Genomic DNA, 115,343 nt, shown 5'->3' with positions numbered 1-115,343 from the left:
CCGCCGCGCGGTGCCGGCACTGCTCCGGGCCCCTGGAGGCACGGGACGGCGGGGCGCTGTGGTGTGGGTGGTGCGGACGGGAGGAGAGCGCGTGGCACTGCCCGGAGTGCGGGTCGTACCGGCTGCGGGCCCAGGTCGTGGGGGCGCGGCGGACCGCGGAGGAGCTGGGGCGGGCCTTCCCGGCCGTCCCGGTGCGCACCTCCGGGCGGGAGCACGTCCTCGACACGGTGCCCGGGGCGCCCGCGCTGGTGGTGAGCACCCCGGGGGCCGAGCCGGTGGCCGAGGGCGGGTACGCGGCGGCGCTGCTGCTCGACGGCTGGGCCATGCTGGGCCGGCCCGACCTGCGCGCCGGGGAGGACGCGCTGCGGCGCTGGATCGCGGCCGCGGCGCTGGTCCGGCCGCAGGGCGAGGGTGGGACCGTGGTGGTTGTCGCCGAACCGACGCTGCGACCCGTGCAGGCGCTGGTGCGGTGGGATCCCGTGGGCCATGCGCTGCGGGAGCTCGCCGAACGGGCCGAGCTGGGATTCCCGCCGGTGTCGCGGATGGCGTCGGTGGCGGGGACCGGGGAGGCGGTGGCCGCTTTCCTGGGGGCGGTCGAGCTGCCCGCCGAGGCTCAGGTGCTGGGGCCGGTGCCATTGCCGGTCACCCCGCCGGGACGGCCGCGGAGGCCGGGGGCGCCGCCTGTGGGGGAGCACTGGGAGCGGGTACTGGTGCGGGTGCCGCCGGGGCGGGGCGCGGCGCTGGCGGGCGCGTTGAAGGCGGCTCAGGCCGCTCGGACGGCTCGGGGGGCGGAGGAGTCGGGCCGGGTGTGGGTACGGGTCGATCCCGCGGACATCGGGTGACCAGCAGGCCGGGGGCGACGGGCCCGGCGCACTGCGGCCCTCTCCCGCGCGGCTGCCCTTCCCCGCACGGCTGCCCTCTCGGGAGGGGGCCGAGAGGGCAGGAGCGGTGAGGGCCTCAGCCGTTGCGCGGGCCGGGGAAGGCGGTCGGTCTCACCTCGTCGCGCAGGGCCGGGCTGCCCGCCGTCGGCTGGGTCGGCATGGAGCGGGCGGCGGGGACGGTGGGGACCGCCGGCAGGCCGGTGTTCACGCTGACCGCGCGCGGGCCGGCCGGCTCCGCCGGGGTGCGCTCGGCCTCGGCGGGTGCCTGGGCCGCCGCGGCCCTGCGGGCGCCGTAACGGCGGTGGACCGCCTGCTTGGTGACTCCCAGCGCGGAGCCCACCGCGTCCCACGAGAAGCCGAGCGAGCGGTCGAAGTCCACCGCCGCGGTGACGAGGGTCTCCACGCTGTCCCGCAGTTCCTGGGCGAGGCGGACCGTCGGGGCGGGGGCGCGTCCGTAGACGACGAAGCCCGTGGAGGGGCCCGAGCGGCGGGGGCGGTAGACGTTGCCCAGTTGGGCGGTGAGGGTGCGCAGCGCGTCCACCTGCCGGCGGACCCGCTCGATGTCCCGCACCAGCAAGTGCAGGCTGGCCCGGGCCTGGGCGTCGTGGGTTGCATGGTCGGCCATGAACAAGCCTCTCGAACCGGCGTTGGGGAGAAGGTCAACTCTTTCTTGACCAACGCGGGTGCGCTCCGCTGGTCACGGTGTGGGGGCGTATGGGCATATGCGGGCGCTCCCGGTGCCGGTCCGCGCCCCCTTCCTTCTCCTAGACTTGTGCGTTGCCCGTGGTTCGTTTTGTCGAGAGGCCCGCTCCTTCATGAAGCTCGTCTTCGCCGGTACCCCCGAGGTCGCCGTTCCCGCCCTGGACGCTCTGATCGCCTCCGGGCGGCACGAGGTGGCCGCCGTGGTGACGCGGCCCGACGCGCAGGCCGGACGGGGGCGCAGGCTGGTGGCCTCTCCCGTCGCCCAGCGGGCCGAGGAGGCGGGCATCGAGGTGCTGAAGCCCGCGCGGCCCCGCGATCCCGACTTCCTGGAGCGGCTGCGGGAGATCGCGCCGGACTGCTGCCCCGTCGTCGCCTACGGGGCCCTGCTGCCCAGGGCGGCGCTCGACATCCCGGCCCACGGCTGGGTCAACCTGCACTTCTCGCTGCTCCCCGCCTGGCGCGGCGCCGCACCGGTGCAGCACGCGGTGATGGCGGGGGACGAGATCACCGGCGCGTCCACCTTCCTGATCGAGGAGGGGCTGGACTCCGGGCCCGTCTACGGGACCGTCACCGAGGCGGTGCGGGCCACCGACACCAGCGGGGACCTGCTGACGCGCCTCGCCTTCGCGGGCGCGGGACTGCTCGCGGCCACCATGGACGGGATCGAGGACGGCAGCCTGAAGGCCGTCCCGCAGCCGGCGGACGGGATCACCCTCGCCCCCAAGATCACCGTCGAGGACGCGCAGATCGACTGGGCCGCACCCGCGCTGCGGGTGGACCGTGTCGTGCGCGGGTGCACGCCGGCCCCCGGCGCCTGGACGACCTTCCGGGGCGAGCGGCTCAAGCTCATCCACGTGCAGCCGGTGCCCGGGCGGGACGACCTCGCTCCCGGTGCGCTGGCCGTCGGCAAGAACAGCGTCCACGTGGGGACGGGGTCGTACGCCGTGGAGCTGCTGTGGGTCCAGGCCCAGGGCAAGAAGCCGATGCGGGCCGCCGACTGGGCGCGCGGGGTGCGCATCGGCGAGGGCGAGCGGGTCGGGGCGTAACGCTCCTGCGCCGGTCCGGTGTGCACGTCGTACGCTGGACGCCCCTTCCTTCCCGCAATCCGGAGCACCTTTTTCGTGAGCGACCAGTCCCCCCGTCCCCGCACGCCCGCCCGGCCCTATCGCCGACCCCAGAAGGACCCGGTCCGCATGCTCGCCTTCGAGGCGCTGCGGGCCGTGGACGAGCGGGACGCCTACGCCAACCTGGTGCTGCCGCCGCTGCTGCGCAAGGCGCGGGAGAAGGAGGGACCCGACTCGTTCGACACGCGCGACGCGGCGCTCGCCACCGAGCTGGTGTACGGCACGCTGCGGCGGCAGGGGACGTACGACGCCGTCATCTCCGCCTGTGTGGACCGGCCGCTCCGGGACGTCGACCCCCCGGTGCTCGACGTCCTCAGCCTCGGCGCGCACCAGCTGCTCGGGACCCGGATCCCGACGCACGCCGCGGTGTCCTCCGCGGTCGAGCTGGCGCGGGTGGTGCTCGGGGACGGGCGGGCCAAGTTCGTCAACGCCGTGCTGCGGAAGATCGCCCAGCACGACCTCGACGGCTGGCTGGAACGGGTCGCCCCGCCGTACGACGACGATCCCGAGGAGCATCTCGCGGTCGTGCACGCGCATCCGCGCTGGGTCGTCTCCGCGCTGTGGGACTCGCTCGGCGGCGGGCGGGCCGGGATCGAGGAGCTGCTCGAAGCCGACAACGAGCGGCCCGAGGTCACCCTGGTCGCCCGGCCCGGGCGGGCCACGCCCGAGGAGCTGCTCCGGGAACAGGCCGCCGTACCGGGGCGCTGGTCGCCGTACGCCGTGCGGCTCACCGAGGGCGGGGAGCCCGGGGCCGTCGACGCCGTACGGGAGGGGCGTGCGGGCGTGCAGGACGAGGGGAGCCAGCTCGTCGCGCTCGCCCTCGCCGCCGCGCCCGTGGAGGGCCGGGACGAGAGGTGGCTCGACGGGTGCGCGGGGCCCGGTGGCAAGGCCGCGCTGCTCGCCGCCCTGGCCGCCGAGCGCGGGGCCGTGCTGCTCGCCTCCGAGAAGCAGCCGCACCGGGCGGGGCTCGTGGCCAGGGCGCTGCACGGCAATCCGGGGCCCTATCAGGTCATCGCCGCGGACGGGCTCCGGCCGCCGTGGCGGCCCGGCTCCTTCGACCGGGTGCTGATGGACGTGCCGTGCACCGGCCTGGGCGCCCTGCGGCGGCGGCCCGAGGCGCGCTGGCGGCGCCGGCCCGAGGACCTCGAAGCGCTCGCGCCGTTGCAACGCGGGCTGCTGCGGACCGCGCTGGAGGCCGTGCGGGTCGGCGGTGTCGTCGGCTACGCCACCTGCTCACCGCATCTCGCGGAGACCCGGGCGGTCGTCGCCGACGTGCTCAAGCAGTTCCCGCAGGCCGACCTCGTCGACGCGCGGCCGCTGCTCCCGGGCGTACCGGCACTGGGCGACGGCCCCGACATCCAGCTGTGGCCGCATGTGCACGGCACCGACGCCATGTATCTGGCGCTCATCCGCCGGACGGGCTGATCACAGCGGTGCCTTGCGGCGGTACGGCCTGAGGGAGAGGACAGGGCCGTTCCCCGCCCCGTGCTCACCGCCCCGCCACGGCGGTGAGCAGCCGCCGCGCCGCACCGGTGTGGTCCACCTCGCCCCCTGTCCGGCCGCCCGGCGCCTTAGGGTGGCCCCATGCCACGCACATCCCCCGCCGTCGCCCTCGACGCCCTCCTCTCCGGGAACGAGCGATTCGTCGCGGGCGCACCCAGCCATCCCAACCAGGACGCCGCCCGCCGGGCCGAGCTCGCGCCCGGCCAGGAACCCTTCGCCGTCATCCTGGGGTGTTCGGACTCCCGGCTCGCCGCGGAGATCATCTTCGACCAGGGGCTGGGCGACCTCTTCGTCGTCCGGACCGCCGGGCATGTGCTCGGGGCGGAGGTGCTGGGCAGCGTGGAGTACGCCACGGCCGTGCTCGGCTGCCGCCTGGTCGTCGTCCTCGGCCACGACTCCTGCGGAGCCGTCGCGGCGGCCCGTGAGGCCGTGGCGAACGGTCTGCCCTCGACCGGCTTCGTCCGGGACGTGGTCGAGCGGGTCACCCCCAGTGTGCTGGCCGCCCGGGCCGCCGGACTGACCTCCGACAGCGACATCGTCGACGAGCACATAAGGCACACCGTGCAGCTGCTCCTCGACCGCTCCCGCACCCTCTCCGACCAGGTGGACACCGGGGACGTGGCGGTCGTGGGCATGGCCTACCGGCTCGCCGAGGGCAGCGCCCGCATCCTGGTCGCCCACGGGAACACCGGCGTCCCGGTGGCGGTCGCGGCGGCCGATCAGGCCTCCTGAGGAGCGCGGCCGGGCGGGGCGGCCGTTCAGCCGCCGGACCGGGTGGCGGCCTCCGGGGCGCCCTCGGTCACCGCCCGGCCGTCGTCCCGGGCCAGCCGGTGCGGCCACCACACCCTGGGGCCCGCGTCCAGGAACAGCGCCGTGACCAGCACGGACCGTACGACGAAGGTGTCCAGGAGGACACCCAGGGCGACCGCGAATCCGATCTCGGCGAAGCCCACCATGGGCAGGGTGCCGAGGGCGGCGAAGGTGCCCGCGAGCACCAGGCCCGCGGAGGTGATGACCGAGCCGGTGGCGGCGAGGCCCGTCACCACGCCGGTGCGGGTGCCCTGCCGCAGCGCCTCCTCCCGGATACGGGTGGTCAGGAAGATGTTGTAGTCGATGCCCAGGGCCACCAGGAACACGAAGACGAACAGCGGGAAGTCCGTCGACTCACCCGCGTAGTCGAACACGTGCCTGAAGGCCAGCGCGCTGATGCCGAGGGCCGCCGCGAAGGACAGGATCACCGTCCCGACCAGCAGCAGCGGGGCCATCAGGGCACGCAGCAGACCGCACAGGATCAGCAGGACCACGCCCAGCACCAGCGGGATGATCAGGATGTTGTCGTGGGTGGTGGCCCGGTCCGCGTCCAGCAGGGCCGCCGTTCCACCGCCCACCTTCGCGTCGGCGTCGGGCACCGCGTGCACCGCGTCCCTGACCCGCTCCACCGTCTGCTTCGCGGCCCCGCTGTCGGACGGGGCGGTCATCGTCGCCTCGAACAGCACCTTGCCGTCGTGCACGGGTTTCGTGCCCGGCGGCAGCCCGAGCGAGGTCGGCACCACACCGTCGGTGGCGGCCACCGCCTCGCCCACCTGACGGGCCTGGGCCTGGTGGGAGACGATCACCAGGGGGTCTCCGCTGCCCGCCGGGAAGTACTTCTCGGACACCTCCTGGCCGGTGATCGAGTCCGGTTTCCCGGTGAAGGCGTCCGCGTTGCTGATGCCCGCCGCGCGCAGCTGGATCAGACCGAGCGAGCACACCGCCAGCACCAGCGCGGTCACGATCCAGATCATGCGCGGACGGCGGGCGATGCCGGCACCGGTACGGGCCCAGAAACCGCGCACCGTCGGATCGGCGGAGCCGAAGTGGGGGATCGCCGGCCAGAAGATCCAGCGGCCGCAGATCACCAGCAGGGCCGGGAACAGGGTCATCATCGCCAGCAGCGCGATCGCCACGCCGATCGCCGCCACCGGTCCGAGGCCGGCGGTGGAGTTCATCTCGGCGGCCGTCAGCACCAGCATGCTCAGCACCACCGTGGCGCCCGACGCGAGCACCGCCGGGCCCGCCCGGTGCAGGGCCAGCGCCATCGCCTCGTGGCGGTCCTCGTGTCTGCGCAACTCCTCCCGGTAGCGGGCCACGAGCAGCAGGGCGTAGTCCGTCCCGGCACCGAAGACGAGGACCGTGAGAATGCCGGCGCTCTGACCGTTCACGGTCAGGCCCGCGTAGTGGGCCAGGAAGTAGATGAGCGCCTGCGCCGTGAACAGCGCGACCACCACCCCGATCAGCGGGACCAGCAGCAGGGTCGGACTGCGGTAGGTGATCAGGAGCATCACGATGACGACGCCCATGGCCGCCACCAGCAGCGTGGAGTCGATGCCCTCGAAGGCCTTGGCGAAGTCCGCGGAGGTGCCGCCCGGACCGGTGATGTGCACGGCCGGCCCGGCGCCGCCCTTGCCGACGACGTCACGGATCGAGTCCACGGCCGGAGAGATGCGCGACCAGCCCTTCTCGTCCATGGTGATCGGCACGTAGATCTGCGCGGCGCGCGGATCCACCGGCCGGTCGAACACCGGCCCCCGCGTCTCGGCGCCCCGGATCCCGTGGTCCGTGAGCTGCCTGAGCCGCGCCGAGTCCGCCACGATCTGCGCCCGGTCCCGTGCCGTCAGCCCGTCGCCCCGGGCGTACACCACGACCGCGGGGATCTGCTCCGGCCGGAACCCCTTGGAGAGCTCCAGCACCTGGGTGGACTCGGCCGACCCCGGCAGCCAGGACGCGGCGTCGTTGTCCTGGGCCCCGGTGAGTTTGGAGGCGAACGGCGCCATGAAGAACAGCACGACCAGCCACACCGCGAGCACCAGCCACTTGGCGCGCCGCCCGCAGACGAGATGCGCGGTGGCCTTCATACCGACCCCAGCCGGTACGGGGCGCGGGGAACCGCACGACCGGCCGCACACGACCGTCGGACGAAGGACGGCCAGCGCCACGAGGGACCGGCGTTCCGGCACAGCGCAGCACATGGCAGGCTTGGGGCATGGCCGCGCAGATCAACCCCAGCATCCTGTCCGCCGACTTCGCCCGCCTCGCGGACGAGGCCAAGGCGGTCGAAGGAGCCGACTGGCTTCACGTCGACGTCATGGACAACCATTTCGTCCCGAACCTCACGCTCGGTGTGCCGGTCGTGGAGTCCCTGGCCCGCGCGACGGACACTCCGCTGGACTGCCACCTGATGATCGAGGCCCCCGACCGCTGGGCCCCGCAGTATGTCGAGGCGGGTGCCTCGTCCGTCACGTTCCACGTCGAGGCGGCCGCCGCTCCTGTGCGGCTCGCCCGCGAGATCCGTGCGAAGGGCGCCCGTGCCTCCATGGCGCTCAAGCCCGCGACGCCCATCGAGCCGTACGAGGACCTGCTGCCCGAACTCGACATGCTGCTGATCATGACGGTCGAACCGGGCTTCGGGGGCCAGGCGTTCCTCGACATCATGCTTCCGAAGATCCGCCGCACCCGCGAGTTGATCAGCAAGCACGGCCTGGAGCTGTGGCTCCAGGTGGACGGCGGCGTCTCGGCCTCGACCATCGAGCGGTGCGCCGAGGCCGGCGCGGACGTCTTCGTCGCCGGATCGGCGGTGTACGGCGCCGCGGACCCCGCCGAGGCGGTCCGCGCCCTGCGCGCCCAGGCGGACGCGGCCACCGCGACGGCGAGCTGGGCCTGCGCCCACTGAACCACGGCCCTCTGAACAGCGGGCTGACACCATGCGTAGCCCACTGAATACGCATCCCGTGCGGCCATGGGGCCACAGCTACGTGAACGGCTCCCATCAGGGCTGATCCAGTGCGCCGGATCTGCGAGGATGAACGGCGTATCCAGAGTGTGAACAGCAGTGAGGAGATCGCCGTGTCGGGTATGTCGGCGGGCCGGTCAGCCATGCGGATGGGACCCGCAGAGCTGGTGCAGGCGGCGGCCATGGCCCGCCGCTTCTACCTCGAGGGCAAGTCCAAGATCCAGATCGCGGAGGAGTTCGGCGTCAGCCGCTTCAAGGTGGCACGGGTCCTGGAGACCGCCCTCGAACGGGATCTCGTTCGGATCGAGATCCGTGTCCCGGCCGAGCTGGACGCCGAGCGCTCCGACGCGCTCCGCGCCCGCTACGGCCTGCGGCACGCCGTGGTCGTCGAGTCGCCGGCGGAGGCCGAGGACTCGCCCGACCCCGAGAACCTGGGAGAGGTGGCCGCCGACCTGCTCGGCGAGCTGGTGAACGAGGGGGACGTCCTGGGCCTGGCCTGGGGCCGCTCCACCATCCACATGGCGGCGGCCCTGGACCGGCTGCCGCCCTGCACGGTGGTGCAGTTGACGGGCGTATACGACGCGGGGACCGCCGAGCGCGGCTCCGTCGAGGCCGTCCGCCGCGCCGCCCAGGTGTCCGGCGGCGACGCGCACCCCATCTACGCGCCGATGCTGCTGCAGGACGCGGCCACCGCGGCCGCGCTGCGCAACCAGACCGGGATCGCCCGGGCCTTCGAGTACTTCGACAAGGTCACGGTCGCCTGCGTCTCCATCGGCTCCTGGGAGCCCGGCATCTCCACGGTGCACGACATGCTCAGCGACGACGAGCGGGCCCACTACGCCTCGCTCGGTGTCGCCGCCGAGATGTCCGCGCACCTCTTCGACGCCGAGGGCCGCCGGGTCGGACGGGACCTGGGCGAGCGGTGCATCACGGTCAAGGCCGACCAGCTCCGCCGTATCCCCGAGGTGGTGGCGATCGCGGGCGGGCAGCGCAAGGCGGCGGCGATCGACGCGGTGCTGCGGTCCGGACTCGTCACCAGCCTGGTCACGGACACCTCCGCGGCCGACTATCTGATGACGGCGGGACCGGCCCCGAAGCCGGCACTCAACCGGGCGGACCCGGACGGGGTCTGAGGGTCGTCACCGTAGTCTGGCGGGGGCGGCCGTGGGCGGCACCGGCAACGGGCTGTTGAGGTCCGCCCCCGCACAGTCCGACCCCGCACCTCGCAGGGGAGGCACGGTCAGGGGGAGGCGCGGTGTGCGATCGCCAGAAAGAGGCGCATGCCGGTCGGGGCCGTGCGCAACGGGGAGGCCTCGCGGCGCGACGCGCTCGTTGGGTCGCGCGAGCGCTCGCCGAACACGCTCGCTACACCACGACCGGTGACGTGCGCGGTCTGCACAGGGCGGTGCGCGGACTGCGCATGGCCCGCCTCCTGACGCCTCGGGGACACACCGACCGGACGGCGCTGCTCACGAACCTGTCCGTCATGCTGCTGAGCCGCTTCGAGTACAGCGGACAGCGGCGCGATCTGCGGCGTGCCGTACGTCACGCTGAGACATCTCTGCGGACCATGCCCACGGGTCATCAAGACCGCGCGGCCGTGTTCGCCGGTCTCGCGGCCGCGCTGGAAGCACGCGCCGAGTGGGGTGGGTCGCCGGACGACCAGCATCGCGCGGTCGAACTGGGGCGACTCGCCGTGGCCGCCAGTTCCTCCGACCAGGCCGAGAGAGCCGGATATCTCTCCGACCTCGGCACGTCCCTGCAACGTCGTTTCCTGCGTACGGGCCGGCTCGCCGACCTGGACGAGGCCCTCCTTCTGGGCCGGGACGCCGTGGCCGCCGAGCGGGACGACGTCCGGCGGGCCCTCCTGTGGGCGAACCTGTCCAACGCGTTGAGACTGCGCTACGAACACGCAGGCCGCGTCGCCGACATCGACGATGCGATCGAGGCAGCGGAGCAGGCCGCCGAGGTGGACGCCCCGGATGTGTCGACCCGGGTCGCGCTGCTGACCAACAGCGCGGCGGCGCATCGGCTGCGCTTCGATCGCGTGGGCGACCCGGACGACCTTGCACGCGCCGTGAACCGCTATCGGTCGGCGCTGCGGGCGGCGGGCACCAACCCGGCGCTGCGCGCCGCCGTACTCACGGGACTGGGCGGAGCGCTCGCCGACCGCTTCGCCACGACTGGCGCCCGCGATGACCTGGACGAGGCGATCGGTCTGTGCCGTCAGACGTTGGCCGGTCTCGGCGCGGACGATCCGCTCCGTGCCCCGGCGGCCTCGGTGCTCGCCTCCGCCCTGCGCACGCGCTACCTCGCGACGGGAGCGGAGACCGATCTCGCCGCAGCCTTGGACGCCGGTCGTACGGCCGTCCGTGAGAGCCAACCCGACCAGCCCGAGCATGCCGCTCACCTGGCCAACCTCAGCCACGCCCTGCACGACCAGTTCGAGCGCTCCGGTGACGTCTCGGCCCTGGACGAGGCGATCACACTGTTGGCGTCGGTCGTCGACACCCTGCCCGAAGACCATGCGGTGCTGCCCCGCCATCGGGGCAACCTGGCAGCACTGCTGCAGACCCGGTTCGAGAACACGGGGCGGATCACCGACCTCCATGAGGCGCTCTCCGCGCTCACCCCCCCGGCCGCCGACGGCGAAAACCCGCAGATCGCGCTCCGGGACCAGCCGCGTCACGCCGCCGCGCGGGCTGATGCACTGGCCATGCGCCACCGCCTGACCGGAGATCTCACCGACCTCGACCAGGCCATCGCCAGTGCCCGTGAAGCGGTGGCCGCCGAGGTTCCCCCGGCCGAGGCCGCCCACTACCGCAGCGGTTTGGCCGCAGTCCTTCAGGCACGCCATGAACGCCGTGGCGAGCGGCGTGATCTCGACGAGGCCGTCCTGCACGCCCGTGCTGCCCTCGCGTCCACCGCGCGGCACGACACCGCCCGGGCCGAGCGGCTCTCCCGGCTCAGCCAGGCGCTTCTGGCGAGGGCGGAGCGCGACTCATCGGGTGAGAGGGATACCGCCGGACGATCCGACCTGGACGAGGCGGTCGAGCTGGCCGGAAAGGCCGTACGGAGTACCGGCCCCCGGCAGCCCGGACGCGCAGGGCTGTTGTCCAACCTGAGCGTCGCCCTGCTGACCCGGGCCGGCCTGGGCGGTGGCTCCACCGACCTCGACGACGCGGTCACCGCGGCCGAGGCGGCACTCGTGGCTACCCCCGCGCCGCACCCCGATCGGCCGAAGTACCTGTCCAACCTGGCCAATGCGCTGTGCGCCCGGCAGCAGGGGACGTCCGGATCCGCCGCCGACCTGGACGTCGCGGTCGGCCTTCTCCGTGAGGCCGTGGCCGGCAGCGAGCCGGACCACCCCGAACGGGCCGCGCTGCTGTCCAACCTTGCCGTCGCCCTGGAGAGCCGGCAGCACGAACTCGGAGACGAGGAGGACCAGGCCGAGGGCGTGGCCGCCTTGCGGGAGGCCGCCGGGACACGGAACGCCGCCGCCTGGGTGCGGCTGCGGGCCGCCGATGAATGGGCCGGCTGGGCCTGGAGGGCCGGGGAGTCCGCCCAGGCCGCGCTGGGCGGACTCGCCGCGGTTCGGCTTCTGCCGGAACTCGCCTGGCACGGAGTGGACCGGACCACCCGGGAGCGGCATCTGGACGACTGGAGCGGGCTGGCGTCCCGGGCTGCCGCAGCCGCGCTCGCCATCGACCGCCCCGAGGCGGCCCTCGAAGCTCTTGAGGCGGGGCGCGCTGTGCTGTGGACGCAGTTCCTCCAACAGACCGAGCCGTTGGACGAACTGGCTGCGTCCCACCGCGAACTCGCCGACGCGTTGCGCCGAGTCCGCCATCAACTGGACCAGTCCCGTGTCCGGTTCCCGCTGCTGCGGGGGCCGTACGCCGGGTAGCCCTGACCCGTACCCCGGAACGCCCGGCTTTCGGCCCCGTCGTCAGCTCCGGCTCAGCATCGACGCGGTGGCGGAGTTGACGTCGTCGAGTGCCCTTCGTATCTGCTCCAGACGCTCGGCGAGCCGGGGCGCGACGGCCCGCAGTGAGGCCGCGTCGTCACGCAGGTCGAGATGCTGCTTCCACAGCACGGCCCGCCCCTGCTCCAGGTGTCGCAGGGCGCGCTCCGGGTCGTGCACGGCCAGTCCGGCCGCGGCGGCCTCACCCGGCACGGGGGCCTGACGCATCAACGCGTGCTCCTGGTCCGACCGCCCCAGACCGTGCCAGGCGACGAGCGGCAGCAGCGCGCAGGCCTGGTCGTAGCCCTGGGCAGCGGAGTCCCAGACCTCCCGCCGCGCGGCGAACTCGGCCCACTGCCGCGCACAGGCCAGCCGGAGCGGCACGGGCGAACCCGTGGCTGCCGCGCCCGACGTCCACGCCTTGACGGCCGCGGCGGCCGCACCGGCGTCATCCTGCGCGTCGGATCTCGTCCGGTGGGCCGAGCCCAGGTTCAACGCGGCACCGGCCAGGGCCGGATGACTCTGCACCAGGGAGACGACGGCTTCGGTGCAGACCCGGATCGCCTCGTCCAGGTCGCCGGTCCGGCCGTCGTGTTCGAAGCGCCGCAACAGCACCAGTCCCAGCGTGCTGAGACCGCCCGGGCGGTTGTCGTGTCGGCCGACGTCCTGCGTGACCTCCCGGAGCACGGTGACGGCCAGGGAGAGGTCCTCGGTACTCGACGGTGCGTCCGTACGGAGCCGGTCGTCGAACCGGCTGAGGAGCGCAAGGGCGTAGTTGTTGGCGCGGTTCGCCCGCGCGGGGTGACCCTTCGGGGACAGCTCGACCGCGCGCCGCGCCGTGTCCACGGCGAGTTCGAGGTCGTCGCCGTCGTGCTCGATGTCCCCGCGCACGCGCAGGACGCTGCTCGCGTTGGACAGCAGCATGGCCAGGGAGACGGGATCGTCGGCGAGGGCTGCCTGGCTGCGCAGGGCCTGTCGGGCGGCCGCGGCCGAGCCGTCCAGATCGTCGTGGGCGCCCAGCAGTTCGAAGCGGTCGTGCAGCGTGGCGGCCAGGTTCTGCCAGCGGACGACGGCACTCGGGTCACCGGGAACGGTGGCTGCCACGGCTTCACGGCACGCGGCCACCGCCCCGTCGATGTCCCCGCGCGCATTGGCCAAAGTGGCGCGCACCGCACGGGCCATGCCCAGGTTCGTGTGGTGCTGCGCGTAGAATGGATCTCCGGGTGTGGCCGCGGCAGCGGCCTGCTCGCACAGGGCGACCGCGGTCTCGATGTCGTCTGCGTCCTCTGCGACGAGGAAGCGCATGGTCAGTGCCGCGCCCAGCTTGCCGAGCACGGTGGAGCGCAGTGGGTGTCCGTCCGGTGTGGCCTCGACGGCGGCTTCGTGGGCGCAGACCCCCGCCTCCAGGTCGTCGGCGCGGCCGAGACGCTCGAAGCGGGCGAGCAGGGAATCCGCGAAGTTGGCCAGACAACCGGCCAGGTCCGCTGCCCCCGGTGGGCATTGGGAGACAGCCTGCGCTCCGGTGGAGACGGCACGGTCCAGTTCGCCCGTGCCGAGGCGTTCCGCCCGCATCCGGTACGCCAGGCCCAGGTTGGACAGCCGAGCGGCGAGCACGTCGCTCTCGTCCGGGGTGGCACGGACCGCGTCCTCCAGGAGGCTCACCGCCCGGTTCAGCGTCTCCGGGGCGGGATCCGTGCGGGCCCGGCCGAGGGCGTCGGCGCCGAGCAGGGCCAGCCCGTCGTCGACACCCGCTTCGAGCGCGGCGAAGACGTCGTCCGCCACCAGGTAGGGCGAGGCGAGGCGTACTTCGGTCAGGAGCCGCAGCGCCACGAGCCGTTCCTCCTCGTCGACCCCTGCCAGAAAGCGCAGGGCCCGCAGGACGCCGATGGCGTGGACGACCTCGACCGGTGCTGTGCCGTCGGGCCCGGTCGATACGCGCAGGAGGAGGTCGGCTTCACTGAGTGCGCCCGGATCGAGCAGGACGTCACGGTCACCCGCACCGCCCGCCTGGACGCGTTGCCACAAGGCGCCCAGCAGGGCTTCCGCGTCTCCCCGGTCCGTCACGAGGCGGTGTCCTCGTGCAGCAGAACCTCCAGTAGGTCGGCGGCGCCGTCCTGGGTAATGCTGTCCACCACGTAGTGATCGGCCGTCCAGGGCGTGAAACTCAGCGGAATCTCCTCCGGCGACCGACCCGGCAGCACGACGGGCAGGATCTTCTCCATCCACCTGTCCGGGTCGGCGTGCTGCAGATCGACCAGGCGCCGGTACTCGGAGCGCAGGCCGAGGCGTGTTCCCTCCGGCAGAGTGCCGTCGCCGGCCCGGCGGTAGGAGGGGGAGGCGATGACCAGGACGAAATCCGCGCGCAGAATCCGCCGGTTGACCCAGGTCTCCCAGTTCCGGCGTCTGTGCAGTCGCTCCTGGTCGAAGTCGACGTCGAGGCCGTTGGCCACGAGCAACTCGTACAACTGGCGTACGGCTGCCTTGTGGGCCTCGGACTCGTGGGCGTACGAGAGGAAGACGCGTCTCCCGGAGCCTCGTGGCCGGCTGCGGGTGCCTGTGGGGGCGGCGGTGGCGGTCCGGCCGGTGGATGCCGGGGGGAGGCGTACGCGGAAGGCGTCGTCGCGGGATGAGGGACGCAGTCGCAGGTCGGGATCGAGCTCGATGTCGTATCTGCCGTCGGCGGTCACCTGAACCTCCTCGCACTCGGCCGGCAGGACGAGAGCGAAGCAACCGGAGTGCGATCCGGCGAGGACCTTGCCGGAATGCCGCCACTTGACGAGATCGCCACCGAGCCCGAAGCAGTCGATCCGAGGGGTGATCGCGGGCATCGCGATGTTCGTCGCGGGGGACTCGGGCGGCCAGCCCTGGCTGTCCCCGTTCCGTTGTACGAAGTGGAGCTGAGAAGTCAGGGCGTACACTTCCGGCCCCGACGGCGAGGTCACGTTCCGGGGCACGGCGTCGATGACGACGGCTTCCTGCACGAAGCCGAACCCGACCTCGGCCCAGTCGAGGTCGGGGGCGTCGGCGTCCAGGGTGAACTCGTAGTTCGCCCGCACCAGATACGCGGCCTGCCCGTCCCACTCGGGCGGTGTGGGGGTCAGACGGTGGATTTGCCAGGCACGTAACTGGATCACCCCGATGGCGATCTTGTTGGGGGCGGTCTCCACCGACTTGGTCGACGGGGTCAGGTAGAGCGGAATGTCACCGAGGCTGTCCCGATCACTGAGTGCGTCCATGGTTTTTTCTCCATATGCCGACTTCTCTGGCGCAGCCGCACAGTACGGTAATTGCCAGTCAAACGGTGCAGGAATCGAGTCGGACGGGCCGGTGCACGTGACCGCTGACGCATGGGAACGCCATTCGCGACAGGTCGATCGCCGGATGGCTCTGGCCAAGGAGTGGGACGACCTGGTCGAACAGGTCCGCGCGCTCGATGGCTTCCAGGACTTCCTGCGGCCGCCACCCCTCGAATCCCTGCTCCGGGCGGCCCGGAACGGGCCTGTCGTGGTCGTGAACGTCAGCCGGTGGCGCTGTGACGCGCTGATCGTCCGCAGTCAGGGCCTGACGACGCTGCCTCTGCCCGACCTCACCGCGGACGAGGTCTCCCGCAGAGTGACCGACTATCTGCGGGTGCTCCAGGACGGGCTGCCCACCGTGCCGGGGATGTCGTTCCGAGAGGCCATCGAGGCTCGGCGACAGGCGCGCCGGGAGCGCGAGGACGTGCTGCGCTCGACCATGGAGTGGCTGTGGGACGCGGTCACCGGCCCTGTGCTGACAGCCTTGGGCATCACCGGCAGTCCCGCACCCGGCGAGGCCCCGGCCCGCGTGTGGTGGTGTCCGACGGGACTGCTCAGCCTGCTGCCCCTGCACGGGGGCGGATACCACTCGGCTGCGGACGGGCGTGCGGTCGTCGACCGTGTGGTGTCGTCCTACACACCGACCCTCAGGGCTCTGAGCGAAGCTTCCAAGCCCCTGCGTGAGCAGGCCGACCGCTCCCGGCAACTGTTGTTCGTGGGCGTGCCCGACGCGGTGGACCAGCTCCAGCTCGTCGAGGACGTCGCACGGGAGCACGACTTCCTGGACGCGCGGTTCCCCGGCGGCCTCAAGGTCGTCGAGGGTTCGGACGCCACGGTGGAGCGTGTGCAGGCGGCGCTGTCCGGGCATCGCTGGGTCCACCTCAGCTGCCATGGACGGCAGAACCTCCACGATCCCTCCGCCGCCGGACTCGTTCTCTCGGACGGGGTCCTCACCGTCACGCGTCTCAGCTCCGCCCGCTACGCCGGGGACTTCGCCTTCCTTTCGGCGTGCCGGACCGCCACCGGTGGTGTCAACCTGCCGGACGAGGCGATCACCTTGGCCGCCGCCCTCAACTACACGGGGTACCGCCATGTCGTGGCGACGCTCTGGTCGGTGGACCCGACCGTCGCCGCGGACGTGACGACCGCCGTCTACCCCGCGTTGATCGACGAGAAGGGCCGGTTCCGCCCGGAGCGCGCCGCATTCGCCGTACACACGGCCGTGCGGTCCCTGCGGGCCGACGGACGCGCCTTGGACGACTGGCTGCCGTTCACCCACACCGGCCCGTGAGCCCGCACCGCAGGAACGGAGAGGACCCTGGACGACCGGAACGGACCGAAACCGGGCGGAGCCCGCGCTCCGCGGGAACCGCTCGACGAGGCGCGCGCACGGATCAGCGCGTATGTGACCGAGGGGCACGGAGACGGACTGACGGGACCGGACGTCCCAAAACTGGCCGAGCGGCTGTGGACGCGGGCGAGGGACGAGGACGGCGGAGTGCCGCTGGAAGTGGCCGTGACCGTCGCCGAGTTGTACTGGCGGCGCCACCAGGCGAGCGGTGCCCCGGACACCGACGGCGAGGATTTGGGGCATGCCGTCGCTCTCTACACCATGATTGCGGAGGTGGCCGCCGACGCCGTCCCCGAGCCGCTGCGGCCGCTCGTTGCCCAAGCCACGGCGCAGGTCGCGGACGGCAGGTCGCTCGACTCGACGGATGATCTGCTGAACCGGGCGGTCGACCGGCTGGAGGCCGCGGTGAGCGGCGATCCCGCCGCGCACCTCGACGAGGCGATCGGCCTCTTCCGGTCCGCGGTGGAGGACGAACGCAGGCTCCCCGAGGGCGACGCCCGTCGTGCTGCGGCCCTGTCCAACCTGGGGATGGCCCTGCGGAAGCGGGCGGAAAGGACGGAGCACGGCGGGCGCGCCGACGTCGACGAGTCCGTACGCGTCTCCCGCGAGGCCTTGGCGCACGGCGACGGTGACGACCGCGCCGCGTACCTCGGCAATCTGATGACCAGCCTCGGGACCCGGTACGCCTGGACCGGGGCCGAAGCGGATCTCGACGAAGCCGTCCTCATCGGTGAGGAGGCCCTGGCCTGCACCCCCCCTGACGAACCGCGGTGGGCCACGCACGCCTCCAACCTCAGCGGACTGCTGCGCATCCGCTTCGACGTCCGCGGCACCGGGCCCGATCTGGACGAGGCGGTGCGGCTGAGCGAGCGGGCGGCCCGGGCCACCCCGGACCACGACCCCGCCCGGTCCCTTCGCTGGTCGAATCTGAGCAACGCGCTCGCCGCACGTTTCGATCTGCGCAGGAGCCCGGACGACCTGGACGACGCCGTGGACGCCGGGCGCCGGGCGGTCCAGGCGGTCACCGCACAGCCAGGGCTCCAGGCGCCGGTCGTGGCCAACCTGGGCAACCTGTTGCTGACGCGCTTCGAGCACTGGGGCGAGACGGCGGACCTCGACGAGGCGATCGGGCGGGGGCGCGACGCCCTGGCCGCGGGCCATGTCGGGGCGCCCGCAGAGGCTGCCCTGCGCTCGAATCTCGGCAACGCCCACCGCAGCCGTTTCGACAGCGTCCGGGACCCACAGGACCTCGTCCTGGCCCTGTCGATGACCCGAGAGGCTGCGGCGGCCACGGGGGAGGACGAACCGCAGCGGGCGAGCAGGTGGTCCAACCTCGCCATGGCCCTCATGTCCGCGTACGAGTACTCCCGCGACCCGGCCTACCTCGAAGAGGCGATCGAGGCGGGCCGTACCGCTGTCGAGGCCACCGGAGCCGATGAGCTCCGGACCTCCAAGTACCTCTCCAACGTGGCGATCCTGCTGGCCACCCGCAAGGCGCCGGGCGATCTGGAGGAAGCCGTGGGAGCAGCGACCTCCGCCGTCACCATGCTGTCGCCCGACGACCCCGCTCGCGCGATCCGTCTCGTCAACCTCGCAGGCGTCCTGCTCGACGGCGTACCGGAGGCCCACGACGAGCGGGCTTCCCGCAGAGCCGCGTACGAGCGCTATCGGGAGGCGTCGGCACTGGTGACCGCGGCGACGTCGGTGCGGCTGATGGCCGCTCAACGGGCAGGCGACCGGGCCGCTGCGGATGGGGACTGGACCTCGGCCCTCGCGTCCTACGAGGACGCCGTTGCGCTGTTGGAGCGGCTGGTCAGCCGCCGTATTTCCCGCCGCAGCAGGGAGAGGCAACTGTCCGGTCATGTCCACCTCGCGGGGGACGCGGCGGCCGGCGCTCTGCGGGGCGGGGCGCCGGAGCGGGCGGTCGCTCTTCTGGAGCGGGGCAGAGGAGTGCTCTGGTCCCAGATACTCGACCTGGTACCCGATCCGGAGTTCGCGGCCCGTCATCCGGAACTGGCCGGGCGTCTGGCCGACGTGGCCTCGGCCCTGGACTGATCGGCCGGTGCGCGGGAACCGACGGCCGTGTTTTGATCGTTTTCTATCGGTGAGTAAAACGTTGCAGATCGTATCGAGGGCATAGGTGGTGGCTGATGGATCCGGTGTCACTGGGGTTGCTGGCGGCACTCGCCGGCGGGGCCGGCGGGGAACTCGGACGCGAGGCGTGGGCGGGGCTGACCGCACTCGTGAGGCGTCCCTTCCGGCGTGGCGAGGACACCGACGCAGTGCCGGCGGTCAGTTCGGGTGAGGCGGAGCTGACCCGGCTCGCGCAGGACCCCGCCGACCAGAGCAGCGCCCAGGCGCTGAGCACGGCTCTGGCGGTCCGGGCCGCGGTGGACTCCGACTTCCACACGGCCCTGGTGGACTGGCTCCGGCAGGCGCAGGCGGTGCGCGGGGACGAGGGAGCGGTGACCAACACGATCAGTGGCGGCACTCAGTACGGACCGGTACTGCAGGGTCGGGACTTCACCGGCCTGACATTCACCTCCGCCCCCACGCCGCCCGGGCCGACCGGCAACGGAGGTGAGCGGGGCGGGACCTCTCAGTGAGCGTCGTCGACCTGCTGTACCTGGTCGACGATCCGGTTCCACAGATGCTCGAACAACTCCGCCTTCGTGTATGACCGCACGCTGGGGGCCGTACCGAAGACCGACAGATCCTGCACCTCGAGTGTGACCGCTCCGGTCGCACGGTCGAAGACGACCCGGGCCGTGCCGTTGCTGCCGTTGCGGCCGCTCGACCAACCGCGCTGGACCAGCACGAAGTTGAGCACGTCGTCACGGCCCATGCCGCCGAGCTGGATGTCGATGCCGTACAGGGTTCTCCCCTGCCGCTCTACGCGAACCCGAAGTTCGGACTCGGAGTTGCGGACGGTGCACACGAACCCGGACTTCTCCATCAGCGGCGCGGCGACCTTGAACTGCTCGGTGAGATAGCGGAACGACCGTTCGAGCTCACGGTACTTGCTGAAGTCCGCGGGTGTGGTGACGGGCACGCGCAATGACCGGGGCGCTGTGGCGACGGAGCGCTTGATCCGCTGTGCGAAGGCCTGCGCAAGCTGATCCGGGGTGTAGTCCTCGCACCGCAGCAGTCCGACGGCCGGGCTCAGCAGTTCAGCCGGGATGACCACGTCCCCGAACGTGACCGGGAGGATGAAGTCGTCCGGGTTTTCGATCGCGGGTACGAGCATCGCCCTGTACTCGTCCATCGGGTAGGGCTTTGACAGGTAATCCGTTGAAAAGAAGGGGGCGACATACCGTGCCTGACTGCCGTTGTACGCTTTACGAAATCCAGTGATCAGATTGCGCCCCCACAGATTGATCGATCGGTCACTGTCGTAAAGTACGGTCAATTGGCGTTTCCTGCATGCCTCAACCACTTGTTCGACATAGGGGCGCTGCTCTCCGGCGAAGGAAACGGCAAGATCGTAGACGTGGTTCTCGTGATTCATGAAATGAGCCTACGATGCCTCCCGCTCGAGCTGCTCGCTTCGACGCCGCAGGTGTCATGAGACAGCGCCCAGGGGAGGAGAACTGCGTGATCGGTGACTGGACTTGGCCTGGGGAAAGGAGGGAACGGTGACGTCCGAGCCCGTACCCGGTGCGGACAACAGGATCAGTGGCGGGACGTTCCACGGCCCGGTCATCCAGGCGGGCAGCATCGGCAGCGTCACGCTCACCGCTCCGTCGGCACCGGCTCTTCCGCTGGGCGTGCCGGCTGCGCCCTCGTCCGTCTTCATAGGCCGGGACGCCGAGTTGGCCGCTCTTCTGGACGTGGTACGGCCGGACAGAGCGGCAGGCCGCGTGGGACTGGTGAGTGGTCCCGCGGGCGTGGGAAAGAGTGAACTGCTGCTGCACGCCGCTCACACCGCGCTGGAGCGCGGCTGGTTTCCCGGCGGAGTCCTCTCCATCGACCTCCAGGGATACACGGACGGCCTGCCGCAGCTCAGCGCCGGCGAGGCCCTCGGGCGTCTGCTGCACCGGCTGGGGCTGTCGGCGCATGCCATCCCCGGCCACGTGGAGGACCGTGCCGCCACCTACCGGGAGTGCATCAAGGAACGCTCGGTGCTGGTGCTGCTCGACAACGCCGGCGACAGCGCACAGGTCGGCCCACTGCTGCCGTCCGGCGACTGCGCCGCCCTGGTGACAAGCCGTCACCGACTCCCTGCGCTGGATGACGTACAGCGGATCACACTCGACGCCCTGTCCTCCGAGTCGGCCTGTGAACTCCTCCTCGCTGCGGCCTCGCCCGACGCGGAGACGGAGGCCCGTATACGGGCGGTCCGGTCGCACGCGCGTAAAATCGCTGCGCAGTGCGGGGGGCTGCCGCTGGCCCTGCGCGTCGCGGCCGCGCGGGTCAGGGGGGAGCCGCCGGAGGAGTTCGCGGAGCTCGCCGAGTGGCTGGACGACGAACGGAAGAGACTGGTGGAACTGGACGACGGCGAGCGCACGGTCACCGCTGCGTTCCGAGCCTCGTACAACCGCCTCGGTGACGACCAGCGGCTGCTGTTCTGCCTCGTCGGTCTGCATCCCGGGCCCCGGATCGACGTCCATGCCGCCGCCGCTCTCGCCGACCTGCCGGTACGCGACGTACGGCGTCTGATGCAGGACCTGCGCAACTCCCATCTCATTGCACGGGACGGCGTCGGCCACTACCGGCTGCACGACCTGCTCCACGACTACGCCCGGACCCGCGCCCACGAGGACGTCGCCGAGGATGTCGTACGGGCGGCCCTGGACCGGCTCATCGACTACTACCTGTACACCGCCGACCGCGCCGATCTGGCGGTGGCGCCGGGACGCTACCGCCTGCCGCACTCGGTGGCCAGACCCCCGCACCTGACGCCGGACGTCGACGAACGAACAGCCGCGCTGGCCTGGTTCGCCGACGAACTGCCCCATCTCACCGCGGCGCTCAGAATCGCCGCGACCACTGCGGAGCCCTCCCGTTGCTGGCTGCTGGCCGACGCGCTGCGTGGCTACTTCTTCCACGTCAAGGCTTGGGACAGCTGGCTGGACACCCTCCAGATGGCGCTCGACGTGGCGACGGCCGCGGGAGAGTCGCGCGTGCAGGGGATTCTGCACAACAGCATGGGCATCGCCCTCATCGAACTGGACCGGTCGCCCGACGCGGCCCGGCACTACAGAGCGGCGGAGCAGCTCTTCGAGGCAGCGGGCGATGCGCACGGGGTCGCCACATCGGTGGAGAACCATGCCTGGGTGCATCAGTACGCGGGCGATCACGAGGCGGCCCTCGCCGACCATCAGAAGGCGCTCGATGTCTACCTGGGCCTGGGAGCCCGGCGCAACGTGGCGATCGTGCTGCGGGGCATGGCTCTGGCGGAGGTCGAACTCGGCCGGACCGAGTCTGCGATCGCGCGGCTGACGCAGGCGCTCGAGGTCTTCCTGGAGCTGGGACTGGACCTCGACGCCACCATGGCTTTGAACGGGCTGGGCGAGGCACACACAAGGTCCGGTGACGCTGCGGCGGCACGTCGGCACCATCTGCTGGCGCTGCGTCAGAGCAGAGCCTGCGGAAGCGCCTTCGAGGAGGCCCGCGCCCGCGACGGACTCGGCACGCTCAGCGCGGCGGTCAATCCGGCCCGCGCCGCACACCACTGGCGGCGAGCGCTGATCCACTACGAGGCCCTGCGTTCCCCCGCGGCGACGAAGGTCCGGGCCCGCCTGGACGCGCTGCCCGGGTTCATTTCGTGACCTGAACAAAAGAGGTGGCCCCGTGCGATCGGATGCCAGGCATGTCGAGGACTTCGATGTCTTCTTCTGCTATTCCTGGAAGGACAAGTCCCGAGCCGACGCACTGGTCCGGCTTCTGACGGAACAGAGTCTGGATGGCAGGCCGTTGCGCGTTTTCCAGGACCATCGCGCCCTCGAGGACTACGACACGATCTCCGAATCCGTGCAGGAGGGGCTGCGGCGCTCGCGGTGCCTGGTGGTTCTCTATTCCGAAAAGACGCTGAAGAGTTACTACTGCCGAGGAGAACTGCGCTATGCGCTCTCGGCCGCCCAGCACTTGGACGGCTCGACCGAGCGGGTGATGCCGATCCTCCACCACACACGGTACGAGGATGTGCGGCCGCAGGCCCTGGCCTCCGGCAGACTGCCCGACACGCGAACGTCCTCCGACTTGGATCTCGTCGGGTCGGTCGTCGCTCGCGTCCGGCAGACCGACGCCCGTAGGTTCGGTGACGCGCCCGCGCCGAGGGAACCCGACTGGTACCCGTCGCCCCTGGTCGGCAACCGGGCGTTCCGTGGCAGGGACGTCGAACTCTTCGAGGTCCATGACGCTCTGCGTACACACCGGGAACCGGGTGTCGGAGGGGTGCCGGTGGCACGCGTCGTCGGTCTCGGAGGCCAGGGCAAGACAACGCTCGCCGAGCAGTACGCGCGGGAGTTCGCGACGGATTACCCCGGTGGTGTCTTCGTGCTGCGCGGCTTCGGAAGTCACCTCGCCGGTCGGGCCGACGGCCATTACGTGCGGGCACGCCACGCCGACCAGGTTGTGCAATTCGCCGGGGCGATGAGTGTGCCCGGCCTGGACGGACTGGACAGGCCCGCCATATTGAGCGCCTTCCGCGAACATCTCCGGCGCCGTGCGCAGCCCTACCTCTGGATCATCGACGATCTTCCCGCGGCCCTGGACGAGAACACCTTCCGCGCCCTGCTCGCTCCGACCGCGGACGGGCACACACTCGTGACGACCCGGTACCGGTCCGCTGCCGCGGAGTACCCCTGGGGAGGCGAGGTCCACCTCGGCGCACTGGACGCCGGCGCGGCTCTGAGTCTGCTCACCAGCCATGTCCTGCCACCCGACCGCAGAGAGGTGACGTCGGCCCTGGCGGTGGCCGAGCGTCTCGGTCACCATGCTCAGGCCGTCGCCGTGGCCGCCTGCCTTGTGACCGACCCGGAGCAAGGAGGCTTCAGCGGACTGCTGGAGGCGATCGGCACACCGGGACCGGATGCCATGGAACTCGCCTCCCATCTCGGGCAGGACCTCCCCACCGGCTACGGCGCGAGCATCGCCTCCACCATGCTGCGCAGCATCGACCGCCTCAACGACCACGGGCGCGAGGTGCTCCGGGTCGCGAGTCTGCTCGCTCCGACTCCGCTGCCGCAGCGGCTGCTGGAGGGCACCGTCGAACGCACCGATGGCAGTGCACCGTCCGAGGCCCGCGCAGTCGTCGGCGCAGGCTTCGCGAGCGCCGTCAGCCGCTCCCTCGCCGAGTCTCTGCTCCCGGGGGCCGTGGACGGTGAGGGGCTGTGGACCGTGCACACACTCGTGAGCCGCACTCTGCGCTTCGCCGACACCGACCTCCGCCGCCGGGACAGCCTGCGGCAAGGTGCTCTCCGGGAACTGACGGAGGTGCTCGAAGAGAGCAAGAGTCATTTCGTCCACCGGACACTGACCCACCACCTGCCCCATGTGCAGGAACTCCTGCACAGCATGGAGGGCGAGGACATCTGGCACCTGGCCAACGAAGCGAGCCGGGTGTACGCGGAGCTGGGGGACGGCAGGGGAGCCCTGGCCCTCTACCAGCGGCTCCACGAGGCGTCTTCCGGAGTGCTGGGATCGCACCACCCGATCACCTTGAAAACACTCGCGGGGCTGGGTATCGCGCAGGGACTGGTCGGCGACCACGATGCCGCACTGGCGTGCAAACGCCAGGCGTACCGAGGACTGGCCGCAGTGCTCGGCGAACACGATCCGGACGTGCTCACCGCGCGGAACAACGTGGCCGTGACCCTGAGTGACCTGGGTGACTCGGCAGCGGCTCGTGACGAGTACGCCGAGATCTACCGCATCCGGCGCAGAGTGCTGAACGTGCAGCACGCGGACACCCTCATGGCCCTGAGCAACTACGCGATCGAGGTCGGCAGAGGCGGAAACCACCGACTCGCCCACCGTCTTAAGCACATCGTCCACGTGCGCAGCCGCGCGATCCACGGGGAGCGGGATCCGAGGACGCTCGACGCGCTGCACAACCTGGCCGCCGGCACGGCGGCCCTGGGGCACCGGTCCACGGCACACGATCTGCTCCTCGAGGTCACCGCCTCACGCCGGGACGTCCTCGGAGCGAACCATGTGGACACGCTCACCTCTCAGGAGGGCGCGGCCGTGACGTCAGGGTCGAGGGACGAGGCCCTCGGTCTGCTGCGAGACGCCTACCGGGTTCGCCTGGACGTGCAGGGACCCGCGCATCCTGACGCGGCGCGCACTCTGATCATGCTGTTGGAGTGGAGCCTGCCCAGGGACAGCGTCGCGTCGGCGCGAGCACGGACCGGCTCCGGCGGGCCGGAGGACGATGCCGTCCTCGCCGGCCTCCTCGCGCTCGACCTGCAGGAAAGACGGGTCGCCGAACTGGGCGAAGACCATGTCGAGACCGCCGTGGCCACCTGCCACCTCGCACACGCCCTCGCCCTGCAGGGTCCGGGGATGAACGCGGGTCTGCTGATCGACGACGCTGTCACTGGCCTGGCCTGGCCGGGACACAGGGCACAGCCTCCCCGTGGACGCGCAGCGCGAGAATCCTCCAGACGTGGATTCACGACGTGGAAGAAGGAGACTGACCGGGCTCGGCGCGTTGTCAGCGGGTGCGGGGGAGAGGTCTACTACAGCGACGATCACGACGACTTGCTCAGGACGGTGCCTGGATGACGGAGCACGTGCTCACGCTGGACCTCGACGGGGTTGTCGACAAGGCGGCCCTGATGGACCGCTGCGTCCGGGACCTCGAACTGCCCGACCGGTTCGGCCGCAACTGGGACGCCCTCGCCGACAGCCTCACCGACCTGCCGTACGGGCCCGAGTCCGGGCCGGTGCTGGTCGTCGTACGGAACTGGCAGCCGTACGCGAAGGCGCGGCCGGAGGAGTGGGAGATCGCGCAGGAGGTGTTCTCCTCGGCGGTGAACCGGGTGCCGGAGCTCTCCGTGGTGCTGGCTCTCGGGGGAGTTCCCCGGTGATCCCCCGGAGGATCTCTCGGAGGATCCTCCCAAGCGTCTCCGAGCAGCTTGGACGTTCCGTCCGGGGATCGCGTTACGGTCGTCATGGGACAATGAAGTACGTGCTCTTCCCCCTGGCTGACCTGTCAGGGGGTCACCTCTGAACGACTGGGATGTGCAGCACGTGCGTTTCCTCAACGACATCCGGCCCGCATACGACCTCACCTACGACGACGTCTTCATGGTGCCGAGCCGCAGCGCGGTCGGGTCGCGGCAGGGAGTGGACCTCTCCTCCCCGGACGGCACGGGCACCACGATCCCGCTGGTCGTCGCCAACATGACGGCCGTCGCCGGACGCCGGATGGCCGAGACGATGGCCCGGCGCGGCGGACTCGTCGTGATCCCGCAGGACATCCCGAACGACGTCGTGACCGATGTGATCACCTGGGTGAAGAGCCGCCACCTGGTGCTGGACACGCCGATCGTGCTCGCTCCGCACCAGACCGTCGCGGACGCCCTGGCGCTGCTGCCCAAGCGCGCGCACAACGCGGGCGTCGTCGTCGACGGGGAGCACCGGCCGGTCGGTGTCGTCACCGACCAGGACCTCAGCGGCGTCGACCGCTTCACCCAGCTCGAGGTCGTCATGTCCCGCGACCTGCTCCTCCTCGACGCCGGCATCGACCCCCGCGAGGCCTTCAACATCCTCGACGCGGCCAACCGGCGCTACGCGCCCGCCGTGGACGAGGACGGCCGCCTCGCCGGCATCCTCACCCGCAAGGGAGCCCTGCGCGCCACGCTGTACACGCCGGCCGTCGACGCGCGGGGCAGGCTGCGCATCGCCGCCGCCGTCGGGATCAACGGCGATGTCGCGGGCAAGGCCAAGGAGCTGCTCGACGCGGGTGTCGACACGCTCGTCATCGACACCGCGCACGGCCACCAGGAGTCGATGATCAGCGCGATCCGCACGGTCCGCGCGCTCGACCCGCAGGTGCCGATCGCGGCGGGCAACATCGTCTCCGCCGAGGGCGTCAGGGACCTGATCGAGGCGGGCGCGGACATCGTCAAGGTCGGTGTCGGCCCCGGTGCCATGTGCACCACCCGGATGATGACCGGAGTGGGCCGGCCGCAGTTCTCGGCCGTGCTGGAGTGCGCCGCCGAGGCGAGGAGGCACGGCAAGCACGTCTGGGCCGACGGCGGTGTCCGCCACCCGCGTGACGTCGCCATGGCGCTGGCCGCCGGGGCGTCCAACGTGATGATCGGGTCGTGGTTCGCGGGGACGTACGAGTCGCCGGGCGACCTTCAGCACGACGCCGACGGGCGGCCGTACAAGGAGTCCTTCGGCATGGCCTCGGCACGGGCCGTCCGCAACCGCACGGCGGAGGAGTCGGCGTACGACCGGGCCCGCAAGGCGCTGTTCGAGGAGGGCATCTCGACGTCGCGGATGTTCCTCGACGCGGGCCGGCCGGGGGTGGAGGACCTGGTGGACTCGATCATCGCGGGTGTGCGGTCCTCCTGCACCTACGCGGGTGCGGGGTCTCTCGCGGAGTTCGCCGAGAAGGCCGTGGTGGGCGTGCAGAGCGCCGCCGGCTATGCGGAGGGCAAGCCGCTGCACGCCAGTTGGTGAGGCCCCCCGGATCCCGCTCGGCCAGCTGGCCGACGCCACCGCATCGGCACGCTGTTCGCGTTCGCGCTGGTGACCTGGGTGGTCTTCGGTGTCTGGATGGCCGTCGGGCTCGTGGTCTACTTCGTGTACGGCCAACGCCGCTCCCGCCTCGCCACACCCGCTCCGCTTGAGAAGTGAACCACCCACCGTGCTGAACGATCTCGACGAACGCATCGTGCACGCCCTCGCCGAGGACGCCCGCCGCTCCTACGCGGACATCGGGCACCTGGTCGGTCTGTCCGCGCCCGCCGTGAAGCGGCGCGTGGACCGGCTGCGGGCGACCGGCGCCATCACCGGTTTCACCGTACGGGTGGATCCGGCGGCGCTCGGCTGGGAGACCGAGGGGTTCGTCGAGATCTATTGCCGGCGCAACACCTCGCCGGAGACCATCCAGCGGGGCCTGGAGCGCTACCAGGAGGTCGTGGCCGCCTCCACCGTCACCGGCGAGGCCGACGCGGTCGCGCAAGTCTTCGCCGCCGACATGCGGCACTTCGAGCGGGTCCTGGAGCGGATCGCGGGGGAGCCCTTCGTGGAGCGGACGAAGTCCGTGCTGGTCCTGTCACCCCTGCTGCGCCGCTTCTCGTCCGGCTCGCCCACCTGAGGTGTTCCCCCGGCGGCGGAACGTCGCCGCCGGGCGCCCCGTCCGAGCACGGCGCGCGCCCGAGCCCATGACGTCCGGTGCCACGCGACCCGGCCCCGGTCCGGGCGGGGTTCGGCCGGGGCAGCCCACGGGGCGTGCGGGGAACCGGTCCGAGGCCGTCGTCCACGGCGTCGCCGACACCGCGCCGCCGACACCGCGCCGCACGGCGGCGGGCGCGGCCGCGAAGAGCGCCGGGTGCTCGTCGACCTGAGGCAGGGCGGCGAAATCCCTGCGCGTCTCCTGCCCCGGCGCGCGGGGCCGTCAGTCGGCGGTCTTGCGTGCCAGCGCGTTGTTGCCGATCGAGTTGTGGACGCTGAAGCTCACCGCGTCCGAGCGGTAGCGGTCGTCGGACCACTCCACGGGGCGGCCCTCATGGGTCGTGGTGACCCGGCGGACCCGCAGCAGCGGGCTGGTGCGGCGCACCCCGAGGAGTTCCGCGTCCTGGGCGCCCGCCGCCACCGCGTCGATGACGTGCTCGCCGTACGCGAAGACCAGACCGGTGTCGTCCAGGAGCCGCTGGGTCACCGAGGGGCAGTCGGGCTCGATCGGCTCGACGGCGGGGGAGATCCAGTCGGCGTACACGGTCCGCTCCAGCAGCACCGGCTCGCCGTCCAGTCCGCGCACCCGCAGGACGTGCAGCACCGGGGTGCCGAGGGGGAGTTGGAGGCGGACGGCGTCCTCGTGGCCGGCCGGTTCGTACCGCTGGGCCACCACCTGCCCGGTCGCCTCGCGGCCCATCGCCCGCGCCCACTCGGCGAAGCTGCGCAGTTCCGCGAAGCTCTGGCTGCGGCGGCTGGCCAGCACCACCCGCCGGGCGCCCTGACGTGAGCCGATGAGTCCCTCGGCGGTCAGCGCCGCCACGGCCTGGCGGACCGTCCCGCGCGAGACTCCGTAGCGGGCCGCGAGGTCGGTCTCGGCGGGCAGCCGGGCGCCCACCGCGTACTCCTCGCGGTCGATCGCCCGGCGCAGTGCGTCGGCGATCTCCTCGTGTCGGGCCGCCATGCTTTCCCTTCGCTCCAGCTGCTGTGCACAGCCTGACCAGCCTAGTCGACATCGAAACGTGAGGGACGACAGCCCGGAGTGTCCGCGAAATAAGGGATCAGGGTTTCGCCGGAGTTTACCGGGGGGACATCAGCGGCGTGGTTACTGGGGCCAACTTGTTCAGACAAGTTAGCCCCGCCTCCTGATCTCCCGCACCCTCGCGCGTCGTCCCCTGGAGAAGCCGTGACCGTGTCCCTGCCGAGAACCGCAGCCCTCGGTGTCCTCGCCGCCCTCGCCCTGAGCGCCTGTGGCGCCGCCCCCGACAACTCCACGACCACCGCCGACGGCAAGAACGCCGCCACGGCCACCTCCGCCGCCGACTTCGGGGGCCTCGACGCCCTGGTGAAGGCGGCGAAGAAGGAGGGCAAGCTCAACGCCATCGCGCTGCCCCGCGACTGGGCCAACTACGGTGCCCTCATCGACGGCTTCGAGAAGAAGTACGGCATCAAGATCGCCGTCGAGAACCCGGACGGCTCCAGCCAGGACGAGATCAACGCCGTGACCTCCCGCAAGGGCCAGGACCGCGCGCCGGACGTCCTCGACCTCGGCAGCTCCTTCGCCCTGAGCGCCGCCCAGCAGGGGCTGCTCGCCCCGTACAAGGTCGCCTCGTTCGCCGACATCCCCGAGGGCCAGAAGGACGCCCAGGCCCGCTGGTACAACGACTACGGCGGCTACATCTCCATCGGCTGCGACGCCAAGCGCGTCAAGACCTGCCCGACCACGTTCGCCGACCTGCTCAAGCCGCAGTACAAGGGCCAGGTCGCCCTCAACGGCAACCCCACCAAGTCCGGCTCCGCCTTCGGCGGCGTCTACGCCGCGGCGCTCGCGAACGGCGGCTCCTTCGACGACATCCAGCCCGGCCTCGACTTCTTCGCCAAGCTGAAGAAGAACGGCAACTACACGCCCGTCGAGTCCACCCCGGCCACCGTCGAGAAGGGCGAGACCCCGATCAGCATCGACTGGGACTACCTCAACGCCGGGTACGCCGACGAGTTCAAGACCAAGGGCGTCGACTGGAAGGTCGCCGTCCCGACCGACGGCCAGTTCTCCCAGTTCTACTCCCAGGCCGTCAACAAGGACGCCCCGCACCCGGCGGCCGCCCGCCTGTGGCAGGAGTACCTCTACAGCGCCGAGGGCCAGAACCTCTGGCTCAAGGGCTACGCCCGCCCCGTCCTGATGACCGCCCTGGAGAAGGCCGGCACCCTCGACAAGACGGCCGCCGCCAAGCTGCCCGAGGTCTCCGGCACGCCGGCCTTCCCGACCGAGGACCAGCAGAGCAAGGCCAAGACGGTGCTCGGCCAGGGCTGGGCGAAGGCCGTCTCCGGATGACCGCCACCGCCGTACGGGTCGACACGGCGCCCGCCGCTGCGGTGAAGCGGCGGCGCCGGTCGCTCGGCTGGCTCGCGGTCGTCCCGCTGCTCGCCTTCACCGCGCTCGCCTTCGGGCTGCCCGCCCTGGCCATGCTCGACGGCGCGTTCAGCGCCAAGGACCCGGCCACCGGCGCCACCTCCTACACCACCGGCAATCTGACGGCCTCGCTCCAGGGGGCGTACCTGACCGCCCTGCTCGGCAGCGTCAAGCTGTCGGCCGTCTCCGCCGCCCTCGGCGCCCTGTGCGGGCTGCCGCTCGCCCAGGCCGTCGTCACCTCCCGGTTCCGCGCCCTGCGCGAGGCCGTGCTCACCGCCTCCGGAGTGCTCGCCAACTTCGGCGGCGTCCCGCTGGCCTTCGCCTTCGTCGCCACCCTCGGCAACGCGGGCGTGCTCACCCGGCACCTGGGCCTCACGGACAAGGGCTGGGACCTCTACAGCTTCTGGGGCCTGGTCATCGTCTACCTGTACTTCCTGATCCCGCTGATGGTCCTCACCATCACGCCGGCTTTGGAGGGACTGCGCATCCAGTGGCGCGAGGCCGCCCAGAACAACGGCGCGACGCCCGTGCAGTACTGGCGGCACGTGGCCCTGCCCGTGCTGCTGCCCTCGCTGCTCGGCGGGCTCGTGCTGCTGTTTGGCAGCGCTTTCGCCGCGTACGCCACCGCCGCCGCGATGGTCGGCAGCTCCATCCCGCTGGTCACCCTGCAGATCGCCGACGCCATCTCCGGCAACGTCCTGGTCGGCCAGGAGAACGTGGCGCTCGCCCTCAGCCTCGACATGGTCCTGGTCGCCGGTCTGGTCATGGCCGTGTACCTGCCCCTGCAACGGAGGAGCGCGCGATGGCTCGCCTGATCCTGTGGCGGTGGGGCGTCCTCGGCCTCGCCGGACTGTACTTCCTGGTCCCGCTCGCCGCGTCCGTCGTCTTCACCGTCGACGTGCCCGGCCAGGGGATCACCTTCGACGCCTACACCCAGATCTTCACCACCGACGGCTTCACCTCCAGCCTGCTGCTCTCGCTGGAACTGGCCGCCGCCACCATCGCCGTCGTCCTGCTGCTGATGGTGCCCGCCATGGTCGCGCTGCGGCTCACCGCGCCCCGGCTGCGGCCGGTCGTCGAGGTGGTGTGCTCGCTGCCGCTCGTCGTCCCGCCGATCGCGTTCGTCGCCGGCATCGGGACCGTGCTCAAGTGGGGGCCGGAACACCTCTCCCGCACCCCGCTGTTCCAGACCTTCGTGGCGATCCAGAACCCGGACTTCCCCGTGGTGCTCGTCCTCGCGTACGTCGTGATGGCGCTGCCGTTCGTGTACCGGGCCCTGGACGCCGGACTGCGCGCCGTCGACGTCCGCACCCTCGTCGAGGCCGCCCGCAGCTGCGGCGCCGGCTGGCCGCAGGCGCTGGTCCAGGCCGTCCTGCCCAATCTGCGCGGGGCCCTGCTCAACGCCTCCTTCCTCACCCTGGCCCTGGTGCTCGGCGAGTTCACCGTGGCCCAGCTGCTGGGCTTCCAGCCCTTCGCCGTGTGGATCGTGAACGTCAGCGGCTCCCAGGCCCAGCTCTCCGTCGCCGTGTCCGTGCTGAGCCTGCTCGTGACATGGGTCCTGCTCCTCGCGCTCGCCGGTGCCGGCGGGCGTACCCGAACCGCATCCCGGGGATGAACCATGACCGTGACCGCGCCCGACAAGACGGCGACGACCGCAGCCACCGTGGAATTCCGGGGTCTGCGCAGGGAGTTCGGGCCCACCGTCGCCCTGGACGGACTCGACCTGACCGTCCGCCCCGGTGAACTCCTCGCCCTGCTCGGCCCTTCCGGCTGCGGCAAGACCACCGCGCTGCGCATGCTCGCCGGTTTCGAGCATCCCGACTCCGGTGCGGTGCTGATCGACGGCGAGGACGTCACCCGGGTCCCGGCCCACCGCCGCGACGCCGGGATGGTCTTCCAGTCGTACAGTCTCTTCCCGCACCTCGACGCGCGCGACAACGTGGCCTTCGGACTGCGCATGCGGGGGGTCCGCACCGCCGAACGGCGCTCCCGCGCCGCCGAGTTGCTGGAGCTGGTCGGTCTCGCCGACAAGGGGGGCCGGTTCCCGCACCAGCTCTCCGGCGGCCAGCAGCAGCGCGTCGCCCTGGCCCGCGCCCTCGCCCTGCGCCCCCGCGTCCTGCTCCTCGACGAGCCGCTGTCCGCACTGGACGCCAAGGTGCGGCTGAGCCTGCGCGAGGAGATCCGCCGGCTCCAGCAGGACCTCGGCATCACCACCCTGTTCGTCACCCACGACCAGGAGGAGGCCCTGTCCATGGCGGACCGGGTCGCCGTGATGCACGCCGGCCGGCTCGAACAGTGCGCCCCGCCCGCCGAGCTGTACGGCCGGCCCGCGACCGCCTTCGTCGCCGAGTTCGTCGGCACCATGAGCCGCATACCCGGTCGGCTCGCCGACGGCGGCGTCGAGGTGCTCGGGCAGCGGCTGCCCGTCGACGGCCCGGTGCCGGCCGGCCCGGACGTCGACGTGCTGGTGCGGCCCGAGGCGGTCGGCGTGCGCGCCGACGATGACGGGTCGGCCCGGGTGGTCGCCACCTCCTTCCTGGGCGCCGCCGTCCGCGTCACCGTCCGGCTCGCCGACGGCACCGAGGCGAAGGCCGACCTGCCCGCACACGAGGCCGGCGGCCTCGGCGCGGGGGCAGCCGTCACCGTGTCGCTCCCCGAGCGGCCGGTCCTGGTCGCCGAACGCACCCCCTGACCCCCTCCTCGCATCCCCCACCACGCAGAACCTGCATCCCCCACCGCGCAGAACCCGCATCCCCCCACCGCACAGAAAGAGAGTGACCGTGACGCGACTCCCGCTCCAGGCCGTCCTGTTCGACATGGACGGCACGCTCGTCGACACCGAGCGGCTGTGGTGGGAGGCGGTGGAAAGAGTGGCCGGCCGGCCCCTGACCGAAGCAGACCAGCCGGAGGTGCTCGGCCGGCCCGTGGAGCACACCGCCGACTGGCTGGCCGCCACCACGGGCCGGCCGGCCGCGGAGCTCGCCGACACCCTCCACCGGGAGTTCGCCGACCGGGTGCGCACCGGCATCGTGCCCCGCCCCGGCGCCCTCGCCCTGCTCGACGCCCTGGCCCGGGACGGCGTGCCCACCGCCCTGGTCACCGCCTCCCCCCGGGCCGTCGCCGACACCGTCCTCGACGCGCTCGGCGCCCACCGCTTCGCGATCTCCGTGACCGCCGACGACACCGAGCGCACCAAGCCCGCTCCCGACCCCTACCTCGCCGCCTGCCGCGCCCTCGGCGTCCACCCCTCGGCCTGCGTGGCCGTCGAGGACACCGAGACCGGGGTCGCCTCCGCCGAGGCGGCGGGGTGCGCCGTCCTCGCGGTGCCCTCGCTGGCCCCCATCGGTGCCGCCCCCGGCCGGACCGTGCTGACCAGCCTGGAGGACGTGACCCCCGAGCGGCTGCGCACGCTGACCCCGCCCCGCCTGCGGGTCATGACCTGGAACCTCTGGTACGGCGGCACCAAGGTCCACGACCACCGGGCCAAACAGCTCAAGGCGATCACCGAGACCGAGGCGGACGTGGTCGGCCTCCAGGAGACGTACGGCACCGCCGCCGGGGAACTCGCCGAGGCGCTCGGCTGGCATCACCACCGGGCCGGGGAGAACCTCGGCGTGATCAGCCGCTATCCGATCACCGCCGTCCTCGGCGACCCCGGCGTGGGCTTCTACGGCGCGGCCGGGGTCCGGCTCGACGTGGGGGGCACCGAGGTCGACGTGTGGACGGTCCACCTGGACTACACGCCGTACGGCCCCTACGAGGCGGCCTTCGACGGGTTGCCGGCGGCCGAGCTGATCGCCCACGAGGAGGTGCGGCTCGCCCAGATGAAGGACGCTCTCGGCCGGCTCGACCCCGCGCTGCCGGTCGTCCTCGTCGGCGACTTCAACAGCCCCTCCCACCTGGACCGGCCGGACGTCGCGTGGCCGGTGACCGCCGCCGCCGAACGCGCGGGCCTCGCCGACTCCTACCGCGAGGCCCACCCCGACCCCGTCAGGGACCCGGGACACACCTGGTCCCCGGTGCACGCCGAGCACGAGGACGGCAGCGGCCGCCCCGAGCCCCAGGACCGGATCGACTTCGTGCTCCACCGGGGCCTGCGGGTGCTGGACTCCCGGACGTACGTCAGCGGCGACCCCCGCCCCTGGCCGGACGTCGAGGACAACGACTGGCCCTCCGACCACGCGGCGGTGATCACCACCTTCGCGGTCCCCGGAAAACCGCTGGGCACTGAGCCGGCCGGTGTCTAACATCGGTGGCATGACCTGGCGACATTGATCCACTACCGGCCCCGGCACCCGTCGACTGACCGCCACGCTCTACGCGTACGCGTTCCTCGACGAGTTCGTGCTGCTCTACCCGGTGTACGCGCTGCTGTTCGCGGACACCGGGCTGTCCGTCGGACAGATCTCCTCGCTGTTCGTCCTGTGGTCGCTCACGGGCGTCCTGCTGGAGATCCCCTCCGGCGCCTGGGCGGACGCCTTCTCGCGCCGTCTGCTGCTCTGGCTGGGTCCGCTGCTGGGCGGCGCCGGCTTCGCCCTGTGGGTGCTCTTCCCGTCGTTGTGGGCCTTCGCCGCCGGATTCGTCCTGTGGGGCATCCGCGGAGCACTCGGTTCCGGTGCCCTGGAGGCGCTGGTCTACGAGGAACTGGAGCGGCTCGGCGCGGCGGACCGGTACGCGACTGTCATGGGCCGGTCCCACGCGGCGGGCCAGGTGGCCGTGATGGCGGCGATGGGCCTGGCGGGCCCTGTCTTCGCGGTGGGCGGCTATCCGGCGGTCGGCGCGGCGAGCGTCCTGGCCTGTCTGCTGTGCGCCGCGACGGCGACCCGCTTCCCGGAGCACCGGACCGCCACCGGCCACGAGGAGAGCTGGGCGGCGACCCTGCGGACCGGGCTCGCCGACGCCCGCCGCGACCGTTCGGTGCGCGGCGCCCTGCTGCTCGTCCCGGCCGTGGCCGCGGTGTGGGGCGCCCTCGACGAGTACACCTCGCTGCTGGTGCGGGCCACCGGTGTGCCCGAGGCGGCCGTCCCCTACTGGCTGATGCTGATCTGGACCGCGGTCACGGCCGGCAGCCTGCTGTCCGGCCCCGCCGAACGGCTCGGCCGGACCGGATTCGCCACCCTGCTCACCGGCTCCGCGCTCGCCCTGGGCCTCGGCGCGTCCACCGGCAGCCCGGCCGGCATCGCCCTCGTCGCCCTGGCCTTCGGCGGCTTCCAGCTCGCGACCGTCGTCGCCGACGCCCGGCTCCAGCGGCGCATCGAGGGCACCGGCCGGGCCACCCTCACCTCGGTCGCGAGCCTCGGCACCGAGGTGCTGACCATCGGCGTCTACGGCGCGTACGGCGCGCTGGGCTCGACGCTCCCGCACGGCACGGTGTTCGCGCTGGGCGCGGTGCCGTACCTGGTGACGGCCCTGGCGGTGGCGGTGGGCCGGCGGAGACGCCGGTGAGGTGAGATGCGGGGAGGGGTGGCGCGGTGAGGTGAGGTGCCGGTGAGGTGAGGTGAGGGGTGGTGCGGTGCGGGGCGGTGAGGTGCCGTCGGCGGCGCCGGTGCGGGCGCGCAACGAAGCGGGCGCGCAACGAATCGCCGCATCGCCGCCGGCGTACGCAACGAATCGCTCCCGGGCGCGCAACGGCTCCTGCTTGTCCGGCCGGAGCGCCCGCCCGTACCGTCTAGGAGGCCCCCGAAACGCTCCGGGCGCCCCCTCGAACCCCCCTTCCGCCCGGTGAGGACCCCGCATGCGCACAGCCCTGCTCCAGAGCTCCGGCCGCCCCGGCTCGGTCGTCGAGAACCTCAAGGTCCTCGACGAGGCCGCGGGCCGGGCCGCCGCCGCGGGCGCCGGGCTGCTGGTCGCGCCGGAGCTGTTCCTCACCGGCTACGCGATCGGCGACGACCTCGCGCGCCTCGCCGAGCCCGCCGCCGGCGACTCCGCGGACGCGATCGCCGAACTGGCCGCCCGGCACGGGGTCGCCGTCGCCTACGGCTACCCCGAGCGGTCCGGGGACACCGTGTACAACGCCGCGCAGCTGATCTCCGCCGACGGCACCCGGCTCGCGAACTACCGCAAGACCCATCTCTTCGGCCGCTTCGAGCAGGACCACTTCGTCCCGGGGGAGCAGCCCGTCGTCCAGGCCGAGCTCGGCGGGCTCACCGTCGGCCTCCTGATCTGCTACGACGTCGAGTTCCCGGAGAACGTCCGGGCCCACGCCCTGGCCGGCACCGACCTGCTGCTCGTCCCGACCGCGCAGATGCACCCGTTCCAGTTCGTCGCCGAGTCGATGATCCCGGTGCGCGCCTTCGAGAACCAGCTGTACGTCGCCTACGTCAACCGGGTCGGCCACGAGGGCGAGTTCGAGTTCGTCGGGCTCTCCACCCTCGCCGGTCCCGACGGGGTGGCCCGGGCCCGCGCCGGACGCGGTGAGGAGCTGGTCCTCGCCGACGCCGACCCCGTCGCCCTCGCCGCCTCCCGCGAGGCCAACCCGTATCTGCGGGAACGGCGTCCCGAGCTCTACGTCTGAGCCCCCCGAACTCTCCCGTCGTACGCCGCAAGGAGCCCTCACCCCATGACGTCCATGGTGCCCAACGCCGTCGAGCACACCGACGAGCCGCAGCAGCCCCCGATCACCATGTTCGGCCCGGACTTCCCGTACGCCTACGACGACTTCCTGGCCCACCCGGCGGGCCTCGGCCAGATACCGGCGACCGAGCACGGCACCGAGGTCGCGGTCATCGGCGGCGGACTGTCGGGCATCGTCGCCGCGTACGAGCTGATGAAGATGGGCCTGAAGCCCGTCGTGTACGAGGCCGACCGCATCGGCGGCCGGCTGCGGACCGTCGGGTTCGACGGCGCCGGTGCCGAAGGGCTCACCGCCGAGATGGGCGCGATGCGCTTCCCGCCCTCCTCCACGGCCCTCCAGCACTACATCGACCTGGTCGGGCTCAGGACCAGACCCTTCCCCAACCCCCTTGCCGAGGCGACCCCTTCGACCGTCGTCGACCTCAAGGGCGAGTCCCACTACGCCGAGACGATCGACGACCTCCCGCAGGTCTACCGCGATGTCGCCGAGGCCTGGAGCAAGTGCCTCGAAGAGGGCGCCGACTTCTCCGACATGAACCGCGCGATGCGCGAGCGGGACGTGCCGCGCATCCGCGAGATCTGGGCGAAGCTCGTCGAGAAGCTCGACAACCAGACCTTCTACGGCTTCCTCTGCGACTCCGAGGCCTTCAGGTCGTTCCGGCACCGGGAGATCTTCGGCCAGGTCGGGTTCGGCACCGGCGGCTGGGACACCGACTTCCCCAACTCCATCCTGGAGATCCTCCGCGTCGTCTACACCGAGGCCGACGACCACCACCGCGGGATCGTCGGCGGCTCCCAGCAGCTGCCGGTGCGCCTGTGGGAGCGCGAGCCGGAGAAGATCGTCCACTGGGCGTACGGCACCTCGCTGGCGAGCCTGCACGAGGGCGGCGCGCCCCGGCCGGCCGTGACCCGGCTGCGCCGCACGGCCGGTGACCGGATCACGGTGACCGACGCGAACGGCGACATCCGCACCTACCGGGCGGCGATCTTCACCGCCCAGTCCTGGATGCTGCTGTCGAAGATCGACTGCGACGACTCGCTGTTCCCGATCGACCACTGGACGGCCATCGAGCGCACCCACTACATGGAGTCCTCGAAGCTCTTCGTGCCCGTCGACCGGCCGTTCTGGCTCGACAAGGACGAGGAGACGGGCCGGGACGTCATGTCGATGACGCTCACCGACCGGATGACGCGCGGCACCTACCTGCTCGACGACGGCCCGGGCCGGCCCGCCGTCATCTGTCTCTCCTACACCTGGTGCGACGACAGCCTGAAGTGGCTGCCGCTGTCCGCGAACGAGCGGATGGAGGTCATGCTGAAGTCGCTCGGCGAGATCTACCCGAAGGTCGACATCAGGAAGCACGTCATCGGCAACCCGGTGACCGTCTCCTGGGAGAACGAGCCCTACTTCATGGGCGCGTTCAAGGCCAACCTGCCCGGTCACTACCGCTACCAGCGGCGCCTGTTCACCCACTTCATGCAGGACCGGCTGCCCGCCGACAAGCGGGGCGTCTTCCTCGCGGGCGACGACGTCTCCTGGACGGCGGGCTGGGCCGAGGGTGCCGTCCAGACCGCGCTCAACGCGGTCTGGGGCGTGATGCACCACTTCGGCGGCGCGACCGACGCGACCAACCCGGGACCGGGTGACGTGTACGACGAGATCGCCCCGGTGGAGCTGCCGGAGGACTGAGAACTCCTGACCGAGTCAATTCACCGAGCACAGGGTCCTCCCGTCGCCCCGCCGTCACTCCGTGTCGAAGACCGTTCCCCGGGAGACCTTCTCCCACTCGGTCAGCTCGGCCCGCACGGAGTCCAGGTGCGCGGTCAGGCTGTCGACCGCGTCGCCGCCGAGGGCAAGGCGGAGCGGGGTCTTCTCGGCGTCCAGGGCCAGCCGGATCGCCGCCGCGGCCTTCGCCGGGTCGCCCGGCTGGCTGCCGTCGCTGCCCTGCACCATCTGCCGGGTCGCGCCGACCTTCTCCGCGTACGCCGGATTCTCCTCGGAGAAGTACGCCGCGCCCTTGCCGAACAGGTTGGTACGGAACGCGCCGGGCTCCACGATCAGCACCTTGATGCCGAAGGGCGCCACCTCGTCGGCCAGGCCTTCCGACAGTTGCTCCAGCGCCGCCTTGGTTGCGCTGTATGCGGAGAACCCGGCGAAGGACAGCTGCCCGCCGATGCTGCTGATGTTCACGACCGATCCGCTTCCCCGCTCCCTCATCTGCGGCAGCAGCGCCCGGGTCAGACGTGCGGGGCCGAACACGTGCAGCTCGAACAGGTCACGCAGTTCCCGGTCGGTGGTCTCCTCGAACGCCCCTACCTGGGTGCGGCCGGCGCTGTTCACCAGCACGTTCACCCTGCCGTAGCGGGCGAGGACGTCGGCGGCCACCGCATCGATCCGATCGCCGTCGGTGACGTCCAGGCTGATCGCCTCGACACGGTCCGGGTATGCGGCGACCAGGTCGTCCAGGGCCTCGGTTCGCCGGGCGGTGCCGATCACCGTGTCACCGGCGGCGACCGCGGACTCCGCGATGGCCCGCCCGAAACCGCTGCTCGCACCGGTGACCAGCCAGACCTTGGAGTTCTCGCTCATCGTCATCTCCCTCGTCAATTGCCATGCGCAATATTGCCGTTGGCGGGAATGATTCTTCGTCAGGCACCAGGACGGCGTCCAAGATCCGTTGTGATAGCCATGGGTTATGGATGTACATGCGCGTGATCTGCGCTACTTCACCTCGGTCGCCGAGGAATTGAGCTTCACCCGCGCCGCCGAGCGGTTGTTCATCTCCCAGCCCGCGCTGAGCAAGCAGATACGGATGCTGGAGAAGCAACTCGGCGGGGTTCTGTTCGAACGGGACCGACGGACCGTGCGGTTGACCGCAGTGGGGGAAGCCCTGTTACCGCACGCCCGCGCGGTGCTCGCCGCCTGGCAGGCAGCGGAGGCGGCGGTGGAGGAGGCGAAGACCGCCGAGCGGTGCACTCTGGTGATCGGCATGTCCACCAGCCCGGGCCGCGGGCTGCTGCCCGCTCTGCGGACCCGCCTTGTCTCCCGGCATCCGGACGCGCAGCCCGTCCTGCGCCAGGTCAACTGGGCGGACCCCAGTGCCGGGTTGGCGGATGGATCCAGCGACGTAGCCTTCGTCTGGCTACCGCTGCCGGACGTCGACCGTTACCAGTACGCGGTGGTGGCCCGCGAGCCTCGGCTGGTCGCGATACCGGACGGACACCCCTTGGCGGCGCGGGCCGCGTCCGACCCTGAGGGAAAGGTGGACTTCACCGATCTGCTCGATGAGCCCTTCCTCGCCCTCCCTCCGGAGGCCGGCCCGCTGCGGGACCACTGGCTTGCCCTGGACGCCCGGGACGGTCGAGAGCCGCGGATCGGCGGGGTGGTGGCCAGCGCCGAGGAGACCCACGAGGCGGTCGCCGGCGGCCAGGGTGTGGCACTGCTGGCCACTGGTAACGCTCCGCTGGTCGTCCGGGACGAGGTGATCGCCGTGCCGGTCCGGGGCATCTCCCCGTCTCGACTGGCGGTGGCCGCCTGCCAGGATGACCAACGGACGCTGGTGCTCGCCTACCTTGCCGCGGCGCGGGAGGTCGGGGCCGCAACCTGTTGATCAGGCGCTCAGTCCCGCAGGGGCGTGAGCAGCATGCGCCCGGCGAAACCCACCGCCGCGTCGAGGCGGTCGGCGAACTCCCCGGCGACGTCGGGCAGCTGGCGCAGCGCCCACAGCGCCCGGGCCGCCGTCCAGGTGGCGTCCCGAGCCCGCTCCAGGCTCCAGGAGCCCAGCAGATGGGTGAGCGGATCGGCGATCTGCAGCAGGTCGGGGCCCGGCATGAGCTCCTCGCGAAGGTGTTCCTCCAGCGCCACGAGCAGGTCCCCCACCTGTTCGTACTCGTCCGCCAGATCGGCCGGTTCGCAGCCGAGGTCACGGCAGGCGTCCACGACGGCGAGCGCCAGGTCGTGCCCGATGTGGGCGTTGATGCCGGCCAGGGCGAACTGCAGGGGCCGTACGCCGGGATGGCGGCGCATCTGGAACAGCGGGCGCCAGCAGGCGGGCGGCCGCCGGTCGGTCGCGGCCGCGTCCACCGCGGCCAGATAGCGTTCCGCGAACCGCAGGTCCAGCGTGCGCGCGGCCCGCGCGTCCGGGAAACGGCCGGTGTCGATCCGCAGGTCGACCTCCTGGGTCACGGCGAGGTACACCCGGTTGAAGACCGCGACCCCGTCGTCGGGCGGAAGGGCCGCGTCCAGGGCCCGCATCCGGGCGATCACGTCGTGCACCGTGGCGTCGAGCGTCGCCTCGAGCGTCGGGTCGACGGCCGGGGCGGGGCGTGGGACGAGGACCGTGCCCGGGGACGGGGCGCACTGTTCCGATGGCGGCATGGGGGAAGGGTGGCAGCCGGGGGCCGTCGCGCGCCGCGGCGAGCCGGTCGCTTCCCCGGAACGGGGGAACGGGTCCGCCGCGCCGGGCGCCGGGTGAACGGAAGCGCCGAGGGGAACGGAAGGTGAGCGACCGCTTAGTGACCCCGTACGATGGCGTGGTTGTCCCATACACGCACAGGAGTCCCGCCCGTGACCGTCGAAGCCCCGATCACCCCCGACCTCTCGTACGGCCGGCTGATCCCCGTGACCGTCCACTTCGACGACCTCGACGCGCTCGGCATGCTGCACAACGCCCGCTATCCGCTGCTGGTCGAGCGCGCTTGGACCGCGTTCTGGGAGGCGAACGGCGTCCGCTTCGAGGGCGACTGGGCGGCCGCCGAAGACGCCTGCAACGTGGTCAGGGAACTGCTCATCTCGTACGACGCCCCGGTCACCCGCAGCGGCCCGTACGCCGTCCACCTGTGGCTGGAGCGGCTCGGCACCACGGGGCTGACGTACGGCTTCCGTCTCTGCTCGGCCGACGGCGTCACGACGTACGCCCGCGGGACCCGGGTCCTCGTGCGGCTCGACGCCGCCACGCTGCGGCCGACGCCGTGGAGCGAGGGCTTCAGGGCCGCGGGTCGGGCACTGCTGCGGCCCGCGGACTGACCTTCGCGCCGCCGCGCGCGCCGCCGCGCAGCACGCCCGCGAACACCGCGAGCCCGCACGCCAGCAGCGTCACCACGCCGAACGACACCACCAGGCTGGTCGCCTGCGCCACGCCGCCGATCAGGCTCGGGGCGATCAGCCCGGAGGTGTACGTGATCGTCGCGACGCCGGCGATGGCCTGGCTGGGGTTCGGGCCGCTGTGCCCGGCCGCGGCGAAGCACAGCGGTACGACCACGGCGATCCCGAGCCCCATCAGGCCGAAGCCGGCCATCGCCGCCGCCGGATGCCAGGCGCACACGATCAGCAGTCCGCCCAGCGCGGCCAGCACCCCGCCCGCCCGCACGGTGCGCACCGCGCCGAAGCGGTTCACCACCGCGTCGCCCGCCAGCCGGGCCACCGCCATGGTCAGCATGAAGCCGGTCGTGCAGGCCGCCGCGAGGGCGGCCGAGGCCTCCAGCTGATCGCGCAGATAGACGGCCGACCAGTCCAGGCTCGCCCCCTCCGCGAACACCGCGCAGAACCCGACCGCGCCGATCAGCAGGGCCGAGCGCGGTGGCGGCGCGAAGCGCGGCGGCGGCTCCTCGTCCTCCTGTGGGCGCACGTCCGGCACCCACCGGCAGACCAGCAGGCCGAGGGAGGTCAGGACGGCGGCCGCCAGCGCGTGGTGCACGCGCGCGTCCGCGCCCAGATGCGCCGCGAGCGTCCCGCCCGCCGAGCCGATCAGCGCCCCGACGCTCCACATACCGTGCAGCCCCGACATGATCGACTTGCCCAGCAGCCGCTCCACCTCCACGCCGAGCGCGTTCATCACCACGTCGGCCATGCCCGAGGTCGCGCCGTAGGCGAACATCGCCAGACACAGGGTCAGCAGGTTCGGCGCGAGCGACGGCAGGGCCAGGGAGAGCGTCCACAGGGAGATCAGCAGGCTCAGGGCCGTCCGGGTGCCGAGGCTGTGCGCGAACCGGCCGGCCAGCGGCATCGCGCAGGAGGCGCCGAACGCGGTGAAGGCGAGGGCGAACCCCAGCCGGCCCGCGCTCACCCCCGCGTGGTCCTGGATCCACGGCACCCGGGTGGCGAACGAGCCGGTCACCGCGCCGTGCACGGTGAACACGGCCGCCACGGCGTACCGGGCGCGCCGTACCGCGGACGGTGCCTGGACCACGTCGCTCATTCTTCCGCCCCTCCCGGCCGCGCACCGCTCCGGTGCGGCGCACCGTAAACTATCAGGAACCCTGCCTGATAAAAAGAGAGCGCTCTCGGACCGGCCTCCGTCCGGCCCGTGGGAGGATTCCCCGCATGCCCGCATCGCCGCGCACCGCCCGGGCCATCAACGACCGGCTGGCCCTGCAACTGCTGCAGGACGAAGGTCCGTTGACGGCGGGACGACTCAAGGAACTCACCGGCCTGTCCCGGCCGACGGTCGCCGACCTGGTCGAACGGCTCACGGCCGCCGGACTGATCGAGATCGCCGGGGAGGCGGGGGAGCAGCGGCGCGGCCCGAACGCCAAGCTGTACGGCCTGGTCGCCGACCGCGCCCAGCTGGCCGCGCTGGACGTGCGCACCGAAGGGGTCGCCGTCCTCGTGTCCGACCTGGTCGGCCGGGTCCTGGCGGAGGCCTCCGTGCCGATCGCCGGTGACGTCGGCACGGGTCCCGCCGTGGAGCAGGCGGTGACCCTCGTCGAGCGGACCGTGAAGGAGGCCGGCGTCGACCGGCTGCACACCGTCGGCATCGGCGCGCCCGGGCTGATCGATCCGGCCGGGGGAGAACTGCGCAACTCCATCGGCCTGCCCGCATGGCACCGCCGTCTGGTGGCGGCCCTTCAGGAACGCTTCCCGCACGCGCGCGTGAGCGTCGAGAACGAGACCAACCTCGCCGCCCTCGCCGAGCAGCGGGAGGGCGCCGCCCGGGACCGGGACACCTTCGTCCTGCTCTGGCTCGGCCACGGCACCGGCGCCGCCGTGGTCCTCGACGGCACCCTGCGCCGCGGCGCCTCCGGCGGCACCGGGGAGATAGGTTTCCTTCCGGTCCCGGGGACGGGCGCGCTGCCCTCCGCCGCGGACTGTGAGGGAGGTTTCCATTCCCTGGCCGGCTCGGCGGCGATCACCGCACTGGCGGCGCAGTACGGACTGACGGCCCGGCCGGAGGGGGAGGAGCCGTCCGGGTCGGCAGTGGTCCGGAAGGCGCTGGAGCGGGGCGGCCCCGAGGGGTCGCGGCGCTTCCTCGACGCCCTGGCCGACCGCGTCGCGATCGGGGTCGCCTCGGTCGTCGCCGTCCTCGACCCCGGGTGCGTGGTCCTCGGGGGTGAGACCGGGCGGGCGGGCGGACCGGAGCTGGCCGGGCGGGTGGCCGAGCGGCTCCGCCGCATGACGCCCCTGCCCACCGAGGTCCGGCCGAGCCTGCTGGGCGGCACGGCGGTTCTGCGCGGAGCGCTGCTCACCGCCAGACAGTCCGCCCAGGAGGAGCTCTTCGGCACGCCGTGAGCTTGCGGGCGCACGTGCGTCGGTCAGCCGGCCCTACCGGCCGCGCGCACGCGTGCCGTTCACCGAGCCCCACGCGCGCGTGCCGTCAGGAACTCCTCGAACGTTCCCTTTCCCACCGCCCGTTCCGGGGCCAGGTGGCCGCCCGCGCGGAAGGCCCGGTAGGCCGCGCCGAACAGGGGCAGGTTCACCACCCGGCGGCGCTTGCCGCTTGCCTTCAGATACGCGCGCGCCAGCGACTCGACCGTGCGGACTTCCGGTCCCGCCATGTCCTCCACGCGTCCCGCCGGCGCCCCGGCCGCCAGCTCCGCGAGCCGGTCGGCGACCTCGGCCACCTCCACCGGCTGGTCGCTCACCCCGGCCGGCAGCACCAGCACCGGTACCCTGGCCAGCGCCTCCAGCACCTGGAGCACCAGATCGTGGAACTGGGTCGCGCGCAGCACGGTCCAGCCCAGTCCCGAGTCGGCCACCAGCCGCTCCACGGCCAGCTTCGCCTTGTAGTAGCCGAACGGCACCCGGTCCACCCCGACGATCGAGATGTACACGAGGTGCCGTACCCCTGCCCTCCTGGCCGCCGCGATCAGCTGCGCGGCCGCCTTCTCGTCACCGCCGCGCGGGGTGCTCGCGCAGTGCACGACCGTGTCCACGCCGGTCAGCGCCGCGTGCAGCCCCGGCCCGCCCTCCCGCAGATCGACCGCGTACGGCCGGCTGTGCCGGCTCAGCACCCGCACCTCGTGCCCGTCCGCCCGCAGCCGCTCGGTGACGAGCCTGCCGAGGGTTCCGGTACCGCCGGTCACCAGGATCGTGGTCATGCTGTTCAGCTCCTTCGGACACCGGGGCGCTCCCGGACGGACGCGCCCTTCCACCCGCTGAGACCGAGCGGTGCCCGCCGGATGTGACAGACCCCGCGATCACGCGAGCTGACGTCGTACGAAGTCCAGCTTGTCCGGGTTGAGCACCGCCCGCAGGCCGGTGATCCCGTCCGGACCGCAGTCGAAGCCGATCGCGGCCACCAGGGCGCCGCCGTCCAGGGCGAGCAGCCCCGGCGCGCCGTTGAGCTCGACGGCGGTGTACGTGAAGCCGGCCGCGAAGCTCCGCGAGCCGCCGGCCAGGAACCGCAGCACCTTCTCCCGCCCCTCGATCGGCCTCCGGGCCGCGCTGACCCGGCCCCCGCCGTCGCTCCACCAGGTCACGTCGGCCGCGAGGATCCGTTCCAGACCGGCGAGGTCCCCGTCGCGGGCCGCGGTGAGAAAGGAGGCGACCAGTTCCTCCCGCCGTCGTACGGGAACGTCGAAACGGCCCTCCCCGGCCGCCAGCCGCAGCACCGCCCTCCGGTACAGCTGGCGGCAGTTGGCCTCGGTCAGGTCGAGCACCCCGGCGATCTCGCGGTGGCCGTAGGCGAACGCCTCCCGCAGCACGTACACCGCCCGCTCGGTCGGTGTCAGCCGCTCCAGCAGCACCAGCACCGCGAGCGACACGGCGTCCCGCTGCTCGGCCGACTCCAGCGGGCCGAGCGTGCCGTCGGAGGTGACCACGGGCTCCGGCAGCCAGGGCCCGGCATAGCGCTCCCGCCGCGCCCGCGCCGAGGTCAGGCGAGTCAGACAGAGATGGGTGACGGTCTTCGCGAGCCAGGCCGCCGGGTGGGTGATCGCGGCGCGGTCGGCCCCGCTGAAGCGCAGGTAGGCGTCCTGGACCGCGTCCTCGGCCTCCGCTGCCGACCCGAGCATCCGGTACGCGAGCCGGAACAGCCGGGGACGGTGCGTCTCGAACTCGTCGGCGGTCGCGGGCGTCGTCATGGGCTCACCCTGCCAGAGCCCGGCAGGCGGCCCACGCCGGGAGGCGCGGGCTGGGGAGGCCCGGCGACGGGCAAGGGCCGTCGTCACCGCCGCCGGACGCACTACGTCGACCCTAAGAGGACTAGACCAGTGAGGTCAATAGGTCTGGACCAGCTGCCGTGTGTGCCGGCTGTCCGATCGGCGCGCGATCCGTGCGCGCTCTGCGTGAACCCTCCGCGCCTGTGAGCGAGCCCACACGCTTCGCCCGTATGGACGACGATCGGGCGTGGCACACTGACCCTGTACCTAAAGCAGCGCACTCCGGGGTCGGTGAAAGTCCGAACCGGCGGTTACAGTCCGCGACCCGGTCACTTCCAGTGGCCGGTTGACCAGGTGAAATTCCTGGACCGACGGTTAAAGTCCGGATGGGAGGCAGTGCGCGGCGGGCGGGCATTCGTGCGCGCCGCCGTATGTGTACTCGTCCGCACGGGCGAGTCTGTCGGCGTCGCCTCCGATGTCCCCGCTCGTGTCTGCTGTCGTCATCGACAGGCCCCGGAGTCCGTGCCCGAATGAGGCAGGAGGACCCGGGAAGTGTTCACCGGAATCGTCGAAGAACTGGGTGAGGTCACCGCCGTCGAGCAACTCGGCGACGCCTCCCGTTTCCGGCTCCGCGGCCCCGTCGTCACCGACGGCGCGAAGCACGGCGACTCCATCGCCGTGAACGGGGTCTGTCTCACCGTCGTCGAGCACGAGGGCGACGAGTTCACCGCCGACGTCATGGCCGAGACCCTGGACCGCTCCAGCCTCGGCGCCCTCGCGGTCGGCTCCCGGGTCAACCTCGAACGTCCCACCGCCGTCGGCGCCCGTCTCGGCGGGCACATCGTCCAGGGGCACGTGGACGGCACCGGCCGGGTCCTGGAGCGCAAGCCGTCCGAGAACTGGGAGATCGTCAAGGTCTCCCTCCCGGCCGAACTCGCCCGGTACGTCGTCGAGAAGGGCTCCATCACGGTCGACGGCATCAGCCTCACGGTCGTCGAGGCCGGCCCCGACTTCTTCACCGTCAGCCTCATCCCCACCACCCTCGCGCTCACCACGCTCGGCCTCAAGCAGCCCGGCGACCCGGTCAACCTCGAGGTGGACATCGTCGCCAAGTACGTCGAGCGCCTGCTGACCACCACCCAGCAGGGAGCCGGCCGGTGAACTGGCTGAACTCCGAGGCGTTCGTCGCGTTCGACCAGCGCATCATCTGGTCGGACATGATCGGCAACATCCTCGGCCTGATCACCCTCGCCCTCGGCTGGCGCCGCTCCCTGCTGACCTGGCCGGTCCAGTTCCTCTCCGGCCTGGTCCTGTTCGTCGCCTTCTACGGCCACCTGGCCGGCAGCGCCGGCAAGCAGGTCGTCGTCATGGTCGTCGCCCTGTACGGCTGGTGGCAGTGGAACCGCGACAAGGGACGGTCGGGCGACGGGCACATCGTCCCGCGCTTCGCCACCTGGGCCGAGCGCGCGGCCATGCTCGGCGCCGCCGCCCTCGGCACGGTCGCCGTGGCCCTGCTCTTCAAGGCGTACCCCTCCCTGTCCTGGGACCCGTGGCCCGACGCCTACATCTTCGTCGGCACCGTCGTCGCCATGTACGCCCAGGCGCGAGGCATGGTCGAGTTCTGGATCGCCTGGCTCCTCGTCGACCTGGTCGGCGTCCCCCTCAACTTCGCCAACGGCTATGCCTTCTCCGGCTTCGTCTACGTCATCTACGGCGCGCTCGTCCTGTGGGGCATGCGCGACTGGTGGCTGCGCTCCCGCAAGGCCGCGCGCCCCACCCTGGAAGGAGCGCCGGCATGAGTACGGCACCGATCCTGTACAGCACCGACGGCCTCGACGACCTCAGCCTCGACCCCGTCGAGCAGGCCATCGCCGACATCGCGGCCGGCCGCCCGATCGTGGTCGTCGACGACGAGGACCGCGAGAACGAGGGCGACCTCGTCATCGCCGCCGAGAAGGTCACCCCCGAGATCATCGCGTTCATGATGAGCGAGTGCCGCGGCCTGATCTGCGCCCCCATGGAGAGCGACGAACTCGACCGCCTGAAGCTCCCTCAGATGGTCCAGGACAACACCGAGTCGATGAAGACCGCCTTCACCGTCTCCGTCGACGCCTCCGGGGCGCACGGCGTGACCACCGGGATCTCCGCCTCCGACCGCGCCACCACCCTGAGGCTCCTGGCGAGCGGCGACGCCGAACCGACCGACTTCGTCCGCCCCGGCCACATCTTCCCGCTGCGCGCCCGCTCCGGCGGCGTCCTGACCCGCAACGGCCACACCGAGGCCGCCGTCGACCTCGCCCGCCTCGCGGGACTGCGCCCGGCCGGCGCGATCGTCGAGATCGCCGGCGAGGACGGCCGGATGCTCCGGCTGCCCGAACTGATCCCGTTCGCCCGCAAGCACGGCCTGACGATCATCTCCATCGAGGACCTGATCGCCTACCGCCGCAGCGCCGAGCCGACCGTCCGGCGCGAGGCCGAGACCCGGCTGCCCACCGTCCACGGCACCTTCACCGCGTACGGCTACCGCTCCACCGCCGACGGCGTCGAGCACGTCGCCCTCGTCCACGGCGAGCTCGGCGACGGCGAGGACGTCCTGGTCCGGGTCCACTCCGAATGCCTCACCGGGGACATCTTCGCCTCCCAGCGCTGCGACTGCGGCCCCCAGCTCGACGCCTCCCTGGAGCGCATCCAGAGCGAGGGCCGGGGCGTCGTCGTCTACCTGCGCGGCCACGAGGGGCGCGGCATCGGCCTGCTGTCCAAGCTGCGGGCCTACGAGCTCCAGGAGCAGGGCCACGACACCCTCGACGCCAACCTCGAACTGGGCCTGCCCGCCGACGCCCGTGACTACGGGGCGGGCGCGCAGATCCTCGCCGACCTCGGTGTGCGCAGCGTCCGTCTGATGACCAACAACCCCGACAAGAGCGACGCGCTCGTCCGGCACGGCCTGAAGGTCACCGACCGGGTGCCGATGCCCGTCCAGGCGGGCGAGCACAACATCCGCTACCTGCGCACCAAGCGGGACCGGATGGGACACGACCTGCCCTGGCTGGACACGGCCCCCGTGTCCCCCTGCGGCAACCAGTAAGCAAGAAACACCTCGAGGAGAGACGTGAGCGGCAAGGGCGCACCGGAACTGTCCGTACGCAATGTGGGTGACCTCAGGGTCGCCGTCATCGCGGCCCAGTGGCACGAGAAGGTGATGGACGGTCTGGTCGACGGCGCGCTGCGCGCCCTGCACGACCTGGGCATCGACGAGCCGACCCTGCTCAGGGTCCCCGGCAGCTGGGAGCTGCCGGTCGTCGCCAAGGTCCTCGCGGGCCGTGGCTACGACGCGATCGTCGCCCTCGGCGTCGTCATCCGCGGCGGCACCCCGCACTTCGACTACGTGTGCGGAGGCGTCACCCAGGGGCTCACCCAGGTCTCCGTCGAGACCGGCGTCCCGATCGGGTTCGGCGTCCTCACCTGCGACACCGAGGAGCAGGCCCTGGACCGGGCCGGTCTGGAGGGCTCCCACGAGGACAAGGGGCACGAGGCCGTGACCGCCGCCGTGGCCACCGCGGCCACCCTGCGCTCAGTATCTGAACCCTGGAGGTAGGGGACCCGGCATTACGGCTAGGGTGGGACGCACCATGTCCAAGAAGACGTTCGAGGAGCTCTTCGCCGAGCTCCAGCAGAAGGCCGCCACCGGCGACCCCGCCACCTCCCGCACCGCCGAACTCGTCGGGAAGGGCGTCCACGCCATCGGCAAGAAGGTCGTCGAAGAGGCCGCCGAGGTCTGGATGGCCGCCGAGTACGAGGGCAAGGAAGCGGCTGCCGAGGAGATCTCGCAGCTGCTCTACCACGTCCAGGTGATGATGGTCGCCCGCGGGATCTCGCTGGACGACGTCTACGCCCATCTGTGACACCCGACTCCGCCCGACACCCACCCCACACGCGAAGGAAGCCGACCTCATGCTGCGCATCGCCGTCCCCAACAAGGGTTCCCTGTCCGGCCCTGCGGCGGAGATGCTGCATGAGGCCGGCTACCGCCAGCGCCGCGAGTCCAAGGAACTGCGGATCGTCGACCCGGCCAACGAGGTCGAGTTCTTCTACCTGCGCCCCCGCGACATCGCGATCTACGTCTCCTCCGGCAAGCTCGACATCGGCATCACCGGCCGCGACCTGCTGATCGACTCCGGTGCCGACGCCGAGGAGATCCTCCCGCTCGGCTTCGCCCGCTCCACGTTCCGCTTCGCCGCCAAGCCGGGCACGGCCCAAGGCGTCGAGGACCTCAAGGGCCGGACCGTCGCCACCTCCTACGAGGGCATCGTCGAGGGCCACCTCACCGAGCACGGCATCGACGCCTCCGTCGTCCACCTCGACGGCGCCGTCGAGACCGCGATCGAACTGGGCGTCGCCGAGGTCATCGCCGACGTCGTCGAGACCGGCACCTCGCTGCGCAACGCGGGCCTTGAGGTGTTCGGCGAGCCCATCATGAAGTCCGAGGCCGTCGTGATCCGCCGCACCGACGCGGAGGCCGACGAGGCCGAGCCGAAGGTGCAGCAGTTCCTGCGCCGTCTCCAGGGCGTCCTGGTCGCCCGGACCTACGTGATGATGGACTACGACTGCCGCGTCGAGCAGTTGGAGAAGGCCGTCGCCCTCACCCCGGGCCTGGAGTCGCCGACCGTCTCCCCGCTGCACAACGAGGGCTGGGTCGCCGTCCGCGCCATGGTCCCCGCCAAGGAGGCGCAGCAGATCATGGACGACCTGTACGACATCGGCGCCCGCGCCATCCTCACCACGGCGATCCACGCCTGCCGCCTCTGACCTCGTCCTCGACGCCGACCACGACCTCCACCGGGAACATGTCCGATCTTCCGGGCAGCGAGCTGCCCACCCTTCCCGTCACCTTCCGGCCGGGCCGCACCCGCGCGGTGCTGCTCTCGGCCGGGGTGGTGATCTTCCTCGTCATCTCCGGCGTCGCCATGCTGCTGGAGAAGCTCGGCCCGGGGGAGCGGCTCAGCTTCGTCGTCACCGGCGCCCTGATCTTCTCGGTGCTGGCCCGGCTCGCACGCGTCCGGGTCGTCGCCGACGGCAGCGGCGTCACCGTGGTGAACATCGCGAGCGGGCGGCGGCTCGACTGGGCCGAGATCATCCAGGTGAACCTCCGTCCGGGCGACCCCTGGGTGTTCCTGAACCTCACCGACGGCACCAGCCTGCCCGCCCTCGGCATCCAGCCCGGCATCGACAAGCAGCAGGCCATCACGGACGCGCGGGCGCTGCGCGCCCTCGTCGAGGCCCGCTCCGTCCGCGACCCCGAGACCCCCACCGGACAAGATCGGGGCTGACTCGGGGTCGTCGCCCCTGCCGCTCGAGGCCCTGTCTTGATTAATCTGGTGACGGAGGCGTTCCCGTTGCGCCTCCACCCCTGTGGTGCCCTGCCGGTGCACAGGGGTTTCCTGCTACCCGAGGAGTGACCCTCTCCGGCGATGGACGGTTCGTCCTGTAGTACCTGCGCCGCCCCCATCCGGCACGTTCCGGAGGCGGCGGCATCATGACCATCCCCCTGCTGCTCCTGGCAGCCGCGTTCCTGCTCATCCTGGCCAACGGCTTCTTCGTGGCCGCCGAGTTCGGCCTCGTCACGGTCGAGCGGCCGGAAGCGGAGAAGGCCGCCGCCGAAGGCGACAAACGAGCCGGTACGGTCGTGGAGTCGCTCAAGGAGCTGTCCTTCCAGCTCTCCGGCACCCAGCTCGGCATCACCATCACCTCGCTCGTCGTCGGCATGCTCGCCGAACCGGCGCTCGCGGAGCTGCTGCACACCCCGTTCACCGCGATCGGCCTCCCCGAGGGCGCCGTCTCCGGTGTCGCCGTGGTCGTCGGCATGCTGCTCGCCTCCGCCGTCCAGATGGTGGTCGGCGAACTCGTGCCCAAGAACTGGGCGGTGTCCAGGCCCCTCCAGGTCGCGCGGTTCGTCGCCGGCCCGCAGCACGCCTTCTCCCGCCTCTTCCGGCCGGTGATCTCGGCGCTCAACACCGTCGCCAACCGGCTGGTGCGCGCCCTGGGCGTCGAGCCGACCGAGGAGCTGGCCTCCGCCCGCACCCCCGGCGAACTCGTCTCCCTGGCCCGCCACTCCGCCCAGGCCGGCGCCCTCGAACAGGACACGGCGGACCTGTTCGTGCGCACCCTGTCGCTGGCCGAGCTGACCGCCCAGCATGTGATGACCCCCCGGGTGAAGGTCAGCGCCCTGCAGTCCTCGGCCACCGCCGAGGACGTGGTCAACCTGACCCGGGCCACCGGCCTGTCCCGTTTCCCCGTCTACCGCGAGAAGATCGACGAGATCGTCGGCATGGCCCATCTCAAGGACGCCCTGGCCGTCCCCGTCCAGGACCGGCTGCGCACCCCCGTCGCCCGGATCGCCCGTCCGGCCCTGCTGGTGCCGGAGACCCTGCCCGTCCAGCCGCTGCTGGCCCGGCTGCGCAGCGAGCAGCCCATTGCCGTCGTCGTCGACGAGTACGGCGGCACCGCGGGCGTGGTCACCCTGGAGGACATCGTCGAGGAGATCGTCGGCGAGGTCCGCGACGAGCACGACGGCCAGGACACCCCCGAACTGGCCGCCGCCCCGCCCGAGGAGGGCAAGCCCGCCTGGGACGTCGACGGAAGCTGCCGGGTCGACACCCTCCAGCGCATAGGCCTGGAGGTGCCCGAGGGGCCGTACGAGACGGTCGCCGGCCTCGTCGCCGACCTGCTCGGACGCATCCCGGCCGTCGGCGACCGGGCGGAGCTGCCGGGCTGGCGGCTCTCCGTGCGCCGGGTCGGCCACTACCGGGCCGAACGGATCCGGCTGGTCCACGTCGGCCGGCTCGGTCAGGCCGCGGCGGCGCAGGTCGCGGAGGCCCAGGTCGCGGAGGCCGCCCGATGAGCGTCGTCCAACTCGTCTTCGCCGCGCTGCTCGTCCTGGCCAACGGCTTCTTCGTGGGCGCCGAGTTCGCTCTCGTCTCCGTGCGCCGCAGCCAGGTCGAGCCCCTGGGCACCGCGCGCTCCCGGCAGGTCCTCCACGGTCTGGAGCGCCTGCCACAGATGATGGCCGCCGCCCAGTTCGGCATCACCCTGTGCTCCCTCACCCTCGGCGCGGTCGCCGAACCGACCGTGGCCGAACTGCTGGAACCGTTCTTCGAGTGGATCCACCTGCCGCACGGCATGATCCACCCGCTGGGCTATGTCATCGCCCTGGCCGCCGTGGTCTTCTTCCACCTGGTCATCGGCGAGATGGTCCCGAAGAACCTCGCGATGGCGGCCCCCGAGAAGGCGGCCCTGTGGCTCGGCCCGGGCCTGGTCGCCTTCGCGCGGGTCTGCCGTCCCATCACGGTCGCCCTCGGCGCCTGCGCCCGGGCCGTCCTGCGGCTCTTCCGGGTGGAGCCCAAGGACGAGGTCGAGGCCGTCGTCACCAGTGAGCAGCTCAACCGGCTGCTGGAGGACTCCGGCCAGGCGGGCCTCCTCGACCCCGAGGAGCAGGAGCGCCTGGAGGACGCGCTGGAACTGGGCTCGCGTCCGGTGACCGATGTCCTCCTCAAGCGGGAGTCGCTGATCACGGTGCCCCCGTCGGTCACACCCGGCCAGATCGTCGAGCTCACCGCCCGCACCGGCTACTCCCGCTTCCCCGTCGCCGCGGAGCACGGCGCCTTCATGGGCTACGTCCATGTGAAGGACGTCCTCGACGTGGAGGACTCCGAGCGGGCGGTGCCCCAGCAGCTGTGGCGCCCGATGACGACCCTGCGCTCGGACCTGCCCCTGGACGACGCCCTGACGGTGATGCGCCGCGCGGCCACCCACCTTGCCCAGGTCGCGGACACCCGCGGCAAGGTCCTGGGCCTGGCCGCCCTGGAGGACGTCCTGGAACTCCTCGTCGGCGAGGTGACCGACCCGGCCCACCGGGACGTCCCCGAGGTCCGGCTCACGGAGCCACGGGCCAGCGGCGAACCGGAGGAGGCGATGGCCGGCTAGGGGGCGGGCAACACCGGTGATGCAGGTGGTTTCCGGAGGCGGTCGCACGCACCGGACACCGCAGGCACCGCAGGCACCGCAGGCACAGCACGGACTGCCGAAACGCCCCAGGGCCTGCCGCGGCCCCGGCACGGCGGCCCGCCACTCCGGCTACAGCGCCGACGGATCCTGCGGCCCCCGCCCCGACAGCACCTCGCCGTACGCCTGCATGAGGTCCGGGAGCCGCAGGGTCGACAGGTCGTCGCGGGTCAGCGCCACGGCGTACGTCGACAGCCGCAGATCCCGGTAGGCGCAGCTCTTCTCGTACAGCGTCCGCAGGAACCGCCCGTTGCCCAGCTCGTCGATCCATCCTTGGTCGACGACGTGCCCGGCGATCGAGCGCAGCTCGTCCAGCGCCTCCTCGTCCCACACGTCACCGTTCTCGGCGGCCAGCACCTCGCCGATGGAGGTGAGTTCGAGGGGGCGGTACGAGGGGAAGTCGACGCGGGTCGTGAAGCGGGAGGACAGCCCGGGGTTCGCGGCGAGCAGCCGGTCCATGCCCTCCGGGTAGCCGGCCAGGATCACCACCAGGTGGTCCCTGTTGTCCTCGGCCCGCTTCAGCAGCACCTGGAGCGCCTCGTCACCGTAGGCGTCGCCCTTGCCGTACCCGGAGTTGGAGAGCGAGTACGCCTCGTCCACGAAGAGGACACCGCCGAGGGCGGAGTCGATCAGTTCATTGGCCTTGACGGCGGTCTGGCCGAGGTACTCGCCGACCAGATCGGCCCGCTGGGCCTCCACCAGATGGTCGCCGCCGAGCAGACCGAGGGCGTAGAAGACCCGGCCGAGAATGCGCGCCACCGTGGTCTTACCGGTGCCGGAGGGGCCGGAGAAGACGAAATGCCGTTTGGGCGGCTGGACCGGAAGGCCTTGCCCCGCCCGCAACCGGGCCATGTTGAGCTGCGCCGAAAGCGCCTTGACCTGGCGCTTCACCGGTTCCAGCCCCACCATGCGCTCCAGTTCGGCGAGCGCCTCCTCAAGTAAGCCCGGGTCGGTGGGACCGGCGGGCAGCGGGGAGCCCACCACCGTCTTCGCGCGGACCGCCGGATCGGCGACCGACGGCAGCGGCCCCACGGGCGGCAGGTCCGCGGGATCGGTGAGCTTGAGGTCGCGGCCCTCGGTCCCGAACAGCGGGTCGAGGGCGTCCGGGCCCTCCCCCACGTCCTGCCCGATCCCGGTGAGCGTGATCGCCGCGAGGTCGGAGGGATCGTCGTAGCCGTCGCCCTCGGCGATCGCGGCGAGCCGGGCCGAGGTGTCCATGAACGCGGGATCGACCCGGTGCACCGCCCGGTACAGGGGGAGCGCGGCGGCCGAGCGGCCGGTGCCCTCGTGCGCCCGGGCCAGCCAGTACCGCAGCTCCTTGCGCTGCGGCTGCTCGCTGCGGCAGCGCATCAGCGCGGCGGAGAGCAGCGGTTCGGCCTGGCCGTACATCTCCAGCCGGACCCGGGCCATCCCGCCGAACAGCCCGGCCTCGATCCCGAGGAGCGTGTCGTCCAGGAGCGGGTCGGTGTGCCGGACGAGCTGCTCCCAGTCCTTGACCAGATAGGCGCGGCAGGCGTGCAGGAACCGGACCTGGTGGTCGGTGTCGACCGGCGGGAGCCCGGCGAGCGCCCGGTCCAGTTCGGGCACATGCCGCCCGTCCAGCCAGTGCGAGGCGTGCGCGAGCAGCAGGTCGCGCGGGCTCTCCAGCACCGGTTGCACCCACCAGCCCAGCCAGTACCAGGAGTTGAGCGTCCGCCGGTGCCGGGTGCGCTGCTCGCCGAACCGGTCCCGGTGCCGGAACATCCGCAGCAGCGCGGTCGTCGTGTCCACGCGCAGCGCGTGCAGCCCGAGCCAGCCGTCGGCCATCCCCGGATCGATGCGTACCGCGGTGCGGAACTCTTCTTCCGCCTGCGGATACGCGCCCATGGTGTAGGCGTCCACGCCTCGTAGCCAGGCGAGGTCGGCCGGGGCCTGAACGCCCCGCGTGCCGAAATCCATCACGTCCCCCACAAACCGTGCCCCCGTCGGTTTGCCACCGGGCCCACGCCCGCCGGCTTCCTTGGTCGAACCGCTGTGCCGCGGACCGGAGTTGCAAGGTGCGCGCAGTAGCTGTCCATAGGTCGCACCGAGGGCATCGTACCTGCGGAGGAGTGCCTGCCGAAGGGTGCCGCCCAGGCCGTTCGACGAGGTGGGAGTGGACGGGGCGCATCCCGCTGCGGTGACCCTCGGTGAGCGTCCGATGCCGTGCCGCGTCCGCCGGAGAGGGAAGTGAAGGGGCCCGAGGGCAGAACGAAGCCCCCGATCACGGGGGAACAACCGGGGGCTTCGCGACTTGGGGCGGCTGCGAGAGCCGCACATTGAGAACGTAAGACCTGTACGGCCCGCCGGTCAAGCGAAGTTGAGGCACTTGGCGAAGTTCCGGCGGAGGGCTTTTCACAGGTTCACCACATCGCGGGTGGTCCTTCACACTGGGTGACACCCGGGTGCCCCGCGGGCTGTCCCGACGGTCCCTGCAGCACCTCGTATCCCTCGCCCAACTGCCGTACCAGCAGCCCTGCATGGGGGCGCGAAGGGTCGTCCGAGAAGTGGTGCGCCTCCGCCCGGACCCACCCGTCCCAGAACTCCCGCTGCTCCTCCCCGTCCCGCGCCCGCCCCCGCGCCCAGGCCCGCTCGGGCGCCATCTCCAGCCACAGCAGGCAGGCCAGATGCGGACGCAGGGCCCGGCGACCCGCGCCGACCCCCTCGATCAGGACGACGGGGGCCGCGGGCAGCGGCCGGGGCGGGCCGAAGCGGTGCTCGCGCCAGTCGTACGGGGCGTAGCGCGCGCTCTCCCCGCGGCCGAACGGCTCGATCACCTCGGTCATCAGCCGCTCGGTCCACGCGAACAGTTCCGCGTGGCTGGCGATGTCGTCGAGGTGCAGCACCGGCGCTGCGCCGAGCGCCTCGGCCAGCCGGCCCGCGAAGGTGGACTTCCCGGAGCCCGCGTGCCCGTCGACCCCGATCAGCCGGACCGGGCCGCAGGACGGCGGGAGCCGGCGGAGCCGGGCGGCGAGCCGCGGGACGGCGGTTTCCGGCGGCGTCACGGGACGGGATGCGGGAGAGGGGCGTGCACGGCCCGGAAGTCTAGTGCGACACGGGTGACCTCGGAGGCTGCGGTGCTGGTGGGCGTGGCCGCCCGCGCTCATAGTGGGCGCACAGTCGTGCACCGGACACCCTGGGGGTCCCTCCGCCCATGAGCAGCTCAGACCACCCCTCCCGCAGAACCGTTCTTGCCGCCACGGTCGCCGCCGTGGTGGCGGGCGGCGCGGGCCCGGCCCATGCGGCCCCGGCTTCCGGCGCGACCCCGGGGGCCGCGGGCCCTGCCGAGGCCGCCGACGCCCAGGCCGCCGACGCCGAGGCCATGACCCTCGACGCGGGGTCCGCCCCCGCCCGCCCCGTCGACCTCCGCTCCTGGCTGACGTACGCCGACTGGAGCGCGGGCTCCGCGCAGGGCACCCGTGCCGTCGCGGGCGCGCGGCCCGGTCTGGTGCTCGGTGGCCCCGCCGGCACCCTGACCTTCACGGATCCGCACGCCAGGACCACCGCCGACTGGGAGTACGCGACCTGGACGTCCCCCGTGCACCGGCTCGCCGTCCCCGCCACCGAGGTGATCGCCTCCTGGAACGCGAGCACCCCGGCCGGCACCTGGCTCCAGGTGGAGCTGCGGGCCACGTACGGGGACGGCACCGACACCCCCTGGTACGTGATGGGCCGCTGGGCCTCCGGCGACCGGGACATCCGGCGGGCCTCCGTCGACGGACAGACCGACGGCCGCAGCACCGTGTGGACCGACACCCTGGCCGTCGACGACGCCACGACGGGCCTGCGGATCGGCTCGTACCGGATCAGGCTGACCCTGTACCGCCGCCCGGGCACGACGCTCACCCCGACCGTGTGGCGGCTGGCGGTGATGGGCTCCGCCGTGCCGGACCGCTTCACGGTCCCGGCCTCGGCGCCCGGCCTCGCCCGCGAGCTGGCGGTCCCGCGCTACTCGCAGGAGATCCACCAGGGCCAGTACCCGGAGTACGACAACGGCGGCGAGGCCTGGTGCAGCCCGACCTCCTCCCAGATGATCATCGAGTACTGGGGCGGCCGGCTCACGCCCGCGCAGCTCGAATGGGTCGACCCGTCCTACGCCGACCCCCAGGTGTGCCACGCCGCCCGCTCCACCTACGACCACCAGTACGCGGGCTGCGGCAACTGGCCCTTCAACGCCGCCTACGCGGCCACCTTCGACGGCCTGCAGAGCGTGGTCACCCGGCTGACCTCGCTCACCGATCTGGAGACACTGATCGCGGCGGGCATCCCGGCCGTGACGTCCCAGTCCTTCCTCGCGGAGGAGCTCACGGGCGCGGGGTACGGCACGGCCGGCCATCTGATGGCCGTGATCGGGTTCACGGCCGAGGGCGATGTGATCGCCAACGACCCGAACTCGGCGGACGACGCCTCCGTGCGGCGCGTCTACGCCCGGCGCCAGTTCGAGAACATCTGGCTCAGGACCAAGCGCCACAACGCGGCGGGCAAGACCGTCTCCGGCAGCGGGGGCGTGTGCTACCTGTACTTCCCGGTGCGTCCGACCGCGCGCCAGTGCGCGGCGCTGGTGGCGGTCGGGGTCACCGTGTGAGCAAGGTCTCGGCGGCCCCCGTCCCGGCCGGTGGCACAGTGGACGGCATGACCGCACACGCAGTTCCCGCCCTCCGTACCCGTTCCGGCGGCCCGCGCGAGGACGGCCCGAAGATCGTCGAGCAGGCGCTGGGCTGGGTCCTCGCCGCCGTCGTCGCGATGCTGGTGACCCGGCTCGGACTGCTCTGACCTCCGCTGATCGGCCCTCGCCGGGGTGGGCTGGGCGGCTGTTCGACCTGACATACTGACGTGGTCCTGCCGACCGTTGGAGACCAGGTCGAAATTGAATATCAGCCAACAGCGCGACGCCGTCCGCCCCCGGGCGCGGGGAACCGAGCGCTCACTGGCGCGCCGCGCCGAACTCATCACCATCGGGCGCAAGTTGTTCGCCGACACGTCCTACGACGCGCTCTCGATGGACGACATCGCCCGGCAGGCGCATGTCGCCAAGGGGCTGATCTACTACTACTTCCAGTCCAAGCGCGGGTACTACCTGGCCATCGTCCAGGACTCCGTCGCCGATCTGGTCTCCTTCGCCGCGAGCGGACTGGAACTGGCCCAGGTGGACCGGGTCCAGCGCACCATCGACGGCTACCTCCGGTACGCCGAGCACAACCAGGCCGCCTTCCGCACGATCGTCAGCGGCGGGGTCGGTTTCGACACCGAGGTGCACGCCATCCGGGACGGGGTGCGCGCGGCGATCGTCGCGACCATCGCCGAGGGCGCCTACGGCGACGGTGACGTCCCGGCGCTGCCGCGGATGGCCCTGCTCTCCTGGGTGTGCAGCGTCGAGGGCGCCACCCTCGACTGGATCGACCGCCCCGAACTCTCCCGCGACGTCATGTGCGACCTGCTGGTGAAGACCCTGGGCGGCACCCTCCGCGCGATCGAGGAACTCGACCCCGCCTTCCCGGCGCCGAAGCCGGCCCGCAGGGACTGAGCGCACCCGCCGAAGGGGCGGAGGCCCACGCCCTCGCGCCCCCGGTCGCACGCCGGTCCGCCCGGCCGTCCGGCCCGGTCCCTGAGGCGCCCCGCCGTGCGGAGGGCGCGCCCCGCGGGCATACTCACAGCGCGAAGCCGCAGGCCGGCAGCTGAGGAGGTGCGGCATGGGCGAGCGCGCTCCGACACCGGTGGACCGCCTCCTGCCCACGCGGGAGGCACGGGAACTGCTCGCCCTCGTCCGGGACATCGCCCGTCGGGAGATCACTCCGACGGCCGCCGAGGAGGAGGACACGGGACGTTTCCCGCGCGGGCTGTTCACCCTCCTGTCCGCGTCGGGGCTGCTCGGACTGCCGTACGACTCCCGGCACGGCGGTGGCGACCAGCCGTACGAGGTCTACCTCCAGGTCCTGGAGGAACTCGCCGCGGCCCGGCTCACCGTGGGGCTCGGGGTCAGCGTCCACACTCTGGCCGCCTACGCGCTGGCCGCCCACGGCACCGACGCCCAGCGCGCCGCGCATCTGCCGGGCGTGCTCGGCGGCGGACTGCTCGGCGCGTACTGCCTGTCCGAACCCTCCTCCGGCTCGGACGCGGCCGCGCTGCGGACCAGGGCCGTACGGGACGGCGGTGACTGGGTGATCGACGGAACCAAGGCCTGGACCACCCACGGCGGGATCGCCGACTTCTACACCGTCCTGGCGCGCACCGGCGGCGAGGGCCCGCACGGGATCACCGCCTTCCTCGTGCCCGGTGACGCCGACGGGCTGACCGCCGCGCCACCCGAGCGGAAGATGGGCCTGAAGGGCTCGCCCACCGCCCAGCTCCACTTCGACGGCGTCCGGGTGGGCGACGACCGCCGCCTCGGCGCGCCGGGCGAGGGCTTCGCGATCGCCCTGGCCGCGCTGGACTCCGGGCGCCTCGGCATCGCGGCCTGCGCGGTCGGCCTCGCCCAGGCGGCCCTGGACCAGGCCGTCGCCCACGCCACCGAGCGCCGGCAGTTCGGCCGGCCCCTCGCCGACTTCCAGGGCCTGCGCTTCCTGCTCGCCGACATGGCCACCCGGGTGGAGTCGGGCCGCGCCCTGTATCTGGCGGCGGCGCGGCTGCGGGACGCGGGCCGGCCGTTCGCCCGGCAGGCGGCGATGGCCAAGCTCCACTGCACGGACGCCGCGATGCAGGTCACCGTCGACGCCGTCCAGGTGCTCGGCGGCTACGGCTACACCGCCGACTTCCCCGTCGAGCGCCATCTGCGCGAGGCCAAGGCCCTCCAGATCGTCGAGGGCACCAACCAGATCCAGCGGATGGTCATCGCCCGGCATCTGCTGGGCCCGCAGCCAGGCTGAACCGCCCCGGCTGCGGCCCGCTACACAGCGGCGGGTCGGGCCCCGCTTTCAGCCGGTACCGACCGACCCTGGCCGCCACACCACAGCTGACGTACCGTCAGTCGTAGGCGTGGCTGACGTACCGTCAAATACCGTGCGTCCGGACAGGAGCGTTCATGGCCGACGACCGCCCCGTGCCGCCGTCATGGAACGCGTCGAGGGGCGGGTCCCGCCTGCGCGCCGCGAGTGACGCCGACCGTGAGCGCCTGGAGGACGCGACGATCGGCCTGTTGGCCCCGCTCCATGACCAAGTGCCTCTGGACTTCCACAGGCTGCACGCGGCGCTGCGGCACGCGATCGTCATGCTGCGGATCGCCTACGCCAGGCGTACTTCGGCGAGGTGGCCGTGCCGGCGGATCCGGACACGCTGACCCCGCACCACGGCAGCCTGCGGGCCATGGTGCAGGGCAGCTACGGGGAGACGGGCTCCTGAGGGACGCGCTCGGGGAATCGGACCCCGGAGCGGAGGCGTCGCGGCTCAGGCGGCCTGGCGGCGCATCGCCGGTACGCGCATCGGGCGCGAGCCCGGGCCGCCGACGTGCGAGAAGGGCTGCATACGCCAGTCCAGCCCCTGAGGGAGCGTCAGCACCACGGCGGTGTCCTGCTCCTGGGCCGACGCGGACTCGTCCGCCGACCGGGCCTCGGACGCCGGACGCCCGGTGCCGGCGCAGACCGTGAGCCCGAACGGGTTCCACGGCGAGGCGCACAGCGCGTGCTCCGGAAGGACCTGCTCGTCCGCCAGCAGCGCGATGGACTGCGCGCAGTCCGGGCAGATCACCCGGAACATCGCGAAGGTGTCGTACGCGTCGAGCTCGTCGGCGTCGAACGGGTCGGGTTCGACGCCCTCCGGCTCGGGCTCGACCACGGACAGGCGCTTGGGCGCGGTGCGACCAGGGCGCTGAAGACTCTGCATGGGATTCTCCCCCTCGGGCTGGGCCGCAAGGCACTGAGGCCTCGACCACAGCAAGCACTTCCCAGACCGTCTCGGCGGTAATCACGAGCCCATCACGAAGCCTCTACGTGTGCTGTGGTCTTCGTCACATGCCATCCGCAGGTGCCAACGCACCGTGGCCGTCCGGCAGATCACGAACCGGGTATGACCTGGGCTGCACAGGTATCCGAGGAGATCACACGCACTGTAGGTTCTTGCGTCATGGAGGAGCTGGACCGCCACATCGTGCAGCTGCTCGTCAAGGACGGGCGGATGAGTTACACCGACCTGGGCAAGGCCACGGGCCTGTCCACGTCGGCCGTGCACCAGCGGGTGCGCCGGCTGGAGCAGCGCGGTGTCATCCGGGGCTACGCGGCCGTCGTCGACCCCGAGGCCGTCGGGCTGCCCCTGACCGCCTTCATCTCGGTGAAACCGTTCGACCCCAGTGCCCCCGACGACATCTCCGACCGGCTGGCCGGCGTGCCCGAGATCGAGGCCTGTCACAGCGTCGCGGGCGACGAGAACTACATCCTCAAGGTGCGGGTGGCCACCCCGCACGAGCTGGAGGAGCTGCTCGGCCGGATCCGCGCCCTCGCCGGGGTCTCGACCCGGACGACCGTCGTCCTGTCCACGCCGTACGAGGCTCGCCCGCCGCGGATCTAGGACGCGCCGGGCGGAGCGCGGAGAGCGGAGGCGGCCCCGGGTGGCCGGCTCCGGGAGGCCGAGGCGGAAGGCCGGGCGACCCCTTCGCGGCGCCCCAGGTGCCCGCGCGCTCCCGCGGCGCGAGAAACTGTCGGTCATGAGTGAGCGCACGCCCGAGCCGAAGACCGTCCTGCTCCGCCGCGGGGAGGTCCACAGCCCCGCCGACCCGTTCGCGACCGCGATGGTCGTCGAGCGCGGACAGGTCGCCTGGGTCGGTTCGGAGGGCGCGGCCGACGCCTTCGCGGACGGCGTCGACGAGGTGGTCGACCTGGACGGCGCTCTCGTCACCCCGGCGTTCACCGACGCGCACGTCCACACCACCTCCACGGGCCTCGCCCTGACCGGCCTGGACCTGTCGTCCGCCCCTTCCCTCGCGGCGGCCCTCGCCCTGGTACGGGACTTCGCCGCCGCCCGTCCGCGGGACAAGGTGCTGCTCGGACACGGCTGGGACGCCTCCCGCTGGCCCGAGGGGCGCGCTCCACGCCGCGACGAACTGGACGAGGCCACCGGCGGCCGGCCGCTCTACCTCAGCCGGATCGACGTCCACTCGGCCGTGGTCACCACCGCCCTGCTCGACCTGGCCCTCCGCACCCGCACCGAGCCCGGCTTCGCGGAGGGCGAGCCGCTCACCCGCGACGCCCATCACACCGCCCGCGCCGCCGCGTTCGCGGCCGTGACGCCCGCGCAGCGTGCCGAGGCCCAGCGGACCGCCCTCGCGCACGCCGCCTCGCTCGGCATCGGCTCCGTCCACGAGTGCGGTGGCCCCGAGATCTCCTCCGAGGACGACTTCACGGACCTGCTGCGGCTCGCCGCCGAGGAGAGCGGCCCGCGGGTCGTCGGGTACTGGGCCGAACGCGACGCCGACCGGGCCCGGCAGCTCGGCGCGCTCGGCGCCGCCGGGGACCTGTTCGTCGACGGCGCCCTCGGCTCCCACACCGCCTGCCTGCACACCCCGTACACCGACGCCGCCCACTCCGGCACCGCCTACCTGACCGCCGCCGATGTCGCCGCTCATGTGGTCGCCTGCACCGAGGCGGGCCTCCAGGCGGGCTTCCACGCCATCGGCGACGCCGCCGTGACCGCTGTGGTGGACGGGGTGCGGGCCGCCGCCGAGAAGACCGGCCTCGCCCGGATCCGCGCCGCCCGCCACCGGGTCGAGCACGCCGAGATGCTGACGCCCGAGACCGTGGCGGCCCTCGCCGAGCTGGGGCTGACCGCCTCCGTGCAGCCCGCCTTCGACGCCCTGTGGGGTGGCGACGACGGCATGTACGCCCAGCGGCTGGGCGTGGAGCGGGCCCGCACCCTCAACCCCTTCGCGGCCCTGCTGCGGGCCGGGGTCCCGCTCGCGTTCGGCTCCGACAGCCCGGTCACGCCGCTCGACCCGTGGGGAACGGTCCGTGCCGCCGCCTTCCACCGGACCCCCGGGCACCGCGTCTCGGTCCGCGCCGCCTTCACCGCCCACACCCGAGGCGGCTGGCGGGCGATCGGCCGCGACGACGCCGGGGTCCTCGTCCCCGGCGCCCCCGCGGACTACGCGGTCTGGCGCACCGACGCCCTGGTCGTCCAGGCGCCCGACGACCGGGTCGCCCGCTGGTCCACCGACCCGCGCTCCGGCACCCCCGGTCTGCCCGACCTCACCCCCGGCACCGACCTGCCCGTATGCCTGCGCACGGTGGTCGCCGGAAAGACGGTTTTCGTACGGCCGGGCGAGTGATCTCCGGGGCCGGTGCGGGGAAGATCACCCGTCCGCACGCCGAGGTGTGTCCGCCGCCACCTCCCCGCTGACCAGGGCATTGACCGCAAAGCCGCAGGTCGAACCGCTGTTGACAGCCGATGGCCGGAGGCGGGTAGGTTCGGCCGGGTCCACCACCGGACGCCCCGCCGCAGAACGTCCGCGCACTCGCGGCGGCGCCGCTGGGTCAGGGACGGTGTGCCGCACCGGGGCACCGCCACTGGCAGCCAGGCTCAGCGCCAGCGCCGCAGCGAGGGAACGTTCCGTCCGGCCGGGGAGGTGTGACCCGGATGGGGCCCGGGCGCTCAGTAGACAACGGCTTTCGGTCGACCCGCAGCCAGCGGGCCCCAGGTCGGCCCGAAGGGCGCCGGGCCCCATCCGCAGCACGCTTTCGACGCATCCGGTCGGGGTACGTTCGTACATACAAGGCCAAATGTTTCTTCTTACCCCGCTCTTGGGGAATCGACACCACCATTCGATCGTCCTGTCACGTCATCGCAGGCGGTGGCCACTATGGTGGTGGCCTGCGTACGGACACGAAGGGGCAGCAGTGAACGACGGCGACGGGACCCTCGCGGCACAGAGGCGGGGGAGGCAGTTCGGCCCGCTCGGCACCGCCTTGGTGATCATTCCGACCTACAACGAGGCGGAGAACATCAAGGGCATCGTCGGCCGGGTGCGCGAGGCCGTCCCCGAGGCCCATGTCCTCGTGGCCGACGACAACAGCCCCGACGGCACCGGCAAGCTCGCGGACGAGCTGGCCGCCGCGGACGAGCAGGTCCGGGTCCTGCACCGCAAGGGCAAGGAGGGCCTCGGCGCCGCCTACCTCGCCGGCTTCCGCTGGGGCCTGGAGAACGGCTACGGCGTCCTCGTCGAGATGGACGCCGACGGCTCCCACCAGCCCGAGGAACTGCCCCGCCTGCTCACCGCGCTCAAGGGCGCGGACCTGGTGCTGGGCTCCCGCTGGGTGCCGGGCGGCCGGGTCGTGAACTGGCCCAAGTCCCGCGAGTACATCTCCCGCGGCGGCAGCCTCTACTCCCGCCTCGCCCTGGACCTGCCGCTGCGCGACATCACCGGCGGCTACCGGGCCTTCCGGCGCGAGACCCTGGAGGGCCTCGGCCTGGAGGAGGTGGCCTCCCAGGGCTACTGCTTCCAGGTCGACCTCGCCCGCCGCGCCATCAAGGCGGGTTTCCACGTCGTCGAGGTCCCGATCACCTTCGTCGAGCGTGAACTCGGCGACTCCAAGATGAGCCGGGACATCCTCGTCGAGGCGCTGTGGCGGGTCACGGCGTGGGGCGTGGGCGAGCGCGTGGGCAAGATCACGGGCCGTGGCGCCGACCCGTCCGAGCCGGCGCGGACGCGGGCCGAGGCCTCCGCCCCGGCCGCCCAGGCTTCGGTCCCGGCGGCCAAGGCCGCAGCCCCGGCAGCCCCGGCCGCTCCGGCCACCCCGTCCGCTCCGGAGTCCGGCGAGGCGGCCACGGAGCCTCCCCACGAGGGCTGATCGCCCTTTTATGCCGCTCTGAGCCGGGTCCGGGCACACTGGGAGCATGACGACTGGCGCTCCGATCCCGACCTACCCCGTTTCCGGCTCCGGCTCCGACTCCGCTCCCACCCGCCCCCGGCGCTCGCGCCTGCGGACGTCCCTGCCGCTCGGGCTCGCCGCCTGGCTGGTTCTGGAGATCTGGCTGCTGTCCACGGTCGCGGCCGCGACGAGCGGGTTCGTGGTCTTCCTGCTGCTCGTCGCCGGTTTCGTCCTCGGTTCCGTGGTCATCAAGCGGGCGGGCCGCCGCGCCTTCCGCAACCTCAACGAGGCTCTTCAGCGAGGCGGATCCCCCTCGAAGGGCTCGGGCAACGGGCTGATGATGCTCGGCGGCCTGCTGCTGATGATCCCGGGCCTGATCTCCGACGCCGTCGGCCTGCTCCTGCTGCTCCCGCCGGTCCAGAAGGCGATCGGCGCCTACGCCGAGCGCAAGTTCCTCGCCGCCGCGCCCCCCGGCTCCCTGGGCGACGCCTTCCAGCAGGCCCGCATCCACCGCCCGGACGGCAAGGTCGTCCAGGGCGAGGTGATCAGGGACGAGCAGAAGTAGGTAGGGGAGCCGAGGGGACGGGCAGAACTGAGCAGCACAACGACCGCGGGCGCCGTACGTATCTCACGTACGGCGCCCGCGGTCATGTGCGTGCGCGGAAAAACCGGCTTCTCCGCTAGGCCGACTTGCGGCTGTCCCGGGGATGCACCGCAAGGTTCATCGCCCCGGACCGCAGAACGGCCAGGCGCTCCTCGAGGACCTCTTCGAGTTCCTCGCGGGTCCGCCGCTCCATCAGCATGTCCCAATGCGTACGCGCGGGCTTGGCCTTCTTCTCCTCAGGGCCGTCGCCGTCCACGAGGAGTGCGGTGGCACCACAGACCTTGCACTCCCACTCCGGCGGGATCTCCGCCTCGACCGAGAAGGGCATCTCGAACCGGTGCCCCTTCTCGCATGCGTACTCCACGGCCTGGCGCGGGGCCAGGTCGATACCGCGGTCCGTCTCGTAGCTGGTCACCACGAGGCGCGTGCCGCGAAGAGCTCGCTCACTCATGAATCGTGCCTCCCGGGCTTGTCGCCCACAGGACAGGTGTCGCTGTCGTCGTCGTCCGGTCAACGTCCGGTCGGCGGTAAAGATTCCCGTTCCGAGTCCCGTTCCGGGTCCTGCGTCGCCGTCGTAGCCGCAGCCTTGTCAACCAGTGCAGTACCCACCGGCGCCCGGTTTGTCACATCTGCAAGGAGATGTCACCCAGCGTTTCGGCATCTTTGACGCGCAGTAACGGTACGCCTGGCAGGCCAAACGCGTACACTACAGCCCTTTCGCGTTGAGCGCTAAATCTTCTCGGGCACCGGATTTCCGGCGGCCCCGATCGCCCGTCGCACCGGAACCCGCGCGAGCAGCACGAACCCTATGACGAAGAAGGCCACCAGGGAGATGATCGCGTCCCGGTAACTTCCGGTGAACTGGTAGGTGATCCCGAACAGCAGCGGCCCGAGCCAGCTCATCCCGCGGTCGCTCATCTCGTACGCGGAGAAGTACTCGGCCTCCTTGCCCGGCGGCACGAGGTGGGAGAACAGGGACCGGGACAGCGCCTGGCTGCCGCCGAGGACCAGCCCGATCGCGGAGGCGAGCAGGAAGAAGCCCACCGGGGCCCCGGCCGGCAGAAAGTACCCCGCCCCGAGGGTGAGCGTCCAGGCCACCAGCGAGCCGAGGATCGTCCGCTTCGCGCCGTACGTCCGGGCCAGCCGCCCCATACCGAGGGCGCCCGCGACGGCCAGCACCTGGACCAGCAGGACGGCGCCGATCAGGGTGGACTGGTCGAGGCCGAGCTCCTCGGAGCCGTAGACCGACGCCTGGGAGATCACCGTCTGGATGCCGTCGTTGTAGATGAGGTAGGCGAGGAGGAAGGAGAGGGTGAGGGGGTGGCGGCGCATGTCGCGGATCGTCGCCACGAGCTGGCGCAGCCCCGGAGCCGTCGCCTCCCGCGGGACGGCCGGTCCGGTCCGGCTCCGGTCGCGCAGCCGCCGCAGCGGGATGATCGCGAACCCGCCCCACCACACACCCGCCGAGGCCAGACAGATGCGCACGGCCGTCGACTCCGAGACGCCGAAGGAGTCATGGGCGAGATAGAGGACCAGGTTCACGATCAGCATCAGGGAACCGGCCGCGTAGCCGAAGGCCCAGCCCCGCGAGGAGACCGCGTCGCGCTCCTCGGGCGGGGCGATCTGGGGGAGGTAGGAGTTGTAGAGCATGGTGCCGACCGACATGGACGCGTTCGCCACGACCAGCAGCGCCCCGCCGAGCAGATAGCGGTCGCCGCCGAGGAAGAACATGCCGGTGGTCGCCGTGGCACCCACGTAGGCGGTGACCCCGAGCAGCCGCTTCTTGCGGCCGGTGCGGTCGGCGGCGGCGCCCACCAGGGGCATCACGACCACCGCGAGGATCACCGACAGGGAGACGGAGTACGCGAAGAACGACCCGGCCCGCACCGGTATGCCGAGCGGGTGCACGTACCCGTCGGCGTCCGCCGCCTCCTTGGCGACGGACGTCAGATACGGCCCCAGGAACACGGTGAGCACACTCGCCGAGTAGACGGAGCACGCCCAGTCGTAGAAGTACCAGCCGCGCTGTTCGCGCCGCCGCTCGGCGGCCTCGTCGGACGCCGCCGTCCGCACGGTGTCGGTGCCCACCCGCGCCCTCGCTTCCCGCTGGTGCGAAGGCGTGCGATGACGGTGTGCGGCGGGTCAGACCCAGACGCCCCGGTCCTCCATGACCTTGCGCAACGTGTCGATGTGATCGGTCATGATGCCATCGACTCCTAGGTCCAGGAGCCGGTGCATGGCATCGGGATCGTTGATGGTCCACACGTGCACCTGCAAGCCCCGCGCATGCGCGACCCGGACGAAACGCCGGTCCACCACCTGGATGCCCGACTGGGTCTCGGGGACCTGCGCGGCCACCGCCGAGGGCCGCAGCGCCGCGGGCACCCCCCAGGACCGCAGCCGCAGATTGAGCACACCCCAGGTGCCGTACGACGTCGCCAGGCGCGGCCCGGCCAGCCGCTGGGCGCGCACGACCCGGGCCTCGGAGAACGAGCCCACGCAGATCCGGTCCCAGGCGCCGGTGCGCGCGATCAGGTTGAGCAGGGGGTGCAGCGCCGGTTCCGCCTTGATGTCCACGTTCCAGCGCACCTCGGGAAAGGTCTCCAGCAGCTCCTCGAAGAGCGGCACCGGCTCCCTGCCCGCCACGCGCGCGTGCCGTACGTCCGCCCACGGGAGGTCGGCGATCCGGCCGGCGCCGTCGGTGACCCGGTCCAGCGTCCCGTCGTGGAAGGCGACGAGCTTGCCGTCCCGGGTGGCGTGCACATCGGTCTCGATGTAGCGGTACCCCGTCTCCACCGCGCGCCGGAACTGCGCCACGGTGTTCTCCAGACCGTCCGCGGCCCCGCCGCGGTGCGCGAACGGGATGGGCCCCGGATGGTCGAGGTAGGGGTGGCGTATGAGGGTGGTCACCTGCGCAGTATCACCCCATGGGGTGTCCCCGTGGCAACGACCGCGCTGCCGTCGGATGCCTTCGGAACGGCGAACGCCCGCAGGAAGAACTGGGCGAGGGGACCGATGGACAGCGCGTAGAGCAGGGTGCCGACGCCGATGGTGCCGCCGAGCGTGAATCCGGTCACGACGACGGCCACCTCGATCGCCGTCCGCATCAGCCGGATCGAGCGGCCGGTGCGCCGGTGCAGGCCGGTCATCAGGCCGTCGCGCGGACCCGGCCCGAAGGCGGCGGTGATGTACAGGCCGGTGGCCACGCCGTTGAGCAGCACCCCGGCCAGCAGGAGAGGAACGCGCACGGCCAGGGCGTGCACCTCCGGCACCAGGGCCAGGGTGCCGTCCATCGCGAGACCGACCACGAAGACATTGGAGACGGTGCCGAGGCCGGGGCGCTGGCGCAGCGGGATCCACAGCAGCAGCACCACCGCGCCCACGGCGATCGACACGACTCCGATCGTCAGACCGGTGAGCTCGGCCAGGCCCTGGTGCAGGACGCCCCACGGCTCCAGGCCCAGGCCCGCCTCGACGAGCAGTGCGGCGCTCGCGCCGTACAGGGCGAGCCCGGCGTACAGCTGGAGCAGTCGGCGGACGAGAGGTCCCCTCGCGGACCGGGGCGGCGTGGACAAGGGAGGCTCCCTGGTGGTGGTAGTGGCCTGACGCATGACACTCTGTGGCTTGGAAGGAATCGGCATCCATGGCCAATTCGAGGAAGGTGGACTGGTAACCATGGCGCAGTGGACCTCCGCGGTGGGGGCCGCCCAGCTCGCACGACTGCTCAAGTCCCAGCAGGACCGCCCGGCCGGCCCCGGCACCCGGCGTCCGCCCGCCTACCGGGCGCTCGCCGACGGGATCCGGCTGCTCGTCCTGGAGGGCAGGGTGCCGGTGGCCGCGCGTCTGCCCGCCGAACGCGAACTGGCCCTCTCCTTCGCCGTGAGCCGGACGACCGTCGCCGCCGCCTACGAGGCGTTGCGCGCGGAGGGCTTCCTGGAGTCCCGCCGCGGGGCGGGCAGCTGGACCGCGGTCCCGGCCGGCAATCCGCTGCCCGCGCGCGGGCTGGAGCCCCTGCCGCCGGAGGCGCTCGGCTCGATGATCGACCTGGGCTGCGCGGCCCTCCCGGCACCCGAGCCGTGGCTCACCCGCGCCGTCCAGGGCGCGCTCGAGGAACTGCCTCCGTACGCCCACACCCACGGCGACTATCCGGCGGGCCTGCCCGCGCTGCGGGCGATGATCGCGGACCGCTACACCGCGCGCGGGATCCCGACGATGCCCGAACAGATCATGGTGACGACCGGTGCCATGGGCGCGATCGACGCGATCTGTCATCTCTTCGGCGGGCGCGGCGAACGCATCGCCGTCGAGTCGCCCTCCTACGCCAACATCCTCCAGCTCATGCGCGAGGCGGGGGCCCGGCTGGTGCCCGTCGCCATGGCCGAGGGGCTCAGCGGCTGGGACCTGGACCGGTGGCGCCAGGTGCTGCGCGAGGCCGCGCCGCGGATCGCGTACGTCGTCGCCGACTTCCACAACCCGACCGGTGCCCTGGCCGACGAGGACCAGCGGCGGCGGCTGGTGGAGGCCGCCCGGTCGGCCGGGACCGTGCTGGTCGCCGACGAGACGATGACCGAGCTGTGGCTCGACGACGACGTGGAGATGCCGCGGCCCGTGTGCGGCTTCGATCCCGCCGGGTCGACGGTGATCACGGTCGGTTCGGCGAGCAAGGCGTTCTGGGCGGGGATGCGCATCGGCTGGGTCCGGGCGGCACCGGACGTCATCCGCAGCCTGGTCGCGGCCCGCGCCTACGCCGACCTGGGCACCCCTGTCCTGGAACAGCTCGCGGTGAACTGGCTGTTCAGCACCGGTGGCTGGGAGCAGGCTGTCGATCTGCGGCGGGCCCAGGCCCGGGAGAACCGGGAGGCGCTGGTCGGGGCGCTCCGGCGGGAGCTGCCCGACTGGGAGTTCGCCGTCCCGAAGGGCGGGCTGACGCTCTGGGTGCGGGCCGGGGGCCTGTCCGGCTCGCGCATCGCCGAGGCGGGCGAGCGGGTCGGGGTCCGCGTCCCGTCCGGCCCGCGCTTCGGGGTCGACGGCGCCTTCGAGGGCTTCGTCCGCCTCCCCTTCACGGTGGGCGGCGCGGTGGCCGACGAGGCGGCGACCCGCCTGGCGGCGGCGGCGAAGATCGTACGGAGCGGGGGGACGGCGGGAACCGAGCCACCCCGCACGTTCGTGGCCTAGGCGGCCGGCCGGGCCTACGTCCACTGGCCGCCGGCTGCGGCGACTTGCGCCGCTGCTGGGTCGGCGTCCGCCTCCGGTAGCTGCGGGCCCTCGTGGCGCTGGGGCGGGGCCCACCTTCGGTGGCTGCGGGTCATGGTGTGGCTGGGGCGAGGGCCATCTGGCCTCTCGCCGGCTGTGGCCATCTGTGCCGTCGGGTCGGCGTGCGCCTCTGGTGGCTGCGGGTGATGGTGTGGGCTGGGGCCGGGGTCCGGCCGGCTGCGGCCATCTGTGCCGCTGGGGCGGCGTGCCCTCACGTGGCTGCGGGTGATGGTGTCGCCGGGGCCGGGGCCCCCTCCGGCTGGCTGCGGCCATCTGGGCTGCCGGGTCGGCGTTCACCCCGGGTAGCTGCGGGTCATGGTGTGGCTGGGGCGATGGCCGCCTCCCCCTTGCTGCGGCCACCCCTGCCGCTGGGCCGGCGTTCACCTCCGGTAGCCGCGGGCACCCCTGCCGCTGGGGCGAGGCCCACCGGACCTCGTGCCGCTGGGGCGGTGCGGGTGGGTGGGTGGGTGGGTGGGGCGGTGCCTTGCCGGCGGGCGAGTGGAAACCAGGCCCTCCGCCGACGGGGGTGCGGGTGAGTGAAACCGGCCCCGCCCCCCTCTACGCCTCGGCCACGGCAGCCGCCTCCACGGGTACCGCCACCGGCTCCGCGTCCGCGGGAGTGCTCCGTGGCGGCAACAGCGCCAGAACCGCCTGCCGCTGCGCCTCACTCGTCGCGTCGTCGTACGGATCCGGAGTGGCCGGTACCTGAAGCCGGTGCACCGGCCCCGCCCCCAGCCGCGCGTACCCCCGCCCCGGTGGGACCTGCTCCACGGGCGTGGTGTGGGGGGGAGCCCCGAGGACCGCGGCAAGCCGCCCCGCCGACGCGGGCCCGAGCACGACCCGCGCGCGCGTGTGCTGCCGTACGGCGTCGCTCAACAGGTCGAGGCTGTCGAACTGTTCGGCCACGACCACGGTGACCGAGGCCGCGCGGCCGTGCCGCAGCGGAACCTGGAGCAGGGACTGCGGGTCCTCGCGGCCGTCCGCCTGTGCGAGCGGGGTGAAGGCCGTGGGCCGGTCGAGGAGGATCCACAGCGGACGGCGGGTGTCCTCCGGCGGGGTCTGCCCCGCCTGGCGGGCCTGGTTGGCCGCGATCAGACGGCGCTCGGTCTCCTGGGCCGCCCACTCCAGTCCGGTCAGCGCCCCCGCGAGCGCGACCTCGACGCCCAGGACGCCGTCCCGGCCGGTGAGGCAGGCGTACTCGCCGGTGCCGCCGCCCTCGACGATCAGGACGTCGCCGTACTGGAGGGCCTGGAGTGCCAGGGAGCGCAGCAGGGTGGAGGTGCCGCTGCCGGGCTGGCCGACCACCAGCAGATGCGGCTCGGTCGAGCGGGCGCCGGTGCGCCAGACGACCGGGGGGACGTCGCGCTGTTCCGCGCCGTGGGTGAGCGGGAGCGTGCGCTGGACGCGGGTGGGATCGGTGAAGCCGAGGACGGCCTCGCCGGGCGCGGTCACGAACCGCTGGGCGGCGATGTCGGTGGGGAGCGGGGCGAGGACCCCGACCGTGAGTTCGTTGCCCTCCTCGTCCCAGGTGAAGAGGTACTCGCGGCCGCGGCCCGACTTCGCGGTGAGCAGCAGCTCGACCCGCGCGCGGTGCTCGGCCTCGCCGTCCGGGAAGTAGGCCGGGTAGCGGATCACGAGGTGGGTGACGCGGCCGGCACCGTCGAACTCGTACGCCGGGAAGGCCTTCTCCCACTCGCCGCCGTGGGCGTAGAGGGGAGAAGGGTCCTCGGCCGTCGAGAAGTACGGGACCAGGGCCTCGTACAACGACTGGAGCCGCTGGGTCTGCGACTCGTCGGGGCCTTCGGGATCCGGTGGGGTACGGTCCCGGCCCTGCCAGGCCGCCGCCGCCATCAGGGTGATGACGGCGAGCAGCGGGCCGTACGGCACGAGTACCACGACGAGGATCACCGAGGCCGCCAGGAACAGCAGCGGGCCGCGCCTGTCCTTGGGCGTCTCGGCCCATCTGCGCAGGCCGGCCGAGGCCAGCCGGCGCAGACCGCGCGTGATCGTGATCAGTGGTTGGAGGACGTCGGTGGCGCTGTCGGCCGCCGTCCGGGCCAGATCCCGGCTCCGGGCGAGCTGCGCGGTGCCTGTGCTCGGGATGCGGGGGAGGGGGCGCCGGGCCACTGCTGTCTCCTGATCGTGCGTACGGAAGGAACGGTCGGCGGGAGGGGCGGCGTCAGAACTTGATGCCGCCGAGCAGGCCGGCCAGGCTCTCGCCGCCCGCCTTGATGCTCGGGGCGATGGCCGTGCTCGCCAGGTAGAAGCCGAACAGCGCCGAGACGCAGGCGTGCGACGCCTTCAGTCCGTCCTTGCGGAAGAAGAGGAAGACGATGATGCCGAGCAGGACGACGCCTGACATGGACAGGATCATTGGGGATCTCCTGGTTCGCGTGGGGACAGTCACCATGAGTACTTCCAGGATCACAGGATGTATCCATACGATAAAAGGTGCAACTGGATGATTTACGGTGCATTCCACCCCCATGGCGGAGCAATTGCTGGGCCGCCTGAGCAGGAGAACTGCGGCGAACGGGTCGCTCCGTGATCTTTGCCTCGGACGGGACCGCCCATGTGCGGCACGAGCCAGTACCCTGGCGATTCACCTGAACGGTTGAGTCGAGCTGTGAGTGAGAGGCGGTCCAGGCCGATGACTGAAGCCCCCGACCCCGGGGTCGTGGAGCTGGCCACCAAGATCTTCGATCTGGCCCGGCAAGGGCGGACCGAGGAACTCGTGGCATATGTGGACGCGGGCGTTCCGGCGAACCTCACCAACGACCGCGGCGACTGTCTGGTGATGCTCGCCGCCTACCACGGCCACGCCGACGCGGTACGGGCCCTGCTGGCCCGTGGCGCCGAGGCCGACCGGATCAACGACCGGGGGCAGACCCCGCTCGCCGGGGCCGCGTTCAAGGGCGAGACGGGCGTGATCAAGGTCCTGCTGGAGGCGGGCGCCGACCCGTCCGCGGGCACCCCCTCGGCCGTCGACACGGCCCGGATGTTCGCCAGGGCCGAGTTGCTGGAGCTGTTCGCGGCCCGGCCGGCCGGCGGCTCCTAGCCGTCCACCGACGGCTTGCGATCAGGTCATATGAAGTTTTTGAGCAGGTAAACGGACGACCACGGGGGAGGCGGTACAAGGCCGCCGGAAATATCGGTCGCGGCAGGCAGAAGCGCCGGGTCATCATGACGACGTGATTCACGGACGTGAGGGCTGGGCAGGTGTTGCCGCACCGCGCGGGCCGTGATGCGGTCCGCATGGGCCACCGACGAGAGGCAGAGGAAGATGGTCTACAGCAAGCAGGAAACGGCGGGCGCCCCGACGTGTTGTCACGCGGCCAGGTAGTGCACGTCCCCGGTTGCGTCGACGCTTGATGTGAGGCTGTTTCCCATGTTCGATCCGGTCATAGCGCCCAGCGGTACCCTGCTCGGCCTCCTCCAGAGGGGCCGAGGCGACGGTACGCTGCACGCGCTCACCGCCCCGCGCGCCGAAGCGCTCGCGGCACTGAACCACTGTGTGCTGCGCGATCCCCGCCACGACTGGCAGGTGGAGAACCGCTCCCTCTACTACGCCCGGCTCTACCTCGACCTCAGCGGCGAGCTGGACGAGATCGAGGCGCACCTCTTCGACGTCGAGGACGCCTTCGACACCGAGGAGTCACGCACGGGCCTGGCCCTGGCCGTCCTCGGCCACCTGGCCTCCTACGGCCGGCGGGACGCCCTGGAGCTGCTCCGCCGGTACGCCACCACCGGCACCAACTGGGCCTGGGCCCTGGACGAGCTGGCCCTGCGCGACGACGACGCCGGACTGCGCGCCCTGGCCGCACCGGTGCTCGCGCGGTTCGCCACCGACGCCGAGGGCGAGGCCGAACTGGCCGCCGCCGTCCGGGACGCCTTCGAGCCACGGCCCTGGCGCCTGTGGGCCGAGGACCCCCGCGAATACGTCTCCACGCGTGTGCGTACCGCCCAGGAGGCCGGCTGTTTCGACCGCTGGCAACGCCAGATGAGTCCCAGCGGACCGCGCCCCGGCTGGAGCGTCCGCGCCGTCTTCGAATGGGCGCAACAGGGCCTGGAGCGCGGTGCCGCCCTGCACGTCCCCGCCGCCCGCTGCCTCACCGCCGTGGCCGGCCCCGAGGACCGCCCGGAGATCGTGCAGGCCGCCAAGGACGGCACCGACGGGGCACGCTGTACCGCACTGCGCTACCTCGCCGACTGCAACGACCCCGACGCCCTGACCCTCGTCGAGCAGGCCGTGACCACCGGCTCCACCGCCGTCGTGGACGCCGCCGTCGACGCCTTCGAACGCATGCGCAGCATCGCCGCCGTCGAACGGGCCCGCGGCTGGGCCCACCGGCCCGACGCCCTGGGCGCCGCCGCCGGACGCATGCTCGCCTGTCACGGCGGCACCATGGACAGCGACCTCGTCCTGGGCGCCCTGCGCGAGGCCGTACGCGGCGAAGGCTGCGACGCCGCCACCCTGTGGACCCTCGTCGACGGCGCGGGTCGCCTCGGCATCGTCTGCGCGGCCCCCGTGCTGCGCCACATCTACCGCGAGACGGCCTCCTCACATCTGCGCGGGCGCTGCGCCCGCGCCCTCGCCGCCACCGACCCCTCGTTCGCCACCGGCTTCGCCGTCGAATGCCTGTGGGACTGCGAGGAGGCCACCCGGGAGATCGCAGCCCGGCACGCCGAGACCGGCGACGCCCGCGTCGTCGAACGCCTCCGGCGGCTCGCCGCCGACCCCGCCGAGGAGGCCGAGGTCCAGACGGCCGTACGCAGCCGCATCGGACCGGACCCGGCGTCCGCGATGTAGCCCCTGGACCGGCCCGGCGCCGCCGGAGCGGCCGACGTGCGCCCGCCCGGTGAACACCGGATGGCCCAGGGGTCAGGCGGGCGTGGACACCGTCCGACCTGCTGGGGAACCGGCGGCGTGGGCCGTTCGGCGTGCGCCGGCGCACGCAGCGCAACGCTCATGGGACGTTTGTCGGCAGGAAAGATCCACGTTGACGCGGCCACGTCCAAGGCGGCGACAACACCGGTATGCGTGTCGTCATCGTGACCGAATCCTTTCCCCCCGACGTGAACGGCGTGGCCCACTGCGCGCTCCAGACCGCCCGGCACCTCGTAGATCGCGGTCACTCCCCGCTCGTCGTCGCACCGGCCACCGCCGCCGGTACCGGGCCCGACGCCTCGGCGCCGTGCCCCGTCGTCCGTGTCCCCTCCCTCCCGCTCCCCGGCTACCCCCAGGTCCGCGTCGCCCTCCCCAGCCGGCGTGTCGCCGCGGCCATCGCCGAGCACCGCGCCGACGTGGTCCACCTGGCCAGCCCCTTCGTCCTTGGTGTGCGCGGCATGACCGCCGCCGCGCGGCTCGGCATCCCCGCCGTCGCCGTGTACCAGACCGACCTGGCCGGATACGCGCGCACGTACATGGGCGTCGGCGAGGCCACCGCCTGGCGGCGCATCCGCTCCGTCCACGCCGCCGCCGACCTCACCCTCGCGCCCTCCAGCGCCGCCCGGCACGACCTGGAGACGCACGGTGTCCCCCGGGTCAAGCTGTGGCAGCGGGGCGTGGACACCGTCCGCTTCCGCCCCGAGCACCGTGACGAGACCCTGCGCCGCGAACTCGCCCCCGACGGCGAACTGATCGTCGGCTACGTCGGCCGCCTCGCCCCCGAGAAGCAGGTCGAACTGCTGGCCGGAGTGTGCGGTCTGGAGGGCGTACGGGTCGTGGTGGTGGGCGACGGGCCGAGCCGCGCCCACCTCGACGAGGCCCTGCCCCGCGCGGTCTTCCTCGGCCGCCGCACCGGCGACGATCTGGCCCGGATCTTCGCCTCGCTGGACGTCTTCGCGCACACGGGCCCCTTCGAGACGTTCTGCCAGACCGTGCAGGAGGCCATGGCCAGCGGTGTGCCGGTCGTCGCCCCCGCCGCCGGCGGCCCGCTGGACCTCGTCGCCCACGGCCGCACCGGTCTGCTCTTCCCGCCGCGCGACACGGCCGCCGTACGGGACGCGGTGGCTGCCCTCGCCGCCGACCCGGCGCTGCGCAGGGCGTACGGCGCCGCGGGGCGCGCCACGGTCGAGGGGCGTACGTGGGCCGCCGTCGGCGACCAGCTCATCGGCCACTACGGGGACGTGCTGGCGGCGCGCCGCCTGGTGGTGGCGGCATGACCGGCGGACCGGCCGACGGCGGCCTCACCAACGGCGTGAGCGGAGTTCCCGCCCGCGGACCGAACGGCGGACCGAACGGCGGGCTGGGCTGCGGGCCGACGGGCGGCGGGGGCGGGGGCGCGGTCGGCGGCATGGGTGGTGGCGTGGGCGGTGGAGTGCTCGGTGGGCCGCTGCGGATCGTCCGCCTGGCCAACTTCGTGGCCCCCGCCTCGGGCGGGCTGCGCACCGCGCTGCGCGAACTCGGCAAGGGCTACCGCGCGGCGGGCCACGAACCCGTCCTGATCGTGCCGGGCGAGCGGGCGAGCGACCGCGACACCGAGCAGGGGCGGGTGATCACCCTGCCCGGACCGCTGCTGCCCGGCACCGGCGGCTATCGCGTCCTCACCGACAAGCGCCGCCTCGCCCGTCTCCTGGAGGACCTCGCGCCGGACCGCCTGGAGGTCTCCGACCGTACGACGCTGCGCTGGACCGGCAAGTGGGCGCGGCGCGCCCGGGTCCCGGCCGTGATGGTCTCCCACGAGACCGCCGACGGGGTGCTGCGCACCTGGGGCCTGTCCGAGGCCACCGCCCGGCGCGCCGCCGACGCGCTCAACATCCGTACGGCGCACACCTACGCGCGCGTGGTGTGCACCACCGAGTTCGCCGAGCGGGAGTTCGTCCGGATCGGGGCGCGGAACGTGGTGCGTGCCCCGCTCGGCGTCGACCTCGTCGCCCGCCGTCCCTCGCTGTACGACGCGGGTGTCCGGGCCCGTCACGCGCGCGAGGACGAGATCCTGCTGGTCACCTGCACCCGGCTGTCCGTGGAGAAGAAGCCCGGTACCGCGCTGGACGCCCTGGAGGCGCTGGTGGCACGTGGTGCACGGGCGGTGCTGGTGATCGCCGGGGACGGGCCGCTGCGGCCGCGCCTGGAGCAGCGCGCACGCGAACGCGGCCTGCCGGTGACCTTCCTGGGGCATGTCGCCGACCGGGACGCCCTGGGCGCGCTCCAGGCCAGTGCAGACGTGTGCCTGGCGCCGGGGCCTGCGGAGACCTTCGGGCTGGCCGCCCTGGAGGCGATGGCCTGCGGGACGCCGGTCGTCGTGAGCGCGTCGTCGGCGCTGCCCGAGGTGATCGGCGAGGCGGGCGCGGTCGCCGCCGACCGGGGTGGTGCCTTCGCGGACGCCGTGGAGAGTCTCCTGGAGCGCTCCGTGCCGGACCGCCGGGAGGAGGCACGCGCGCGGGCGGAGTGCTTCGGATGGGGGACGGCCGTGGAGGCGTTCCTCGCGGCGCACGACGCGACGGTACGGGTGCGTTCCGTCGTGACCGGAGGGGTCGGATGAGACGCCTCCGCTTCGTCGCCCTCGGTGACTCCCTCACCGAGGGGGTGGGGGGCCCGGCCGGCGACGGCTGGCGCGGCTGGGCCGCGCTCCTCGCGGGCGGGCTCGCCGAGGACGCCGCGGGGTCCTCGCGGGCGGGCGCTGCGGGCCCTGCGGCGTCCGGCGGGGCCGTGGAGTTCACGAACCTCGCGGTCAGCGGCGCCCAGACGCGGGACGTGCTGGAGCGTCAGCTCCCGGCCGGGCTCGGGCTGCGGCCCGACGTGGTGTCGGTCGTCGTCGGCGTCAACGACACGCTCCGCTGCACCTTCGACATCCACGCCGTCGCCGCCCGCCTCGACACGGTCTACGCCGCCTTCGCCGAGCAGGGCGCGGTGCTGCTCACCGCGTGCCTGCCCGACCCGGGGGCCATGCTCGGCCTGCCCGGCGCCCTCGCCCGTCCGCTGGCCCGGCGCCAGCGCGCGGTCAACACCGTCGTCCACGCGCTGTCCGAACGGTACGGGGCCGTCCATCTGCACGCGGCGGAGGGCGCCTGGCTGACGGACCGCGCGATGTGGAGCGCGGACCGGCTGCACCCGGGCGAACGGGGACACCGGCAGCTGGCCGTGCGCTTCCACGCGCTGCTGGCCGAGGCGGGCCTCGCCACCGGACCCGCGCCCTCGCCCGAGCCGGAGCGCCCGGCGCCGACGACCTCCGCGAGCCTGTGGTGGCTGGCGACGGCGGGCACCGGCTGGGTGGCCCGGCGCTGCACCGACCTCCTGCCCCAGTTGCTTCGGCTGGCCGCCGACGAGATGCGCCACCGCGCGCGGGGGACGAGCGCCCGGCTCGACCTGCGGACGTCGGCGGCGGTCTCCGCGGCACTGACGGCGCTGTCCGTGACGGAACCGCACCCGGACGCTGCCTAGGGAGCCGCCTAGGGAGCCGCCTGAGGCGACGGCGCCGGTGCCGCGCTCCGGGCACCGGCGCCGTCACCGCCGTCGTACCGCCACGAAGCGGACCGGAGTGCCCGGTACCGCCTGGGCGGCGGCCGGGAGGTCGGCCGCGCGGACGACCCCGATCACCGGGTAGCCCCCGGTGGTCGGGTGGTCGGCGAGGAAGACCACCGGCTGGCCGTCGGGGGGCACCTGGACGGCGCCCAGCACCATGCCCTCGCTGGCCAGCTCGCCGGGCAGGGCCCGCTCCAGGACGGGGCCCTCGGTGCGCAGGCCGATGCGGTTGCTCGCCGGGGACACGCGGTACGCGCGCGTGGTGAAGACACCGACCGCCTCCGGCGTGAACCAGTCCTCGCGCGGGCCGAGCGTGACGCGCAGGACGAGTTCGGCCGGGGGAGCGGCCTGCGGGGCGACGTCCACGCGTGCGTGCGCCGAGGCTTCCGGGCCCAGAGGCAGGACCGTACCGTCCGTGAGGGGCGCGGGACCGAGCCCCGAGAGCAGGTCGGTGGACCGGCTGCCTAGGACCGGCTCGACGGTGAGGCCGCCGGACACGCCCACATAGCTGCGCAGCCCGGACACGGCCGGCCCGACGTCGAGGACCGCGCCGGCGGGTACCCGGACCGGCGCGCCCCAGGCGACCGGGCGCCCGTTCACCGTGACCGGGCAGGGCGCGCCCCCGACCGCGACGGTGACGGCGCAGCGGGGCCGCAGGGCGCAGCCGTTGACGGTGGTCTCCAGGACCGCCGCCCCGGGAGGGTTGCCGACGAGCCGGTTGACCAGCGCCGCGGCGGGCGCGTCGAGCGCACCGGAGCGCGGCACGCCGAGATGGGCGTGGCCGGGACGCCCCTGGTCCTGCACGGTGGTGAGGGCCCCCGCGCGGACCACCGAGAGAGCGCGGTCCGTCACCCGGCACCCACCGCATCCACCGCGTCCACCGCGTCCACCGCGACGAAACGCACGCGCGTGCCCGGCGAGAGCAGCGCGGCCGGCACGCGCGCGTGGTCCCACAGCACCATGTCCGTGCTGCCGATCAGCTGCCAGCCGCCCGGCGACGCACGGGGGTACACGCCCGTGTACGGCCCGGCCAGCGCCACGGAGCCGGCCGGCACCGCCGTACGCGGCGTGGCCCGGCGCGGGACGTCGTGGCTCGCGGGCAGCCCCGTCAGATAGCCGAAGCCGGGCGCGAAACCGCAGAACGCGACCCGGAACTCGGTCCCCGCGTGGATACGGGCCACCTCTTGGGCGGAGACACCCCAGTGGGCGGCGACGTCCGCGAGGTCGGGGCCGTCGTAGCGCACAGGGAGCTCGACCACCTCGGCGGCCCGCGGGGGAGCGGGCGGGATCTCGGCGGCCGTCAGCTCCGACGTCAGACGGACCGGGTCGGGCACGCCGTCCAGGAGTACCGTCCGGGCCGCCGGGACGATCTCCCGGACCGTCAGCAGCCCGGCCGCGCGACGCCGTACCAGCTCGGCGTGCAGGGACTCCGCCGCTGCGCCCGAGTCCACCTCGACCAGCAGGGCGTCGTCGCCGACGGGAAGGACACGCAGGCTCATGCGAAGGCCTCCACGCGCACCCCGGACTCCTCCAGCCGCCGCCGGACCCGGCGCGCCAGCTCCACCGCGCCCGGCGTGTCGCCGTGCAGGCACAGGGAACGCGCGCGTACCTCGATGACCGACCCCGCGGCGGAGGCGACCGTACCGGCACGGGCCAGGCTCACCGACCGCTCCACGACGGTCGCCGGATCGGTGACCACGGCCCCGTCCAGACCACGCGGCACGAGCGTGCCCTGCTCGGTGTACGCCCGGTCCGCGAACGCCTCGGTGACCGCCGGCAGACCCGCCTTCCGGGCCGCGTCCAGCAGCCGCGAGCCGGGCAGCCCCAGCACGGGCAGCGCGGCGTCGGCGAGGAGCACCCCCTCGACCACCGAGGCGGCCTGCTCCTCGTCGTGCACCACCCGGTTGTAGAGCGCGCCGTGCGGTTTCACGTACGCCACGCGCGCGCCCGCAGCCCGTGCGAAGACCTCCAGGGCACCGATCTGGTACGCCACCTCGGCGGCCAGTTCGGCGGGCGGCACGTCCATGGCGCGCCGCCCGAAGCCGGCCAGGTCCCGGTAGGAGACCTGGGCGCCGATCGTCACGCCCCGCTCGGCCGCCAGCTCGCACACCCGCCGCATGGTGGCCGCGTCCCCGGCGTGGAAGCCGCAGGCCACGTTGGCGCTCGTCACGACGGACAGCAGCTGCTCGTCGTCGGTGAGCCGCCAGCGGCCGAAGCCCTCGCCGAGGTCGGCGTTCAGATCGATCGCGCTCATGGTTCCTTCCTGATGTCCGGCTGTTTTGTGCTCTGGCTGCGCCCTGTCTCAGGCCACGCGGTACTGCTCGTCGCGCGTGTCGGTCAGGAACATCTGGCCCGGCGCGTGGGTGAGGGCGAACGGCGGGCGCGAGGCCATCACCGCGGCCTGCGGGGTGACCCCGCACGCCCAGAACACCGGGATGTCGTCCGGTTCGGCGGCCACCGGATCGCCGAAGTCGGGGCGGCCGAGGTCGTCGATGCCCAGCCCCACGGGATCGCCGCAGTGTACGGGGCTGCCGTGCACCGCCGGGAGCAGACTGCTCTCCCGGATGGCGGCGGCCAGATGCCGGGGCGGCACCGGACGCATCGACACCACCATCGGGCCGTGCAGTCGGCCCGCCGGCCGGCACTGACGGTTCGTCACGTACATCGGGACGTTGCGCCCCTGTTCGACGTGGCGGATCGGGACGCCCGCCCCGGACAGCGCCCACTCGAAGGTGAAACTGCACCCGATCAGGAACGACACCAGGTCCTCGCGCCAGTACGCGCGCACGTCCGTCGGCTCGTCCACCAGCTCCCCGTGCTCCCACACCCGGTAGCGCGGCAGGTCGGTGCGCAGATCGGCGCCGTCGGCCAGGACCGTCGTCCACGAACCGGCGTCGGTGACGTCGAGGACCGGGCACGGCTTCGGGTTGCGCTGGCAGAACAGGAGCATGTCGTACGCCCAGTCGGCGGGCACCGAGATCAGGTTGACCTGGGTGTGGCCCGCGGCGACCCCGGCCGTGGGGCCGGCCAGGCCCTCCCGGAAGCGGGCCCGGGCGCTTTCCGGGCTCCACGCGTGCGCGTGGTGGTCCACGAGGGTCAGCGGGGTGTCCCCCGCGGCGGCCGAGGGGCGGTCCTCGGTGAGGATCGGACGGTTCACTCCAGTTCCTTCCCACGCGTCTCCGGCAGCCCCAGCAGCGCCAGGGCGGCGATCCCGTAGCCGATCGCGCCGAACACCAGCGCGCCGCCCACACCCCAGCTGTCGGCCAGATAACCGACCGTGGTGGGGAAGACGGCGCCCACGGCGCGCCCGGTGTTGTACGTGAAGCCCTGCCCGGTGCCGCGCACGGCCGTCGGGTACAGCTCGCTCAGGTAGGACCCGAAGCCGCTGAAGATCGCCGACATGCAGAACCCGAGCGGGAAGCCGAGGACCAGGAGCAGGGCGTTGGCGCCGTCGGGGATGTGGGCGTACACCAGGATGCACAGGGCCGACAGCAGGGCGAACAGCCAGATGTTGCGGCGCCGGCCGAGCCGGTCCGTGAGATGGCCGCCGGTCAGGTAGCCGAGGAAGGCGCCGGAGATCAGGAAGCTCAGATAGCCGCCCGTCCCCACCACCGACAGTCCCCGCTCCGACTTCAGGTACGTCGGCACCCAGGTGGCCAGTGTGTAGTAGCCGCCCTGGACGCCGGTGGACAGCAGCCCGGCGAAGAGCGTGGTCCGCAGCAGACGGCCCCTGAAGATGGCCGGGAACGATCCCTTCCCCGCGCTCCGCTCGCGCGCGGCGGCCGCCTCCGGCGCGTCCTTCACCCGGCGCCGCACCCACACCACGAGCAGTGCGGGCAGCGCGCCGGTCCAGAACATCACGCGCCAGGCCACGTCGTCGTCGAAGAACGAGAAGACCAGTGTGTACACGAGCGCCGCGAGGCCCCAGCCGACGGCCCAGGAGCTCTGGACCGCGCCGAGGGTACGGCCCCGGTGCCGGGCGCTCGCGTACTCGGCGACCAGGACCGCCCCGACCGCCCACTCGCCGCCGAAGCCGAGTCCCTGGAGCGCGCGGAAGACCAGCAGCGTCTCGTAGTTCGGCGCGAAGCCGCAGGCGACCGTGAACACGGCGTAGGTGATCACAGTGATCATCAGTGCCCTGACCCGGCCGATCCGGTCGGCCACGACGCCCGCGGCGGCGCCGCCGATCGCGGACACGACCAGGGTGACGGTGGTGAACAGGCCGGTCTGGCCGTTGTCCAGGCCGAAGTACGCCGTGAGGGCGACCATGCTCAGCGGCAGCGTGAAGTAGTCGTAGGAGTCCAGGGCATAGCCGCCGAACGCGCCGGCGAAGGCCCGGCGGCCACGCGGTCCGAGGGCTCGCAGCCAGGCGAACGCCCCGTCGTCGGGGGCCTGTGCGGCGGTGACGGGGCGTCGGTCGTGGCTCGGGGCCCGGGGTGGAGGGGTCGTGCTCATGAGGCACCTCGCTAAGCGATGAAGGGTGCGGGGGAGTGAGCCGTGCCGTTGTCGTGGACAGGAAGGTAGAGGATCGTTGAACGATCCTTCAATACCCCTGTTGTTTCGTTCTCGTGTTCTGCGGTTGAATTCCGGGCATGGCAGAGCAGCTGGCGGGACTGGCCGACGACCGCGCCCTCCTGGGGCGCACCAGCACGGCCGAACGGGTTTCGGACATCCTCAGGAGCCGTATCGCCGAGGGCTTCTTCCCGCCGGGCACCCGGCTGTCGGAGGACAGCATCGGCGGGGCGCTCGGGGTCTCCCGCAACACGCTCCGCGAGGCGTTCCGGCTGCTCACCCACGAACGGCTGCTCGTCCACGAGCTGAACCGGGGCGTCTTCGTCCGGGTCCTGACCGTCGAGGACGTCGAGGACATCTACCGCACGCGCGGACTCGTCGAGTGCGCCGTCGTGCGGGGCCTGGGCGAGCCGCCGTACGCCCTGGACGGACTGCGCGCCGCCGTCACCGAGGGGCAGGTGGCCTCTCTCGAGAATGACTGGAAAGTGGTGGGTACCGCCAACATCCACTTCCACCGCGAGCTGGTCGCCCTGGCCGGCAGCGCCCGCACCGACGAGCTGATGCGGAGCGTCTTCGCGGAGCTGCGCCTCGCCTTCCACCTGGTCGACGACCCGCGCCGCCTCCATGAGCCCTACCTCACACGCAACCGCCAGATCCTCCAGGCGCTGGAGGCCGGCGACCGGGTCGGGGCGGAGCGGCTGCTGGAGGGGTACCTGCGGGACTCCCTGGCCCGGGTCGTCGAGGTGTACCGGCGCCGTGTGGGTGAAGTCGCCGCGGGCGGGGACGGCGCCTGAGACCGCCCCGCGGGCCCCTGACGGCGGCTCCCGCCCGCGGTCGCATCTGCGGTCGTTTGGGTCGTTGTCAGAGCGAGGACCTACTCTGTGCACCGTGACTTCGCCTGCATCGACGGACCGTGTTCCGCCCCAGCCCGGCGCGGCGCCGCGCCCGGCTCCGGGCCCGGCCGCCGACGAGGGCCTGGCGCGGCGGCTGCGCGCGCTCGCCTGCACCGCGCCCCTGCACGACCTCGACGCGCGCAAGGGCAACCTCGCCGGTGAGTACTCGGTCTACGGCATGGCGGAGATCGCCCTCGCCGCCATCGACCTCGTCACCCTGAACATGGACTTCGACACCGGCGCCGACCACGACCAGATCGTGGCCCGCCTCGTCCCGCGCATCGCCGCACAGGCCCCCGCCCGGCCCGTCGCCGAGCACGAGCGCGTGGCCCGCTGGGTCCTGGAGAACCTGATCAACGTCGGCAGCGTCGACCGCGGCTTCCGCGCCGTGTACGGCACCTTCGCGGCGGACGGCACCTATGTGCGCCGCGACTACGACTTCAAGCTGGTCGAGGAGGTCCCCGGCTACGGCGGCACGGTCTACCTGCGGACCACGGACGAAGCGGTCAACGTCCTCGTCGGCGCCCTCGACACCGACGTCACCAGCGCCCAGATCGCGGCCGAGGTCAAGCTGGAGGTCCTCATCCGCCGCGGCCGTCTCGCCGACGCCCAGCTCGCCGCCGAGCAGGCCCGCTACCGCACCGTGCAGTACTCCGAGACCCTCCGCAGGGCCCTGGAGGCCACCCGTCGCAACGTCCGCGCGGTGGACTGGCTCAACGCCGTCCCCGACATGATCGCCGAGGCCCTCGACCACGTGGCCGACCGCTACCGCCACGAGAACGCGATCCTCACCAACATCCGCAAGGCCCGCGACGAGATCGAGGACGCCGAGAACAAGCGGCGCGCCGCCGAACTCGTCGACATCGTCAAGGACTGCATCCGCCGTCACACCCAGCTCCAGTCCCGCCTCCTGGAAGCCGGCCCGCTCTTCCGCGCCGAACAGGACCGGCAGGCCTTCGCCGCGCCCACGACGTCGTCGGGGATCGACCTCTACGGCCACCTCGTCACCCCCGTGCTCCCGCTGCCGCTGGAACAGGCGGCCCGGGTCACCGGCGCGTTCTTCGCGCGCGGGACGGGATTCAGGACCCCGGCGACCGTGCGGATGGGCGACCTCGTCGACCTGCTGCTGACGCCACCGGTGGAGCGCGAGCACCTCGGCGCGGAGATGCCGGAACCCGACCTCATCGCGACCCCGGACGACAGCCGCTTCAGCGAGGAGCAGCTGGCCGCCGCGATGGAACTGCTCGACCTGCCGGCGGACGCGCCCCGCAGACTCTCCGGGCTGCTGGCCGAGGCCCGGCGGACCGATCCCGACCTGCCCTACCTGGTGGCGCTGCTGGCCGTGCACGCGGCGAGTCCCGCGGTCGGCACCGCCTACCGGCAGGGCGAGGAGAAGCTGCTGTTCGCCGTGGACGACGGGACGGAGCTGGACGACCCCGAGTTCGGCGGCGCCGACCTCATCGTCGGCACGGCCCTGCTGGACGCAGCCGGTATGGCTGCCGACCGCACGGAGGCGGCGTGAGCCGCCCCGGACTTCCCCCGCAGCGAGACCCGCGTCCCCACGTGAACCACCCCGAGAACAGCGAGGAGCCGAACCCGTGAGCGAGCACGTCGAGTGGAGTGAGCCCGAGGCCGGACCCGCGCCGGTGTCCGCGCCCCTCACCCCCGCCGACGCCGCCGACGCGGCGCGGCTCGTCGCCTTCGGCCTGCAGCCCAAACTGCAGCCCGCGCGCGACCAGGAGTACGCCGACCTGCTGCGCCGCCACCGCGAGGACCCGGCGTTCGCCCGGCTCGCCGACGCCGTCGCCGCCGGACTCGGACTGATCGTGCTGGAAGTGTCCCCGCGCGCGGGCATGGCCGTGACCGCCGCCGAGGACTCGGTGTTCGCCGTCCGGATGGGAGACTACGCGCGTCGCACGTCCGCCGACGGCGGCGACCGCTTCCTGCACGGACTCGCCCATCTCGCCGTCGCCGCGATGGCGTTCCCCCGCCCCGAGGACCTCGCCGACGACGGCTACATCGGACGGGTCAGCGTCAACGGCGTCGACTCCTTCGTCCGCCAGGCCTGCCGCCGGCTGGAGGAGCGCGCCGAGGAACAGGGCGAGAACACCGACCCGGCCACCGACGCCCCCGGCCTGGAGGCCGCCTGGCGGATCTGGGCCAGACGCAGCGCCACCGGAGCCACCAAGGACGCCCGCAGACTCGCCGGGTCGACCACCGGGATCGTCGGCAAGGCCGTCGCCTTCCTCACCGACTCCGGCTTCCTCCAGCGCACCGGCGACGACAACGGCGGTACGTACCGCACCACGGCCCGCTATCAACTCCAGGTCCGCGACATGGCGGGCAGCGCGGCCCTGGCCGAACTGCTGGAACTGGGCGTCGTCCCGGTCACCGACGGCACGGCGACCCTGCTGCCGCCCGACGAGACGGACGATCTGGAGCTGGTGGCCGACGCCGGACTGCCGTTCCACTCCTGACGGCCGCCCGCCCGGCGGCTGTCCGCCACGCCCGCAGCCACGAACCCCCCTGAACTGACGAAGACTTACGAGAGTCCGCCATGTACGAGCTGTCCCGGGTCCGCCTCTACTCCATCGGGCCCGCCGGTGCGCGCTATGCCGACACCGTGCTTGACCTGCGGGGCGTCGGTGACGTCGTGCCCGACCCCGCCCCCACCCAGGCGGAGTTCTTCAAGGAGGAGCCCGTCGGCCCGCCGCGCCGGCCCGCGCCCGCCGGCGTGCTCTTCCTGGAGAACGGCGGCGGCAAGTCCGTCCTGCTCAAGCTGATCTTCTCGGTGATGCTGCCGGGCCACCGCAACACCCTCGGCGGCGCCAGCTCCGGCGTGCTGCGCAAGTTCCTGCTCGCCGACGACTGCGGGCACGTGGCCCTGGAGTGGCAGCACGTCCTCACCGGCGAGTGCGTCGTCGTCGGCAAGGTGAGCGAGTGGCGGGGACGGCAGGTCTCCAACGACCCGCGCAAGTTCGCCGAGGCCTGGTACTCCTTCCGGCCCGGCCCCGGCCTCAGCCTGGACAACCTCCCCGTCGCCGAGTCCACCGCCGTACGCCCGCCCGTCGAGGGCGCCTCCGGGGCCCAGGGGCGACGGCGCACCATGAAGGGGTTCCGGGACGCCCTCACCGAGTCGGGCAAGGCGTATCCCCACCTGGAGGTCCACTGGGAGGAGATCCACGACCGGTGGGTCGACCACCTCACCGAACTCGGCCTCGACCCCGAGCTCTTCCGCTACCAGCGGGAGATGAACGCCGACGAGGGCGAGGCCGCCGGCCTCTTCGCGGTCAAGAAGGACGCCGACTTCACCGATCTGCTGCTGCGCGCGGTCACGGACACCCGCGACACCGACGGACTCGCCGACCTCGTCAGCGGCTTCGGCAACAAGCTCGGCCGACGTGCCGAGCTGATCGCCGAACGGGACTTCACCGCAGGCTCGGTGGATCTGCTCGGCCGGATCGTGGAGGCCGCGGAGGGCCGCTCACGCGCACGTGACATCCACACGGGCGCCGAGCGCCGTACCCGCACCCTGGCGCGCCGGCTGTCCGCGCGCGGCGTGCAGGAGCGGCTGCGCGCCGCCGACCTGGCCCAGCGCGTCACGGCCGCCGCCTACGCCGTCACCCACTCCGAGGGCGGCCGCGAGCGCAGCGCGCTGATCGCCGCCGAACTCGCCTTCCGGCACGCCTCGCTGGCCCTCGCCGCCGCCGAGAAGTCCGCCGCAGCCCAGAAGCGCGAACTCGCCGACGCGCGCACCCTGCACTCCGCCTGGCAGGCCGCCGAGGCCGTCCTGCGTCACCGTGCCGCCGCGGACCGCGTCGCCCGCGTGTCCGCCGCGATCCAGGAGGCCGAGCGCGACGCCGCCCCGGCCCTCGCCGCCCGCGCCAAGGCCGCCGTCGACCTCGTCCGCGCCCTGCACGCGGCCGCGGAGAGCGCGGAAGCCCTCGCCAACGAGGGGGAGGAACGCTCGGCCGCCCTCCAGGAGGTCGGCGAGACCGCCCACCGGGACGCCACCTCCGCAGCGACCGAGGCGCAGCGCGCCCGCAGTGAGATCGGGCATCTGCGCCAGCGACTGGCCGAGGTCGAGCAAGAGACCGCCGAGGCCGTCCGCGCCGGCTGGCTGGACGACAGCGCACCCGACGCCGACCCCGCCCGCGCGGCCCTCGCCGCCAGCGACGCCGAGAAGACCGCCGTGGCCGCCTGGGACACCGTCCGGGAGGCCTCCCGACGCGCCGGCGAGCACGCGCGCGAGGCCGCCTCCGCCGAGTCCCGCGCCGAACTCACCGCGGCCCGCGCGGCGGACGCGGCCGCGGCGGCACAGCGCACGTACGAGGCCGAACGCCGGCTCGCCGAGACCCTGGCCGCCGAGGGACGGCTCGCCGAACTGCTCGGTCTGACCGGCGGCACCGTCCGCGGCCCCATTCCCCAGCCGCGGCAGGACACGGACGAGGACGCGACCCCGGCCGACGGCGCCCCCCTCACCCCCGAGGACCTCGACCGCTGCGCCGACGACCTGCGCGCCCTGCTCGACGACGCCGTCTCCTCCGCCGAGCGCCAACTCTTCGACCTGCGCACCGCAGCGGCCGACGACGCGCGAATCCTCGGCGCGCTCGGTGACGGCGGGCTGCTGCCGCCCGGCCCCGACGTGCTGGCCACCGTCGAGTTCCTCGGCGAGCACGGCATCCCGGCGCTGCCCGGCTGGCGCTACCTCGCCCAGGCCGTCGACCCCGCCGACCACGCGCGTGTGCTCGCCGCCCGCCCCGAACTCGTCGACGGTGTGATCATCACCGACCCCGCCTCGCACGCCCGCGCGCGGGAGGCCCTCGGCGACGCCGCTCTGCTGCCGCGCTCCGCCGTGGCGGTCGGCACGGCCGCCGCCCTGCTCGCACCGACCCCGGCCGCCGACGCGCACGGCGGTGACGTCTTCCTCGTCCCGCCGAACCCGGCCATGCACGACGAGCACGCCGCCGACGAGGAACGCCAGGCACTGCGCGCGCGGGCCACCGAGCGGGACGAGGACATCCGCCGGCTCGCCGCACGACTCGGCAAGGACCGGGAACTGTCGGCCCGCCTCTCCTCCTGGCGCACCGGCTGCCCCGCGGGACGGCTCGCCGAACTCGACCGGGCCGCCGCCGACGCGCGCGCCTTCGCCGAGGAGTCGGAGGCCGAACTCGCCGAGGCCCGCGCCGTGCGCGCCGAGGCGGAGGAGGCCGCGGCCGAGGCCGCCCAGGTCCGCGACGAGAAGCAGGAGGCCGCCCAGAAGGCCCGGCGCGCCGCCGACGCCCTCGCCGGGCTCGCCTTCCGGCTGCGCGAGCGCGCCGGCTGGCAGGTCAAGCTGCGTGAACTCGCCGACGAGGCCACCGAGTCGGAGGCGCGGGCCCAGGCCTGTCTGGAACGCGCCCGTGCCGCCGACGAGGACCGCCGCGCCGCCCAGCGCGCCGCCGACGACGCCCGCCGCACCGCGCGTGCGCTGCGCGCCGAGCGCGCCGAGATCGCCGGCGCCCCCGACGACGTACCGCAGGACGACGCGGACGCGCCCACATCCTCCCTGCCGGCCCTGCGCGAGGCCTACCGGGCCGCCTCCCAGGTCTACGAGAAGGTGGGCGTCGGCGCCGACCTGCGGGCCGAACAGGCGCGCGCGGAGAGCGACGAGAGCGCCGCCCGCGCCGAACTGGACCGGCTGAGCAACAAGGTCCGCACCCGTGCCGAGCAGCTCCTGCTGTCGCCCGACGGTTCCGACGGGCCGTCCCGGCAGGCCGCCGCCGCCCGCGCCGAGGAGTTGGTCCAGCTCCTGGAGACCCGGATGTCCACCGCCAGCGAGCAACTCGGGCGGCTGCGCGGCGAGGCCGAACGGCACGCTCCGGAGGACGGCGAGGCCCACACGGAGCTGTCCGAGGAGCTCCAGCCGCGCGACGCCGAGCACGCCCAGGCCCTGCTGCGCACCGCGACGGCCGAACTCGCCTCCCGGGCAGAGGCGTTGGAGCAGGCCCGCGCGGCGCACGCCCGACTGCTCGACGCGCACCGGGCCGCCGAGGACGCGGCCGGCGGCTTCGACGAGATCGCCGCGATGCTCCGCGACCTGATGCGTGAGCAGACCCGTGAGCACTCCGAGGAGGAGCAGGAGGCCACGGAGCCCTATCCGGGGACGCTGGAGGAGGCCCGCCAGTCGGCCGCCGAGACGCGCCGCTCGCTGCGCGGCTGCGCCGCCGACCTCTCCGCCGCCGAGTCCGCCGTGCGCGAGGCCAGTGACGTGCTCGTCCGGCACGCCAACTCCACGCGCTACGAGCAGGTCCGTACGCCCGCCCGGCAGCAGATCCGCGAACTGCCCGCCTCCGCGCTGCCCGAACACGCGCAGCGCTGGGCGGACGCCTTCGCCCCCCGGCTCCGGGTGCTCACCGACGAGTTGCAGCAGCTGGAACGCAACCGGGACTCGATCGTGGACCGGCTGCGCGGGCTCGTCGAGTCGGCTCTCGCCACGCTGCGCTCGGCGCAGCGGCTGTCGCGCCTGCCCGAGGGGCTGGGGGAGTGGTCCGGCCAGGAGTTCCTGCGCATCCGCTTCGAGGAGCCCGACCAGGCCTCGCTCGTCGAGCGGCTCGGTGAGGTCATCGACGACGCCACCCGGGCGGCCGTCAAGAAGAACTCCGACCTTCGGCGTGACGGCATGTCACTGCTCCTGCGCGGGGTGGGCGCCGCGCTCCAGCCCAAGGGCGTCGCGGTCGAGATCCTCAAGCCGGACGCCGTGCTGCGCGCCGAGCGGGTTCCCGTCGGGCAGATGGGAGACGTGTTCTCCGGCGGCCAGCTGCTCACCGCCGCCATCGCCCTGTACTGCACGATGGCGGCCCTGCGCTCCAACGACCGGGGCCGGGACAAGCACCGGCACGCCGGCACCCTGTTCCTCGACAACCCCATCGGCCGGGCCAACGCGACCTACCTGCTGGAGCTCCAGCGGGCCGTGTCGGACGCGCTCGGAGTCCAGCTGCTGTACACCACCGGCCTGTTCGACACGACGGCCCTGGCCGAGTTCCCGCTCGTCATCAGGTTGCGCAACGACGCCGACCTCAGGGCCGGCCTGAAGTACATCAGCGTCGAGGAACACCTGCGCCCGGGACTGCCCCAGCCGCCCCAGGCGGGTGAGGCCGTGCACAGCGAGATCACGGCGACGCGGATGTACAAGCGCGCGGGCACCAGCGCCCCGTAGGAGCCACGGGGCAGTCGGCGCGGCGCCGAGGCGCCTCAGCAGGCGCGCCGGCCGCCCTCGGGGCGACCACGGAGGGCCGTCCGGTGCGCTGATGACGGGGCCTCAGGGGCCTGTGGACGGATCTCAGGGGTGCGAGAGCTGTCCCGCGCCGCCCTGACGGCGTATCCGCTCCTGCGCCCGCTCCGCGGCCCGGGCCTGACGGCGCGCCCGGCGGCGCTCGCGGCGCAGCGAGCGGGCCGTGCTGCTCGGCGCCGACACCACGCCGTTGCGCTGGTTCCACACCTGACGGGTCACCCACACGTCCAGCACCGACCAGGTGGCCACCACGGTGCTGACCACACTGCTGATCACCATCGGGAAGGCCAGCCAGGACTCGGCGAGGGTGCACAGCAACGCCACCATCGCCTGAAGCAGCGTCAGGGAGATGATCAGGACCGCGCGCACGGCCGCGGTCCGCACCGGGTCCGGGAGCCGGCGCCGCCGTGCGGGCTCCTCGACCCACAACGGCCGGTAGGACGCCCGCTGCTGTGCCGTGGTCGCCGCACTCTCTTCGGCTGCTCTGCTCCGCTCCGCCGTGCCCATCACCGTGTCACTCCCCATCGCCGGCAGACCGCTCACCTCCGGGTCGAAGACCCGGCTCCCCAGTGGCTGCCCGGCTTGCTCTGTTTTACGCCGACGGGAGACTGCCTGCGGCTCCTGTGGCCGATTCCGCCCCCGATTCCCAATGATGAAGACGTACGAGAGGCCTAGAAGATTCCCCAGTTCCGAAAAATTCTGGCCAAGTCGCTGGTGGGGCCGATCGGATCCGGTCTTCTTGTGAAGGCGGGTTTCGGGGTCGCAATCCCCCGTATTGCCCGGACAATTCCCCATGTCCGGGCCCCGGTGCGGAAGTTCGGCTTCCGGACTGCTCTTCGAGTTAACTGTGCGTCGGTAGTAGGCTCGCGCCGTTTGTTGACGCACATGCGTACCCCCTGACGGAGGGGGTTCGAGCTGGGGGAGGCCATGCGCTTTCGCGGGAAGTCGATCCGCCGGAAGATCGTGGCGCTGCTTCTCGTGCCGCTGGTGTCCCTGACCGCGATCTGGGGCTTCGCCACGGTACTGACGGGCCGTGAGGCGAGCCGTCTGTTCACCGTGTCGTCCCTCGTGGAGAAGGTCGGCTACCCGATCGAGGACACGGTCCGCGTCGTTCAGCAGGAACGCCGCCAGACCCTCGTCTACCTCGCCGACCCCCGCGCCTCCGACGCGCTCTCCGCGCTCCGCCGCACCAGGACCGCCACCGACGAGGCGCTCGCCGAGATCCGCCGCAACGCCCGGGACGCGGAGGTCCGTGACGTCCTGGACCCCGACGACTCCGAAGGCCTGACCGCGGTCTTCGACGCCTTCGACGGGCTCGACTCCCTGCGCGGCAGCGTCGAGGAGGGCACCGTCACCCGGGCCCAGGCGCTGGGCCTCTACAACCAGCTCATCGACCCCTGCTACGCCCTCCTGGCCAAGCTGGACGTCGTCGACAGCGTGGAGATGGACAAGCAGTACCGCGCGCTCGTCAGCGTCGCCCTCGCCCGAGAGCTGCTCTCCCGCGAGGACGCCCTGCTCGGCTCCGCCCTGGTCGTCGGCCGCCTCACCCGCGGCGAGATCCGCGACGTCTCCGACCTCCGCTCCCAGCGCGACGTCGTCTACGACATCAGCCTCGCCCAGCTGCCCACCGCGGAACGCGAGCGCTACGAGAGCTTCTGGAAGAACGCCACCACCGCCCCCCTGCGCTCCGCCGAGCAGTCCGTCGTCACCTCCGGCCCCGGCGACCCGCCCAAGGGCGTCACCGCCAGGAACTGGGACACGGTCGCCGGAGACGTCCTCAAGGAGCTGGGCACCCTCGACGAACAGGCCAACGACCGCTACCAGGACCGCGTCCGGCCCGTCGCCATCGAGGTCATCGTCAAGGCGGCCTTCGCCGGTGTCTTCGGACTCGTCGCTCTGATCGTCTCCCTCGTGCTGTCGGTGCGCATCGGCCGTGGCCTCATCCGAGACCTGCGCCAGCTGCGGGTGGAGGCCCACGAGGCGTCCGGTGTGCGGCTGCCCAGCGTGATGCGCCGCCTCTCCGCGGGCGAACAGGTCGACGTGGAGACCGAGGTACCGCTGCTGGAGTACGACAAGAACGAGATGGGCGAGGTCGGCCAGGCCCTCAACACCCTGCAGCGCGCGGCCGTCGAGGCCGCCGTGAAACAGGCCGAGCTGCGCGCCGGCGTCTCCGAGGTCTTCGTCAACCTCGCCCGCCGCAGCCAGGTCCTGCTGCACAAGCAGCTCACCCTGCTCGACACCATGGAGCGCCGCACCGAGGACGCCGAGGAACTCGCCGACCTCTTCCGGCTCGACCACCTCACCACCCGCATGCGCCGCCACGCCGAGGGCCTGGTGATCCTCTCCGGAGCGGCCCCCTCCCGGCAGTGGCGCAAACCCGTCCAGCTCATGGACATCGTGCGTGCCGCCGTCGCCGAGGTCGAGGACTACGAGCGCATCGAGGTCCGCCGGCTGCCGCGCCTCGCCGTCACCGGCCCCGCCGTCGCCGACCTCACTCACCTCGTGGCCGAACTCCTGGAGAACGCCACGGTGTTCGCCCCGCCGCACACCGCCGTCCAGGTTCTGGGCGAGCGGGTCGCCAACGGGTTCACCCTGGAGATCCACGACCGCGGCCTCGGCATGGCACCCGAGGCGCTCCTGGAGGCCAACCTCCGCCTGGCGGAGACCCCGGAGTTCGAGCTGTCCGACACCGACCGTCTCGGGCTGTTCGTCGTCAGCCGCCTCGCCCAGCGCCAGAACGTCAGGGTCTCCCTCCAGCCCTCCCCGTACGGCGGGACCACCGCCGTCGTCTTCATCCCCGACACCCTGCTGACGGACGACGTCCCCGACACCAACGGCATCGGCTTCCGCCTCGACCGTCCCCGGGCCCCGAAGGCCGCCGAGTCCGCCGAGGCCCACCGGCCCGAGCTCTCCGCGTCCGCGCAGCTCCCCGGCCCGCCCGTGCTGGACGGCCCCGTCGAGCTGGAGGCCCCCGTCGGCCTCGACGCCCTCGGCGGCTTCCCGACCGCCCTGGACGACGAGGACGACAGCGGTGTCCTGTTCCGCCCCCGCCGCTCCCCGACCGGCCCCGAGACCAACCCCGTCATCACCTCCGTCGACCAGCACCGCAGGCTGACCGAGCCCCGCGAGCCGGCCCACGGCACCGACACCCCCGCCGCCCTCCTCCCGCTGCCCGACCGCCGGACGCCCAAGCTGGTCAGCTCGCACGGCCGCCCCGTCGGCGACCCGCGCGCCCCGCACCCGGAGACGGGCCAGGAGTCCGCCCACCGCACCCCGCCCCACCGCGCGGAGACCGACGGGCCGGCGCCGCTGCCCTCGCGCCGCCGGGGCAGCGGGGCACAGATCCCGCGGAGCATCGGCGCGACCGAGCCCCCGCCCCTGCGCCACGGACACGGCGCCGAAGGCACGCAGCCCCCCGCGCTTCCGCAGCGCACCCGCCAAGCGACGTCCGGCGGCCCGGCCGGCCCCGCGCACCAGCTGCCCGACCCGCGCCTGAGTGGCACGGGCGGCCCGGTGGAGCGCACGCTGGAAAGCGGTCAGGGCAGCGGTCCACAGGACCGCACCCTCGGCAACCGGCCTCATGACGCCGGCTCCGCGCCCACGGCACTGCCCCGCCGGGTGCGGCAGGCGAACCTGGCCCCGCAACTCAGGCAGGGACCCGCGCCGCGCACGACGACGAACCGGTCCGACATCGAGGAGCGGGACGCCGACGAGGTACGCAGCCGGATGGCCTCGCTCCAGCGCGGCTGGCAGCGCGGCCGCGCGGAGAACGCCGCGGGCGACGAGACCCACAGCGGCACAGCACCACGACGAACGACAAAGGGGGACGGTCGATGACCGCACCACAGGCGACCGGCCACATGAGCAACAACGGCGAACTGAACTGGCTCCTCGACGAACTCGTCGACCGGGTCGCCAGCATCCGCAAGGCCGTCGTGCTCTCCGGCGACGGTCTGGCGACCGGCGCGTCCAGGGACCTCACCCGGGAGGACAGCGAGCACCTGGCCGCCGTCGCCTCCGGATTCCACAGCCTCGCCAAGGGCGTGGGCCGCCACTTCGATGCCGGCGACGTCCGCCAGACCGTCGTCGAGCTCGACGAGGCCTTCCTGTTCGTCACCGCCGCCGGGGACGGCAGCTGCCTCGCCGTCCTCGCGGACGCCGACTCCGACGTGGGCCAGGTGGCGTACGAGATGACCCTGCTCGTCAAGCGGGTCGGCGTACATCTGGGCACCGCCCCGCGCACCGATCTGTCCTCGGGCGGGTAGTGGGATGGCATGAGCACAGACGGTCAGGGAAGCAGCCACTGGTTCGACGACGAGGCCGGTCCGGTCGTCCGTCCCTATGCCATGACACGGGGCCGCACCACCAGTGCGGTCCAGCACCGTCTCGATCTGATCGCACTGGTCGTCGCCGAGCCCCACGCGGACGAGGCGGAGGCCGACCCCTCGCTGTCCCCGGAACACGTGCACATCGTGGACCTGTGCCTCGGGGCGCCGCAGTCGGTCGCCGAGCTGTCCGCGGAGCTCGACCTGCCCATCGGCGTGGTACGGGTCCTCGTCGGGGACCTCGTGGACACGGAGTACGTCCATGTGAACCGGCCCGTACCCCCGGCCGAGCTGGTGGACGTGAGCATTCTCCGTGACGTGATCAACGGCCTCCGAGCGCTGTGAGCAGCGCGGAAGCGAGGTGACGACGTGAGCGGCTGGCAGTTCTGGGTGGACCGGGGCGGGACCTTCACCGATGTCGTCGCGCGCCGCCCGGACGGCCGGCTGCTGACGCACAAGCTGCTGTCGGAGAACCCGGCGCGGTACCCCGACGCGGCCGTCGCCGGGGTCCGCGCCCTGCTGGCGGACTCGGCCGACCCCGTCGAGTCCGTCCGCATGGGCACGACGGTCGCCACCAACGCCCTGCTGGAACGCACGGGCGAACGCACCCTCCTCGTCATCACCCGCGGATTCCGCGACGCCCTGCGGATCGCCTACCAGAACCGCCCGCAGATCTTCGCCCGCCGGATCGAGCTCCCCGAACTGCTCCACGAACGGGTCGTGGAGGTGGACGAGCGCATCGCGGCCGACGGCACCGTGCTGCGCGCGCCCGACCTGGACTCCCTCGCCGGCGCCCTGCGCGAGGCGTACGACGACGGGATCCGGGCCGTCGCCGTGGTCTGCATGCACAGTCATCTCCACCCCGAGCACGAGCAGGCCGTAGGACGCCTGGCCGCCAGCGTCGGCTTCCCGCAGATCTCGCTGTCGAGCGAGGTCAGCCCCCTCATGAAACTCGTCCCGCGCGGGGACACCACCGTCGTCGACGCCTACCTCTCGCCCGTACTGCGCCGGTACGTCCACCGGGTCGCCGACGCCCTCCACGACATCCGGCTGATGTTCATGCAGTCCAACGGCGGGCTCGCCGAGGCCCACCAGTTCCGCGGCAAGGACGCCGTCCTGTCCGGGCCGGCCGGCGGCATCGTCGGCATGGCCCGCATGTCCCAGCTCGCCGGCTTCGACCGCGTCATCGGCTTCGACATGGGCGGCACCTCCACCGACGTCTCCCACTTCGCGGGGGAGTACGAACGCGTCTTCACCACACAGCTGGCCGGCGTCCGGCTGCGCGCCCCCATGCTGGACATCCACACCGTCGCCGCGGGCGGCGGTTCCGTCCTGCGGTTCGACGGCTCCCGCTACCGCGTCGGACCGGACTCCGCGGGGGCCCACCCGGGCCCGGCCTGCTACCGCGCGGGCGGCCCGCTCGCCGTCACCGACGCCAACGTCATGCTCGGCCGGATCCAGCCCGCCCACTTCCCCGAGGTGTTCGGCCCCGACGGCGACCAGCCCCTGGACGCCGCCCTGGTCCGCGACCGCTTCACCGCCCTCGCCCGCGAGATCCACGAGGTCACCGGCGACGACCGCACCCCCGAACAGGTCGCCGAGGGATTCCTCCGGATCGCCGTGGCCGACATCGCCAACGCCGTGAAGCGCATCTCCGTACAGAAGGGCCACGACGTCACCCGCTACGCCCTGACGACCTTCGGCGGCGCAGGGGGACAGCACGCCTGCCGGGTCGCCGACTCGCTCGGCATCCGCACCGTCCTGGTGCCCCCCATGGCCGGGGTGCTGTCCGCGCTCGGCATCGGCCTCGCCGACACCACCGCCATGCGCGAACAGTCCGTCGAGGCGCCCCTCGAAGCCGGGGCCATGCCCGGCATCCGCCAGACCGCCGACGCCCTCGAATCGGCGGCTCGCGCCGAACTCCGCGCCGAGGACGTCCCCGACGAACGCGTCCGCGTCACCCGCCGCGCACAGCTGCGCTACGACGGCACCGACACCACCCTCACCGTCGAACTCACCGAGCCCGCGGCGATGACACATGCCTTCGAAGAACGTCATCGCGCCACGTACTCCTTCACGCTCGACCGCCCGATCGTCGTCGAAGCGCTCTCCGTGGAAGCGACCGGCATCACACGACCCCCCGATCTGTCCGCCCTCGCCCCGTACGAGGGCCGCACCGCCACGCCACGGACCGTCCGCCTCCACACCGGCGGCGCCTGGCGCGACGTACCCCTGCACCGCCGCGAGGACCTTCCTCCCGGCGAGCCCGTCACCGGCCCCGCGATCATCACCGAGGCCGGCGCCACGACCGTGGTCGACGACGGCTGGGAGGCCGCGGCGACCCACGACGGGCATCTGGTCATGGAACGCACGATGGTCACGCAGAGTTCCCGACTCGCTACACACGTCGATCCGGTGCTGCTCGAGGTCTTCAACAACCTGTTCATGTCCATCGCCGAACAGATGGGCGCCCGCCTGGAGTCCACGGCCCAGTCCGTCAACATCAAGGAACGCCTCGACTTCTCCTGCGCCCTCTTTGACCCGGACGGAAACCTGGTGGCCAACGCGCCGCACATCCCCGTCCACCTGGGCTCGATGGGCACCAGCGTCAAGGAGGTCATCCGCCGCCGCGGGGCGGGGATGCGGCCGGGGGACACCTACGCGGTCAACGACCCGTACCACGGCGGCACCCACCTGCCCGACGTCACCGTGATCACCCCGGTCTTCGACACGCCCCGCGGCGGGGACACGGAGAGTGAGCACGAGATCCTCTTCTACGTGGCCTCCCGGGGCCATCACGCCGAGATCGGCGGCATCGCCCCGGGCTCCATGCCCGCGGACAGCCGCACCATCGACGAGGAAGGCGTCCTCTTCGACAACTGGCTGCTCGCCGAGCGCGGGCGGTTCCGCGAGAAGGAGACCCTCCGCCTGCTCACCGGGGCCGCCCACCCCTCCCGCAACCCGACGACCAACCTCGCCGACCTGCGCGCCCAGATCGCCGCCAACCGCAAGGGCGTCGAAGAAGTCGCCCGCATGATCGAGGACTTCGGGCTCGACGTCGTCCAGGCCTACATGCGCCACGTCCAGGACAACGCCGAGGAAGCGGTACGGCGCGTCATCGACGCCCTCGACGACGGCGCGTACACCTACGAGACCGACTCGGGCGCCGTCATACGGGTACGGGTACGAGTGGACCGCGAGAACCGCTCCGCGACCGTCGACTTCACCGGGACCTCGCCCCAGCTCGCCACCAACTTCAACGCCCCTTACGCGGTCGTCAACGCGGCCGTCCTGTACGTGTTCCGCACGCTCGTCGCCGACGACATCCCCCTCAACGACGGCTGTCTGCGCCCCCTGCGGATCGTCGTGCCGCCCGGCTCCCTGCTCGCCCCCGAACCCCCCGCCGCCGTCGTCGCGGGCAACGTGGAGACGTCCCAGGCGATCACCGGCGCCCTCTACGCGGCGCTGGGCGTCCAGGCCGAGGGCTCCGGCACCATGAACAACGTCACCTTCGGCAACGCACACCACCAGTACTACGAGACCGTTGCCTCAGGGTCCGGCGCGGGCGACGGATTCCACGGCGCCGCCGTCGTCCAGACCCACATGACCAATTCCCGGCTGACCGATCCCGAGGTGCTGGAGTGGCGCCTTCCGGTACAACTGGAGGAGTTCGCCGTGCGGCACGGCAGCGGCGGGGCCGGACGATGGCACGGCGGGGACGGCGCCGTCCGCCGGATCCGCTTCCGGGAACGCATGACGGTCTCCACCCTCTCCCAACACCGCAGGGTTCCCCCGTACGGTATGGCCGGAGGGGCCTCCGGCGCGCCGGGCGCCAACCGTGTGGAACGCGCCGACGGTACGGTCGTCCGGCTCGGCGGGAGCGGTTCCACGGACGTCGGCCCCGGTGACGTACTCGTCGTCGAGACCCCCGGCGGCGGGGGCTACGGCCCACCGCCCCACAGCCCAGTCACACCACCAAGCAGGAGAAGTGAACGATGATCCTCGGGCGTCCTGAGCGCGGCAAGCCCCCGGTCGAGCCCGTCACGCTCAAGATCCTGGTCGCCGGCGGTTTCGGGGTGGGCAAGACCACCCTCGTCGGCGCCGTCAGCGAGATCAGGCCACTGCGCACCGAGGAGTACCTCACCGAGGCCGGCCGGCCGATCGACGATCTCACCGGCGTCGAGCGCAAGCACACGACCACCGTCGCCATGGACTTCGGGCGCATCACCCTGCGCGAGGACCTGGTGCTGTACCTGTTCGGCACACCCGGCCAGGAACGGTTCTGGTTCATGTGGGACGAGCTCTCCGAGGGCGCGCTCGGTGCCGTCGTGCTCGCCGACACCCGTCGCCTGGAGGACTGCTTCGCCGCCGTCGACTACTTCGAACGGCGCGGCATCCCCTTCCTCATCGGCGTCAACTGCTTCGAGGGAGCCGACCGTTACCCCGTGGCGGACGTCCGCGCGGCCTTGGACCTCGACGACGACATCCCGGTGATCCTGTGCGACGCGCGCGACCGGCGCTCCGTCAGGGACGTCCTCGTCGGAGTCGTCCAGCACGCGATGGACTTCGGCACCGAGCGCCGTCAGACCGTCACCACCTGAGCCCCGCACGGCCCGCACCCCCGCCGACCGGGGGTACGGGCCGCCCGCCCCACGGCTCAGAAGGTCACGGGGTAGAGGAGACCCGCGAGCAGCTGTCCGCGGTGCCGGTAAATCCAGCCCTTCCCGGTCGGCCGGCACCTGGCCGACGCCGGTCGGACTCGGCCGACGTACCCGCGTCGGGCGTCCCGGCCCGGACCCGTCCCTCACCGCACGGCGAGCACCGCGGACCCGTGCCCGAACAGCCCCTGGTTCGCCGTGACGCCCACGCGCGCGTGGGGGATCTGACGCTCTCCCGCCTGCCCCCGCAACTGCCAGGTCAGCTCGCATACCTGAGCGATCGCCTGCGCCGGCACCGCCTCCCCGAATGAGGCCAGGCCCCCGCTGGTGTTCACCGGTATGCGGCCCCCCGGCGCCGTCGCGCCCTCCCGCAGCAGCTTGGCGCCCTCGCCCTCGCCGCAGAGGCCGAGATCCTCGTACCACTGCAACTCCAGGGCGGTGGACAGGTCGTAGACCTCCGCCAGCGACAGGTCCTCGGGCCCGATGCCCGCCTCCTCGTAGGCCGCGCGGGCGATCGACGCCCGGAACGGCTCGTCCGGGGGTTCCACCGCGACCGCTGAGTCGGTCGCGATGTCCGGCAGATCCAGAACGGCGCTGGGATAACGGGGCGTCACGGTGGACACGGCCCGGATCCGCACCGGCTCCGCCACACCGTGCCGACGTGCGAACTCCATGCTCGACAGGACCAGCGCTGCCCCGCCGTCCGAGGTCGCGCAGATGTCCAGCAGCCGCAGCGGATCGGCGACCACCGGCGAGGCGGCGACCTCCTCGGCGGTGACCCGCTTGCGGTAGCGCGCGCGCGGGTTGAGCGCCCCCATGGCGGCGTTCTTCACCTTCACCTGGGCGAAGTCTTCCACGGTGTCCCCGTGCACCGCCATGCGGCGGCGCGCGTACAGCCCGAAGTACGTCGGATTCGTGGCGCCGAGGACCCGGAACCGCAGCCAGTCCGGGTCGTCCGGCCGGTCCCCGCCCGCGGGCCGGAAGAAGCCCTTCGGCGCCGCGTCGGCCCCCACCACGAGCGCCACGTCCGTCAGACCCGCGAGGATCCGCGCCCGCGCCGTGTCGATCGCCTGCGCTCCCGACGCGCACGCCGCGTACACATTCGTCACGCGCGCGCCCTGCCAGCCCAGGGCCTTGGCGAACGTCGCCCCGGCCACATACCCCGGGTAGCCACCACGCACCGTGTCCGCGCCGACGACCGCGCCGACGTCGCGCCAGTCCAGACCGGCATCGGCCAGGGCCGCCCGCGCGGCCGCCACGCCGTACTCCACGAAGCCGCGCCCCCACTTGCCCCACGGATGCATCCCCGCGCCGAGGACCGCCACCTCTGCCGTCATCCCGCCACCCCCGTCGGCCGCCACTGCCACGTCGTCCAGGTCGTCTCCGCGTCCTCGCTCAGCACGCCGGGGACGACCTCCACCTCCATGCCCACCGCCAGATCCGCGACGGTGACACCCGGAACCGCCTGTCCCAGCACCACGATCCGCTCGGACTCCAGCTCCACGGCGATCAACGCGTACGGCTCCCACGGAAGTTCCGCATCGGTCACATAGGGTGACGGAGGGCGGTAGCGGCTGTCCGTGTACGACCAGACGCGTCCCCGCCGTGACAGCGGGACCTCCTCCAGCTCTTCGCCCAGGCACCCCGGATTGCGGCAGTGCGTGTCCTCACGCGGGAAGAAGACAGAGCGGCACGCCGAGCAGCGCGTGCCGAGCAGTCTGAAGTCCTCCCCGTCCCCGGTGAACCACCCGGCCACCACAGGTGTGCGTGTACGTGACAACGCGCCTCCTCCGTGCTGGACCTGACGAGACGTCAGGAGTGTGGCACGCGCACCGGCAAATGGGCAGGGAGGCGACATGACGCGACGCTCCGCGACGGCTCCGCCGCATTCCTCACCGCGCACCGAGCACACGCGTACGACGCCCTCCCCAAGATCGGATACGCTCCGCCGCGTGTCCGAATCTCTGCACTCCCATGCGAACTCCGCACGCGACTCCCACTGTTCGAGCTGCGGAGCGCCCTACGGGGAGGGCGTCACCGGCTGGCCCCGCGCCTGCCCGGCCTGCGCCGCCATCGCCTACCGCAACCCGCTGCCGGTGGCCGTAGCCCTCCAGCCCGTCTACGACACGGCGGGCACCGGCCTGGTCGTCATCACCCGAACGATCGCCCCCGCGCGCGGCGGCGTCGCCCTGCCCGGCGGCTTCATCGACCACCGCGAGGACTGGCGGCAGGCCGTCGTCCGTGAACTCCGCGAGGAGACCGGCATCGACGCCGCGAGCCGCGACGTCCGCCTCGCCGACGCCATGAGCTCGTCCGACGGCCACCTGCTGGTGTTCGGGCTGCTCCCGGAGCGGCCCGCCGACCGCCTCCCGGAGTCGGCGGCCACCGACGAGACGGAGGGCTGGCACATCCTGCGCGGACCCGAGGAACTCGCCTTCCCGCTGCACACGCACGCGGTACGCGCGTTCTTCGAGGGCCGCTACATCTGAGCCCACCGCTCGACCGCCCGGGCGCGCCGGCGCTAACCGAACCCGCGCACCCGGACGGGATGGGACGCCTCCCTCAGGCCGTCCTCGCCCTCACGCTCGACGACGACCTGCCGGCCCTCCCACCGGGCGACGTACCGCTCGATCTCGGGCTCGTCCCAGCCGTCGCCCGCGTCCCGCACCACCAGGCCGCCACCGGTCCGCCCCCGGGCCGGTGTCCACACCTCCAGCTCCAGCCCTCCGTCGTCCCCGCGCACCGGTATGACGGCACCCGCGCGCGCGAACACCGGGATCCGCGCCAGCGGCGCGTCCACGAGCACCTGCCCCGGCCCCCGGTGCCGCTGCCCGGTCGCGGTGTCGTACCAGAGCCCCCTCGGCAGCTGCACCGCACGCCGCTCGACCCCCGGAGCCAGCACCGGAGCCACTAGCAGGCTGTCACCCAGCAGAAAGGCGTCCTCGCAGTCCCGTAGCGCCCGGTCCTCGGGCGCGCCCCACCACACCGGACGCACATACGGTGCCCCGGTACGCCGCGCCAGATGCGCCAGTGTGATGAAGTACGGCAGCAGCCGCCGCCGTTCGACGAGCGCCACGCGCGCGTGCTCCAACACCTGCGGACCGAACTCCCACGGCTCACGGCGCCCCGCCCGCAGGCTCGCGTGCGTCCGGAACAGCGGCAGATAGGCGCCCAGCTGGAACCACCGCAGATACAACTCCGGCGACGGACTCCCGTCGAAGCCGCCCACGTCCGGCCCGGAGTACGGCACCCCGCACAGCCCGAGCCCCATCACCAGCGCCAGCGACGCCCGCAGCCCGGGCCAGCCCGTGGCCACGTCCCCCGACCAGGTCCCGCCGTAACGCTGCAGGCCCGCCCAGCCGGAGCGGGAGAACAGGAACGGCCGCTCCTCGGGCAGCAGCTCCCGCAGCCCTTCGTAGGCCGCCCTGGCCATGCACAGGGCGTAGACGTTGTGGGCCTCCCGGTGGTCGCCGTCCCGCCCGTCCAGCGCGTGACGGGCCGACCGGGGCAGCGTCGCCTCGCCGAAGGCCGTGAACGACGTCGGTTCGTTCATGTCGTGCCAGAAACCGGCGAACCCCTGCCCGACGCGCTCCCCGTACAGCCCTCCCCACCAGCGCCGTACACGCGCGCGCGTGAAGTCGGGGAACACCGCCTCACCCGGCCACGCCACGCCCTCGACGAGCCGCCCCGCGGCGTCCTTCACGAACGCGTCCTCGGCGAGCCCGCTGTCGTAGACGGCGTTGCCCGCCTCGGCCCGGACCGCGGGATCGACGATCGAGACCAGCCGGATACCGTCCCGCCGCAGCTCCTCGGCGAGCACCGGCAGCTTGGGGAAGCGGTCCTGGTCGACGGTGAACACCCGGTGCTCGTCGAAGTGGTCGATGTCGAGATGGACGGCGTCCAGCGGCAGACCGTGCTCGTGATAGCCCGCCACGATCCGCCGCACCTCCTGCTCGGAGCCGAAGCCCCAGCGCGCGTGATGGTGGCCCAGCGCCCATGCGGGAGGCAGCGCCGGTGCCCCGGTGAGCGACGCCCACACGAGCAGCACGCGCGCGGGAGTGCCCACCACGACCCAGCACCGCAACAGGCCGCCGTCCATCCGCAGCTCGCTCGACCCCGGCCGGTCGTGCCCCGACCCGGCCCCCTCCGCGCCCTCCTTCAAGGTCACCGTGCCGTCCCAGGAGGTGTCGTGGAACACGAGATGCGTGGCCGCATCGGACACCACCAGCTGCACCGGCATCGTCAGATACAGCGGATCGTCCTCCCGGTCGAACGCGCGTCCGGGATCCGTGTTCCACAGCCGGTACGTCCCGCCCCGCAGCCGGGGCCCCGACGCCCGCCCGCCGAGCCCGAAGAAACGCGCGTCCGCCGCCACCTCCGACCGCTGCATCCAGCGCGCCGGACCGCCGTCCTGCGGCTCCCACCAGCGCGGCGGCAGATCACGCCGCAACGTCACCCCGCCCGGCGTGCACACCTCGACCGCACCGTGCCGCGAGACCACCACGGTCACCCGCTCGGCCACCACCCGCCAGCCGCCGTCCTTGTCCGGCTCCAGCACCGCCCGCGGATCGGGCTCCGGGCACCGCCCGGCCAGCGCGTACGACGGCTCCGGCTCGGCCCCGTCCCAGCCCCAGAAGACCGCCCCGTTCACCGCCACGAAGATCCGCAGGTCCGAGCGGCTGAACCGGATCGTGCCTCCACCGGGCCCCGGTTCCACGTCCAGCACCGGCCCCGGCACCCGGGCACGCTCGGCACCCCGCGCCGGCAACCCGGTGGCGTCGGCGCGCCTCCGGCGCCAGGCGGCCCGTACGGTACGCAGCCCCCCGGCCGGCCCGGGAGAGCCCACCGTCTTCATCGAACGCACCAGGTCACGACCGTCCATGCTGTTCACCCTGCCACTGACCGCTCCACACGCGCGTGTCGTTCAACTGCCGTTCACCCGTGCCGGGACCAGATCTTCACGACAGGGACTGTGTGGGGCACACCCTGGTGCAGAAGTCGATCACATGGCATCGTCCCTGTCAGCCGCGTCCCGCGCACACCCCGCACGTGCGCGGCGACGCACACGACGCGCCACAGTCCGGGAGCCGCCCCATGTCGACCGTGAACCCCGAGCCGCTCTGGCGGCCAGATCCCCAGCGCATCGCGAAGGCCCAGGTCACCAGGTTCCAAGCCTGGGCGGCCGAGCACCACGGAGCCCCCGCGGACGGCGGGTACCCGGCTCTGCACCGCTGGTCCGTCGACGAGCTGGAGCCGTTCTGGGCAGCCGTCACGCAGTGGTTCGACGTGCGGTTCTCCACGCCCTACGCGCGCGTGCTGGGCGACCGCTCCATGCCGGGTGCCGCCTGGTTCCCCGAGGCCACACTGAACTACGCCGAGCACGCCCTGCGCGCGGCGGTCACCCGCCCGGACGAACCGGCCCTGCTGTATGTCGACGAGTCCCACGAACCGCAGCCGGTGACCTGGTCGGAGCTGCGCCGCCAGGTCGGTGCGCTGGCCGCCCGGCTGCGCGACCTGGGCGTGCGCCCGGGGGACCGGGTCAGCGGCTACCTCCCGAACATCCCGCAGGCCGTCGTCGCCCTCCTCGCCACCGCCGCCGTGGGCGGGGTCTGGACCTCCTGCGCCCCCGACTTCGGCGCCCGCAGCGTCCTCGACCGCTTCCAGCAGGTCGAACCCGTCGTGCTGTTCACCGTCGACGGCTACCGCTACGGCGGCAAGGAACACGACCGCCGCGACGCCGTCGCGGAGCTGCGCCGTGAGCTGCCCACCCTGCGCGCGGTCGTCCACATCCCGCTCCTCGGCAGCGAGGCCCCCGAGGGAGCCCTGGAATGGGCGGCGCTCACGGCCGGCGACGAGGAACCCGTCTTCGCACAGGTCCCCTTCGCCCATCCCCTGTGGGTCCTCTACTCCTCCGGTACGACCGGCCTGCCCAAGGCGATCGTCCAGTCCCAGGGCGGCATCCTGGTCGAGCACCTCAAACAGCTCGGCCTGCACTGCGACCTGGGCCCCGAGGATCGTTTCTTCTGGTACACCTCGACCGGCTGGATGATGTGGAACTTCCTCGTCTCCGGCCTCCTCACGGGCACGACCGTCGTCCTCTACGACGGCAGCCCCGGATACCCCGACACCGGCGCCCAGTGGCGCGTCGCCGAACGCACGGGAGCCACCCTCTACGGCACCTCGGCGGCGTACGTCATGGCCTGCCGCAAGGCGGAGGTGCACCCCGCCCGCGACTTCGACCTCTCCCGGATCCAGTGCGTGGCCACCACCGGCTCCCCGCTCCCGCCGGACGGCTTCCGCTGGCTGCACGACGAGGTCCGCGAGGATCTGTGGATCGCCTCCGTCAGCGGCGGCACCGACGTGTGCTCCTGCTTCGCCGGCGCCGTACCGACCCTGCCCGTGTACACCGGAGAGCTCCAGGCACCCGGACTCGGCACCGATCTCCAGTCGTGGGACCCGAACGGGCACCCCGTCGTCGACGAGGTCGGCGAACTCGTGGTCACCAACCCCATGCCGTCCATGCCGGTGCACTTCTGGAACGACCCCGACGGCAGCCGCTACCACGACAGCTACTTCGACACCTACCCCGGCGTCTGGCGCCACGGCGACTGGATCACCGTCACCTCACGCGGCTCGGTCGTCATCCACGGCCGCTCCGACTCCACGCTCAACCGCCAGGGCGTCCGTATGGGGTCGGCCGACATCTACGAGGTCGTGGAACGGCTGCCCGAGATCAAGGAATCCCTGGTCATCGGCATCGAACAGCCCGACGGCGGCTACTGGATGCCCCTCTTCGTGCATCTGGTCCCCGGAGCCGTCCTCGACGACGCCCTGCTCGGCCGGATCAAGCAGGCCATCCGCGAGCAGCTGTCGCCGCGCCATGTGCCCGACGAGGTGATCGAGGTGCCCGGGGTCCCGCACACCCTCACCGGCAAGCGCATCGAGGTCCCCGTCAAGCGCCTCCTCCAGGGCACCCCACTGGAGAAGGCGGTCAACCCGGGCTCCATCGACAACCTGGAACTGCTCCACTTCTACGAGGAACTCGCCCGCAAGAAGGCCTGACACACAGAAGGCCTCACTCCCGCGGCGCGTCCCGCCAGGACGCTCAGCCGCCGTAGGTGGCCTCGGACTCGCCCAGGACCGCGGCGAAGTCCGAGGCCAGCCGTGCCGCGTCCACGGGTTCCAGCTCGGCCACGGAGATCCGCACGCCCGGCTGCGACGCCAGCCGGAACCGGGCTCCCGCGGCCACCCACCACCCCTGCGACCGCAAGCCGTTCACCACGGCCGACTCGTCCCCCACCGGCACCCACACGTTCATCCCGCTCGCCCCGTGCGCCGCGAGGCCGCGGACCGCCAGCTCCCGCAGCAACGCGGCCCGGCGCCGGGCGTACGTCTCCCGCGCGCGGGTCACCAACGCGCGCGTGTCGTCGTCGGTCAGCAAGCGGTACACCGTCTCCTGGAGGAGATGGCTGACCCACCCGGACGTCAGCAGCAGCCGCCCGTCGTGCCGCGCCAGCGTGACCGGGTCACAGGCCGCGGCCGCCCACCGCAGGTCCGTCCCGAGGAACTTGCTCACCGTCCGCACGTGCACCCAGCGCGAGAGCCCACCCGACGTCAGCGACCACAAGGGCGCGTCCGCGACCGCCGAGGCATGGTCGTTCTCGACGACCAACAGATCCGGCTCGCCCCGCAGCACCTCGACGAGCTCGTCCCGGCGCGCCTCGGAGAAACAGCCCCCCCAGGGGTTCTGCGCACGGGGACTGCACACCAGCGCGCGCACCCCCGACCGTACGGCGGTGCGAAGTGCCTCCGGACGAAGCCCCTGGTCGTCCACGGCCACCGGCACGATCCGCAGCCCGAGGGCCGTGACCAGATCCAGCAGATGGTGGTAGCCGGGATCCTCCATGGCCACGGCGTCCCCGGGGCGGAGCTCCACGGACAGCAGCCGGCCGACCAGATCCAGCGCGCCGTGCGCGAACGTCACCTGTTCCACCGGTACGCCGTCGGGCCGCAGCCAGTCCCGTACGGCCTCCTCCAGCCGCTCCAGCCGGGGCGCCGAGCGATGCGAACGGGCCCCGGGGGACAGACGCGTGGGAGGCACCAGCGCGGGCAGCAGCTGCGGATCGGGATGCCCGCCGGCCAGGTCGCGCAACCCCTCCGGCACCCTCGGCGGCCTGCGCGAGGCCACCGCGGGAACCGGCGCCACCACCGTGCCGCCCCGGCCGCGCGTGACGACGATGCCCCGCCGCCGCAGCTCCGTGTAGGCCGTGGCGACCGTCCCGGGACTCACCCCGAGCTCGTCCGCCAGCCGCCGCACCGGAGGCAGCGAGGCCCCCGGCCCCAACGCGCCCTCGGCCACGCCCCGCTCGACGGACGCGGCAATCCCCTTGGCCGTCGTACCACTGATCCCATATTGTGTTGCCACATGGCCAAGTATGTATCAATACATAATTCGAGGCAAGGGGGAGCCCGTGCGAATGATCCACCGCGCCAACACCTGGAGCCGTGGCACACCCGGAGGTCTCGACGGACGCCGCATGCTGACCATCGCCCTCGTCGACCGCGTCGGCAGCGGACTGTGGGCATCCGTCAGCGTCCTGTACTTCACCTACGTCTCAGGCCTCTCCGTCGCCCGGATCGGCACCCTCGTCGCCGTGGCCGGAGCCGCCGGAATCGCCGGAGCCCCCCTCGGCGGCCGCCTGGCGGACCGCTTCCCCGTCACCCGCGTCCTCGTCACCGTCCAACTGCTGCGCGCCCTCACCTCCCTCGCCCTGCTGACCACCGACCACTACGCCCTCCTCGTCGCCTACTGCTCCCTCGGCAGCCTCGGCGACCGCGCCGCCAACGTCCTCACCAAGCTCTACGCCACCCGCGTCGCAGGCCCCGACCGCGTCCGCTACCAGGCCCTCCAGCGCACCGTCGCCAACGCCGGCTGGGCCCTCGGCGGCCTCGCCGCCGCAGCCGCACTGACCCTCGGCACCACAGCCGCCTACCGCTGGCTCCTCGCGGGCGACGCCCTCTCCTTCCTCGCCTGTGCCCTGCTCACCCTCCGCGTCGACGAACCCCGCTCCCACACCCGCACGGTGACCACCTCCAAGGACCCGCGGACCACCGCCACGCCCACCAGCCCCTGGCGCGACCGCACGTATCTCGCCTACGTCGCCACCGACACCGTGCTCTTCCTCGACGACGCCGTGTTCAAGGTCGGCCTGCCCCTCTGGATCGCCCACACCGACACGGCACCCCAGGGCCTCGCCCCCCTGCTCATGGTCCTCAACAACGTGATGGTCGTGGCCCTCCAGGTCCCCCTGGCACGCTTCGGCGCCACCACGGCCGCCGCCCGCCGCCTCCTCGCCCCGCTCTCGGCGGCCTTCGCCCTCGCCGGCATCGCCATGGCCGCCTCCGCGACCGGCGGAACCGTCACCACCACCCTGTTCCTCACCGCCGCGGCAGCCCTGTTCACGCTCGCCGAGATCCTCCACGCCACGATCTCCTGGGAACTCTCCGTCGCCCTGGCCCCCGACACCGCCCAGGGCGCCTACCTCGGAGCCCACGGCCTGGCCCAGTCCGCCCAGCGCAGCATCGGACCACTCGCCGTCACCGCAGCCATCGCCACCGGCCCCCTCGGCTGGCTCACCTTCGGCGCCACCATCGCCCTGACCTGCGCAATCCAGCACCGACTGGTCCGCGAACGGCTCACGCGAGGCCCATTGTCAGTGGCGCCGGTTACTGTGAGTGAGCATTGATCGACCATGCACACAGGGGGAAACATGGCACTCACCGACCGTCAGCTCATGCGCCGCGTCCTGCGCCGCGAAATCGCCGGCACCATCGGCCTGCTCACCGACGAACACGACTTCCGGGCCATGAAGCGCTACCGCAGCTTCACCTTCGACGACCACCCCACCTACCTCCGCCAGGTCGAAGACCTCCTCCGGGTCCGCGCCCTGCACGGCACGCACACCACCGTCGCCCTCTTCGACCCGCAGGAATACGCCGACTTCTGCGCCGCCGGCCACCTCGACCCCGACCTCCCCGCCAGCCGCAGCCGCTTCACCGCCCAGCTGGCGACCACCGGCCCCACCATCCCCTACGACGGCCAGCCGCTCGCCGACCTGCTCCCCGCCCTGGTCGACGAAGCCGTACGTCAGGCCACCTGGGAGTACGCCGCCACCCTGCTCGCCCGCCTCGGGTCCTGCGCCACCTGCGGCGAGGACATCGGCCGCGCCGCCTTCCAACGCGCATCCGACCTGGTCGTCCGCATCCTCGACACGGCCCCGCCCGGCGACCGGCACCTCGTCTGCAGCGTCACGGGCACACCCGAAACCCTCGTCGCCGCCCTCCACGCCGACGACGAGACCGACAGCACGGAACAGGTCGACGGGGCCGAAGCCCTGGAGTTCACCACCGTCCTCGCCCTCGGCCTCGCCACCCGCGGCCCCGGCGGCCTGGTCATGCGCACGAGCACCCCCGGCGGCCCCGACCGGGTCTACGGCTGGCGCATGCGCGGCGACGGCCTCGAACCCCTGACCGCCGGCGAGGTCTTCGACGCCTACTGCACCGACGCCGAATCCGGTGACCTCATCGCACCCGAGTCCGGAGTCGACTACAGCGTCCCGCCGGACCTGGAGGAGGACCCCCGGCCCGACCACCACCACTGAACCGACACCCGAAGGGGCGCTCCACTCGAAAGCGGAGCGCCCCTGATCACCGACCAGAGGTCGGCGGTGAGTGCCTACTCGCCGGACAGCACGGCCTGGGCCGCGCTCCGCGCCTCCGCGGCACTGTCCGTCGCCCGCGCCGCCGCAGCCGCCCGCTCGCACTGCGCCAGCGTGTACTTCGCCAGAGTCGCCCGCACATAAGGAATCGACGCCGCACCCATGGAGAGAGAGGTGACGCCCAGACCGGTCAGCACACAGGCGAGCAGCGGATCGGACGCCGCCTCACCGCACACCCCGCAGCTCTTGCCCTCGGCCCCGGCCGCCTCGGCCGCCAGCGCGACCAGGTCGAGCAGCGCGGGCTGCCACGGATCCTGCAGCCGGGACACCGCGCCCACCTGCCGGTCCGCGGCGAACGTGTACTGGGCGAGGTCATTCGTGCCCAGCGACAGGAACTCGACCTCCCGCAGAATCGAACGGGCCCGCAGCGCGGCGGAAGGGATCTCCACCATGGCACCGAACTTCGCCCGCAGCCCGGCCCCGCGGCACGCGTCCGCGAACGCCTTGGCGTCGGCACGGTCCGCCACCATCGGGGCCATCACCTCGAGATGGACCGGCAGATCCTCGGCGGCCTTCGCCAGCGCCGTCAGCTGGGTCCGCAACACCTCCGGGTGGTCCAGCAGGGTGCGCAGACCCCGCACGCCCAGCGCCGGGTTCGGTTCGTCGGCCGGGGTCAGGAAGTCCAGCGGCTTGTCGGCGCCCGCGTCGAGCACCCGCACGACGACCCGCCCCTCGGGGAAGGCTTCGAGCACCCGGCGGTAGGCCTCGACCTGCTTCTCCTCGGTGGGCGCGTTCTTGCTGTCGTCGAGGAAGAGGAACTCGGTACGGAACAGCCCGACGCCCTCGGCCCCCGCCTCCACGGCGGCCGGTACGTCCGCCGGCCCACCGACGTTCGCCAGCAGCGGCACCTTGTGCCCGTCGGCCGTCGCACCCGGACCGGTCGCCCCCGCCACGCCGGCCTTGCGCTCCGCGGCCGCGGCCCGGAGCTGGGCCTTCTTCTCCTCGCTCGGGTGCACGAAGATCTCGCCGGTGCTGCCGTCGACCGCGATCATCGTGCCCTCGGCCAGTTCACCGGCGCCCGGCAGCGCCACGACGGCCGGCACACCGAGCGCGCGCGCCAGGATCGCGCTGTGGCTGGTGGGACCGCCTTCCTCGGTGACGAAGCCGAGCACCAGGGTCGGGTCGAGCAACGCGGTGTCGGCCGGCGCCAGGTCCCGGGCCACCAGCACGTACGGCTCGTCGCTGTCCGGGACGCCCGGCATCGGGACGCCCAGGAGACGGGCGACGATACGGTTCCGCACGTCGTCGAGGTCGGCCACCCGGCCCGCGAGGTACTCGCCGGCCCCCGCCAGCAGCTCGCGATACGCGGCGAACGCGTCGTACACGGCCCGCTCGGCCGTGCTGCCGACGGCGATACGCCGCTCCACGTCCACCATCAGCTCGGGGTCCTGGGCCATCATGGCCTGCGCCTCGAGCACCGCCTGGGCCTCGCCGCCCGCCAGGTTGCCGCGCGCCATCAGATCGGCCGCGACGGCCTCCACGGCCTGGCGTGCGCGCCCCTGTTCGCGCTCCGCCTCTTCGGCCGGTATCTGCTTGGCAGGCGGCTCGAGCACCGCCGTTCCCATGTGCCGGACCTCGCCGATCGCCACACCGTGACTGACGCCGACGCCTCGCAGCGTTGTCTCCATCTCACCTGTCTCCGATAGAGCGGCGGGTCCCGCCGCCGCGTTGGTAGTCCTCTGTGCCGTCCTGTAGGGCGGCGTCGGCATCACTGCCAGGTAAAGAGAAGGTCGCCGGCCTTCATGTCGCCGTCCTCGCGGAGCTCGCCGAGGGCATCGGCCGTGGCCTCCAGGGCCACGACGGGGCACACGGGAGACTTACCGCTCTCCTCGACCGCGGCGGGGTTCCAGCGCACGACGGCCTGACCGCGGGTCACGGTGTCGCCCTTGTTCACGAGGAGCTCGAAGCCCTCACCGTTGAGCTGCACGGTGTCGATACCGAGGTGGGTGAGCACACCGTGCCCCTCGGAGTCGACGACGACGAACGCGTGCGGGTGGAGGGAGACGATCACCCCATCCACGGGCGCCACGGCCTCGGAGGGTTCGCGCACCGGGTCGATCGCGGTACCAGGGCCGACCATGGCTCCGGAGAAGACCGGATCGGGCACAGCGGCCAGTCCGATGGCGCGTCCTGCGAGAGGGGACGTCACGGTGGTCATGGGAAGCCTCCCAGGGGTGGAGATGTACAGGGTCGTTACTGCTTGTCCCGGACGGCGCACTGTGCAGCAGGGTATGTCAGATGAAGTACCGGTTCCGCACGAGAGTCCGATCCGTGGTCTAGACCACCAGCCTAATGGATTTGCGTGCGATCCGCGGCCCCGTGTACAGTCGTACCCCTGCCTGAGGGTGAGCGACGCGATCGAGCGCGCTTAACAGGGCAGCAACCAACTCTGATGGATCCCAACTCTGGATCATCTTCCGCATGCCTGCGGGACGGTGGTCAGGGGGCCGGGAAAAGCCTGATAGTGTTGGAAAC

General features: G+C 72.7%; 93 protein-coding genes, 3 pseudogenes and 1 riboswitch (1 of these 97 running past the window's edge). Of the genes and pseudogenes, 64 read left to right on the top strand and 32 right to left on the bottom strand.

Features of this window, described 5'->3' with window-relative positions; all coding sequences use genetic code 11:
• Positions 1-842, top strand: partial view of a primosomal protein N' gene (locus tag AQJ58_RS14765; RefSeq protein ID WP_067249996.1) — the end only. Its footprint begins 1,312 nt before the window's first position; only the last 842 of its 2,154 coding nucleotides appear in the window; its start codon lies off the left edge, out of view; the stop codon is at positions 840-842.
• Between the two features lie 115 nt (positions 843-957).
• Here AQJ58_RS14765 and AQJ58_RS14760 read toward each other — a convergent pair whose 3' ends face one another.
• Entirely contained in the window at positions 958-1,506 is a 549-nt protein-coding gene (locus AQJ58_RS14760) for a hypothetical protein (protein WP_067249994.1), read from the bottom strand.
• Between the two features lie 190 nt (positions 1,507-1,696).
• Here AQJ58_RS14760 and fmt point away from each other — a divergent pair, with 190 nt between their 5' ends.
• The 3 genes from fmt (at position 1,697) to AQJ58_RS14745 (ending at position 4,942) form a co-directional block, all read left to right on the top strand.
• Positions 1,697-2,629, top strand: a complete 933-nt coding sequence (gene fmt, locus AQJ58_RS14755; RefSeq protein ID WP_067249992.1) for a methionyl-tRNA formyltransferase — start codon at positions 1,697-1,699, stop codon at positions 2,627-2,629.
• A 75-nt stretch (positions 2,630-2,704) separates the two neighbouring features.
• Positions 2,705-4,132, top strand: coding sequence for an RsmB/NOP family class I SAM-dependent RNA methyltransferase (locus tag AQJ58_RS14750; RefSeq protein WP_067249990.1), 1,428 nt, complete (start codon positions 2,705-2,707; stop codon positions 4,130-4,132).
• Between the two features lie 159 nt (positions 4,133-4,291).
• Positions 4,292-4,942 (top strand): carbonic anhydrase, encoded by a 651-nt coding sequence (locus AQJ58_RS14745; RefSeq protein ID WP_067249988.1) that lies wholly within the window; start codon positions 4,292-4,294, stop codon positions 4,940-4,942.
• 26 nt (positions 4,943-4,968) lie between these two features.
• Here the strand turns inward: AQJ58_RS14745 and AQJ58_RS14740 are convergent, their stop codons facing one another.
• Positions 4,969-7,104 (bottom strand): MMPL family transporter, encoded by a 2,136-nt coding sequence (locus AQJ58_RS14740; RefSeq protein WP_067249986.1) that lies wholly within the window; start codon positions 7,102-7,104, stop codon positions 4,969-4,971.
• 128 nt (positions 7,105-7,232) lie between these two features.
• Here AQJ58_RS14740 and rpe point away from each other — a divergent pair, with 128 nt between their 5' ends.
• The 3 genes from rpe to AQJ58_RS14725 all read left to right on the top strand — a co-directional run bounded on the left by rpe (position 7,233) and on the right by AQJ58_RS14725 (position 11,883).
• Entirely contained in the window at positions 7,233-7,919 is a 687-nt protein-coding gene (gene rpe / locus AQJ58_RS14735; RefSeq protein ID WP_067249984.1) for a ribulose-phosphate 3-epimerase, read from the top strand.
• Between the two features lie 149 nt (positions 7,920-8,068).
• Entirely contained in the window at positions 8,069-9,112 is a 1,044-nt protein-coding gene (locus tag AQJ58_RS14730; RefSeq protein WP_067249981.1) for a sugar-binding transcriptional regulator, read from the top strand.
• Between the two features lie 251 nt (positions 9,113-9,363).
• A complete protein-coding gene (locus AQJ58_RS14725) occupies positions 9,364-11,883 on the top strand; it encodes a hypothetical protein (protein ID WP_067249979.1) in 2,520 nt (839 codons plus the stop codon).
• Positions 11,884-11,925: 42 nt separating this feature from the next.
• Here AQJ58_RS14725 and AQJ58_RS14720 read toward each other — a convergent pair whose 3' ends face one another.
• Both AQJ58_RS14720 and AQJ58_RS14715 read right to left on the bottom strand, forming a co-directional pair.
• Positions 11,926-14,004, bottom strand: a complete 2,079-nt coding sequence (locus AQJ58_RS14720; protein ID WP_067249977.1) for a hypothetical protein — start codon at positions 14,002-14,004, stop codon at positions 11,926-11,928.
• Positions 14,001-15,176, bottom strand: coding sequence for a toll/interleukin-1 receptor domain-containing protein (locus tag AQJ58_RS14715; protein ID WP_067249974.1), 1,176 nt, complete (start codon positions 15,174-15,176; stop codon positions 14,001-14,003). Before AQJ58_RS14715 ends, AQJ58_RS14720 begins: the two co-directional genes overlap by 4 nt.
• Positions 15,177-15,321: 145 nt before the next feature.
• Here AQJ58_RS14715 and AQJ58_RS14710 point away from each other — a divergent pair, with 145 nt between their 5' ends.
• The 3 genes from AQJ58_RS14710 (at position 15,322) to AQJ58_RS14700 (ending at position 19,193) form a co-directional block, all read left to right on the top strand.
• Entirely contained in the window at positions 15,322-16,527 is a 1,206-nt protein-coding gene (locus AQJ58_RS14710; protein WP_067249970.1) for a CHAT domain-containing protein, read from the top strand.
• Between the two features lie 114 nt (positions 16,528-16,641).
• A complete protein-coding gene (locus AQJ58_RS14705) occupies positions 16,642-18,642 on the top strand; it encodes a tetratricopeptide repeat protein (protein WP_067249968.1) in 2,001 nt (666 codons plus the stop codon).
• 95 nt (positions 18,643-18,737) lie between these two features.
• Positions 18,738-19,193, top strand: coding sequence for a hypothetical protein (locus tag AQJ58_RS14700; RefSeq protein WP_067249966.1), 456 nt, complete (start codon positions 18,738-18,740; stop codon positions 19,191-19,193).
• Here the strand turns inward: AQJ58_RS14700 and AQJ58_RS14695 are convergent.
• Positions 19,187-20,095, bottom strand: coding sequence for a TIR domain-containing protein (locus tag AQJ58_RS14695; RefSeq protein WP_079078928.1), 909 nt, complete (start codon positions 20,093-20,095; stop codon positions 19,187-19,189). The genes AQJ58_RS14700 and AQJ58_RS14695 overlap by 7 nt on opposite strands.
• A gap of 127 nt (positions 20,096-20,222) precedes the next feature.
• Here AQJ58_RS14695 and AQJ58_RS14690 point away from each other — a divergent pair, with 127 nt between their 5' ends.
• The 6 genes and pseudogenes from AQJ58_RS14690 to AQJ58_RS14670 all read left to right on the top strand — a co-directional run bounded on the left by AQJ58_RS14690 (position 20,223) and on the right by AQJ58_RS14670 (position 27,865).
• Positions 20,223-22,358, top strand: a complete 2,136-nt coding sequence (locus AQJ58_RS14690; RefSeq protein WP_067249958.1) for a tetratricopeptide repeat protein — start codon at positions 20,223-20,225, stop codon at positions 22,356-22,358.
• Between the two features lie 22 nt (positions 22,359-22,380).
• The gene (locus tag AQJ58_RS14685; RefSeq protein WP_067249956.1) at positions 22,381-25,317 is read left to right on the top strand and encodes a tetratricopeptide repeat protein; all 2,937 of its coding nucleotides are present in this window, start codon (positions 22,381-22,383) and stop codon (positions 25,315-25,317) included.
• Positions 25,314-25,622: a barstar family protein gene (locus AQJ58_RS14680; protein WP_067249953.1), complete on the top strand. Its 309-nt coding sequence runs from the start codon at positions 25,314-25,316 to the stop codon at positions 25,620-25,622. Before AQJ58_RS14685 ends, AQJ58_RS14680 begins: the two co-directional genes overlap by 4 nt.
• Positions 25,623-25,785: 163 nt before the next feature.
• Positions 25,786-27,225, top strand: a complete 1,440-nt coding sequence (locus AQJ58_RS14675; RefSeq protein WP_067250894.1) for a GuaB1 family IMP dehydrogenase-related protein — start codon at positions 25,786-25,788, stop codon at positions 27,223-27,225.
• 1 nt (position 27,226) lies between these two features.
• Positions 27,227-27,402 (top strand): annotated as a pseudogene (locus tag AQJ58_RS45340) (amino acid permease C-terminal domain-containing protein); the annotation flags it as partial.
• A gap of 10 nt (positions 27,403-27,412) precedes the next feature.
• On the top strand, positions 27,413-27,865 hold the full coding sequence (locus AQJ58_RS14670) for an Lrp/AsnC family transcriptional regulator (RefSeq protein ID WP_055638498.1): 453 nt from the start codon (positions 27,413-27,415) through the stop codon (positions 27,863-27,865).
• Between the two features lie 300 nt (positions 27,866-28,165).
• Here AQJ58_RS14670 and AQJ58_RS14665 read toward each other — a convergent pair whose 3' ends face one another.
• Complete coding sequence (locus AQJ58_RS14665) at positions 28,166-28,906, bottom strand: GntR family transcriptional regulator (RefSeq protein ID WP_067249951.1); 741 nt, start codon at positions 28,904-28,906, stop codon at positions 28,166-28,168.
• A gap of 222 nt (positions 28,907-29,128) precedes the next feature.
• Here AQJ58_RS14665 and AQJ58_RS14660 point away from each other — a divergent pair, with 222 nt between their 5' ends.
• The 8 genes from AQJ58_RS14660 (at position 29,129) to AQJ58_RS14625 (ending at position 38,615) form a co-directional block, all read left to right on the top strand.
• Complete coding sequence (locus tag AQJ58_RS14660; RefSeq protein WP_067249949.1) at positions 29,129-30,274, top strand: ABC transporter substrate-binding protein; 1,146 nt, start codon at positions 29,129-29,131, stop codon at positions 30,272-30,274.
• Complete coding sequence (locus AQJ58_RS14655) at positions 30,271-31,167, top strand: ABC transporter permease (protein ID WP_067249946.1); 897 nt, start codon at positions 30,271-30,273, stop codon at positions 31,165-31,167. Before AQJ58_RS14660 ends, AQJ58_RS14655 begins: the two co-directional genes overlap by 4 nt.
• Positions 31,155-31,967: an ABC transporter permease gene (locus tag AQJ58_RS14650; RefSeq protein WP_067249943.1), complete on the top strand. Its 813-nt coding sequence runs from the start codon at positions 31,155-31,157 to the stop codon at positions 31,965-31,967. Before AQJ58_RS14655 ends, AQJ58_RS14650 begins: the two co-directional genes overlap by 13 nt.
• 3 nt (positions 31,968-31,970) lie before the next feature.
• Positions 31,971-33,044, top strand: coding sequence for an ABC transporter ATP-binding protein (locus tag AQJ58_RS14645; RefSeq protein ID WP_079078926.1), 1,074 nt, complete (start codon positions 31,971-31,973; stop codon positions 33,042-33,044).
• A gap of 88 nt (positions 33,045-33,132) precedes the next feature.
• Positions 33,133-34,599: an HAD-IA family hydrolase gene (locus tag AQJ58_RS14640; protein WP_067250888.1), complete on the top strand. Its 1,467-nt coding sequence runs from the start codon at positions 33,133-33,135 to the stop codon at positions 34,597-34,599.
• A gap of 55 nt (positions 34,600-34,654) precedes the next feature.
• The gene (locus AQJ58_RS14635) at positions 34,655-35,797 is read left to right on the top strand and encodes an MFS transporter (protein ID WP_067249940.1); all 1,143 of its coding nucleotides are present in this window, start codon (positions 34,655-34,657) and stop codon (positions 35,795-35,797) included.
• A gap of 289 nt (positions 35,798-36,086) precedes the next feature.
• Positions 36,087-36,866 carry a carbon-nitrogen hydrolase family protein gene (locus tag AQJ58_RS14630; protein WP_067249938.1) on the top strand — a complete coding sequence of 260 codons (780 nt, stop codon included), beginning with the start codon at positions 36,087-36,089 and terminating at the stop codon, positions 36,864-36,866.
• Between the two features lie 45 nt (positions 36,867-36,911).
• Positions 36,912-38,615: a flavin monoamine oxidase family protein gene (locus tag AQJ58_RS14625; RefSeq protein WP_067249935.1), complete on the top strand. Its 1,704-nt coding sequence runs from the start codon at positions 36,912-36,914 to the stop codon at positions 38,613-38,615.
• Between the two features lie 54 nt (positions 38,616-38,669).
• Here AQJ58_RS14625 and AQJ58_RS14620 read toward each other — a convergent pair whose 3' ends face one another.
• The gene (locus tag AQJ58_RS14620; protein WP_067250885.1) at positions 38,670-39,515 is read right to left on the bottom strand and encodes an oxidoreductase; all 846 of its coding nucleotides are present in this window, start codon (positions 39,513-39,515) and stop codon (positions 38,670-38,672) included.
• Between the two features lie 106 nt (positions 39,516-39,621).
• Here AQJ58_RS14620 and AQJ58_RS14615 point away from each other — a divergent pair, with 106 nt between their 5' ends.
• Positions 39,622-40,536 carry a LysR family transcriptional regulator gene (locus tag AQJ58_RS14615; protein ID WP_067249933.1) on the top strand — a complete coding sequence of 305 codons (915 nt, stop codon included), beginning with the start codon at positions 39,622-39,624 and terminating at the stop codon, positions 40,534-40,536.
• A gap of 8 nt (positions 40,537-40,544) precedes the next feature.
• Here the strand turns inward: AQJ58_RS14615 and AQJ58_RS14610 are convergent, their stop codons facing one another.
• Complete coding sequence (locus AQJ58_RS14610) at positions 40,545-41,201, bottom strand: DUF5995 family protein (RefSeq protein WP_267892058.1); 657 nt, start codon at positions 41,199-41,201, stop codon at positions 40,545-40,547.
• Between the two features lie 291 nt (positions 41,202-41,492).
• Here AQJ58_RS14610 and AQJ58_RS14605 point away from each other — a divergent pair, with 291 nt between their 5' ends.
• Positions 41,493-41,951, top strand: a complete 459-nt coding sequence (locus AQJ58_RS14605; RefSeq protein ID WP_067249929.1) for an acyl-CoA thioesterase — start codon at positions 41,493-41,495, stop codon at positions 41,949-41,951.
• Here AQJ58_RS14605 and AQJ58_RS14600 read toward each other — a convergent pair.
• On the bottom strand, positions 41,911-43,122 hold the full coding sequence (locus AQJ58_RS14600) for an MFS transporter (protein WP_067249927.1): 1,212 nt from the start codon (positions 43,120-43,122) through the stop codon (positions 41,911-41,913). The two genes, AQJ58_RS14605 and AQJ58_RS14600, sit on opposite strands and share 41 nt — an antisense overlap.
• A gap of 125 nt (positions 43,123-43,247) precedes the next feature.
• On the opposite strand from AQJ58_RS14600, the gene AQJ58_RS14595 reads away from it, so the two are divergent.
• Complete coding sequence (locus AQJ58_RS14595) at positions 43,248-44,432, top strand: ROK family transcriptional regulator (protein WP_067249925.1); 1,185 nt, start codon at positions 43,248-43,250, stop codon at positions 44,430-44,432.
• 59 nt (positions 44,433-44,491) lie between these two features.
• Here the strand turns inward: AQJ58_RS14595 and AQJ58_RS14590 are convergent, their stop codons facing one another.
• Positions 44,492-45,241, bottom strand: coding sequence for an SDR family oxidoreductase (locus AQJ58_RS14590; RefSeq protein WP_067249923.1), 750 nt, complete (start codon positions 45,239-45,241; stop codon positions 44,492-44,494).
• Positions 45,242-45,340: 99 nt separating this feature from the next.
• On the bottom strand, positions 45,341-46,225 hold the full coding sequence (locus AQJ58_RS14585) for an RNA polymerase sigma-70 factor (protein WP_067249921.1): 885 nt from the start codon (positions 46,223-46,225) through the stop codon (positions 45,341-45,343).
• A 291-nt stretch (positions 46,226-46,516) separates the two neighbouring features.
• Positions 46,517-46,647: riboswitch (FMN riboswitch) on the top strand.
• Positions 46,648-46,795: 148 nt separating this feature from the next.
• Between AQJ58_RS14585 and AQJ58_RS14580 the strand changes: the two genes are divergently transcribed.
• The 9 genes from AQJ58_RS14580 (at position 46,796) to AQJ58_RS14540 (ending at position 54,223) form a co-directional block, all read left to right on the top strand.
• Positions 46,796-47,404 carry a riboflavin synthase gene (locus tag AQJ58_RS14580; RefSeq protein ID WP_067249918.1) on the top strand — a complete coding sequence of 203 codons (609 nt, stop codon included), beginning with the start codon at positions 46,796-46,798 and terminating at the stop codon, positions 47,402-47,404.
• Positions 47,401-48,042 (top strand): nicotinamide riboside transporter PnuC, encoded by a 642-nt coding sequence (gene pnuC / locus AQJ58_RS14575; protein WP_067249917.1) that lies wholly within the window; start codon positions 47,401-47,403, stop codon positions 48,040-48,042. Before AQJ58_RS14580 ends, pnuC begins: the two co-directional genes overlap by 4 nt.
• Entirely contained in the window at positions 48,039-49,328 is a 1,290-nt protein-coding gene (locus AQJ58_RS14570; RefSeq protein ID WP_067249914.1) for a bifunctional 3,4-dihydroxy-2-butanone-4-phosphate synthase/GTP cyclohydrolase II, read from the top strand. Before pnuC ends, AQJ58_RS14570 begins: the two co-directional genes overlap by 4 nt.
• Positions 49,329-49,352: 24 nt before the next feature.
• Positions 49,353-49,838, top strand: coding sequence for a 6,7-dimethyl-8-ribityllumazine synthase (ribH, locus tag AQJ58_RS14565; RefSeq protein ID WP_067249912.1), 486 nt, complete (start codon positions 49,353-49,355; stop codon positions 49,836-49,838).
• A gap of 34 nt (positions 49,839-49,872) precedes the next feature.
• The gene (locus AQJ58_RS14560) at positions 49,873-50,145 is read left to right on the top strand and encodes a phosphoribosyl-ATP diphosphatase (protein WP_055636932.1); all 273 of its coding nucleotides are present in this window, start codon (positions 49,873-49,875) and stop codon (positions 50,143-50,145) included.
• A 49-nt stretch (positions 50,146-50,194) separates the two neighbouring features.
• Positions 50,195-51,049: an ATP phosphoribosyltransferase gene (gene hisG, locus AQJ58_RS14555; RefSeq protein WP_067249910.1), complete on the top strand. Its 855-nt coding sequence runs from the start codon at positions 50,195-50,197 to the stop codon at positions 51,047-51,049.
• A gap of 38 nt (positions 51,050-51,087) precedes the next feature.
• The gene (locus tag AQJ58_RS14550) at positions 51,088-51,570 is read left to right on the top strand and encodes a PH domain-containing protein (RefSeq protein ID WP_067249908.1); all 483 of its coding nucleotides are present in this window, start codon (positions 51,088-51,090) and stop codon (positions 51,568-51,570) included.
• A gap of 206 nt (positions 51,571-51,776) precedes the next feature.
• Complete coding sequence (locus AQJ58_RS14545; RefSeq protein WP_067249905.1) at positions 51,777-53,141, top strand: hemolysin family protein; 1,365 nt, start codon at positions 51,777-51,779, stop codon at positions 53,139-53,141.
• Positions 53,138-54,223, top strand: coding sequence for a hemolysin family protein (locus AQJ58_RS14540; protein WP_067249904.1), 1,086 nt, complete (start codon positions 53,138-53,140; stop codon positions 54,221-54,223). Before AQJ58_RS14545 ends, AQJ58_RS14540 begins: the two co-directional genes overlap by 4 nt.
• A 150-nt stretch (positions 54,224-54,373) precedes the next feature.
• Here AQJ58_RS14540 and AQJ58_RS14535 read toward each other — a convergent pair whose 3' ends face one another.
• On the bottom strand, positions 54,374-56,239 hold the full coding sequence (locus AQJ58_RS14535) for an AAA family ATPase (protein ID WP_067249901.1): 1,866 nt from the start codon (positions 56,237-56,239) through the stop codon (positions 54,374-54,376).
• 443 nt (positions 56,240-56,682) lie between these two features.
• Positions 56,683-57,324, bottom strand: coding sequence for a uridine kinase family protein (locus tag AQJ58_RS14530; protein WP_067249898.1), 642 nt, complete (start codon positions 57,322-57,324; stop codon positions 56,683-56,685).
• 149 nt (positions 57,325-57,473) lie between these two features.
• Between AQJ58_RS14530 and AQJ58_RS14525 the strand changes: the two genes are divergently transcribed.
• The 5 genes and pseudogenes from AQJ58_RS14525 to AQJ58_RS42475 all read left to right on the top strand — a co-directional run.
• On the top strand, positions 57,474-58,904 hold the full coding sequence (locus AQJ58_RS14525; protein ID WP_067249896.1) for a peptidase C39 family protein: 1,431 nt from the start codon (positions 57,474-57,476) through the stop codon (positions 58,902-58,904).
• 47 nt (positions 58,905-58,951) lie between these two features.
• Entirely contained in the window at positions 58,952-59,092 is a 141-nt protein-coding gene (locus AQJ58_RS14520; protein ID WP_107122065.1) for an SCO1431 family membrane protein, read from the top strand.
• Between the two features lie 94 nt (positions 59,093-59,186).
• A complete protein-coding gene (locus AQJ58_RS14515; protein WP_067249891.1) occupies positions 59,187-59,843 on the top strand; it encodes a TetR/AcrR family transcriptional regulator in 657 nt (218 codons plus the stop codon).
• A gap of 166 nt (positions 59,844-60,009) precedes the next feature.
• Positions 60,010-61,182 carry an acyl-CoA dehydrogenase family protein gene (locus AQJ58_RS14510; protein ID WP_067249890.1) on the top strand — a complete coding sequence of 391 codons (1,173 nt, stop codon included), beginning with the start codon at positions 60,010-60,012 and terminating at the stop codon, positions 61,180-61,182.
• 299 nt (positions 61,183-61,481) lie between these two features.
• A pseudogene (locus tag AQJ58_RS42475) lies at positions 61,482-61,654 on the top strand (phosphotransferase family protein); the annotation flags it as partial.
• A gap of 45 nt (positions 61,655-61,699) precedes the next feature.
• On the opposite strand, the gene AQJ58_RS14500 reads toward AQJ58_RS42475, so the two are convergent.
• Complete coding sequence (locus AQJ58_RS14500) at positions 61,700-62,134, bottom strand: hypothetical protein (protein ID WP_067249884.1); 435 nt, start codon at positions 62,132-62,134, stop codon at positions 61,700-61,702.
• A gap of 240 nt (positions 62,135-62,374) precedes the next feature.
• Here AQJ58_RS14500 and AQJ58_RS14495 point away from each other — a divergent pair, with 240 nt between their 5' ends.
• From AQJ58_RS14495 to fxsA, 4 genes are all read left to right on the top strand, one after another.
• Positions 62,375-62,815: an Lrp/AsnC family transcriptional regulator gene (locus AQJ58_RS14495; RefSeq protein WP_067249881.1), complete on the top strand. Its 441-nt coding sequence runs from the start codon at positions 62,375-62,377 to the stop codon at positions 62,813-62,815.
• A gap of 136 nt (positions 62,816-62,951) precedes the next feature.
• Entirely contained in the window at positions 62,952-64,568 is a 1,617-nt protein-coding gene (locus AQJ58_RS14490; protein ID WP_067249879.1) for an amidohydrolase, read from the top strand.
• A 568-nt stretch (positions 64,569-65,136) separates the two neighbouring features.
• Positions 65,137-66,087 carry a polyprenol monophosphomannose synthase gene (locus tag AQJ58_RS14485; protein ID WP_234360053.1) on the top strand — a complete coding sequence of 317 codons (951 nt, stop codon included), beginning with the start codon at positions 65,137-65,139 and terminating at the stop codon, positions 66,085-66,087.
• A gap of 46 nt (positions 66,088-66,133) precedes the next feature.
• Complete coding sequence (gene fxsA / locus AQJ58_RS14480) at positions 66,134-66,673, top strand: FxsA family membrane protein (protein WP_067249877.1); 540 nt, start codon at positions 66,134-66,136, stop codon at positions 66,671-66,673.
• Between the two features lie 115 nt (positions 66,674-66,788).
• Here fxsA and AQJ58_RS14475 read toward each other — a convergent pair whose 3' ends face one another.
• The 4 genes from AQJ58_RS14475 to AQJ58_RS14460 form a co-directional block, all read right to left on the bottom strand.
• Complete coding sequence (locus AQJ58_RS14475; RefSeq protein ID WP_055637205.1) at positions 66,789-67,163, bottom strand: RNA polymerase-binding protein RbpA; 375 nt, start codon at positions 67,161-67,163, stop codon at positions 66,789-66,791.
• Between the two features lie 278 nt (positions 67,164-67,441).
• On the bottom strand, positions 67,442-68,800 hold the full coding sequence (locus tag AQJ58_RS14470) for an MFS transporter (RefSeq protein ID WP_067249874.1): 1,359 nt from the start codon (positions 68,798-68,800) through the stop codon (positions 67,442-67,444).
• A 54-nt stretch (positions 68,801-68,854) separates the two neighbouring features.
• Positions 68,855-69,622, bottom strand: coding sequence for a glycerophosphodiester phosphodiesterase family protein (locus AQJ58_RS14465; protein WP_067249871.1), 768 nt, complete (start codon positions 69,620-69,622; stop codon positions 68,855-68,857).
• Positions 69,619-70,323, bottom strand: a complete 705-nt coding sequence (locus AQJ58_RS14460) for a membrane protein YczE (RefSeq protein ID WP_067249868.1) — start codon at positions 70,321-70,323, stop codon at positions 69,619-69,621. Before AQJ58_RS14460 ends, AQJ58_RS14465 begins: the two co-directional genes overlap by 4 nt.
• Positions 70,324-70,387: 64 nt before the next feature.
• Here AQJ58_RS14460 and AQJ58_RS14455 point away from each other — a divergent pair, with 64 nt between their 5' ends.
• Positions 70,388-71,887, top strand: coding sequence for an SCO1417 family PLP biosynthesis transcription factor (locus tag AQJ58_RS14455; RefSeq protein ID WP_067249865.1), 1,500 nt, complete (start codon positions 70,388-70,390; stop codon positions 71,885-71,887).
• Between the two features lie 636 nt (positions 71,888-72,523).
• Here AQJ58_RS14455 and AQJ58_RS14450 read toward each other — a convergent pair.
• The gene (locus AQJ58_RS14450; RefSeq protein ID WP_067249862.1) at positions 72,524-74,092 is read right to left on the bottom strand and encodes a P-loop NTPase family protein; all 1,569 of its coding nucleotides are present in this window, start codon (positions 74,090-74,092) and stop codon (positions 72,524-72,526) included.
• A gap of 52 nt (positions 74,093-74,144) precedes the next feature.
• Positions 74,145-74,339 (bottom strand): hypothetical protein, encoded by a 195-nt coding sequence (locus AQJ58_RS14445; protein WP_055638461.1) that lies wholly within the window; start codon positions 74,337-74,339, stop codon positions 74,145-74,147.
• Between the two features lie 276 nt (positions 74,340-74,615).
• Here AQJ58_RS14445 and AQJ58_RS14440 point away from each other — a divergent pair, with 276 nt between their 5' ends.
• The 5 genes from AQJ58_RS14440 to AQJ58_RS14420 all read left to right on the top strand — a co-directional run bounded on the left by AQJ58_RS14440 (position 74,616) and on the right by AQJ58_RS14420 (position 80,348).
• Positions 74,616-75,023, top strand: a complete 408-nt coding sequence (locus AQJ58_RS14440; protein WP_067249859.1) for an ankyrin repeat domain-containing protein — start codon at positions 74,616-74,618, stop codon at positions 75,021-75,023.
• A gap of 330 nt (positions 75,024-75,353) precedes the next feature.
• Positions 75,354-76,775 carry a HEAT repeat domain-containing protein gene (locus AQJ58_RS14435; protein ID WP_067249856.1) on the top strand — a complete coding sequence of 474 codons (1,422 nt, stop codon included), beginning with the start codon at positions 75,354-75,356 and terminating at the stop codon, positions 76,773-76,775.
• Positions 76,776-77,002: 227 nt separating this feature from the next.
• Positions 77,003-78,130 carry a glycosyltransferase family 4 protein gene (locus tag AQJ58_RS14430; RefSeq protein WP_067249852.1) on the top strand — a complete coding sequence of 376 codons (1,128 nt, stop codon included), beginning with the start codon at positions 77,003-77,005 and terminating at the stop codon, positions 78,128-78,130.
• Between the two features lie 131 nt (positions 78,131-78,261).
• Positions 78,262-79,449 (top strand): glycosyltransferase, encoded by a 1,188-nt coding sequence (locus AQJ58_RS14425; RefSeq protein ID WP_067250879.1) that lies wholly within the window; start codon positions 78,262-78,264, stop codon positions 79,447-79,449.
• A complete protein-coding gene (locus tag AQJ58_RS14420) occupies positions 79,446-80,348 on the top strand; it encodes an SGNH/GDSL hydrolase family protein (RefSeq protein WP_067249849.1) in 903 nt (300 codons plus the stop codon). The genes AQJ58_RS14425 and AQJ58_RS14420 overlap by 4 nt, the downstream gene beginning before the upstream one ends.
• A gap of 63 nt (positions 80,349-80,411) precedes the next feature.
• Here the strand turns inward: AQJ58_RS14420 and AQJ58_RS14415 are convergent, their stop codons facing one another.
• The 5 genes from AQJ58_RS14415 to AQJ58_RS14395 are packed head-to-tail and all read right to left on the bottom strand — an operon-like array spanning position 80,412 to position 84,884.
• Positions 80,412-81,281 carry a 5-oxoprolinase subunit C family protein gene (locus AQJ58_RS14415; RefSeq protein WP_067249847.1) on the bottom strand — a complete coding sequence of 290 codons (870 nt, stop codon included), beginning with the start codon at positions 81,279-81,281 and terminating at the stop codon, positions 80,412-80,414.
• A complete protein-coding gene (locus AQJ58_RS14410; protein ID WP_067250876.1) occupies positions 81,278-81,922 on the bottom strand; it encodes a 5-oxoprolinase subunit B family protein in 645 nt (214 codons plus the stop codon). Before AQJ58_RS14410 ends, AQJ58_RS14415 begins: the two co-directional genes overlap by 4 nt.
• Before the next feature lie 2 nt (positions 81,923-81,924).
• Positions 81,925-82,683, bottom strand: coding sequence for a LamB/YcsF family protein (locus AQJ58_RS14405; RefSeq protein ID WP_067249844.1), 759 nt, complete (start codon positions 82,681-82,683; stop codon positions 81,925-81,927).
• 48 nt (positions 82,684-82,731) lie between these two features.
• A complete protein-coding gene (locus AQJ58_RS14400) occupies positions 82,732-83,586 on the bottom strand; it encodes a putative hydro-lyase (protein ID WP_067249842.1) in 855 nt (284 codons plus the stop codon).
• Positions 83,583-84,884 carry an MFS transporter gene (locus tag AQJ58_RS14395; protein WP_067249839.1) on the bottom strand — a complete coding sequence of 434 codons (1,302 nt, stop codon included), beginning with the start codon at positions 84,882-84,884 and terminating at the stop codon, positions 83,583-83,585. The genes AQJ58_RS14400 and AQJ58_RS14395 overlap by 4 nt, the downstream gene beginning before the upstream one ends.
• A gap of 137 nt (positions 84,885-85,021) precedes the next feature.
• On the opposite strand from AQJ58_RS14395, the gene AQJ58_RS14390 reads away from it, so the two are divergent.
• The 4 genes from AQJ58_RS14390 to AQJ58_RS14375 all read left to right on the top strand — a co-directional run bounded on the left by AQJ58_RS14390 (position 85,022) and on the right by AQJ58_RS14375 (position 93,032).
• A complete protein-coding gene (locus AQJ58_RS14390; RefSeq protein ID WP_067249836.1) occupies positions 85,022-85,735 on the top strand; it encodes a GntR family transcriptional regulator in 714 nt (237 codons plus the stop codon).
• 94 nt (positions 85,736-85,829) lie between these two features.
• Positions 85,830-87,356 (top strand): hypothetical protein, encoded by a 1,527-nt coding sequence (locus AQJ58_RS14385; protein ID WP_067249833.1) that lies wholly within the window; start codon positions 85,830-85,832, stop codon positions 87,354-87,356.
• Between the two features lie 76 nt (positions 87,357-87,432).
• On the top strand, positions 87,433-88,311 hold the full coding sequence (locus AQJ58_RS14380) for a hypothetical protein (protein ID WP_067249829.1): 879 nt from the start codon (positions 87,433-87,435) through the stop codon (positions 88,309-88,311).
• An 80-nt stretch (positions 88,312-88,391) separates the two neighbouring features.
• Positions 88,392-93,032, top strand: a complete 4,641-nt coding sequence (locus tag AQJ58_RS14375; RefSeq protein WP_067249826.1) for a hypothetical protein — start codon at positions 88,392-88,394, stop codon at positions 93,030-93,032.
• Between the two features lie 123 nt (positions 93,033-93,155).
• Here the strand turns inward: AQJ58_RS14375 and AQJ58_RS14370 are convergent, their stop codons facing one another.
• Positions 93,156-93,614 (bottom strand): hypothetical protein, encoded by a 459-nt coding sequence (locus AQJ58_RS14370; protein WP_107122046.1) that lies wholly within the window; start codon positions 93,612-93,614, stop codon positions 93,156-93,158.
• 420 nt (positions 93,615-94,034) lie between these two features.
• Here AQJ58_RS14370 and AQJ58_RS14365 point away from each other — a divergent pair, with 420 nt between their 5' ends.
• The 5 genes and pseudogenes from AQJ58_RS14365 to AQJ58_RS14345 all read left to right on the top strand — a co-directional run bounded on the left by AQJ58_RS14365 (position 94,035) and on the right by AQJ58_RS14345 (position 102,033).
• Positions 94,035-96,944 (top strand): nitrate- and nitrite sensing domain-containing protein, encoded by a 2,910-nt coding sequence (locus AQJ58_RS14365; RefSeq protein WP_067249823.1) that lies wholly within the window; start codon positions 94,035-94,037, stop codon positions 96,942-96,944.
• Complete coding sequence (locus AQJ58_RS14360) at positions 96,941-97,372, top strand: roadblock/LC7 domain-containing protein (protein WP_067249821.1); 432 nt, start codon at positions 96,941-96,943, stop codon at positions 97,370-97,372. The genes AQJ58_RS14365 and AQJ58_RS14360 overlap by 4 nt, the downstream gene beginning before the upstream one ends.
• Positions 97,373-97,381: 9 nt before the next feature.
• The gene (locus AQJ58_RS14355) at positions 97,382-97,777 is read left to right on the top strand and encodes a DUF742 domain-containing protein (protein WP_067249818.1); all 396 of its coding nucleotides are present in this window, start codon (positions 97,382-97,384) and stop codon (positions 97,775-97,777) included.
• 24 nt (positions 97,778-97,801) lie between these two features.
• Positions 97,802-101,447, top strand: a pseudogene (locus AQJ58_RS14350) (hydantoinase B/oxoprolinase family protein).
• Positions 101,428-102,033: a GTP-binding protein gene (locus tag AQJ58_RS14345; protein WP_067249815.1), complete on the top strand. Its 606-nt coding sequence runs from the start codon at positions 101,428-101,430 to the stop codon at positions 102,031-102,033. Before AQJ58_RS14350 ends, AQJ58_RS14345 begins: the two are co-directional and overlap by 20 nt.
• Before the next feature lie 203 nt (positions 102,034-102,236).
• Here the strand turns inward: AQJ58_RS14345 and AQJ58_RS14340 are convergent, their stop codons facing one another.
• Both AQJ58_RS14340 and AQJ58_RS14335 read right to left on the bottom strand, forming a co-directional pair.
• On the bottom strand, positions 102,237-103,427 hold the full coding sequence (locus AQJ58_RS14340) for a lipid-transfer protein (protein ID WP_067250871.1): 1,191 nt from the start codon (positions 103,425-103,427) through the stop codon (positions 102,237-102,239).
• Entirely contained in the window at positions 103,424-103,849 is a 426-nt protein-coding gene (locus AQJ58_RS14335) for a Zn-ribbon domain-containing OB-fold protein (RefSeq protein ID WP_067249812.1), read from the bottom strand. Before AQJ58_RS14335 ends, AQJ58_RS14340 begins: the two co-directional genes overlap by 4 nt.
• A 193-nt stretch (positions 103,850-104,042) precedes the next feature.
• Here AQJ58_RS14335 and AQJ58_RS14330 point away from each other — a divergent pair, with 193 nt between their 5' ends.
• Complete coding sequence (locus tag AQJ58_RS14330) at positions 104,043-104,579, top strand: NUDIX domain-containing protein (RefSeq protein ID WP_067249809.1); 537 nt, start codon at positions 104,043-104,045, stop codon at positions 104,577-104,579.
• 32 nt (positions 104,580-104,611) lie between these two features.
• Here the strand turns inward: AQJ58_RS14330 and AQJ58_RS14325 are convergent, their stop codons facing one another.
• A complete protein-coding gene (locus AQJ58_RS14325; RefSeq protein WP_067249806.1) occupies positions 104,612-106,972 on the bottom strand; it encodes a glycoside hydrolase family 31 protein in 2,361 nt (786 codons plus the stop codon).
• Positions 106,973-107,184: 212 nt separating this feature from the next.
• Between AQJ58_RS14325 and AQJ58_RS14320 the strand changes: the two genes are divergently transcribed.
• Entirely contained in the window at positions 107,185-109,152 is a 1,968-nt protein-coding gene (locus AQJ58_RS14320) for an acetoacetate--CoA ligase (protein ID WP_067249803.1), read from the top strand.
• 43 nt (positions 109,153-109,195) lie between these two features.
• Here AQJ58_RS14320 and AQJ58_RS14315 read toward each other — a convergent pair whose 3' ends face one another.
• On the bottom strand, positions 109,196-110,515 hold the full coding sequence (locus AQJ58_RS14315; RefSeq protein ID WP_067249800.1) for an aminotransferase class I/II-fold pyridoxal phosphate-dependent enzyme: 1,320 nt from the start codon (positions 110,513-110,515) through the stop codon (positions 109,196-109,198).
• A gap of 52 nt (positions 110,516-110,567) precedes the next feature.
• Between AQJ58_RS14315 and AQJ58_RS14310 the strand changes: the two genes are divergently transcribed.
• Positions 110,568-111,836: an MFS transporter gene (locus tag AQJ58_RS14310; protein ID WP_324613764.1), complete on the top strand. Its 1,269-nt coding sequence runs from the start codon at positions 110,568-110,570 to the stop codon at positions 111,834-111,836.
• Between the two features lie 24 nt (positions 111,837-111,860).
• The gene (locus AQJ58_RS14305) at positions 111,861-112,751 is read left to right on the top strand and encodes a hypothetical protein (RefSeq protein ID WP_067249797.1); all 891 of its coding nucleotides are present in this window, start codon (positions 111,861-111,863) and stop codon (positions 112,749-112,751) included.
• A gap of 74 nt (positions 112,752-112,825) precedes the next feature.
• Here the strand turns inward: AQJ58_RS14305 and ptsP are convergent, their stop codons facing one another.
• Together ptsP and AQJ58_RS14295 are read right to left on the bottom strand one after the other, a co-directional pair.
• A complete protein-coding gene (gene ptsP / locus AQJ58_RS14300) occupies positions 112,826-114,496 on the bottom strand; it encodes a phosphoenolpyruvate--protein phosphotransferase (protein WP_067249794.1) in 1,671 nt (556 codons plus the stop codon).
• 80 nt (positions 114,497-114,576) lie between these two features.
• Positions 114,577-115,026 carry a PTS sugar transporter subunit IIA gene (locus AQJ58_RS14295; RefSeq protein ID WP_067249791.1) on the bottom strand — a complete coding sequence of 150 codons (450 nt, stop codon included), beginning with the start codon at positions 115,024-115,026 and terminating at the stop codon, positions 114,577-114,579.
• Positions 115,027-115,343 lie beyond the last annotated feature (317 nt).

Source organism: Streptomyces sp. DSM 15324 (genome assembly GCF_001514285.1).
Taxonomy (GTDB): Bacteria; Actinomycetota; Actinomycetes; order Streptomycetales; family Streptomycetaceae; genus Streptomyces.
The sequence above is the reverse complement of the archived record's forward strand: the minus strand, read 5'-3'. Positions and strand labels throughout refer to the sequence as shown.

Bases quoted from the DNA above. Each gene is read 5' to 3' on its own strand.
- AQJ58_RS14760 (WP_067249994.1), bottom strand. From the start codon at position 1,506: ATGGCCGACCATGCAACCCACGACGCCCAGGCCCGGGCCAGCCTGCAC.
- fmt (WP_067249992.1), top strand. From the start codon at position 1,697: ATGAAGCTCGTCTTCGCCGGTACCCCCGAGGTCGCCGTTCCCGCCCTG.
- AQJ58_RS14745 (WP_067249988.1), top strand. From the start codon at position 4,292: ATGCCACGCACATCCCCCGCCGTCGCCCTCGACGCCCTCCTCTCCGGG.
- AQJ58_RS14740 (WP_067249986.1), bottom strand. From the start codon at position 7,104: ATGAAGGCCACCGCGCATCTCGTCTGCGGGCGGCGCGCCAAGTGGCTG.
- rpe (WP_067249984.1), top strand. From the start codon at position 7,233: ATGGCCGCGCAGATCAACCCCAGCATCCTGTCCGCCGACTTCGCCCGC.
- AQJ58_RS14715 (WP_067249974.1), bottom strand. From the start codon at position 15,176: ATGGACGCACTCAGTGATCGGGACAGCCTCGGTGACATTCCGCTCTAC.
- AQJ58_RS14710 (WP_067249970.1), top strand. From the start codon at position 15,322: ATGGCTCTGGCCAAGGAGTGGGACGACCTGGTCGAACAGGTCCGCGCG.
- AQJ58_RS14700 (WP_067249966.1), top strand. From the start codon at position 18,738: ATGGATCCGGTGTCACTGGGGTTGCTGGCGGCACTCGCCGGCGGGGCC.
- AQJ58_RS14695 (WP_079078928.1), bottom strand. From the start codon at position 20,095: ATGAATCACGAGAACCACGTCTACGATCTTGCCGTTTCCTTCGCCGGA.
- AQJ58_RS14680 (WP_067249953.1), top strand. From the start codon at position 25,314: ATGACGGAGCACGTGCTCACGCTGGACCTCGACGGGGTTGTCGACAAG.
- AQJ58_RS14665 (WP_067249951.1), bottom strand. From the start codon at position 28,906: ATGGCGGCCCGACACGAGGAGATCGCCGACGCACTGCGCCGGGCGATC.
- AQJ58_RS14655 (WP_067249946.1), top strand. From the start codon at position 30,271: ATGACCGCCACCGCCGTACGGGTCGACACGGCGCCCGCCGCTGCGGTG.
- AQJ58_RS14650 (WP_067249943.1), top strand. From the start codon at position 31,155: ATGGCTCGCCTGATCCTGTGGCGGTGGGGCGTCCTCGGCCTCGCCGGA.
- AQJ58_RS14645 (WP_079078926.1), top strand. From the start codon at position 31,971: ATGACCGTGACCGCGCCCGACAAGACGGCGACGACCGCAGCCACCGTG.
- AQJ58_RS14630 (WP_067249938.1), top strand. From the start codon at position 36,087: ATGCGCACAGCCCTGCTCCAGAGCTCCGGCCGCCCCGGCTCGGTCGTC.
- AQJ58_RS14625 (WP_067249935.1), top strand. From the start codon at position 36,912: ATGACGTCCATGGTGCCCAACGCCGTCGAGCACACCGACGAGCCGCAG.
- AQJ58_RS14620 (WP_067250885.1), bottom strand. From the start codon at position 39,515: ATGAGCGAGAACTCCAAGGTCTGGCTGGTCACCGGTGCGAGCAGCGGT.
- AQJ58_RS14615 (WP_067249933.1), top strand. From the start codon at position 39,622: ATGGATGTACATGCGCGTGATCTGCGCTACTTCACCTCGGTCGCCGAG.
- AQJ58_RS14600 (WP_067249927.1), bottom strand. From the start codon at position 43,122: ATGAGCGACGTGGTCCAGGCACCGTCCGCGGTACGGCGCGCCCGGTAC.
- AQJ58_RS14595 (WP_067249925.1), top strand. From the start codon at position 43,248: ATGCCCGCATCGCCGCGCACCGCCCGGGCCATCAACGACCGGCTGGCC.
- AQJ58_RS14590 (WP_067249923.1), bottom strand. From the start codon at position 45,241: ATGACCACGATCCTGGTGACCGGCGGTACCGGAACCCTCGGCAGGCTC.
- AQJ58_RS14585 (WP_067249921.1), bottom strand. From the start codon at position 46,225: ATGACGACGCCCGCGACCGCCGACGAGTTCGAGACGCACCGTCCCCGG.
- AQJ58_RS14570 (WP_067249914.1), top strand. From the start codon at position 48,039: ATGAGTACGGCACCGATCCTGTACAGCACCGACGGCCTCGACGACCTC.
- AQJ58_RS14560 (WP_055636932.1), top strand. From the start codon at position 49,873: ATGTCCAAGAAGACGTTCGAGGAGCTCTTCGCCGAGCTCCAGCAGAAG.
- hisG (WP_067249910.1), top strand. From the start codon at position 50,195: ATGCTGCGCATCGCCGTCCCCAACAAGGGTTCCCTGTCCGGCCCTGCG.
- AQJ58_RS14550 (WP_067249908.1), top strand. From the start codon at position 51,088: ATGTCCGATCTTCCGGGCAGCGAGCTGCCCACCCTTCCCGTCACCTTC.
- AQJ58_RS14545 (WP_067249905.1), top strand. From the start codon at position 51,777: ATGACCATCCCCCTGCTGCTCCTGGCAGCCGCGTTCCTGCTCATCCTG.
- AQJ58_RS14540 (WP_067249904.1), top strand. From the start codon at position 53,138: ATGAGCGTCGTCCAACTCGTCTTCGCCGCGCTGCTCGTCCTGGCCAAC.
- AQJ58_RS14535 (WP_067249901.1), bottom strand. From the start codon at position 56,239: ATGGATTTCGGCACGCGGGGCGTTCAGGCCCCGGCCGACCTCGCCTGG.
- AQJ58_RS14525 (WP_067249896.1), top strand. From the start codon at position 57,474: ATGAGCAGCTCAGACCACCCCTCCCGCAGAACCGTTCTTGCCGCCACG.
- AQJ58_RS14520 (WP_107122065.1), top strand. From the start codon at position 58,952: ATGACCGCACACGCAGTTCCCGCCCTCCGTACCCGTTCCGGCGGCCCG.
- AQJ58_RS14510 (WP_067249890.1), top strand. From the start codon at position 60,010: ATGGGCGAGCGCGCTCCGACACCGGTGGACCGCCTCCTGCCCACGCGG.
- AQJ58_RS14500 (WP_067249884.1), bottom strand. From the start codon at position 62,134: ATGCAGAGTCTTCAGCGCCCTGGTCGCACCGCGCCCAAGCGCCTGTCC.
- AQJ58_RS14495 (WP_067249881.1), top strand. From the start codon at position 62,375: ATGGAGGAGCTGGACCGCCACATCGTGCAGCTGCTCGTCAAGGACGGG.
- AQJ58_RS14490 (WP_067249879.1), top strand. From the start codon at position 62,952: ATGAGTGAGCGCACGCCCGAGCCGAAGACCGTCCTGCTCCGCCGCGGG.
- fxsA (WP_067249877.1), top strand. From the start codon at position 66,134: ATGACGACTGGCGCTCCGATCCCGACCTACCCCGTTTCCGGCTCCGGC.
- AQJ58_RS14475 (WP_055637205.1), bottom strand. From the start codon at position 67,163: ATGAGTGAGCGAGCTCTTCGCGGCACGCGCCTCGTGGTGACCAGCTAC.
- AQJ58_RS14460 (WP_067249868.1), bottom strand. From the start codon at position 70,323: ATGCGTCAGGCCACTACCACCACCAGGGAGCCTCCCTTGTCCACGCCG.
- AQJ58_RS14455 (WP_067249865.1), top strand. From the start codon at position 70,388: ATGGCGCAGTGGACCTCCGCGGTGGGGGCCGCCCAGCTCGCACGACTG.
- AQJ58_RS14445 (WP_055638461.1), bottom strand. From the start codon at position 74,339: ATGATCCTGTCCATGTCAGGCGTCGTCCTGCTCGGCATCATCGTCTTC.
- AQJ58_RS14440 (WP_067249859.1), top strand. From the start codon at position 74,616: ATGACTGAAGCCCCCGACCCCGGGGTCGTGGAGCTGGCCACCAAGATC.
- AQJ58_RS14435 (WP_067249856.1), top strand. From the start codon at position 75,354: ATGTTCGATCCGGTCATAGCGCCCAGCGGTACCCTGCTCGGCCTCCTC.
- AQJ58_RS14430 (WP_067249852.1), top strand. From the start codon at position 77,003: ATGCGTGTCGTCATCGTGACCGAATCCTTTCCCCCCGACGTGAACGGC.
- AQJ58_RS14425 (WP_067250879.1), top strand. From the start codon at position 78,262: ATGGGTGGTGGCGTGGGCGGTGGAGTGCTCGGTGGGCCGCTGCGGATC.
- AQJ58_RS14420 (WP_067249849.1), top strand. From the start codon at position 79,446: ATGAGACGCCTCCGCTTCGTCGCCCTCGGTGACTCCCTCACCGAGGGG.
- AQJ58_RS14405 (WP_067249844.1), bottom strand. From the start codon at position 82,683: ATGAGCGCGATCGATCTGAACGCCGACCTCGGCGAGGGCTTCGGCCGC.
- AQJ58_RS14395 (WP_067249839.1), bottom strand. From the start codon at position 84,884: ATGAGCACGACCCCTCCACCCCGGGCCCCGAGCCACGACCGACGCCCC.
- AQJ58_RS14390 (WP_067249836.1), top strand. From the start codon at position 85,022: ATGGCAGAGCAGCTGGCGGGACTGGCCGACGACCGCGCCCTCCTGGGG.
- AQJ58_RS14375 (WP_067249826.1), top strand. From the start codon at position 88,392: ATGTACGAGCTGTCCCGGGTCCGCCTCTACTCCATCGGGCCCGCCGGT.
- AQJ58_RS14370 (WP_107122046.1), bottom strand. From the start codon at position 93,614: ATGGGCACGGCGGAGCGGAGCAGAGCAGCCGAAGAGAGTGCGGCGACC.
- AQJ58_RS14365 (WP_067249823.1), top strand. From the start codon at position 94,035: ATGCGCTTTCGCGGGAAGTCGATCCGCCGGAAGATCGTGGCGCTGCTT.
- AQJ58_RS14360 (WP_067249821.1), top strand. From the start codon at position 96,941: ATGACCGCACCACAGGCGACCGGCCACATGAGCAACAACGGCGAACTG.
- AQJ58_RS14355 (WP_067249818.1), top strand. From the start codon at position 97,382: ATGAGCACAGACGGTCAGGGAAGCAGCCACTGGTTCGACGACGAGGCC.
- AQJ58_RS14345 (WP_067249815.1), top strand. From the start codon at position 101,428: ATGATCCTCGGGCGTCCTGAGCGCGGCAAGCCCCCGGTCGAGCCCGTC.
- AQJ58_RS14340 (WP_067250871.1), bottom strand. From the start codon at position 103,427: ATGACGGCAGAGGTGGCGGTCCTCGGCGCGGGGATGCATCCGTGGGGC.
- AQJ58_RS14325 (WP_067249806.1), bottom strand. From the start codon at position 106,972: ATGGACGGTCGTGACCTGGTGCGTTCGATGAAGACGGTGGGCTCTCCC.
- AQJ58_RS14320 (WP_067249803.1), top strand. From the start codon at position 107,185: ATGTCGACCGTGAACCCCGAGCCGCTCTGGCGGCCAGATCCCCAGCGC.
- AQJ58_RS14310 (WP_324613764.1), top strand. From the start codon at position 110,568: ATGATCCACCGCGCCAACACCTGGAGCCGTGGCACACCCGGAGGTCTC.
- AQJ58_RS14305 (WP_067249797.1), top strand. From the start codon at position 111,861: ATGGCACTCACCGACCGTCAGCTCATGCGCCGCGTCCTGCGCCGCGAA.
- ptsP (WP_067249794.1), bottom strand. From the start codon at position 114,496: ATGGAGACAACGCTGCGAGGCGTCGGCGTCAGTCACGGTGTGGCGATC.
- AQJ58_RS14295 (WP_067249791.1), bottom strand. From the start codon at position 115,026: ATGACCACCGTGACGTCCCCTCTCGCAGGACGCGCCATCGGACTGGCC.